The organism is Maritimibacter dapengensis (assembly GCF_019218265.1).
GTDB classification, from domain to species: domain Bacteria; phylum Pseudomonadota; class Alphaproteobacteria; order Rhodobacterales; family Rhodobacteraceae; genus Maritimibacter; species Maritimibacter dapengensis.
Genome location: NZ_JAHUZE010000001.1, coordinates 1 through 110,551, shown reverse-complemented (window position 1 = coordinate 110,551; position 110,551 = coordinate 1). Strand labels below are relative to the sequence as shown.

Here is a 110,551-nt window from a genome sequence, read left to right as displayed (position 1 = left end):
CAGCTGAGAGCCGATATGCACGTCGATCCCAACGGCCTCCAGCCCCGGCAGGTCGCGAATCTCCGCATAGACCTCGCGCGCGCGGGCGATGGGAATGCCGAACTTGTTTTCGGATTTGCCGGTCGCGATCTTCTCATGCGTCTTGGCATCCACGTCCGGGTTCACGCGCACGGTCACAGGCGCGGTCACACCCATCGCTGTCGCGACCTCGGACAGGGCGCGCATTTCGGGTTCGCTTTCGAGATTGAACTGCCGGATGCCGCCTTCGAGCGCGAGGCGCATCTCATCCCGTGTCTTGCCCACGCCCGAGAACACGATCCGCTCGCCGGGGATGCCGGCGGCCTTTGCACGGAGGTATTCACCGCCCGAGACCACGTCGACACCCGCCCCCATGTCACCCATGAGTTTGACCACGGCCACGTTGGAATTGGCCTTCATCGCGTAGCAGATGAGGTGATCCATGCCCGCCAGCGCCTCGTCGAACACCTGAAAGTGTCGCCGCAGGGTGGCCGCCGAATAGATATAGACCGGGGTCGAGACCACGCGCGCAATGTCGGGGACCGGCACGTCCTCGGCATGCAGCACGCCGTCGCGATAGAGAAAGTGATCCATGTCAGGCCCTCAGACTTCGTCCCCGTCGCCCTACAACGCGACAACGGCGCGATCAATGTCGTTCAAGCGCCGCGCCCGGCAAAGCCGACCGGACGCCTTCGGATCGGATCAGTGCCGCATGCGCGCGCGACGGCGATGGGTGGCGCCGCCCCGACGCTTGCGGGCCGGCATGGTGAGGGCGAGCGGGTCGGGCGATGCCGCTTTCGCCTCGCGCACGAGATCACAGAACACCGCAATCGCGTGCGAACGATCGACAAAGGGCGCGGCGATGGACAGAGCACGATCCGCTTCTTCATAGAAAGAGCTGTCGGACGGCAATGTCGCCAGCCATTGAAGGAATCCCATTCGGGCCAATTCGTCGCTCGCGTCCAGCGACAATCCAGAGATGTCGAGTTGTGCAATCGTAAGTTCCGTTAGCATCGCGCCCTCCGCGCAAAGGGGGCGTGTCGTCGGTAACGGCTGCGGGCAAGGTCCTGGTCGGGCCATCTCGTCTCTCCGTCCCGAGGGCACCCCGCCCGGGTTCAAGGTGACTGCGGTGCGATTCTCGCACCGGAGATGGCAGGTCTCCTGACTTGCGGGTCGACGCTTGCCCGAACCTTCCCGGACCTCAGGTCCAGTGGTCGTATCGGGGTCGCTCGCCGCTTACAGTTGCGGGGGCAGTCGCGGAATAGGGCCAAGACCCGCACCGCGTTCCCTATCAAGTCCGGCCACGAAGAGTCGGACACCATCACAATATGTGGTAGCGTTCCAAACGTGCGCCTGTCCAGCATGATTCATTGGATGGATTTCGTTTCCGTGCCTTATCCAATCCGCCGAATAACCCCGGTTTTGCCCGACACGGTTCACAGTGATGCCCCAATTGGCGGCGATACAATTTCTTGTTGGGGCGATGACTGTAGAAAGATTTGGTATGGACCGACTGACCGAAATGGAAGCCTTTGCCACTGTCGTGGATCAAGGCGGCTTTACGGACGCGGCAAAGAAGATGGGGATTTCGAAGTCTGCCGTGTCGAAACATGTTTCCAGCCTCGAGGCCCGTCTCGGTGCCCGGCTGCTCAACCGCACGACGCGCCGTGTGAGCCCGACCGAAATCGGTCTGGCCTATTACGACCGCGCCCGCCGTGTGCTGAACGACGCAGGCGAGGCCGATGCGCTGGTGACGTCTATGCAGAGCGCGCCTTCGGGGCTTCTGCGCATTTCGGTCAATACGGACTTCGGTGTGAACCACCTGTCACCGGTTCTGGGCAAGTTCCTTCAGGACTACCCGGACGTGAACGTCAACATGGTCCTGAACAACCGCTACGTCGAACTGATCTCGGAAGGCTTCGACATGGCCATCCGGGTCGGCGAGATGGAGGACAGCAGCCTGCGCGCCCGCAAGATCGCGGAAACCACGCAGCGCATGGTCGGCAGCCCCTCCTACTTCCAGAAATACGGTCGCCCGATGCGCATCGACGACCTGAACGAACACAAGCTTCTGCACTACAGCTCGCAATCGTCGGGCAACGTGTGGAAAGTGCCGGCCCCTTCGGGCGAAGTGCGTCAGGTGCGCACCGCCGGGTGGCTTTCGGTCAATGACGGTCAATCGCTTCTGAACGCTGCCATCGCCGGTCTCGGCATCGCCTACCTGCCCAGCTTCCTCTACGCCGACGCGCTCGAGCAGGGGAAAATCGAAGAGGCGATCCCGGAACTTCCCGATGACATCCAGGGCATCTATGCGGTCTATCCGCCGGGTCGGTTCACCCAGCCGAAGGTCCGCGCCTTCATCGACTTCCTCGTCGCCGCCTTCAACGAAAAAGGCCCCGACAACTGGTAAGATTTCCCCAGCCTGACATCTAGAGGGCTAACTTGGAGCACCGCGGGTGGCAGCCCTGGTGCTCCTTTTTCGTTCAGCTGCGATCAAGACGGCCCCAGGACACGCGGGTCCAGACCCGTTCGTGGATCATGTAGAAAACCACGCCGGTCAAGGCCGAGGCGATGGCGAGCGAGCCGCCCGCGCTGACCGATCCGGTGAAGATGAACCCGATGACGGTCATCGTGAAAAGGCCGAGCGTCTGCCAAGTGATGGCTTTGGCGAGTGTTCTGCGGGGGGTTTCCATTGGAGCCTCCTTCTCTTTTTCGTGTTTCCGATGGGCCTATGCCTATCCAAGACAGCCGACGTGCGGTATTCTGTAAATGAGCAGCGCAAAGAGGCGATTGTTGTGCAAAACTCTGATACGTTTACAAAAGTCGACAAACGTGATCGCGCGATCCTGTTCCGCGAGCGACTCGCGACGGCGATGTCCACGGCGGAAATGAACCAGAGCGCCCTGGCACGCGCGACCGGGGTGAATCGGTCGACGATCGCGCAGATTCTTGACCCGGAAACAGCCCGCCTCCCGAACGCACAGCTTTGCGCGGACGCCGCGGCGGCGCTGGGCGTATCGACGGATTGGCTTCTGGGCCTCACCGAACGCCCCGAACGCCCCGGAGACGCGATCGCGGCGGCCGTCCAGATGACCGAAGCCGCGCGGACACCCGCGGACGACCAGCTTCTGGAATGGTATCGGGAGGCTGCGGGCTACAAGATCCGGCATGTGCCCGCCTCGCTCCCGGACATGCTCAAAACCGAAGATTTCATCGCCTGGGAATACGCCGGTTTCATCGGCAAGACCGAAGATCAGGCGATCTCGGCCGCGGAAAAGCTCGAGAGCATCCTGCGCAGCCGGGTGTCGGACCACGAAATCGCGATGCCGGCCCATCAGTTGCAGGCGCTGGCCGAAGGCACAGGATATTTCACCGGCTTGCCCGAGCCGGTGCGCCGCGCCCAGCTTGAAAAATTCGCCGCGATGACGCGCGAATACTACCCGACTTTGCGCGTGTTCCTGTTCGACAGTCGCCGGCTTTATTCCGCGCCGATGGCGCTTTTCGGCCCGTTGGTCGGCACGCTTTACGTGGGCCGGTTCTACCTCGCCTTCCGCGAATCCACCCGGTTGCGCTCGCTCACGGACCATTTCGACTGGCTGGTGCGTGAGGCCGAGGTCGATGCACGGGACGTGGCCGACCACATCGAGGGCATATTGGCGCGGATGGGCTGAGTTCGGTTGACCGGATGGCAAGGGCATGCTCACCTAAACGGACGTAAATGTCCATTTGGGGGAGAGGCATGAAACTCGATGGCAAGGTAGTGGTGGTGACGGGCGGAGGCAGCGGTATCGGGCGGGAGCTCGTACTCGCGCTTCTGAAACGCGGCGCGAAGGTCGCGGCACTCGATCTCAACATGGAATCGCTCAAGGAAACCGCCGACATCGCCAAGGCGGGCGACAAGCTCGCCTTGTTCGAAGGCAACATCGCGGATCGGAACGCGGTCAATGCACTCCCGGCCCGGATCGAGGCCGCTTTGGGCCCAGTCGACGGGGTCATCAACAACGCGGGCGTGATCCAGCCTTTCGTCACGTTCTCGGACCTCGAGATGGAGGTGATCGACCGGTTGGTGAACGTGAACCTTCTTGGACCGATCAACATGATCAAGGCGTTTCTCCCCGGGCTGGAAGCGCGGCCCGAGGCGCATCTGGTGAACGTCGCCTCGATGGGCGGGTTCCTGCCCTTCCCGAAACAGAGCATGTATTCGGCCACGAAGGCGGGCGTGAAACTTCTGACCGAAGCGATCTACCAGGAGCATGTGGGGACCGGGCTTAAAGTGTCCTGCGTGATGCCCGGCGCGGTGAACACGAATATCTCCAAGAATTCCGGGCTGGATATGCCCGCGCCGGACGACCCGGAAGCGGCGGCCTCCCGCACGACATCGGCACCGGACGCGGCGAAGATCATCCTCGACGGGATGGAGGCGGACAAGCTTCATATCTTTGTCGGTTCGGACGCGAAAATGTTGTGGCGGCTGGTTCGCATCGCGCCCGCCTGGGCCGTGCGATTCATCCAAAAACAAATGGCCAAAATGGGGATGTGAAGCGGGCCTGGCCGAGGCCGCACGTCCACTCGTCGTCGTCAAAGGTTAACGCAGCACGTTGGGCTACCGCGCAAGCCTCTGATAATGCGTAACATCTCGATTCCGGGATTCTAGAATTCTAGAATCCCGGAATCCTTCTGAAACCGGCAACGCGCGCAAAAAGCGGATGTCCCAAACGTGCAAAACCCCACCGGTTAGGGTGGGGTTTTGTTTCCCGGTGCCGCGAACTGGGTGGGGGCTGTTGAAAGCGACACCGGGGAGACTTGCGCCTCTGATATCCTGTTTGCCGGGCAATCCGGGCGCATCTTTGGGCATGGCGAGGAAAAGCGCGGGTCTTTTTATGTCCTGAATGGGGCGTGCGCAGCGGGGATTGATCTGCCGCCCGTTTGACCCCAATCTAAGGATATGAACGCGCCGACACCCTTTCCGGGAAGACAGGACGACCGGGTCGCTTTCGACCGTGGGGAACTGGCCGTCATCCTCGGACTTTATGGACGCATGGTATCCGCCGGAGAGTGGCGGGACTACGGGATGTCGTTTCTCAGGGACGTGGCGGTTTTCTCGGTCTTTCGAAGGGCCGCAGAACACCCGCTTTACCGGATCGAAAAACGTCCGAAGCTCCGCAATCGCCAGGGACAATATGCGGTGATCGGGATGGATGGTCAGATTCTGAAACGCGGGGGCGAACTCAAGACCGTGTTGCGCGTGCTGGAACGCAAACTCATCCGCTCGGTCGAGTGATCCGGCGTATCGCCGTGACAGGCCCATCGCCCTGCGCCTCGATCCGGGCGACGGCCGCGTCGATCTCTTCGAAGGCCACCGCCATGTGATGCACGTTCGCATGGATGAGCCGGGTTTCATCCGCGATCATCGCCACATGTCCTTTCCAGAACATCAGGTCTGAGGGGGAGAGCGCGTCGGTCTCCGCGCCGCTCTGAGCCTGCAAGTCGCTGTCCGGCCCGATGGACACGCCGCAGGCCTGCCACGCAACTTGCACGAGACCTGAGCAATCAATGCCGAAACTGGAATTGCCGCCCCAGAGATAGGGCGTCCCGAGAAGCTTCTCGGCCTCGGCCACGGGGTCCTCGGCCAGTACTCCGAGCGGTGCGAGGTGAGCGGTGGGGACGACGAATTGCGCGGGCGTGTCGTCGGTCGGGGCCTGTTGCATGAGGATCAGGGACCATGTCCCGTCCTGATCCGCCACCTCGACCTGTGCGCCGTAAGAAAGTGGAAAAACCGGCTCCCACGCCTTGATGTCGGGCGTTTCCTTGCGAAAGCTGCGCGGTGCTGTCACGCGATGGGTCATCACCCGTCGTGGCATCAGTACGTCCGAGAACACCCAGCCCACGTAGCCGTCCTTCTCGGCGAAACCGAAGGAAAAACGGCCTTCCTGATCCAGCACCGTGAACCCCTCGCCGGTGATGAGTTCGCGCTCGCGCGGGCCACGGGGCGAGGCGAGGATGGCGACGGATTGCGCGTTGACCTGACAGGGCGTGCCATCGGTAAAGCGCTCGGCCTCCACCTGCCCTTCAAGCGAGCTGTGCGCTGCGGTGCCGTTCGTGCGCAGAAGCCGCCGGTCGGTCACAGTTTCAGCATTCCCGGCAAAGCTTCGAGCAACGCGCGCGCGCCCTGCCCGACGCCCCCTTTTGGGCGGGCCGGCGCTGCAGCAGGTTGCCAGCCGTAGATGTCGAAATGAAGGTAGCGGTCCGTGTCGGTCACGAAGCGTTTGAGAAAGAGCGCGGCGGTGATCGAGCCTGCGAACCCGCCCGAAGGCGCGTTGTCGAGATCCGCGATTCCCGGTTCGATGCGCGGCTCGTAGGGCGTCCAGAACGGCATCTCCCACACAGGGTCTGCGGCCCGTTTGGCACCGGCTTTGACGGCCGACGCGTCCATGTCGTCGGTCGCGTAGAAAGGCGCGAGGTCGGGGCCGACCGCGACACGGGCCGCGCCTGTGAGAGTGGCCATGGAAACGATCATGTCCGGCATCTCGGCATCCGCCACGGCCAGCGCGTCTGCCAGCACCAGCCGCCCCTCGGCGTCGGTGTTGTTGATCTCAACCGTCAGCCCCTTGTGGCTCGGCAGCACGTCACCGGGGCGGAAAGCCGATCCGTCCACCGCGTTCTCGACCGCCGGGATGAGCACCCGGAGTTGCAGCTTCAGCCCAAGCGCCATGATCATATGCGCGAGGCCCAGAACGGTGGCGGAGCCGCCCATGTCTTTCTTCATCAACCCCATCGACGCGCCAGGTTTGAGGTTCAGCCCGCCGGTGTCGAAACACACGCCCTTGCCGACCAGCACGAGGTTCGGGCCGTCTGCCCCCCAGCGCATGTCGATCAGGCGCGGCGCGCGGGGCGAGGCGCGGCCAACCGCATGGATCAGCGGGAAGTTCGCCTCGAGAAGCGCGTCGCCGGTGGTGACACTGATCTCCGCATCGAAGCGGGAGGCGAGATTTCGGGCGGCGGCTTCCAACTCGTCCGGCCCCATATCGTTGGCCGGCGTGTTGATGAGGTCGCGTGTGAGGTGCTCACCCGCCGCGATCGCTTCGATCCGCGCGGCGTCGACATTGTCCGGCGCAATCATGTTGGCCTTGGGTCCGGGGTTCTTGGCATATCGGTCGAAGCGATAGCCCGCGAGCAGCCAGCCAAGCGCCACTTCGTCGAGCGCATCGCCTTCGAGTTCTGTCACCAGCCGGTAGATGCCGTCGGGCAGGACCCCGCGCGCCGTCGCCGTGCCGAAACGCTTGCGTGCACGCGCCTTTCCGTCTCCGTAACCGACCACCGCCAAAGCGACCTTGCCGCTGTCACCGGGGAAGGACACGACCTGACCAAGATTGCCCTTGAAGCCGCGCGCGTCGAGCCACCCTGCGTCGCGACCGGACAGGGTCTTGCGAAACGCATCGACCCCGTCTTTCGGCACAAGGTAAAGCGGGATCGCATCGTCGGTGTCAGGGGCGAACGTCAGTGTCATGTGGGCTCCATCCGAGGAATTTTCGGACAGAGTAACGCCGCCAGCGGCACCTGCAAGCGGTCGCTCAGACGGACTGGTCCGCGATGTCCCAGACAGCGGCGAGGGAGCGATCACCGATCCGTTCGAGCCGCGCCATGACCGCGCCAAGCGCGTTGCTGTCGTGGCGCGGGGCGAGGTCGGACACGTCACGCGCGACGCGGGCGAGCTTGGTCATCCCGACCTGTTGCGCGACGGCGGCCAACGCCCTGGCACCATCGGACAGTGCAGACATTTCTGCGGCGCCGTAATCCGCCGGCAGGCGGGCAAGCAACGACGCGAGTTCTTCGAGCGCATGATTGACTACCTTGTCGGCTCCGACCGGGCCAAGCTGACGATACAAAGTCTCGAGCTGGCCCTGGTCCAGCTTCACGTTTTCCATGGGTTTCAATTGCGCAACACACATCGAACCACACCCCTTTTCCCTCAAAGCGTGGTCGACCTTGGCCGACCTCTCTCAAGAAAAGGTTTCTCCGCCTTATTGAAATCGCTCGAATTTCCATCAAAACCGGCCTAATAGACTGTGACGCCAGAAAAGGATGACAGGATGCACGTCGCGCAAGCACTCCCAAAATACCTTGTCCAGCGATACAAGGGTTGGAAGGCCACGAGTTACGAAGACAACAAGGCCTGGTATCGACGGCTGGCATCCGAAGGCCAGCATCCCCGCGCGATGATCATCTCGTGTTGTGACAGCCGCGTTCATGTCACGTCGATCTTCGGCGCGGATCAGGGCGAATTCTTCATTCACCGCAATATCGCCAACCTCGTCCCACCCTACCAGCCGGACGGCAATCAGCACGGCACCTCGGCCGCCGTCGAATACGCCGTGACTGCGCTCAAGGTCGCGCATGTCATCGTCCTGGGCCACAGTTCATGCGGTGGCGTGCAGGGTTTTTACGACATGGCGACCGGGGCAGCCCCCGCGCTGGAAGAAAAGTCGAGCTTCGTGGGGCGCTGGATGGACATTCTCAAACCCGGTTACGACCGGATCAAGGATGCACATTCCGGGGCCGAATGCGTCGCGCATCTTGAAAAGGAAGCGGTCAAGGTCTCGCTCGAGAACCTGATAACCTTTCCTTTCGTCAAGGACGCGGTCGAGGCCGGGGAGCTTACGCTTCATGGTCTGTGGCACGATATCGGTGAGGGCGGATTGTCGTATTTCGACGCCGAAAGCGACGGGTTCCAGCCGGTCTGATGGAGCGCCTTCGCCGCATCGCGCTCAGGTTCGTCGCGGATGTGGCCGGGCATGGGTTGGTGTTGTTCGCGCGGCTGATTACCGCGCCACGGGCGATCTGGGCGGGCGTGGACCCGGTGCCGCGCCAGCGGATCTATTTCGCCAACCACACGTCGAATGGGGATTTCGTGCTTGCCTGGGCGGTGCTTCCGCCGAACCTGCGCCGCCAGACGCGCCCTGTCGCGGCGTCGGATTACTGGCTCAAGTCGAAACTGCGCGCGTTCGCCGGGCGGGACGTGTTTCGCGCGGTCCTGATCGACCGCAACCCCGAAACCCGAAGCGAAGATCCGGTCGAGCAGATGGTGCGCGCCCTGGAGGACGGATCGAGTCTTCTGATTTTCCCGGAAGGCGGGCGAAACATGGGGCCGGACCCGCTCATGCCGTTCAAGACCGGTATCTACCATGTCGCGACCAAGCGCCCGGACGTCGATCTCGTCCCCACATGGATCGCGAATCTGAACGAGATCCTGCCAAAAGGCGAAGTCGTGCCTCTGCCACTTCTGTGCACCGTGACATATGGCGCACCCATCCACCTTGGCGAGGATGAGACGAAAGAGGATTTCCTGGCACGTGCGCAAGCCGCGTTGCTCGCCGTTCGGCCCGAGGAGGATCGGGTGGCATGAACGTTTATGCGGACTTTTTCTATCTGCTCCTGGGCATGATCGCGTTCCTGGTCGCGGCCACGCTGCTTGGCGAAGGCCTGCGCAAGGTATTTTCCGGCGAAGGCGCGAAATCTTTCGTCGAAGCCTATGCGGCGCGCGTGACGTCGTGGTGGGGCATGGTCGTGCTTCTTGCCATCGCGTTCGCGTTCGGTCAGGGCGGTGTCATCGTTCTGTTTGCGTTCATTTCCTTTGCCGCCCTGCGCGAATTCCTCACGCTGACGGCCAAGACGCGGGCCGACCACTGGTCCCTGCTGATTTCGTTCTTCGTGATCCTGCCGCTTCAATATTTCCTGATCTATATCGACTGGTACGGGCTCTATTCGATCCTGATCCCGGTCTATGCCTACCTGCTGTTGCCCATCGCGTCGGCCGTCCGGGGCGAGCCGGAGCGGTTTCTGCGCCGGGTTGCGGAAACGCAATGGGCGCTGATGATCACGGTCTTCGCCGCGTCGCACATCCCGGCGTTGCTTTCTCTCGATATCGAGGGGTTCGAAGGGCGGCAAATCCTCCTGATCGCGTGGCTCGTGATCGTGATACAGGGCGCGGACGTCTTGCAATACGTCTGGTCGCGGATGTTCGGGCGTCACCCCGTCGCGGCGAACCTGTCGCGATCGAAAACGTGGGAAGGTTATGCCGCAGGCACCGCGTCGGGCATGGTCATCGGCGTTCTGTTAGGCTGGCTCACGCCGTTCTCGATCTGGCAGACCGCGCTGATGGCCGGGATGATCACATTGATCGGGTTTTTCGGAAGCCTCGTCATGGCTGCGATCAAGCGGGACAAGGGCGTGCGGGACTGGGGCCACCTCATCGCCGGGCATGGCGGATTCACCGATCGGCTCGACGCGGTGGTCTTTGCGGCACCGTTGTTTTTCCATGTCGTGCGGTTCTTCTGGACGGCGAGCTGAGCGTTGTCCGCGACCGTCTTTCGTGCCATCGGCGGGCGCGCGTTTTCACACCCTGAATAAGAAGATTCCGGGATTCTAAAATTCTAGAATCCCGGAATCTCACCCCGGTATCGTCGGCCTTGCTGGGGGAAGTGTTCGACCGACGTCATGAAGAACGGGTTTGGAGAGGGAACCGCCCCCGTTCTCGGGTTGGCGCGACTTTTGGTCAGGCAGCCAGTCGCACCACTTCTCCTTGAACTCGGATCGAGTGGAACTTCGGTGTCGGGGCGGGATCAGCCTTTGCCGAGCGCGTGAAGTCGAAGAGCGAGACGACGTTGTCGGTCTTGTCAGCTTCGGTTGCCAGGGATGCGAGAGCGGCGATACGGCCAGCGCGGGCTTTTTCGATGAGGGTCATGTTTTTTTCTCCTGTGTCCGGGGGCAAGATCAGGCGGCGTAGCCGCCGGAGATGAGCACGTCGGTGTGCGAAAGGATGGCGGTCTGGCGCTGTTGGGCCGTCGCTTTCCATTTGGTCAAGGAGACAACATTGTCCGTGTAGGGCTTCGCCGGGACCTCGGAGGTGGTCTTGGCGGATTTGTAGGCGGTAAAGTCGATCACGTTGTTTTGCATTGGTCGTTCCCCAGGTCTTGGCCGTACATTTTTGTTTTGCGGCCGGATGGTTCGAGTTGGATTTTTTTGGTCAGGTAGGGTCAGGAGGGCGCGAAAGTCAGGCCGCGAGCCTCCAGTTCTTGTTCCTGGCGTCGGCGCTCTTGAAGAACTCTTCGATCTCGTCGCTCGTCAGGGTGGGAAGGCGTTTCCGGCTCTTGATCCGGCGTGTGTCCGCAGACGCACGCGACGGTCGGAGAACGTTCACGTCCTTTTGGTTTTTCGGAGTGGTGGCAGCCATTCTTCTTTGCCTCGCTTGCACTTTTTCGTTCCGATGTGAACAAATGTGCGCCCCGATTTTGGCTGGATTTGTGCTCAATTGCGGCAAGACAATGACAATTCGACCATTTTTGGACCCTGCGCTCACGATTCAGGATGGTTTTCCGCCATATTCGTCCCATTCCATAGAATACGTCCGAAAGGATGAGACTTATTTTGGCCCTTTCTTAAGGTGAGTCGCGTCACGCGAGAATCGGTCGGGTCAGGAGCAATTTCGAAGGGCGCGGTCCGGAACCCGAGCGGCGCGAACGAAAGACCGGTTCTGAAATGCGGGTTTCGATCGCGGTGTCGAAGATCGACACGACGTTTTCGGTTTGCGCCGTTCGAGCGCGCAGAGCGGCGAGCGCGGCAAGACGCCCCCTGCGGATTTTCTCGATAATCGGTCCGTCGGTCATGGTTTCGGGCACCGCGTTCATGGGTTCCGCATGTTCGGTGGCAATGGAAAGGGTCATCTGTCGTCTCCCGTTTGGTCAGAGGTCTGGTTCAGGCGAAGTCGCCGGACGTGGTCAGCACATTTGTCACGAAGAACACACCGTTCGCGGTCCGATGCGGCCGCGCGCGCCTTTTCCATTTCTCGATCGACACGATCGTGGTCGCGGCGGCGTGGTGTGGCAGGTCGCGTGCGACCCTGGCGACACGGGCGGTGGGAAATGCGATGATGTTCTGGTCCATGATGAAACTCTCCGGTCCGTCGGCGCTCCGTGAGAGCGCGTGTCGTTGTGATGAGAAAGCCGGTTCCCGGTAGATCCCGACAGGATCGCGCTCAGAGCGACGATGTCGGCTGCGGGGTTTTCCACGCGATCGGGCCGATCACCCGATGGCCTGAGTGTCGCCATGGATTCGGACACAATTCGCGCCCCATTGGGGCCAAAACGTGCCTCATGAGAACGATTTTAGTTAAGGTAAATTCATTGCGATTTGTAATGAGATGCCCGGATCATGGACGCCAGTCGAGCAATTCGCCCTCCGGCCAGTCCAGATCGACGGTGATCTGAACCTCCTGCGTTTCCCCCGGCGCCAGTGTCATGTTCCATGCCGACACGCCACGCCGATCCTCGACGTCCGTTTCATTCGGCGCGGGCGTCGCGATCACGTCGACCTCGAGGTCTTCTTTCTCCGAGAACGTCAGCGGGTAAAGCGCGCGCACGTCTTGCGTCTCGTCCGTCAGGTTCTCGACCGTGAAGGTGATCTGTTGCTGACGGGTGGAGGATTTCGAGATGATGCCGGTGTCACCTTCTTCATTGCGCTTGAAGATCGTGTCGAGGCGAATGCCCTCAATGGGACCGAAAGGCAGTGTTTCATCCGCCCCCGCGGGAATCATCGCGATCTGGGTCTGCCCCACGAAATATCCGTCGCGCGAAAGGCTCGCACGTCCCGGCAGAATCGGCTCGCCGGTGGTGTTGGTGATGTCGGCGACGAGGAACGCGGTGTCGTCATAGCGCGGCGCCGCTTCGATGGTGGTCTCTGCCTCGAGCGTGAGTTGGTCGAGCGCGAGTTCGGCGGATTCGCCCGGCGCGACCGAGACCGGGTCGGGGTAGACATAGCTGATCGCGAGCCCGTCGACCTGAAGCCCCGCGGTCTTCATCGCGCTTTCTTCGGCCATGGCCATCGGCGCGGGCTCGGCAAGATAGGCGGTGTCGTCGGCCCGATCGCGCTCAGCACCGGACCGTGCCACGACCGGGTCGAAAATGTCGGCCTTGTCCGGCCAGACCTCGGACGGCGCGATGGCGTCGCTCGGCCGGGCGGTGGAAAGGGTCATCCGGACATCGGTCCAGGCCCGGTCGGTGTCCTGCGTGACGATGATCTTTCGGTCCAGAGCGATTGTCCCGGAGTCACGGTCGAGGTCCATGTCGTAGTCGACACGCCAGCCCGCGCTCCAGGTCTGCTCGGTGAATTCGAGCGCGACAGGGCCGGCGGCCTCGTGCGTGACTTCGACGGTCAGCATGTCGTTCTCGGCGGCGGGCGGCGACAGGCGCTCCAACTCGGCCTGCGCGGCGGCGAGTTCGCCGGTGAGCGCCTCGATCTCATCCTGCATGGGCTTGAGCGCGGTCCGGGCCGCGGTCAGGGCGCGCAGACTTTCGGCTGTCTGGTTGGCCACCAGGTCTGCGGTGGCGAGGATTTCGGCGGGCGTTCCGCCTTCGGGCGGCGCGACGGCGGCGAGGTAGGCAACGCGCGCTTCCAGAGCGGTCACGTCGGCGCGTGCAGCCTCCAGCGCGTTTCTCTGGTTTTCGAGCCGGTCCTCGACAGCGTCGATCACGGCCGCCGCGTCAGCCTGCGCGTCCGTATAGAGTGCTTCGGGGTCCGCCGCGACCGCGCGGCGAAAGCCCAGCGCGCCGATCTCGACACCTTCGCTTGTCTGAATGCGGGGCAGGCTGACGAGCCCGTCCGCACCCGGATAGGGGACCATAACGCGATGGGTGCCGGCCGGCAGTTCCACCTCCGCGCGCAGGGTCAGCGTCGCGCCGTCGGGGTAGATCACGGCGTTGACCACGGGCGCCTGCGCAAAGACATCTTCGGCCAGAGCCGGGGTGGCAAGCATCAGGGCAATCAGGGAAACGCTGGCACGCATGGTCGGGGTCCTCTCTTTTAATGGGGGCACGCTAGCGTGGGGTCTGCGCGGGCGATAGGGGCGATCGGGAGATCGGCGCTTCTTCACCGATGCTTAACCAAGCTGGGCGAGGATCGCTCATGGCTTTCGATACGCTCACGATTCCCGTCCCCCCTGCCCTCGCACGCGACCTCGCCGCACTCGCACAGGAACATGACGTGACACCCGGTCAGATCGTCCGACACCTGATCGAGAAAGAGCTACGCCGCGCGAGGTCCGCGAAGACGCCCAACCGGGCGGATGAGCCGCTCGTCGCACACTTGCAGCGGCTCCTCTCTGCCGACATGGCCTCGGCGGTCAGTAGGTCCGATCTTTCCGCACGGCTGGACAGGCGCGGCTTTCGCATAGTGCCTGCGGGCGGCGGTCTCACCCTCCACGACGCGACAGGCAAGCGGATGTGCAAGGCGTCCGAGCTGGGGTTTCCCTACAGCCGCCTGGTGCGCAAGTTCCGCGCGCCCATGCCCGGCCATCCGCATCGGATGCACCATGTCCTGAACGACATCGCCGCCGGAGTTTCCCCCGAAGGCGACGACGATTTCAGTCTGATCGAGGACGATTAGCCCTTCTTCAGAACCTCGCGGCCCAGAAGCTCGGCGATCTGAACCGCGTTCAGCGCTGCGCCCTTGCGCAGGTTGTCGGACACGCACCACAGGTTCAGCCCGTTCTCGATCGTCACGTCCTGCCGGATGCGCGAGATGAAGGTCGCGAAGTCGCCGACGCTTTCGACCGGGGTCACGTAGCCGCCGTCCTCGCGCTTGTCGACCACGAGAATGCCGGGCGCCTGACGCAGGATTTCGCGGGCTTCGTCTTCATCGAGGAAGTCCTCGAACTCGATGTTGATCGACTCGGCGTGGCCGACGAAGACCGGGACGCGGACGCAGGTTGCGGTGACCTTGATGGCGGGATCGACGATCTTTTTTGTCTCCGTCACCATTTTCCACTCTTCCTTGGTGTCGCCGGAATCCAGGAACACGTCGATATGCGGAATCACGTTGAAGGCGATCTGCTTGGGGTAGACCGAAGGTTCGACCTCCTGCCCCGGCACGAACATGCCCTTGGTCTGGTTCCACAGCTCGTCCATCGCGTCCTTGCCCGAGCCGGACACGGATTGGTAGGTCGACACCACCACGCGCTTGATCTTCGCGCGCTCGTGCAAGGGCTTCAGCGCCACGACCATCTGCGCGGTGGAACAGTTCGGGTTGGCGATGATGTTTTTCTTGGAATAGCCGTGCACCGCGTCCGGGTTACATTCCGGCACGATCAGCGGCACGTCCGGGTCGTAGCGATAGAGCGACGAGTTGTCGATCACGACGCAGCCCGCCTTCGCCGCGATGGGCGCGTATTTCTTCGTGGCGTCCGAGCCGATGGCGAACAGCGCCATGTCCCAGCCCGAGAAATCGAATGCGTCGAGATCCTGGGTCTTGAGCGTCTTGTCGCCAAAGCTCACCTCGGTTCCCAGCGAACGGCGCGATGCGAGTGCTGCGACCTCGTCGACCGGGAACTGGCGCTCGGCCAGGATGTTCAGCATTTCGCGGCCCACGTTCCCCGTGGCGCCGCAGACGACGACCTTGTAGCCCATGTGGCTCTCCTTTGCGGTGTGCAAGTTTGCGGGCGCTGATACAGCACTCCGGGCAGCGATGAAAGGGGCGGCGGTATCAACAATCGTCATGACGCCCTTGTTGACTTTCGATGCCGCACAGCCGATATGGCCCCTATCCAACATGCGGCCGCGTGAGCCGCCGCCGGTCAGAACGACAAGCATAATCCCGGCAAGGGTTGGATGATCGAGCAGACGCTCACCAAAGAGTTCCCATTTCACGCGGGGGGCAACGCGCCGGACGGTGACGGGCATGAGCCCGGCATGAGGCTCAGGCGCGACCCGAAGCGAAGAGGCACGCGGCGCGTGCCCGATGAGCGGGGCTTTGCGCCTCGCGGAAAGATATAATGACGACATTCAAAGACCTCGGGCTCGACCCGAAGCTGCTCGCGGCGATTTCGGCCGCGGGTTACGAGACCCCCTCGCCGATTCAGGCGCAGGCCATCCCGCATGCGCTGGAGGGCAAGGACGTGATGGGTCTCGCACAGACAGGCACCGGCAAGACGGCGGCCTTCGGCCTGCCGCTGGTGCAGCAGATCATGCACAGCCATGACAAGCGCGTGGCCAAAGGCGTCAAGGCGCTGGTGCTCGCCCCGACCCGCGAACTGGTCAACCAGATCGCCGATAACCTGAAAACCTATGTCCACGGCCTGCACCTCAAGGTGAACACCGTGGTCGGCGGCGCGTCGATCAACAAGCAGGTGCAATTCCTGTCGCGCGGCACCGATATCCTCGTCGCCACCCCGGGCCGTCTCATCGACCTGATGGAGCGGCGCGCGGTGCGGCTCGACACGGCCACGTTCCTCGTCCTCGACGAGGCCGACCAGATGCTCGACATGGGGTTCATCCATGCGCTGCGCCGGATCGCACCCGAGCTTGGCACGCCGCGTCAGACCATGCTGTTCTCGGCCACCATGCCGAAACAGATGGAGGAACTGAGCCGCGCCTATCTCCACAACCCGGTGAAGGTGCAGGTCGCCGCCCCCGGCAAGGCCGCCGACAAGATCACCCAGGGCGTCCACTGGGCGCAGGACAAGGCCGACAAACAGCGTCTCCTGATCCAGTACCTTGCGGATGAGCCGGGCGGCATGAGCCTTGTCTTCGGACGCACCAAGCATGGCTGCGAACGGCTGATGAAACAGCTCGTGGCCGAGGGCTTCGACGCGGTGTCGATCCACGGCAACAAGAGCCAGGGGCAGCGTGAACGCGCGCTCAAGGCGTTCCGCGACGGTGATGCGAATGTGCTGGTGGCCACGGATGTGGCCGCGCGCGGCATCGACATTCCGGGTGTGAGCCACGTGTTCAACTTCGACCTGCCTGAAGTGCCCGAGAATTATGTCCACCGCATCGGGCGCACGGCGCGCGCGGGCGCGGATGGGGATGCCATCGCCTTCGTTACAGGCGAAGAGATCGGGCTTTTGCGCCAGATCCAGAAAGTGATGAAGATCGACATTCCCGTGCTCGGCGGCGAGCAGCCCGAAGAGGTCGATCCGCCGAAACGCGGCGGTGGCGGCGGCGGACGTGGTCGCGGGCGTGGCGGCCCGCGCGGCGGCGGTCAGGGCAAGCCCAAGTCTCACGGTGCCAAGCCCAAGTCCGCGCAAGGTCAGGGCAAGCCCGGCGGTCAGAAGCGTCGGCGCAATCGCGGTCGCAAGGCCGCCTGAGCCGGATCAGTTCACGCTGTCGCGGCTGAACAGGTAGATCGCGCAGCCGATCAGAACCGGCAGGCCGAACAGAAGGAACAACGCCTCGTAGGGCGCGGTCACGCTGGCCGCGCCCTCTTTCGTCGCACCATAGACCGCGCCCGACAGAAACTGGAAGAACGAGACCCCGCCGATCCCCATCAGGTTGATGAGCGTCACGCCCTGCCCGGTCAGATGCGCCGGGAAGAAGGCCCGCGCGTGGGCCATGATGAGAGGGAAGGACGCCCCGAACAGGCCGACGGCAGAGAGCAGGACCGTGGTCTGCACCACGCCGCTTGCCGGGAACATCCACAGCGCCAAAAGCGACAGGCCCGAGAGCACGTTGCCGACGAAGATCACCCATTTCCGCGTCCCGAACAGGCGATCCGCCGGGCCGTAGAGGAAGTTCCCCGCGATCATGGCGAGCGCCATGACCAGCGTGACCCACCCGATCCCCGACGGGGCGAGGCCATAGACATCTTCGAGATACGGGCCGGACCACAACCCGCGCAGCGCGGCGGCCGGCGCGTAGTTGACGATCTGGAGCGGGAAGATCGCCCAGAGCGCCGGCAACGCGAGGAGCGTGAGAACCGAGCCTTTGGGTTTCTCGCCACCTTCGTGTTCGAGCGCAGGCGGATCCTGCACCAGCACGGCGGCGACGGCGGCGACTGCCACGCTGATCCCGGCGAGCACCCACATGGTTTCGCGCCAGCCCAACGTCTCGACCGCCCAGGCCATCGGGTAGGACGCCACGAGGTTGCCGAAGGTGCCGACGCCGAGCACCACACCCGCGAGTGTGCCGAACACCTTTGGGTCGAACACGCGGGCGAAGGTGAAGTAATTCGCCATGAGCACGGGCGAACACCCGATCCCGATCAGGATCATGGCGAGGCTCACATGCCCCGGCCCCTGCGCCATCGCGAAGACCGCCGCGCCACCCCCCGCGCCCAGCGCGAAGAGGACCGAAGCCGTGCGTTTCGGCCCGACGTTGTCGAGGAGCCAGCCTACGGGGATCTGCATGACGGCAAAGGAGAGGAACCACAGGCCGGAGGCGTTAGAGAGGTCCTCGGGCGCGGCACCGATGTCTGCATTCAGCACCGGGGCCATCACCGCGAGAAACGCGCGGTAGAACTGGCTCAACACATAGGCGACCACGAGCGTAACGATTCCGGCGCGCATCTTTCCCTCCCTGCGAACGTCCGGGCACATGATCCGAAAACGCGCAGGGGTGCAAGCCGGGTCGGCTTGGCATGTTCGCTGCCCTGCGGCATAGTGGGGCGATTTCCCAAGGGGGCGCATTTGACCAACTTCAGACTTGAGGGCTTCCTGCCCTACAAACTCAACGAGCTTTCCCGTGCGGTGTCGGGCGGCTTCTCGCATCATTACCGGGAGCGCTACGGGATCAACGTCGCCGAATGGCGCGTCGTGGCGCATCTCAGCCAGGAAGACGCCGTTTCGGTGCGCGAGATCACGCGGCGGGTGGGGATGGACAAACCCAAGGTCAGCCGGGCAGCGTCGAAGCTCGAGGCGGCAGGTTACGTCACCAAGATCGAGAACAAGTCGGACAGGCGGCTCGTGGAATTGCGGCTGACGAAGGCCGGGCGCGAGATGATCGAGACACTTGCGCCCATCGCTTCGGCCTATGACGAGAAACTGCGCACGCTTCTGGGAGACGACTTCGAAGCATTCGAGAGGGGCGTGTCCAAGCTGACCGCCTCGACCAATTCACGAGCCGAAACCTGACACGGCGTCAGGGTTGGACAATGGCGCTGGCCGAGGCAGGTTTGCGCGACACATCAGGAGGAAGAGAACAACCATGAGCGATATCGTCATTCTGGGCGGGGCAAGAACCGCTATCGGGACTTTCGGCGGAAGCCTTGCCGGGACGCCCCCAATCACCCTTAGCGCGACGGTCGCCAAGTCGGCGCTCGAGCGTTCCGGGGTCGAGGGCGGCCAGATCGGGCATGTGGCCTATGGCCATGTCATCAACACCGAACCGCGCGACATGTACCTGTCGCGTGTTGCCGCGATGGAGGCGGGCGTGCCGGAGACGACGCCCGCGATGAACGTGAACCGGCTTTGCGGTTCGGGCGCACAGGCGATCGTATCGGTCGTTCAGTCCCTGATGCTGGGCGATGCCGATTTCGGTCTGGCGGGGGGCGCGGAATGCATGAGCCGCTCGCCCTATGCGCTTCCGGTCGCGCGTTGGGGTCAGAAGATGGGGGATGCCAAGGCGCAGGACATGATGCTCGGCGCTTTGAACTGCCCGTTCGGCACGGGGCACATGGGCGTCACCGCCGAGAACGTGGCCTCGGAATGCGGGATCAGCCGGGAAGATCAGGACGCCTTCGCGCTGGAAAGCCAGTCGCGGGCGGCGAAGGCCATCGAAGCGGGGTATTTCGCGGAGCAGATCACACCGGTCGAGGTGAAATCGCGGCGCGAGACGGTCGAATTCGTCACCGATGAGCACCCCAAGGCGACCTCGGCCGAAGCACTCGCCGGTCTGCGCCCGGCGTTTCAGAAGGACGGGAGCGTCACGGCGGGCAACGCGTCGGGCATCAACGACGGTGCGGCGGCCATCGTTCTGGCCCGTGCCGAAGCGGCCGAGGCGGCCGGTCTGACGCCGAAATTCCGCGTGCTTGGTTACGCCCATGCGGGCGTGCGCCCCGAGGTCATGGGCATCGGTCCGATCCCGGCGGTTCAGAACCTGATGAAAAAGACCGGGCTGGGCGTCGAGGATTTCGACGTGATCGAATCGAACGAAGCCTTCGCCGCACAGGCGCTTGCCGTGTCGAACGAGTTGAAATTCGACCCGGCCAAGGTGAACCCGAACGGCGGCGCCATCGCACTTGGCCACCCGGTCGGCGCGACAGGCGCGATCATCACGGTCAAGGCGATGTACGAGCTTGAGCGGATCGGTGGGAGCAAGGCGCTCATCACCATGTGCATCGGCGGCGGTCAGGGCATCGCCATCGCGATCGAACGCATCTGACTGTAAAATTGCGCGCCCCGGACCCGGTCCGGGGCGTGATGTCAGGCCCGCCCGCCCTCGGCGGACAGAACCAGCGGGTCGATTCCGAGCTTCTTCAGGGCCTTTGACCATTTGGTGTCGTTGTCGGGATCAAAGATGATCGCCGCATCCGCATCGACGGTAAGCCATGCATTCTGCTGCAACTCGTCCTCCAACTGTCCCGGACCCCAGCCCGCATAGCCCAGCGCGGTCAGCGCCTGCTGCGGGCCGGTGCCTTTCGCGATATCCTCGAGGATATCCTTCGTCGCGGTCATGGAGATCGACGGGGTAACGGTCAGCGTGCCTGCTGCGCCTTCGTAATCCTGCGTATGCAGGACGAAGCCGCGCCCACCCTCGACCGGGCCGCCGAAATGCACGGCGATGCCGTCGCTCCCGCTGCCCGCGACAATCTCGAGCTGCTCCAGCAGATCGTTGAGGGTGATGTCCGGCACGCGCTTGTTCACGATCAGCCCCATCGCGCCTTCGTCGGAGTAAGCGCAGAGGTAGACCACCGAATGTTCGAACCGGGGATCACCCATTCCGGGCATCGCGATGAGCAGCTTTCCGGTGAAGTCCTGGGGCGTGTCGATGTCGGTCATGGTTCAAGGATGGGCACGCTGTTGCGCTATTGCAAGCGTTCCGCGCATCTCGCGCGCAATACGCGAGAATGTGACTTCCTGTTGTGCACCCCCCGGCTATATCGGAAGCGTCATGAGAAAAATCCTGCTCTCCATTGTGCTTGCCTTGATGGCCGCGCCCGTCTGGGCGGAAATGCCAAAGGCGTCGATTACGCTCCTGACCGGCTGGCGGATGGAGAACGGCAACCACATGGCCGCGCTGCACGTCGTGCTTGAGCCGGGGTGGAAGACCTATTGGCGCGCGCCGGGCGACGGGGGCATCCCGCCCGAGCTCGATTGGACGGGGTCCGAGAACCTTGCGACCGTCGCCTATCACTGGCCGGTGCCGGAGGTTTTGGACGTGAGCGGCATGACGACGATCGGGTATCGCGAAGAGCTGCTGCTTCCCATCGAGGTGACGCCGGAAGTGGCGGGCGAGGACGTCACGCTGTCTGCCGAACTGCTTCTGGGTATCTGCGAACACATCTGCGTCCCCGTGAACGAAACGCTGGACGCCACCCTGCCCGCCGACCTGACGCAACCTTCAGCAGCGATCCTGCGCGCACTTGAACTCCGCCCGGATACGGAAGCCGAAGCGGGCGTCGCATCGGTCGCCTGCGAGGTCGAGAACATCTCGGACGGTGTCCGCGTTCACGCCGTGCTCGACCTGCCGCAGATCGCCCAAGGCGAGACTGTCGTGTTTGAGGCGAGAGATGCAGGCGTGTGGGTATCGGAAGCGGTCGGCGGCCGGGACGAAGCGGGGCCGATTGCGGTCTATGCCGACCTTGTCGCCCCGGACGGCAAGCCATTCGACGTCGAGGCCGCTGACATGCGATTCACCGTACTTGGTGCGGGGCGCGGGGTCGATGTGCAGGGTTGCGATACGATCGAGCGGGCCGACTAGACCGAGCGGCGCTGTAGCCAGCCGAGTGCGAAGGCTGCGAGGCTGATGATCGCCGCGCCCGCCAGGAAAAGCCCCAATGCAAGGAAAATGGAGCCGACCCCGCCCGGCAAGCTTCCGGTGGCGAGGGTCCACCCCAGGGTCGCGACGAACAGGGCAGAAATCGCAAAGGCCGCCCCCCCGACGAGCCGCGCAGCACGCGGTGCGCGATGCCCTGCACGCAAGGCGCGCTTGAGAGCCGAGGTCTGCCGCCGCACGTCTTCCTGCATGGCGAGGATCGAAGGCACCACGAGCAGGACGAGGAAAAAGCCCATCCCGAGCCCGTAGACCAGCGTGACCACGGTGGGCTTCAGGAATTGCGCCTGTTGCGACCCTTCGAACAGGAGCGGGAGAAGGCCCAGCACGGTCGTCGCCGTGGTCAGGAACACGGGCCGCAGGCGATCCGCCACGGCATCCACGATGGCGGGGCGGATACCCCGATCCTCGGCATATTCATCCACGGTCGTCACCAGAACGATGGAATCGTTGATGATGATCCCGACCATGCCGATCAAACCCACGATGGAAAACATCGACAGCGGCAGACCCCAAGCGGCATGTCCCCAGATCGCGCCGATCAGGCCGAACGGAATGATCGACATGACGACGAGGGGCCGGGTCCAACTGGAGAAAATCCACGCAAGCACGATGTAGATGCCGATGATGCACAGGATGAACCCGAACAGCGCATCGCCCAAAAACCGGCTTTCCTGTTCGGCGAGGCCCGCGAGATTGTAGTCGATCCCGAAATCCTCGGCGATCTGCGGTAGGATCGTATCCTCGAGCGCCAACTGAATCTCGGCGGCACGTTCGGCATTGTCTTCGTCGATGTCTCCCGTGACTTCGACCACGCGCAAGCCGTTCTCGCGATTGACGGCCGAGAACCCCTGCCGCGACGTGATCGAGACGACATCCGCCAGGTTCACGTAGACACCTTCGCTCGCGCGTAACCGCGAACGCTCGAGAAAGGCGAGCGTCAGTTCGTCTTCCGGCAATTCCACGCGGATCGAGGCGGAACGCATGCCATCCGGGTAGGTCGCGGCTTCGATGCCCGAGAGCCGGTGGCGCAGGACCTGTCCGATATCACTAATCGTGAACCCGAGTGCCTGCCCTTGCGGGGTCAGTTCGAGCACGAGTTCTTCCTTGTCATAGGCAAGGCTGTCTTCCAGAGCCGAGACCTCGGCGAAGTCGCCAAGCGCCGTCTTGAGCGCCTCGGCCGCCGCCTTCAGCACCTCGTTGTCCGCACCGAGAAGCTCGACATCCAGCGCGTCACCGCCCGGTCCGAACCGGCCGCCCCGGAAGGTGAATTCCTCGAGCAAGGGGTGATCCGGCGTGGCGTCTTGAAGCGCGGACACCACGTCGAAGGACGAATACGGGCGCTCATCCGCGTCAATGAGTTCGATGGTGACCGATCCGAGCAGGTCGGCATCCTTGTCTTCCGCACTCGCCAGGCCCCGGCCGGACGACCCACCGATCTCGGCAAGGACGTAGGTGAAGGGGCTGGTGCCGTGTTCGGCCTCGAGCGACTGACCGACACCGTCGATGGAGGCCTGCAGCGCCCGGAGGACATCCATCGTGTCGCTGCGCGTGGCACCGTTCACGAGCGCGAAATTGCCCGTGATGGTCCCCTGTTCGGGCGCGTTGAAGAACCGGAACGGCACGTCGCCGCGGATGAACAGCGCCGCCTGCGTGGCGAGCAGCAGGATCGCCCCGCCGACCACTGCGTAACGCGCGCGGATGATCCAGACCATGAGCGGGCGGAACACCTTGTCGCGGAACCAGCGGAAGCCCTTGTTCACTTGGCGCGAGGGCCAGTCGTACCAATGCTCCTTCGCGGTGTGGGTCAGCGCGTGGGACATGTGGTTGGGCAGGATCAGGAAGCATTCGATCAGCGAGGCCGTGAGCACGGCGATCACCGTGAAGGGCACGTCCGCGATGAATTCGCCGAAGCGCCCGTTGATGAAGGTCAGGCCGAAGAACGCGATGATCGTCGTGAGCGTTGCGGAAAACACCGGCGAAAACATGCGCCGCGCGGCGTTCTCGGCCGCTTCCACCGGGCTTTCGCCCAGTCGCCGTGCGCGGAAGTCGGCATGTTCGCCCACCACGATGGCGTCGTCCACGACAATACCGAGCGTGATGATGAGCGCGAAAAGCGAGATCATGTTTATGGTCAGCCCGAAGCCATACATGATCGCCACCGCCGCCAGCATCGACACCGGGATACCGGCCGCGACCCAAAGCGCGGTGCGTGCGTTCAGGAACAGAAACAGCGTGACGAGGACCAGCGCCAGACCGGTGAGGCCGTTGTCCAGAAGGATGTTGAGACGCCCGGTGATGAACTCTGCGCGGCTCCGCACGAGGTCGATGCTCACGCCTTCGGGCATCGTGGTCACGAGCTCGGCGGCGACCTCTTCGACGCTGCGCTGAATGCCGATCGCGTCCCCGGCCTCGGAACGCGCGACGCTGATCGTCATGGCGGGGTCTTGGCCGACGAAGAAGGCCCGGCCCCGGTCCACGCCCTCGATCCGGACCTGCGCAACGTCACCGATGGTGAGCGTGTTTCCGTCGAGGTCTGACCTCAGGACAATCGCCGCAATCTCTTCGGCAGAGCGTTTCGCCACACCGGCCCGCACGCGCGCCGCACCGGACGATACGTTGCCCGCAGGGTTGGCCTCGGTTTCGCCCGCGATGGCCTGCGCGATCTGCGACATCGTAAGGTCGTAACGCATCAGGTCAGCGGTCGTGACCTCGACCACCGTTTGCGGTGCCACAAGCCCGACGATGCTGGTGCGGGTGACGCCTTCGAGAAAGAGCCGCGCAATCATCTCGTCCGCGAAACGGGCAAGCTGATCGACACCCACCGGTCCGGTGATGACCACGTCGGTCACGCGGTCGGTCCAGCCGCCGCGCGAAACCACGGGATCGTCGGCGTCGTCGGGCAGGTTCGAGATGCTTCTTACAGCCGTTTCGACATCGTCGAGCGCCTGCGCCATGTCCCAGCCCGGTTCGAATTCGAGACGCGTATAGGCGCGACCTTCGCGGGCGCGCGATGTGCTTTCGTCGACACCTTCGATCGCGAGGAGCGTTGGTTCGAGAACCTGGATGATGCCCGCGTCCACGTCCTCGGCCCCGGCTCCGTCCCATGTGACGGTTACGCGGATGTCGTCGACGACCACATCGGGAAAGAACTGCGCCCGCAGGTTCGGCATCGCCGTGAGACCCGCGACGACGAGGAGGACGAAAAGCAGGTTCGCCACGGTCGCATGACGCGTGAAATACGAGAGGATTCCGCCCGCCATTCCGCCCTGTCGCATCTGTCGCGCCATCGGTCAGCTGCCCATGTTGCTTTCGATCCGCTCGACCATCTGGGCGGGGACCTCGGGTTGGCGGAGTGTCGTCAGTATTCGTTCTTTCGCGCGCATCGGGAACCGGGCGCTGCCTTCCACGAAGGCGATGAGCTTGGCGCGACGTTCGTCGTCCAGCGTTATGAGGTTCGGGTTGTCGCGCGGCGCCTCGGCGTTCTCGTCGCCCGCATTGCCGGCCGCGGGATCCGACGGATCGCGGTTGGGACGAATGCGGATTCCAGCGCCGAGCGTCGGCGCACGTTCCGCCACGATCTCGCGCCCGGCCAGCGTGTCGGCGGCGATCAGGACCGTTTCGCCCTGCCGGCGCACCACGTCGACCGACGCTTCGGACAGGCGGCCGCCCTGCTCGACCACGAGCACTTCATCCGTGCCCGACACGGCCGCGGCCGGGATGCGGGCCACATTGTCGAGCGCGGGCTCCAGGATCCGGACGGTCACGAAATCGCCGGGGCGAAAGCCGACGGCTTGGTCGAGCCGCGCGAAGATGAGTCGACCGGTCTGGCCTTCGCCAACCGCGGCGCTTTCGCGCGCGATGCGGCCGGTGGCGATCAGGTCGACACCGGCGACATCCAGGCTCACCGAGACATCCGCAAGCACTAGGTCGCCGGCCTCGTCCAGAAGGCGGGCATATTGCGCCGTGGAGAGCCGGAAGCTGGCTTCGAGCGTTTCGGGATCGACCAGCGTGGCGAGTTGTTCGTTTGCGGTCACAAGCCGGCCTTCGATCGCGGCGACATCCGCAAGGGCGCCTGAAAAATCGGCGGTGATGGTCGCATCCGACAGGTTTCGCTCGGCTTCGGCCAGCGCGATCCGGGCGCGTTCCATGGCGGTCCCGGCGCTCGCCACCCGCGCCTCTGCGGCGTTGACCGTCGCGCGCGCTGCAAGAACCGCCTGTTCCGCCGACGCTGCCGAGAGCGTTGCGGTCTCGAGGTCGGCGGCCGTGCCCACGCCGCGATCCAGCAGATCCTGCTGGCGCTGAACGGCGGCATTCCTGAGTTCGACCTGACGCCGCGCGCTTGTCAGGTCATCACGTTCGAGGGTGAGCACCGCCTCGGCATTGGCAAGTTCGGCTTCGGCATCGGACAGGTCCGCACGGCCGAGCGATACTGCGTCCTCGAGGTCGGTCGCGTCGATCCTTACAAGCATCTGGCCTGACTGAACCCGCCCGCCCTCGACGAAGTTTTCGCCAAGTTCCACAACCGTGCCACCGACCGCCGACCGGATCTCGAGATTGCGCCGGGAAACGACCTCGCCGAAGGCTTCGAGAACCGGCGTGACCGTTTCAGGCACCACGCGGACGACATCTGCGGTATAGACGCGTTCCCGGTTGGGCATCGCGCCACCGTCCTGCGCCAGTCGCGCTTCCACCGCGTCGCGCACCACGTAGGCCGCCATCGCGAGGGCCGCGACGGTCAGCGAAGCGAGAAAAAGCCCGGTCAGGGAGCGGCGGAGAAATCGCATCAAGTCATCCGTATCTGTACATTTACACAGCTTGCCCGCCCTGCCGCACACTAGCAATCCGGCAAAATTGACAAGGCCGTTACGGGGTGAAACGGGCGTTGGCCCTATTTCCGTCGCTTGTGTTCGTCCAGACGCGGAAAAATTTCGACGAAATTACAGGGGGCGTGGCGATAATCGAGCTGATATTGCAGGATTTCGTCCCACGCATCCTTGCAGGCTCCGGTCGAGCCGGGGAGCGCGAAAAGGTAGGTTCCGTTGGCGACGCCGCCTGTTGCACGGCTCTGCACGGCGGAGGTTCCGATTTTTTCCATCGAGACCATCGTGAACACCGTGGCGAAGGCCTCGATCTCCTTCTCATAAACGTCGCGATGCGCCTCCACCGTCACGTCACGGCCCGTGAGCCCGGTGCCGCCAGTGGTGATGATGACGTCGACCTCCGGGTCCAGCGACCACGCCCGCAGGTGATCCGCGATCTCGCCCCGCTCGTCGCGCACGATCATACGGTCTGCCAGCACGTGGCCCGCACCCTCGATCCGGGCCACCAGCGTGTCGCCGGACCGGTCGTCGGCGAGGCTTCGGGTGTCGGACACGGTCATCACGGCGATGCGCACCGGGATGAAATCCTTGGTCTCGTCTATACGGCTCATGGTGCCATTTCCCTCAACCTTGCCTGCAAGGTCAGCAAGTCCGCCCAGGCTTCGCGTTTCGCCGCGGGCATGCGGTGCAGGTGACTCGGGTGAAACATCGGAAGCACGGGGCGATCCGCCACCTCGGCCCATTGCCCGCGAATACGCGCGATCCCCTGCCGTCCGAGCAACGCAAGGCAGGCTGCATTGCCCATTGGCACGACGATGTCGGGATCCGCAAGCTCGATATGACGCATCAGGAAAGGGCGGAACATGTCCATTTCTGCCTCGGTCGGCGCACGGTCTCCTGGCCGCCGCCACGGAACGGCACCGGTGATGTAGATCGACTGCTGCGCATCGGGCGCGGCGCGGCTCATGTCGATCGCCGCGAACATCGCGTCGAGCAGATGCCCGGCGCGTCCGACGAAGGGAAGACCTTCGCGGTCCTCTTCTTCATCCGGCCCTTCGCCTACGATCATCACGCGGGCCGCGGGATTGCCATCGGCAAAGACGAAGTTGCGCGCGCCTTTCTTGAGCGGCGACCCTTCGAAGGCCTGAAGTGCTTCGGCGAGTGCTTCGAGACTGTCCGCACGCGCCGCCAGCGTTTTCGCTTCGGCCACCCAGTCGATCCGGGGCGTATCGGGAACAACCGACAAAGGCTGTGCCTCAGGCGCGGCTGCCTTGGGTTTCGCGACGGTTTTGGGCGCCTCGGGCGGCAATTCGTAGCGGTCGATCGGCGCTTCCGCGACCGCATCCGTCACCCCCAGCTCGACATACCATTCGAGCAGCGCTTTCGCCTGATGCCAATCCAGAGCCGATTCCATGACCGCCAAACTAGGCCCGGGCGCAAGGCGCGGCAATCCTACAAGATGCCGCGCCACGCGGCCGGCCACGCCACCTTGCCCCGTCCCACCCGGCTACCTATAAGCAGGGACAAAGAGAGAGGTCGCGCATGACATTCCGCCACCGTCACCTTCTGGGGATCGAGCCGCTCCACCCCGAGGAAATCACGACTGTTCTGGACCTCGCCGACCGCTACGTGGAGCTCAACCAATCCGCCAACAAACGGTCCGACGCGCTGGCGGGACTTACCCAGATCAATATGTTCTTCGAGAATTCGACCCGGACGCAGGCGAGCTTCGAGATCGCCGGCAAGCGGCTGGGCGCGGACGTCATGAACATGGCGATGCAGGCGTCTTCGATCAAAAAGGGCGAGACGCTGATCGACACCGCGCTGACGCTCAACGCAATGCACCCCGACCTGCTCGTGGTGCGTCATCCGCATTCGGGCGCGGTGAACCTGCTGGCGGAGAAAGTGAATTGCGCTGTCCTGAACGCGGGCGACGGGCGGCACGAACACCCGACGCAGGCGCTTCTGGACGCGCTGACGATCCGGCGCGCCAAGGGGCGGCTGCACCGCCTGACAGTGGCGATCTGCGGTGACATCGCGCACAGCCGCGTGGCGCGCTCCAATCTGATCCTTCTGGGCAAGATGGAGAACCGCGTGCGGCTCGTCGGGCCGCCCACGCTCATGCCTTCGCAGATCAAGGAGTTCGGCGTCGAGGTGTTCGACGACATGAAAGCCGGGCTCGAGGGCGCGGACGTGGTGATGATGCTGCGCCTCCAGCGTGAGCGCATGGACGGGGGCTTCATCCCGTCGGAGCGCGAATATTACCACCGCTACGGGCTGGACGCCGAGAAGCTCGCCTGCGCCAAGGACGATGCCATCGTCATGCACCCCGGCCCGATGAACCGGGGCGTCGAAATCGACGGCACCATCGCCGACGACATCAACCGAAGCGTGATCCAGGAACAGGTCGAGATGGGCGTCGCCGTCCGCATGGCCGCGATGGACCTGCTTGCCCGCAACCTGTCCGAGGCCCGCACCCAGAAAGGCGTCATGGTATGAGCGATCTAACATTCCCGCCGGAGCACGCGCCACGCAGCATCTATGTCTTCGCGCTCGACATCGAGCCGGTCGAACTTCCTGCATGGGAGCCGGAAGGCGCGGCGGCGGATTGGCCGCTTCCCGCAGCACTGGGTGTCGAATCGCTCGACCCGGAGCAGGTCGAGGTCTTCCCGAGCGACCGCATCGCGGAATACGGGCTGGCGCGCTACCTGACCGAGGCGAACGGCATGTCACCCGAAAGCGTGGCCCAGTCCGCGCAGACGCTCGAGGCGCAGACGGGGATCATTGCGCTCGTGCATTCACGCGCGGTGGCGGGCAAGGACGGGCATTTCGACCCGGCCCATCCCGCGCGTTTCATCGGGCGTTTCTCCGAGAAGGCCTCGCTGACCGCATCTGTGCCGCCCTCCGCGCCCGAAACCTCCATCGGCGTGATCTCGGGCGGCGCGACGCCCGATGCGCCGACGCCGTTCCCGTGGCGCATCATCTTGATCGCGCTCATCGCGCTCGTGGTCCTCGGCGGATTGCTCTGGAGCCTCGCCTGATGGACACGATTCTCGACCCCGGCGAAGAGGTGCTGGCGACCTTTACAGGCAACATGACGACCTACATCAAAGAGCACGTCATGCTCGCGGCCATCGGGTCGGTCCTGGCCGTCGCGCTTTTGATGGTGCTTGGCAACGAACACGCCTGGACCGGCGTCGTCGGTGCCGTCGCCGCAATCGCGGTACGAGGGATTTACGTCGCCTCCGAACAGGTCGGGATGACATGGACCCTCACCAATCGCCGCGTGATTTCCCCCGCCGAAGTGCCCATCCCGCTGTCGGAGATCGAAAAGGTGCGCACGATCTTTTCCGCCGCCCAGATCGTCACCCGCTCCGGCGACAAATACATGCTGAAGTATCAGACGGACCCGAAAGAAACCGCCGCCACCATCGAGGGCGCGAAACGATGAGCGCGCCGGGCTGGGAGGGTATTCTGGACGAGGGCGAAGAGATCCTCTGGCAAGGCCGACCCGACCAGAATTTTCACATGGGCATGGGCAAGATCGCGACGGTGATTTTCGGCCTGTTCTTCGCCGGCTTTGCGCTTTTCTGGATGGTGATGGCGTCGAACGCACCGGGGCCGTTCTGGATGTTCGGCCTGATCCATTTCTCGGTCGGCGTCGGCATGGTGTTCTGGTCGATCTACGGCTCGACCTATTCGCGGCGCAACACGTGGTACACGCTCACCGACCGCCGCGCCTTCATCGCCACCGATTTCCTGACCAAGGGCAAATCGCTCAAGAGCTATCCCCTCCGCGACGCCCTGGTGGATTTCAGGGCGGGACCGCCCGACACGATCCATTTCGCCCACGAGGAACGACGCGGTAGCAAAGGCCGCCGCTACACCGTGCCGGTAGGCTTCGAGCGGATCGCGGACGGACACGAGGTAATGCGGCTCATCCGCAGGATACATGGTGTCACCGACCCGACACCCGACACGCAAGACAACGCGGGAGAGACCGCATGACAGAATTGGGACGCCTAGAACGCGTTGACCTGAGGGATATATGGCGCACCGAAGCACAGGACTTCACGCCGTGGCTCGCTAGAGAAGACAATCTCGCACTATTAAGCGAAACGCTCGCGATTGAACTTGAACTCGAGGCCGTCGAGCGAAACGTCGGCCCATTCCGTGCGGACATTCTATGTAAGGACACATCGTCGGATAATTGGGTTCTAGTAGAAAACCAATTGGAGAGGACGGACCATACACACCTTGGCCAACTGATGACGTACGCTGCGGGGCTGGACGCCGTAACAATTGTTTGGATTGCTGCCAAGATTGCCGATGAACACCGCGCCGCAATGGATTGGCTCAATGAAATTACGAAGAGCGAAGTCCGTTTCTTTGCTTTGGAAGTTGAACTCTGGAAAATCGGTGACAGCCATGCGGCGCCGAAATTCAATGTCGTGAGCAGCCCGAATGACTGGTCTCGTTCGTCAGCGCAGGGACGACAAGCTATCGAGACAGGTGAGCTTTCAGATACGCGACAGTTGCAGTTAGATTATTGGACAGGAGTACAAGATGAGATCGCGCGAAGGGCAGGTCGCCTTTCACCAGTGAAACCTCTGCCCGCGACGTGGACATCGCATGGTATTGGAAAGACTGGTGTAAATTTGAATGCATCGCTGAATATCAGAGAAAAATGGGTTCGTGTCGAAATCTACACGACCGGAAAGTGGGCAAAACCGTTCTTCCATCAATTGAGCACGAGCAGGCATGAGATTGATGCGCTGATACCAGGGCTTGAATGGCAAGAGATGCCAGACAAGTTGGATTCTCGAATTTGTCTCTCAACGCCGGCCGACATCAACGACGTCTCCGATTGGCCACGTCAGCACAATTGGTTGGTCGACAAAATGTTGACCTTTGATGAGGTGTTCAGGCCGTACGTGTCCAAGCTGCTCAAAGAAGATCTCGGATCGGAATCGACATGACCACCCTCACCTTCACCAACGCTCGGATCATCGACCCGGAGGCGGGGAGCGATGCGATTGGCAGCCTCACCATCGAGGAGGGCGTGATCGTCGCGCGGGATGGCGGCGAGATGGGAGAGGTGATCGACTGCGGCGGCAAGTGTCTGGCGCCCGGCATCGTGGATGTGGGCGTCAAGATCGGTGAGCCGGGGGAGCGCCACAAGGAGGGTTTCCGCACGGCGGGGCGCGCGGCTGCGGCGGGCGGTGTGACCACGATGATCACCCGGCCCGACACGACGCCCGCCATCGACACGCCCGAAACGCTCGATTTCGTCAAGCGCCGCGCGCGGGAACGTGCGCCGGTGCGGGTGAACCCGATGGCCGCGCTCACCAAGGGCCGCGAAGGGCGCGAGATGGTCGAGATGGGCTTTCTCATGGATGCCGGCGCCGTGGCCTTTACCGATTGCGATCATGTCATCGGGGACAACAAGGTGTTCTCCCGCGCCATGACTTATGCCCGCTCGGTCGGCGCGCTGATCATGGCGCACCCCCAGGATCCGACGCTGACCAAGGGCGCTGCCGTGACCTCGGGCAAATTCGCTTCGCTCCGGGGGCTTCCAGCGGTGTCGCCGATGGCCGAGCGCATGGGGCTCGAACGCGACATGGCTTTGGTCGAGATGACCGGCGTCCGCTACCACGCCGACAACCTGTCGACCGCGCTGGCGCTTCCCGTGCTGGAGCGTGCCAAGGCGCAGGGGCTGGACGTGACCGCAGGGGCGAATATCCACCACCTGACGCTGAACGAGCTGGACGTGGGCAGCTACCGGACCTTTTTCAAACTCAAGCCGCCACTGCGCTCCGAAGATGACCGTATGGCGATGGTCGAAGCCGTGGCCTCCGGCCTGATCGACATCATCTGCTCGATGCACACCCCGCAGGACGAAGAGAGCAAACGCCTGCCCTTCGAGGAGGCCGCTTCGGGGGCCGTGGCGCTTCAGACCATCCTGCCCGCCGCCATGCGGCTCATCCATGACGGCGCGATGGACCTGCCGACGCTGTGGCGCGCGCTGTCCACGAACCCGGCGCGGCGCTTCGGACTTCCCGGCGGTTCGCTCGACGAAGGCGCGCGCGCCGATCTCGTGCTGTTCGACCCGGACGCGCCTTTCGTGATGGACCGTTTCACGCTGCAATCCAAATCCAAGAACACCCCGTTCGACGAGGCCAGGATGGAAGGCAAGATCATCGGCACCTGGGTCGGCGGCACGCGCGTTTACCCGTTCGAGGAATGATCCGGCTCGCGACCAGCGCGGACCTTGCCGCCATGGCGGACGTCACGATGCGCTCCAAGGCGCATTGGGGATATTCGCAAGCGTTTCTCGATGCCTGCCGCGACGAACTCAGCGCGACCGAAGATGACCTCGGCCCGAACCTCGCCGTGTGGGACGACGGGGCGATCCGGGGTGTCGCGCATGTGACCATCGGCGCGGATGTGGCAGAGTTGGAGCTTCTGTTCGTGGACCCGGTCGCGATGGGCCGCGGCATCGGGGCCGCTTTGTTCGACTGGGCCTGCGCGCGAGCGCGTGCCTGCCATTCGACGCGGCTTGGACTGGACGCGGACCCTTTCGCAGAACCATTCTATCTGCGAAAGGGAATGCAGCGTGTCGGCGATGCGCCCTCGGCCACATGGCCCGATCGCATGTTGCCGCGCATGGAAATCGCGCTCTGAAGGGAGGGGTCATGCCCGAAATCGTCACCACCTTGCCGTTTCTCGCGCTGACTGCCGCGCTCGCCTATCTCATCGGTTCGATCCCCTTCGGCATGGTCTTCGCGCGGCTTTTCGGGCTGGGCGACCTGCGCCAGATCGGGTCGGGCAATATCGGGGCGACGAACGTCCTGCGCACTGGGAACAAGCTCGCCGCCGCGCTGACGCTCATCTTCGACGTGGGCAAGGGCGGGATCGCGGTCGTCGTCGCGCGAGCGGTGTTTGCCGAGGATGCGGGCCAGCTTGCGGGATTCGCGGCCTTCCTGGGTCATTGCTTTCCCATCTACCTGCGGTTCAAGGGCGGCAAGGGCGTGGCGACATGGCTCGGCACCCTGCTCGGGCTCGCATGGCCCGTCTTTCTTGCCGCTGGCGCGACATGGCTCGTCACGGCGGGATTGTTCCGCATCTCGTCGCTCGCAGCACTCGTCGCGGCCCTTCTCACCCCGCTCTGGGCGTGGCTTCTGGGCTTTCCCTCGATGGTCGTCCTGCTGATCGCTCTGGGCGTGCTGATTTACATCCGCCATGCGGGTAACATCCGCCGTATCCTCGATGGCACGGAAAGCCGGATCGGGAAGAAGACATGAGCGACGAAGTCCCCTTCGAGAAGCGACATAAGGACGGCTCACTCTGGGCCAGGGGTCAGCACCTCGACGGTAAGGAGCACGGGTATTGGGAGTTCTTCCGCAAGGACGGCACAAAGCTCCGCTCCGGCACGTTCGAGAGGGGCGAACAGGTCGGCGAATGGACGACCTATGACAAGGATGGGATGCCATACAAGACGACGGTGATGAAGCATACCGGCAAGTGAATATGTCGGCGCCACCTCCTTACCCGTTGATTTCGTTGGCGTGACGGGCAAAGCTGGCGCAAGTCGTCTAAGACGCAGGGTCGCGAGGGACACGAGACCATGAACATGAAGGAAGCGGTCACATCCGTTTACTCGAAATATGCCACGTTCTCGGGGCGTTCGCGCCGCTCGGAATTCTGGTGGTTCGTCCTGTTCTACCTGATCGTCAGCGCAATTCTTCAGATCATAGACCGCGCCGTGTTCGGCACTGCGACCGGTCCCGTGGGCGGCCCACCGCAACAGGTCAGCATATTCGCCGCGATTTTCTCGCTCGTGTCGCTCTTGCCCAACCTCGCCGTGGGAGCACGCAGGCTCCATGATATCGGCAAATCCGGCTGGTGGTTGCTTCTCGGCCTCATCCCGATCATCGGCACGATCATCCTCATCGTCTGGTTTGCAAAAGACAGTGACGCCGAAACCAATGCCTATGGCCCGCCACCCGGTGCCTGATTTCAGCATCGCCGCAGTATTCGAGTGTTAACGGAAGGGGAACACACATGAACATGATGGACGCGGTCAAATCCGTCTATGGGAACTACGCGAAATTCTCGGGCCGTGCACGGCGATCCGAATTCTGGTGGTTCGTCCTGTTCTACCTGATCGTCAGCATGATCCTGAGCTTCATCGACTCGGCGCTGTTTGGCACGACCGTCGAATCCGGCAGCCTGTCGGAGGGCGACTATAGCTACTCGTCGCAGACCGACACGCCGATCCTCTCTGGCATCTTCTATCTCGCGACGCTGATCCCCTATCTCGCGGTCTCGGTACGCCGCCTGCATGACACGAACCGTGTGGGCTGGTGGCTCCTGATCGGGTTCATCCCGCTGATCGGCATCATCATTCTGATCGTCTGGTTCGCGACCGGCGGCGACAAGGGCGACAACCGCTTCGGCCACGATCCGATCGACGGCCCCGGCGCAGGTGGCGGCACGCCCGAGCCGGACTATTCGGCGACGACGATCCCGCCGGTTTCGAATGGCTGACCCTGAGCGAGGAGACCGGACATGGATCTGAAACCCGCCGTCGAAACCGCCCTGCGTGAGAAATACACCGACTTTTCGGGCCGCGCCATGCGGTCAGAATTCTGGTGGTTCGTGCTGTTCGTCTTCATCGTATCGGCAATTCTGTCGCTGATAGACACGATGCTGTTCTCGGGCGTGCTCGAGGATATCGGACCGCTCAACGCGATTTTCTCGCTCATCATGCTGATCCCGTCGATCGCGGTGACGGCCCGCCGTCTGCACGACATCGGCAAGTCCGGGTGGTGGCAGCTTCTGTTCCTGATCCCGATCATCGGGTTCCTCATCATCATCTGGTGGGCGGCGACGAAGGGGGATGACGGGCCGAACGAGTATGGTCCAGATCCCCTGGCCGGTGAGCCAGCGGCGGTCTGATCCGAATGAGGTAAGCCGAAAAGCCGGAGCATATGCGCTCCGGCTTTTTTCGTTTCCGTGTCAGTAGGAATACTCACCGAAGACGCGCGAGATGTCGCCGTCCCACGCGCCATGATACTTTGCCAGAAGCTCATCGGCGGGCACCATACCCTCTTCGACGCTGTCCTCCAGCGTGTTCAGGAAATGGCGCTCATCGGGAACCATGCCGCCGAAGCCGGGGCGCGCGCGGCGTTTCAGCCCGCCACGGGAAATGTCGAGCGCCTGGTTCGCGAGGTCACGCATCTTGATCGGACCGACTTCGGCCTGAAGCGCGTCGACGCTTGCCGCAACGCGGAGTTCCTCGCGCGTCTCGGCGTTCCATCCCTTCACGAGATCCCAGGCCGCATCGAGCGCCTGTTGGTCATACATGATCCCGGTCCAGAAGGCCGGCAAGGCACAGATGCGACGCCAAGGGCCGGCATCGGCCCCGCGCATCTCCATGAATTTCTTGATCCGCGCCTCGGGGAAGATCGTGGTCAGGTGATCGGCCCAATCCGAAAGCGTCGGCACTTCGCCGGGAAGAGCGGGCAATTTGCCCTTGAGGAAATCGCGAAACGACTGGCCCAGCGCGTCAATGTACTTGCCGTCGCGGTAGACGAAATACATCGGCACATCGAGCGCGTAATCGACATAGCGTTCGAACCCCATGCCATCCTCGAAAACGAAAGGCAGCATCCCGGTCCGGGCATCGTCGAGCCCGCGCCAGACGCGCGAACGCCAGCTTTTGTGCCCGTTCAGCTTGCCCTCGAAGAACGGGCTGTTGGCAAAGAGCGCGGTGGCCACCGGCTGCAATGCCAGCGCCACACGAAATTTCTGCACCATGTCGGCCTCGGACGCGAAGTCGAGGTTCACCTGCACCGTGCAGGTCCGATACATCATCTGCGTCCCGTGCGTGCCGACCTTGCCCATGTAATCGGTCATCAACGCGTAGCGGCCCTTGGGCATCCGGGGCATATCCTCATGCGACCAGATCGGCGCGGCGCCAAGGCCGATGAACCCCGCCCCGATGCGGTCCGCGATGGTCTGCACCTCGCGCAAATGCTCGTTCAACTCGTCGCAGGTCTGGTGGATCGACCCCAGCGGTGCGCCGGACAATTCCAACTGCCCGCCCGGTTCGAGCGAGATATTCGCGCCCTTGAGCTCCAGCCCGATGATGTTGTCGCCTTCGTAGATCGGGTTCCAGCCGAACTGGTCGCGCAGCCCCTCGAGCATCGCCTTGATCGAACGCGGTCCGTCATACGGCAGCGGCTTCAGCGTGTCCTTGCAGTAGCCGAACTTCTCGTGCTCGGTGCCGATGCGCCAGTCTTCGGGCCGCTTGCACCCGCTTTCGAGGTATTCAGCAAGCTGGGCGTAATCGGTGATCGGTCCTCCGCCGGACTGGGGTATCGACATGCGCGTTCTTCCTTGTTTCGGACCTAACGCTTGGGCGATTGCGCCGGGGGTGTCAATCGCAGGTCGGCCCGCGAACCGTCTTTTGCCCAGATCGTCACAGGCGTCTCGGGCGGCGTTGCAAGAGCGCGGATCGCGGTTTCGATACGCGCCCCGTCAAGCGCCGTGAGCACGTCGAAGAGCGCCCGGCTTCCCTCGGCCGCAGAGGGGATGGACAGGCTTTCCTCGGGCCCGGTGAAGCGCCAGACCGCCCGGTTCAGCCGGTCGCGTGCGATCTCGACCCTGAGAAGCGTCTCCAGCGATACCATGCCGCCGCCCACCGGCGAGAGATAGGTCACCTGCCGTTCATCGACCTCGACCACGCCGATCCCGCCCGAGCCGGTGCGAAACCGCGCCCGCTGAACGCCCGACCACGCAAGCGACGCGCCGATCGCGGCAAGGACGAAGCCGATCCAGACGAAAGCCCCGACCCCGGTGAAAATCCACCAGACGCCCCAGATCAGGACAACGGCACCGATCAGCGCCTCGCGCCAGCGCGCCAGACCTTGCATCACCTCGGGACGGACGAAGCTCATGCCCCTACCACGACGGGTGCTTTCAGGATGGCGAGTGCGTAGCTGCCGATCCGGGTGAAGCCCAAAGCCTCGTAAGCGCGGCAGGCCGGTGCACCAGAGGCAAACAGGATCGCCTGAGCCACGCCCTCGCCGCGCGCTTCGATCAGGTGAAGACCGACCGCCGTGCGGGCATGGCCGCGACCGCGCAACTCCGGGGGCGTGTAGACCCCACCAATCTGCACGATGTCGGGCAGTCGCGCGTTGAAGGCTGTCATGGCGACGGGCTGGCCCCCGATCCACAACAGCCGCGTGTTTCCGTCCCGGTAATAGCGCGCCACCTGTTTCGCGGCATCCTCGGTCGTATCGCGCCCTTCGGTCGCGCCCAGAGTTTCCACATCATAGGCGGCGTGCCACGCGATCAACGTGTCCCGGTCGCTTTGCGTCGGCCGACGCAACTCGCCCAGCCCGATCGCCGTTTCGGCAAGCCGGGACAGGTCGAGGTGGTAATGCGGCTCGTCCTTGTCGAGCGCGTAATCCGCGTCCAGGACATTCAACGCGGCCTGCGCAGCGCGCACCTGATCGGACGCTCCGTTTATCCCGACGATGGACTTGCCCCGAATCTCCCGGGCGAAGCCGGACCAATCCGCGCCAAGCCCCAGGACGAAACCGCCGTTGGACAGCCCGAACACGCCGGCCACATCCCCGCCCTCCTCTTCCAGAAAGAACCGCGTCCCGTGTGGATGCTCCCGCTCATCCAACCCATGTTTGGCGAGGTTCGAGCGCAGGAACATCGCATAGGCCGTGTGCGGCGTGAGGAAGGCGTCGATCCGCTCTTCGTCGCCCGCTGTGGCAGCGCGGATCACGACCAGTCTCCATGCGTGGATTGCCAAAGCGTCATGGCGGCAATGGCGGCGGTGTCGGCGCGCAGGATGCGTGGCCCGAGGCTCACCGCCTGCGCCTGTCCCATCCCGGCGAGCCGTGACCGTTCAGCTTCGGAAAACCCGCCCTCCGGTCCGATCAGGATCGCCCAAGGCACGCCGTCCTCGTCCGCAAGGTCCGAGGCGGACCCGGCAAGTGTTTCGTCACAAAACATGATGCGCCGGTCGTCCCAGTCTTCGAGCAGCGTCGTAAGGCGCACCGGTTCGGCCACCTCTGGCACGAAGGTGCCGCCGCATTGCTCGGCGGCCTCGACCGCGTGGGCCTGTAGCCGGTCCACGCGCACCCGTTCGGAATTGGTGAAATCGGTCAGCACCGGGACGATCCGCCGCGCCCCCATCTCGGCGGCCTTCTCGACGATGAAATCGGTGCGCTGTTTCTTGATCGGCGCGAACAGGAGCCAGAGATCCGGCGGGTCGAGCTGCGGCGCGGCCAACCCGCGACAGGTCAGCTCACCGCTCTTCTTCGCCGCCGCCGTGATCTCGGCGGTCCATTCGCCGTCCCGCCCGTTGAACACCGCCACGGGGTCGCCCACCGCCGTGCGCAGAACCATGAAGAGGTAATGCGCTTGCCCCTGGTCCAGAGGAATGGTTTGCCCCTCTCCCAATGGCTCGTCTACAAAGAGCCGAATTTTCGCGCGGTCCATCATGGGGGCAAACTATGGCGACGAAAGACGAGACGCCAGAGGCAACGGGCACGGTCGCGGACAGTGTCGGCAATTGGGTGGACCGATACGCGCCCGCCGCAGCGCGACCCTATCTGCGCCTGTCACGCGCGGATCGCCCGATCGGGACCTGGCTCTTGCTCCTGCCCTGTTGGTGGGGGCTTTTGCTCGGGATGGGCCAGACCGGCACGTTCAGCTGGCACGACGCATGGATCGCGCTTGGCTGTGCCATCGGCGCCTTCCTGATGCGCGGCGCGGGATGCACCTGGAACGACATCACCGACCGCGACATCGACGCCGGCGTCGCACGCACCCGGTCTCGGCCCATCCCATCGGGACAGGTCAGTGCGCGGCAGGCGCTGGCATGGCTGGTGATCCAGTCGCTGATCGCGTTTTTCATCCTCATTACCTTCAACACCAACGCGATCATCCTTGGCATCGTCGCGCTCGGCCCGGTGGCGATTTATCCCTTCGCCAAACGGTTCACATGGTGGCCGCAGATCTTCCTCGGGATCGCGTTCAACTGGGGCGCTCTTCTGGCCTATACCGCCCATACCGGAAGCCTCGGCTGGCCCGCCGTGGCGCTCTACCTCGCCGGTATGGCCTGGACCCTGTTCTACGACACGATCTACGCCCATCAGGACAAGGAAGACGACGCGCTGATCGGGGTGAAATCCACCGCGCGTCTCTTTGGCGACGCCACGCCCAAATACCTGCTCGCCTTCCTCGTCATGGCGGTAACGCTCATGGCGGTCGCGGTGATCCTTGCCTATCTGCCCGAACGGTCCGTCATCGCGCTGATCGTCGCACTTGCCGCGCCTTGGGCGTTCGGGTGGCATATGTCGTGGCAGATGCGGATGCTCGACATCGACGACAACGACATGTGCCTGCGGCTGTTTCGCTCGAACCGGGACGCCGGTCTGCTCGCTGTGCCGTTTCTTGCCATAGCCCTGATGCTTTGATTGCGCCTTTTGGCAATCCCCCCTAGAGAATGCCGGACTGACAAGAGACCTGCCACTCCATGCGTCTGACAAATATCGTTCTTATCCCCGCGATCTTCCTCGCCGCAGCGGCGCTTGCGATTCTCGCGGCATGGACTTCGGTCGGGGTGATCGAAAAGCTCTCGGAATCGGCGATCGAACGCGAATTGATCCTTCAGGGCGAGGATTGGGCGCATGTGGATACGGACGGCTTGCAGGTGTTCCTGACAGGCACGGCGCCGTCCGAGACGGACAGGTTCCAGGCGCTCTCCATCGCGGGCAGTCAGGTCGAGGCGAGCCGGGTCATCGACCAGATGGACGTTCCGTCCAGCCGCGCCGTAACGCCGCCCAGGTTCTCGATCGAAATTCTGCGCAACGACGCCGGCATTTCGATGATCGGGCTCATCCCCGCCGAGACCGACCGGGCTGCCCTGAACGAACGTGTTGGCCGGATCACGCTGGATCGCGAAGTCGCGGACTTCCTCGAAAGCGCCGATCATCCGGTGCCGGACGGGTGGGACGCCGCGCTCGATTTCGCCCTCTTCGCGCTCGAGGAATTGCCGCGGGCCAAGATTTCGATGGATGCATCCCGCGTCGTGGTCGAGGCGATCGCGGACAGCGCCGACCAGAAAGCGAATTGGGAACGTGATCTTGCCCGTCGGGTGCCCGGTGGATTGCGCATGGTGGCCAATATCTCGGCACCGCGCCCCGTGGTGACACCGTTCACCGCCCGCTTCGTCATCGACGGCGAAGGCGCGCGCTTCGATGCCTGCACCGCCGGAACCGAAGCTGGCCGCACCCGTATCGTCGCGGCCGGGATCGCGGCAGGTGCCAAGGGCACGCCGGATTGCACGATCGCGCTTGGCGTGCCGTCGTCGGAATGGCCGAACGCGGTCGCCATGGGGGTGTCGGCGCTGCACGAGCTCGGCGGCGGCTCCATCACCTATGCGGACGCAGATGTCACCCTTGTCGCTGCCGCGACGGTGCAACAACGCAATTACGACCGCGTCGTCGGCGAACTTGAAAACGAGCTGCCCGAGGTCTTTTCGCTTCATGCCAGCAAGACACCCAGTGACGATGGCCGGGAGGAAGGACCACCCGAATTCACCGCGGCACTCGATTCCGAAGGCAAGGTGCAATTGCGCGGGCGTCTCAGCGACGAGCAGCAGCGCACGATCACTCAAAGTGTTGCACGCGCCCGCTTTGGGATCGGCAACGTCCTCATGGCGACGCGACTCGATCAGAACCTTCCTCAAGGTTGGTCGGTTCGCGTTCTGGCTTCGCTCGAAGCTCTGAGCCTGCTCGACAATGGCAAAGCCACAGTGCAGCCGACGTTCGTGGAATTGCGGGGCAAGACGGGCGATCAGAATGCGAGCGCGGAAATATCTCGAATCCTGTCCGAGAAACTGGGCGAAGCCGAGGAATTCCGCGTAAACGTGATCTATGACGAAGCGCTGGATCCGATTGCCGCAATGCCGACACCGCGCGAATGTGCCGAAGACGTCAATGCCGTGATCCGCAAATCCAAGATCACCTTCGCACCCGGTTCGGTCGAGATCGAAGCCTCGGCACGAAACACAGTCGATTCGATCGCGGAGATTTTGAAGAATTGCCCTGACGCGCCGATGGAAATCGGGGGTCATACCGACAGCCAGGGGTCGGAAGACATGAACAAGTCGCTGTCCCAGCAGCGGGCCAATTCGGTACTGAACGCGCTATTGGCGCGGCGGGTTCTGACCTCGAACCTGACCGCGCATGGATATGGTGAAGAGCAACCGATCGCGGACAACGATACCGACGAAGGTCGGGAGGCGAACCGGAGGATCGAGTTCCGGTTGATCGGTACGGCAGAGCTACCCGAAACCGGTGCGATGGGCGAAACTGGCGAAGAGGATATCTCGGAAGGCGCGGTCCAGACGCCGGACGAGGAGCTTGGCACGGTTCGCCCGCGCGCCCGCCCGACGGACGTGGTAGAGGATGTGACCGAGGCCACGACCGAAACGGACGAGGGAAGCGGGGACGAGGCCGCTTTGGACGATACAGGGGCGACAGACACCGAAGAGGGCGCTCCCGAAGCCACCGCCGAAGCGGAGCCGGCAGATGCCGATCAGAGCGACACGCCGACTGGCGACACCCAAGACACCGTAGCCGACGAAACCACGACGCCGGATGAACCGCAGGACGATACGGCAGAGGCTGACCCGTCGGAATCGACCGAAGCCGACCCGGCGCAGGCAGAAGCAGAGACACCGGACACCACCGAGGAAGACCCGGCGCAGGCCGAGGCTGAAACGTCCGACGCCACCGAAGAAGTCGCGACAGAAACGGAAGCCGAAGCCGACGATGCCGCGACGACGGATGTGGCGGATGAGGGGGCGGAAGACCCTTCAGTAGAAGAAGCCACCGCAGCCAATGCGCAAGGGGCCGACGAAGAGCCCACGCCGCAGGACGCGGTCACGCCGTCCGATCAGGCCGAAGCCGATGCGGACACGGCCGAGGAGGAAACCGATACGGCGGATACCACGTCGGAGTCGGTGGTCATTCTGGTCAACCCGGACGATAATGACGACACCGCACCGGAACCCGAGGAACCACTCGGCCCGACAATCGTGGTGCACCCGGAGCTTGAGGGCGTGCGCGCGCCGCCCCGTCCGGAGGGGGAAGGATAAGAACACATGAACAGAGCCGAGTTCATCATCGTGACGGCCATCATCCTATTCATCGCCTTCGCGTTGGGATGGTTCGCTCATTGGCTCATCCATCGCTTCACCCGCATTGCCGGGGCCGAAATGGGCGAATTGGATCGCATGGCGCAGGCGCTTCACGAAGCCGAGGAATCGCGGGATCAAGCGATCACCTACATGCAGCAGCGCGAGTCCGAATTGTCGAACCAGCAACACCAGACCGAAGCGGAATTGCGCGCCGCCATGGACGGTCTGCGCGATGCGCGGCGTGAGGCCGAGGAGCTTCGCGCCTACATCGAACGAACGAACGCCACCGGGTGAAACTCAGGCGCCACTCGGCGCTTCGTCGAACCGGTCGCGGACTTCGTGATAGGCCTTCACGAACCGATCTTCCCGTATGCCGTCCGGCCCCGTCACCGCATGGGCGATGGTGCCGTAGCGATGAGCCTGTGTCAGGTATTGCGACGCCGGGTGCCCTGCCCCCTCCAACTCGACGAACCGGGGCGCTTTGAAGTAAAGCTTCATGGCGCGCGCATGGGCGCGGTCCATCTCGGCCGACGGATCGAAGGCGACAACGACATCCCCTCCGACCGGCTCGGCGGCCAGAACCGTCTCATGCACCAAGGCGGCGAAATCGGGATCCGACGGGTCGGCATGAAATCGGTCGTCATAAGGCGGCAGGTCGGGGGAGAAGGCAGTCTGGGGCGAGAAGAACAACATCTGCTGAAAAGCAATATCGCGCGACAGCAGGATCGCCCCGTACCCACCCATCGAGAAAGACAAAGCGGCACGGCGGCGGTACCCCTCGGCCAGTTCGCGCAGCATGTCCAGACAGGCCGGCGTGTCGGGTGTCAGAAACCAATCGTTCGCGCGGGTCGACAGGTGCAGATGCGCGAAGCCGGCGTTCAGGAAATGCGCGCCCGCGCGCGGCTTGGTGAACCGCGACTTGCGCCATTGCCAATTGTCGAAGGTGACGATCAGGTCCGGGTGCCGTCGGCCTGCCAACGACGCGCGTAACGTATCACTCTCGAAAACGAATTCTGGTGCCATGAAACCGATGCCGGACTGGCCGGAAGGTTACACGCCCACCACCCAATCGCAAGCATCGGGTGCCAATGCCTCGCGCGCGCGGATCTGCCTCCACCGGCGATGTGCCGACGTGATCCGGTCGACCCGGATCGGGTCGGACAGAAGCGCATCGGTCAGAAGCTTGAAGCCGTGAGAGGACGGAAATGCGGCCGTGACGGGATGCCCTGCGCCGCGCAGACCCACGAGGCGCGGGGTCAGGAACAGACGTGCCACTTCCTCGGCGTGGCGGGCATCATCGGCGAGTTCGGGATCGTAGAGGATCACGACGTCCCCCGCGGCTTTCGGTGTATCGCGTATCACGCCATGCGCCTCGCGCGCGAAATGCGTGTCCATCCGACCATATGAAAACCGCGCATCCCCGATCGCGCAGCCGCGCGGCAGGTCCGGGGCGAAGGTGGTCTGGGGGGACACGAACAGGGCCCGGTCGAACGCGACGACCCGGCTTGCAAGCAAGAGCCCGTATCCGCCCATCGAGAACCCCAGGCCCAGCCGCACGCGAAACGGGCGCGCGAAGCGTTCGATGGCGGTCAGGCATTCGGGCAGATCGTGGTTCAGAAACCAGTCATTTTCGGCGGTCGTTACCTGCACATGGGTGAGCCCGCGTTTGAGAAACGCCGGCCCCGGTCGCCCCGCCATGCCGGTGCGGTCGGGGCGCCAATGATCGAAGGTGAAGATCACCCGGTCAGGGGCTTCGCCCCATACAATCGCCCTCAGATGAGCGCCGCTATAAATGATCCGCTCGCGCATCCGACAAGGGATGCACGGCGTGTCTTAGGGATGTGTGAAATGCCGCGGGGTATCGAAAGGCAGCGTTACCAACGGCTTAACGCGTCCTCGTCCTCATCCTTGGCCGCGACCCATTCAGCACCGTCCGGGCCGAATTCCTTCTTCCAGAACGGGGCGCGGGATTTCAGGTAGTCCATCAGGAATTCCGCCGCTTCGAACGCCGCCGCGCGGTGGCGACTGGCAGTCGCGACCATCATGATCTGGTCGCCCGGTACGAGTGTGCCGTGCCGGTGGATGACGAGACAATCCGCGAGCGACCATCTTTCCATCGCTTCGCTTGCGATCTCGTTAATCGCGCGTTCCGTCATGCCCGGATAGTGCTCGATCACCATGCGGGTCAGGCCGCCGGTGTCGCGCACGATGCCGGTGAAGCTGACGACCGCCCCGATGTCGTGCGAGCCTTTGCCGAAACCGTCGAGCACATCGCCCACCGAGAACGGCTCGGTCTGGACCCGGATGTCCATCAGCCGCCCGTCATCGGGGGGAAGAACGCGACCTCGCGCACCCCGTCGAGCGGGGCGTCGAAGTCGGAAAGCTCCTGATCCAGCGCGACGCGCAGCGCCGACAGGTCGGCGAAAGCGGCCTCGTAACGCGGCTCACGCGCCTTCAGTTCCTCGACCAGATCCACCACAGTCGCGGCCTGGGTCTCGACCGCTTCGCGCGGCTCGCCGATCCGTTCGCGGACCCAGGCGAAGTACATGACATCAATCATCTTTTCCCTCCGGCTCACGCAGGAACGGAAGCGCCTTGCGGAAGTAATCCCAGCCCGTGATCGCGGTCAGAAGCGCCGCCGCCCAGAGCAGGAAAACGCCAGCGTTGCCGGTCCAGTTCATGCCGGTCAGTTTCCAGCGAAGGCCGAGTTCGTCCTCGATTTCGCCGGACACGACGCCCTCGAAGATCGCTTCGTCCATGCCGTAGCTCTGCATCCCCACATAATGTTCGAACACGCCTTTCGCAAAGAGCAGGGTGAGCGCGACCATCTGGACGGTGGTTTTCCACTTCGCCAGTCCGGTGACCTTGAGGGCCCGCGCCTTGTCGCCCAGCGTCTCGCGCAGGCCGGAGACGAACACCTCGCGGAAGATGATGATCCCGGCGGGAAGCACGATCCATACAGCGAGGCCGGAATAGGCGGTGATCACCAGAAGTGCCATTAAAACCAATGCCTTATCGGCAATCGGATCCATCGCTGCGCCGAACAGGCTTTCCTGCCCCCACTTGCGCGCGAGGTAGCCGTCGACCCAGTCGGTGACGCTTGCCAGCACGAAGACCGCGATGGCGTAGTAATCCGCCCATGGCCGGTAGAAGAACAGGAACATGATGGGCAGAAGCGGCACGGCGACGAGCCGCGCGACGGTGAGGATATTGGGCACGGTCCAACGCATGGCCAAGGTCTATCGCGCCGCGTCGCCGGGGGAAAGGGGCGGTGCGTTTACCTTTTCAGGGAGCCGAAATGCCGGCTATGGCGGACGTATGGAACACGTATGGATTACGTATGGATGCGGATACGCACGACCAAGCACCGCGAAAGCATGACACCGACGCACGGCGCGTTCATTTCTTATTTGGATTCGGACATCTTCTCGCTGTTCCGACAGGGATTGCGCCGAGGCTGCGCCTCGTCGCGGACCGCCGCGCGTGCCGCACGGCGCTGCCTTCGGCGAGCATATTTTCGGCACGATGAAACCGGGGCGATGAGAACAGGAGAGCCGCGCCCGGCGATCGGTCGCGCGAGGCGGTGTCAGCCGTTTTCGTGGAAGTGCCCGTGGATGGTTTCGGCCAGCGCGGCGGAAATGCCCTTCACCGCTTTCAGATCGTCAAGCGACGCGTTGGTCACCGCCTTGGCCGAGCCGAAATGCGCCAGCAACGCCTTCTTCCGTCCTGCGCCGACACCGGGCACATCGTCGAGAGGGTTGGCCGCAATCGTCTTGGACCGCTTCGCGCGGTGGGTGCCGATGGCGAAACGGTGGGCTTCGTCGCGCAGGCGCTGGATGAAGTAGAGCACGGGGTCGTTGCGCCGGAGCGCCATGGGGCGTTTGCCGGTGCGGTGGAATTCCTCCTTGCCCGCGTCGCGGTCTATGCCTTTCGCGACGCCGATCATGGCGATGTCCTCGACGCCGAGATCCTCCATGATCTGCTGAACCGCGGACACCTGCCCCGCCCCGCCGTCGATCAGGAGGAGGTCGGGCCAGGCTTCGGACTCGCGATCCGGGTCTTCTTTCAGAAGCCGTTTGAAGCGACGTGTCAGCACCTCTTTCATCATCCCGAAATCGTCGCCGGGGGTCAGGCCGTCGCCCTTGATGTTGAACTTCCGATACTGACTTTTCATGTAGCCGTCCGGGCCGGCCACGATCATGGCGCCGACCGCATGTGCGCCCTGAATGTGGGAGTTGTCGTAGACCTCGATCCGGGCCGGGGGGGCGTCGAGGTCGAAAGCTTCGGCCAGACCTGACAGCAGTTTCGCCTGCGTCGCGCTTTCGGCCATTTTCCGGCCGAGCGACTCGCGGGCGTTGCGGGCGGCGTTGGACACGAGTTCCATCTTCTCGCCCCGTTGGGGCACGGCGATCTCGACCTTGCGCCCGAGCTTTTCCGTCAACGCTTCGGCCATGAGGTCGCGTTCCTCGATGTCGTGTGACAAGAGCAGCGTCCGCGCCGGTTCCTTGGTGTCGTAGAACTGGCCGATGAAGCCGCGCAGCACTTCGGCCTCGTCCGCGCCCGCGCCGGTCTTGGGGTAGAAATCCTTGTTCCCCCAATTCTGGTTGGCGCGGATGAAGAAGACCTGCACGCAGGCCTGCCCGCCCTCCATGTGGAGAGCGATCACGTCCGCTTCGGTCACGCCGCGCGGGTTGATGCCTTGGGAGCTTTGGACCTTGGTCAACGCCGCGATCCGGTCGCGCAGGGCCGCTGCGCGTTCGAATTCCATCGCGTCGGAGGCCGCCTGCATCTCTTCGGCCAGTTCCGATTGCACCTTGGTCGTGCGGCCTGACAGGAACCGTTCGGCGTCCTTCACGAGGTCGGCATAATCGGCTTCGCTCACCTTGCCCACGCAGGGGCCGGCGCAGCGCTTGATCTGGTAGAGCAGACAGGGGCGCGTGCGGCTTTCGAACATGCTGTCGGAGCAGTTTCGCAGGAGAAACACCTTCTGCAACTGGTTCAGCGTGCGGTTCACCGCATCGGCAGAGGCGAAGGGGCCGTAATAGGCGCCCTTTGTCTTCTTCGCGCCCCGATGTTTGCGGATCTGGGGATAGGCGTGGTCTTTCGTGACGAGGATGTTCGGGAAGGATTTGTCATCGCGCAGGAGCACGTTGAAATGCGGCTTGAGCTGCTTGATAAGGTTCTGTTCGAGAAGGAGCGCCTCGGTCTCGGTCTTCGTGGTGAGGAACATCATCGACGCCGTCTGCGAGATCATCCGCGCGATCCGGGCGGAATGGCCCGAGCGGTTGGCGTAGTTGGATACGCGGTTCTTCAGGCTCTTGGCTTTGCCGACATAGAGTACCCGCCCCTGCCCGTCGAGCATCCGGTAGACCCCCGGCGCATTGTTCAACTGGCGCACATATTCCGCGATCACGGCGTGACCTGTGCGTTTTGTATCCGTGGAAACATTGGGATCGGTGTCGGTCATCAGGTCTGCTCGCTGATTCTTCGTTCTGGCTGCAATGATACCGAGGTGGCGACAAGTGAAAACAACTCCACAGAATCTGTGGATAAGTTCGTGGAAGAAAAGCCCGCTTTTGCGAAAATCCCTTGTTTCACAAGCATTCCCGTAACTTGCTTAATTTTTAGGCGGACATCTAAGTATTTGAATTTGCTACCTAAAAATATGTATGTTTTGTAAATAACTGATAATCCGCAATTTTTCATGTTTGATTTCGGCAAGCCCCAAGCACCGTGCACAAGTCGCGACCTTGCGTCACATCTACTGGGTTGATGCAGGTCAGTCGCGATCGAGGATTTCGGGGGTTTGCCACCCGAGATGCTGACCGCCATCGGTCGCAATCATCTGACCGGAAACCGCTTTTGCGGAGATGAAATACAAAAGCGCGCCCGTGATATCGTCCGGGTCGGAGCCGCGTTCGAGCACGGTGTTCTGACGTTGATGGGCGAAGTCCTTGTCCGACTGGTGGGCGCCCTGAAGTGTCGGTCCGGGGGCGATCGCGTTGACCCGGACACGCGGGGCAAGCGCACGCGCCGCGGTCTGGGTGAAGGCCCAGAGGCCCATTTTGGCGATGGTGTATGTCATGAAGTGCGGGGTGAGCTTTTTCACCCGCTGGTCGATCATGTTCACGACGAGCGCCTGTGCGATGGGTTCGCCCCGGTCGTCAGTGGCCGGATCGGGGGCCTGCGCCGCGAAGGCCTGGGTCAGGAAAAAGGGCGCGCGGAGGTTCGAGCCGATGTGGCGGTCCCAGCTTTCCGCCGTCGCCGTGTCGAGCGTGTCGTATTCGAAGATCGAGGCGTTGTTGACGAGGAGGTCGAGCGGTTTGCCCAACGCCTTCGTTGCGGCGGCGATCAGCCCGTCGACCGCCTTCGGGTCGAGCAGGTCGGCTTGTAGCGTCACGGCGCGCACGCCCAGCGCCTCACAGGCGGTGCGGGTTTCCTCGGCACCGTCTTCGGAATGGCCGTAGTGGACGGCCACGTCGAGGCCCTTCTCGGCCAGCGTGATCGCCATGGCGCGGCCGAGACGACCGCCGGCTCCGGTGACGAGTGCCGCCCTCATGCCAGCACCGCCCAGACATAGGCGACGTAGAGCGCCGCGAAGGCAAGGCCCCAGCGGCGGCCCATGCGCCAGCCTTTGAACACGAAGGGGGCGAGGAGAAAGGAGGACGCCAGCATCACCCACATGTCGAAGCGAAGCATTTCAGGGTCGACCGGGATCGGGCCGACCAGCGCGGCGATGCCGATGATGCCCAGCAGGTTGAACATGTTCGAGCCGATCACGTTGCCGATCGCCACGTCGGCCTGACGGCGGTAAGCGGCCATGACGGTGGTCGCGAGTTCCGGGAGCGAGGTGCCCACGGCAACGAGTGTCAGCCCGATCACGGTTTCGGACACGCCGATATCTCGCGCGATATTGGTCGAGGCGTCCACCAGGAGGCTCGCGCCAAGCGGCAGGCCGACCAGCCCGAGGGCGAGGAACAGCGCGATCTTCCACCCCGGAAGGTCCGGGTCTACGCCTTCGAGGTCTTCCTGTTCGTCCAGAACCGCTTCGTCGATATCCTTGCCTTTGGCTTGGGCTATCGCGACCATTTCGCGCCTATGGGACATGGCGGCGCGGGACGCGGAGATGAGCATGAAGGCGAGGCCGGCGAGCAGGATGAGACCTTGCAACCAGCCGTAGGCGCCGCTGAAGGCGAGCGCGATGAAGAGGACCGAGGCGGCCATCATCTGAACGTAGTTGCGTTTGGAATCGCAGTTCTTCGTCTCGAGCCCTTTCAGGAGCGCTGGTATGCCGAGGACGAGCAAGATGTTTGCCGTGTTCGACCCTACGACGTTGCCCAGCGCGAGGCCCGGCACGCCGTCGAGCACAGCTTGCACCGAGATCAGAAGCTCGGGTGCGGAGGTGCCGAACGCGACCACGGTGAGCGATACGATCAGGGCCGGGATGCCCAGCCTGAGCGCGAGGTTCACCGCGCCTTTGACGAGGCTGTCACCGGCCAGAAGCAGGATCACGAGGCCGAGGGAGGCGTAGAGCAGATCGACGATCATGAATGACCGCAGTCACAAGGGCCCTTGCCCAGACGGGGGCGGCCGCATTTCGGGCATTTCCGGTTCGACAGCTTGGTCACGCCGGGAATGCGCAGGCGCCCGAAAATGGCGAGCACCAGCATACCGATCAGAAACAGCGAGATGATCTTGATGATCATGGATCAGAGCCCGAACCGCGACCAGGCGGTGCGCTCATCCAGCGTGGTGAGCGCATCTTCCGCGATCTGCGCGCCGAAGCGACGGAACAGCGATTTCTTCGGCCCGTAGACCGCGAATTTCGTGTCCTTGCCGAATTTCTCTTTCATCACAGGGACCAGATGCCCGATCTCGTCCGCGAGCCCTAGTTCGATGCCCTTGGTGCCGGTCCAGAACTGACCGGAAAAGAGCTTGGGATCATCCGAGAGCCGGTCGCCCCGCGCCGCTTTGACGTGTTCGATGAAAGCGTCATGGATGTCGCCGCCGATCTCCTTGATATGCTCCACGTCCTTCGGGTCTTCGGGTTTGAACGGGTCGAGCTGCGATTTCGACTCGCCCGAGGTATAGACCCGACGCTCCACCCCGTGCTTGCCGATGAAATCCGCGAAGCCGAAGCTGGCCATGATGACGCCGATGGAGCCGACGATGGACGAGCGGTCGACGTAGATCGTGTCGGCCGCGCAGGCGAGCCAGTAGCCGCCCGAGGCCGCGGCATCCTCGACAAAGGCGAAGACCGGGATTTCCTTCTCTTCCGACAATCGCTTGATCCGGGCTGCGATGAGCGAGGACTGCACCGGGCTTCCGCCGGGCGAATTGATCGATAACGCGACGGCCTTGGGGCTGCCTTTGCGGAAGGCGCGCTCGATGGCCGGGGCCATGGCGACGTCGTTGAGCTGCCCGCGCGTGCCCGTGGAAATCTGCCCATGCAGGCGGATGACCGCGACCACCGGGTCGGGTGTCATGAAGGGGATCCAGCGTTTCATGCTGTCCGATGTAGAGGCGGGTCATGGGGGCCACAAGGCCCACACGGCTAATTGTGCAACGATGTGGCCGCGACGTCAGGTTCGCTCATGCGGATCAGGACCGAAGCTTCCAGCCGGTCTTGAAGATCCACGTGATGACGGCGAGGCAAAGGATCAGGAACCCCGCGATGGCCAGGAGCGACAGGCCCACCGACACGTCGGACATCGAGAAGAACGACCAGCGGAACCCGGAGACGAGATAAACGACCGGGTTGAACAACGCGATGGTCTGCCACGCTTCGGGCAGCATCGAGATCGAGTAGAACGCCCCGCCCAGGAAGACGAGCGGCGTGATCACCAGCATCGGGATCAGGTTCAACTGCTCGAAATTCCCCGCCCAGATGCCGATGATGAACCCGAAGAGCGCGAAGCTGATACAGGTCAATACCATGAAGGCCAGCATGGCCAAGGGGTGCTGGATCTGGAGGTCGACGAAAAGCGAGGCCGTGGCGAGGATGATCAACCCGATCATCATCGACTTCGTCGCCGCCGCCCCGACATAGCCCATCACGATCTCGATCACCGAAACCGGCGCAGACTGCACTTCGTAGATCGTGCCGATGAACTTCGGGAAATAGATGCCGAGCGCCGCGTTGGTCACGGATTGCATGAGCATCTGGAGCATCATCAGGCCGGGCACGATGAACGCGCCGTACTGGATGCCCTCGACCGTGTCGATCCGGCTACCGATCGCGGCGCCGAACACGACGAAATAGAGCGAAGTCGAAACCACCGGGGAAATCACGCTCTGAAAGATCGAGCGGAACGTTCGGGCCATTTCGAATTTGTAGATCGAGGCGACTGCCGTGAGATTCATGCCGCGTCCTCCTCGGCCTTCTGTTGCGCGACGAGGTCCACGAAGATGTCTTCGAGGCTCGATTGTTTGGTGGACAGGTCGGCAAGGCGCAAGCCGGCCTTTTTAAGGTCCGCGAGAATGTCGGTGATCCCGGTCTGCTCGGCTGCGGTGTCATAGGTATAGACGAGCTTGCCGGTCGGTGAGAGCGTGACACCCTTCTGGGCAAGCGCCGGGGGCACGTCGTCGACCGGTTTGTCGAGTTCGATTTCCAGCACCTTCTTGCCCAGCGATTTCATGAGGGAGTCGGTTTCCTCGACCACCAGAAGCTCGCCCTTGGAGATCACGCCGACGCGGTCCGCCATCGCCTCGGCTTCCTCGATGTAATGCGTAGTGAGAATGATCGTGACGCCCGATTTTTTCAGTTCGCGCATCACGTCCCACATCTCCTTGCGAAGCTCCACGTCGACGCCCGCCGTGGGTTCGTCGAGGAACAGAACGCGGGGTTCGTGGGACAATGCCTTGGCGATCATCACGCGGCGCTTCATGCCACCGGACAATTCGCGGATGCGGTTGTCCTTCTTGTCCCACAGGGTGAGGTCGCGCAGGACCCGTTCGATATGCGCCGGGTCTTTGCCCTTGCCGAAGAGGCCGCGCGAGAATTTCACGGTGTCGATGACTTTCTCGAACACCTCGACTGCCATTTCCTGCGGCACAAGCCCGATCATGTCGCGCGCCTTGCGGAAATCGCGGGTGATGTCGTGGCCGCCCACGGTCACGCTCCCGCCCGACTTGTTCGCGATCCCGCAGATGATCGAGATCAGCGTGGTCTTGCCCGCACCGTTCGGGCCCAGCAGCGCGAGCACCTCGCCCTCTTCGATGTCGAGGTTGATGCCTTTCAGCGCTTCGAAGCCGTTTTCGTAGGTCTTGGTAAGGTCCTTGACCGAGATGATCGGAGCCATCCGTCTCTCCCCCTGTTTGCGCTCACAACAGATAGGGCATGTGATCCGGAACGACCAGAGGCCGGGGCGACCGACGTAACGTTGAACTTCCGGGGGCGATTTGCGTTACCATCCCATGATGGACACAGATGACGTTATGAAGACTGAGAGCTTCTGGGCCGAAGAAGAGAATTTCTGGCTCGAAGGGCCGGATTTCTACCGTGCGAACATGGTGCCGGATGCGGTGATGGAATTTCCCGAGCCGACCGGGACGCTCAAGGGGCCGCAGATCCTTGCCGCCCTCGAGAACGCCCCGCGCTGGGAAAAGGTCGTGTTCTTCGACCGCAGCCGCGAGATGCTGGGAAACAAGGTGCGGCTGACATACCGTGCCGAAGGCTGGCAGAACGGTGAGGCGATTTATGTCGCCAAATGCGACAGCACCTATGTGAAGATGGGCGGGGAATGGCTCCTGACCCATCACCGGCAGGAACCCATCGGGTCGTAAGCGCGAACTTCGCCGCGATCAGAAGTCGATGGCGAGGCCCTTTTTCTCCCAATCCCCGTAGCGCACGGGTTCAGGCCCGTCGCGCCCGCCGTATTCCTTCGGCAATTCGCTGGCCGCCGCTTCAGCGGCCTTTCGGCGTTCCTCAGCCTCGGCCAATGCACGAAGCGCGGCGGGGGGCAGATCGGGTTTCGGGTCTTTCTGGGTCTCGTCGCTCATCTCGGACTTCCTTCGATGCTGAGCATGATATAGGCCCTGCCGGGTGGATTGGCAAAGGATCGGCTATGGCGGGTGACCCGACGGCTCTGCGCAAGGTGGCGCTCGATTTGATCGGCGCGGTGACCGAGGACAAGCGGCTATTGTCCGAGGTCGCGCCCAAGCGCCTTGCACGTCTCGCCCCGCCCGATCGTGCCCGCGCCCAACGGCTCGTCACCACGACGTTGCGCGTGATGGACCGCGCCGACCGGGCGCTGGGGCCGCATCTGCGCAAACGCCCGCCGCCGCGCATTCTCAACATCTTGCGTCTTGGCGTGGCCGAGATCTGCGAGATGGGCGAGGCATCGCATGGTGTGGTCAATTCGGCGGTGAGCCTTGCGCGGGCCGACAAGAAGACGGCCGGGATGGCCGGGCTGGTCAACGCGGTCTTGCGGCAGATCGACCCCGAGGGCTGGGAGAGGTTGCCGGTGCCGCGGCTGCCGAAGTGGCTGCGAAAGCCGCTCACCGACGATTACGGCAAGCCGGCTGTCGAGGCGATGGAAGCCGCGCATTACCGGGGCGCGCCGCTCGATATCAGCGTGAAGGCAGACGCGGGAGCCGTGGCCGACGCGCTTGGCGGCATGCTGACGCCCACGGGGTCGGTGCGGCTGGCGGATTATGGACAGGTCTCAAGCCTGCCCGGCTTCGAGTCGGGCGACTGGTGGGTGCAGGATGCCGCCGCTGCGATCCCCGCCAAGGTGCTCGCACCGGAGGCCGGGGCGCGGGTGCTGGACCTGTGCGCCGCACCGGGGGGCAAGACCCTGCAACTCGCCGCCGCCGGAGCGGAGGTGACCGCTTTGGACATCTCGGAGGGGCGCATGGCGCGGGTGGAGGAGAACCTCGCGCGCTGCGGCTTGTCCGCCGGGTTGGTCGTGGCCGATGCGCTTGAATACGAAGGTGGGCCGTTCGACGCGGTTCTGCTCGACGCGCCCTGCACGGCCACCGGGACGATCCGTCGGCATCCCGACCTGCCGCAGGCCAAGGACGGCTCGGACTTCCCCGGCCTGTTCGAATTGCAGGAGCATTTGATCGACCGGGCGCTCGGGCTTCTGAACCCCGGCGGGCGGCTTATCTATTGCACATGTAGCCTGCTCATCGACGAGGGCGAGGAGCAGGTGCGCGACGCCGTGGGCCGCCACGACGGGCTGACGGTCGACCTGGACGCACTTGCGATTCCCGGGATCGACGCGGGCTGGATCGGGCCGGAGGGGCTTCGCTTGCGGCCGGATTACTGGTCTGACATCGGCGGGATGGACGGGTTCTTCATCAGCGTTCTGGTTAAGGCATGACACCCCCGAGACGGCTCTGTAGGATGCGCGCCAGAGACCCGCGAAGGGGCAGCCCCGGAAACCGAGGCCCGGAAAACTGAGACGAGGACAGGTGGCACAGGAGTATCCGACCCTTGGACGCGGCACGCGTTTTCTGAACCGCTGGCATGCGCGGCGGGCCACACGCGCGCGTCCGGCCACCGGGTTCACCTCGCAGCCCGAACCCCGCACCATCGGCGGCTATGCACGCGGCAAGCAGCTCGTCGCGGGGAATTTCCTGTTCGCGGGTCATCTGGTGCAGGCCGCGCCCGGCACGAGCCTTTGGGAACTGACCCCGCCCACCCCGGCCTTCGAGGCCGCCTTGCATGGCTTCGGCTGGATTGACGACCTCGCCGCGCTTGGAGACAGGCAGGCACGGGCGCGTGCGCAATACTGGACGCTCGACTGGATCGAGCGTTACGGGCGCGGGAACGGGCCGGGATGGGTGCCAGATCTGGCTGGTCGGCGTCTGATCCGCTGGATCAGCCATGCGCTGCTCATCCTGACGGGTGCGGAAAAAAACGAGTCGGAGGCGTTCTTCCGGCTTCTCGGACAGCAAAGCATCTTCCTGTCCCGCCGTTGGCAGGCGACGTCTCCCGGTCTGCCGAGGTTCGAGGCTCTGACCGGGTTGATCTATGCCGGGCTCGCGCTTGAAGGCATGGGAGACTACGTGGGCAAGGCGACACGGGCGCTCGCCAAGGAGTGCGATGCGCAGATCGACGAGGACGGGGGCATTCCGACCCGCAACCCGGAAGAATTGCTCGAGGTCTTCACGCTTCTGAACTGGGCGTCGCTCGCGCTGGTCGAGGCCGGACACAGCCCCGACCCCGCGCATACCGCCGCGATCGAACGAATCGCGCCGACCCTGCGCGCGCTGCGCCATTCGGATGGCGGTCTGGCACGTTTTCACGGTGGCGGGCGCGGGATCGAAGGACGTCTGGATCAGGCGCTCGCGGCATCCGGCACGCGAAACACCCAGCCGAAAGGGCTGGCGATGGGCTATGCGCGGCTGTCCTCGGGGCGCACGTCGGTCGTCATGGACGCGGCCCAGCCGCCGACTGGCAAGGCGAGCTACAACGCCCATGCCTCCACCTTGGCCATCGAGATCACATCGGGTCGCCGCCCGTTGGTCGTCAACTGCGGGTCGGGCGAACATTTCGGCGACGACTGGGCCAAGGCCGGACGCGCGACACCATCGCATTCGGTGCTCGGGCTGACCGGCATGTCGTCGTCTCGCCTGGGCACACCGGAGCCGACCGTCGAAGGCCCGCGCGCCCAACTTGTCGAACCACCTTCGGAGGTCGAGGCACGTGCAGCGGGCAATGATTCCATGAACGGGATCGTGGCCGGGCATAACGGTTACGTCGGGAGTTACGGGCTGACCCATGTGCGCCGGGTCGAACTGGCGCTGGATGGGCGCATGGTGGCGGGCGAGGACACGCTGGCGGCCATGAGCGAGGCCGAACAGGCGCGGTTCGTGCGCGCGCTCGAACGTGAAGGCGACCGCGGCGTGCCGTTCGACATCCGGTTCCATCTTCACCCGGATGTGGACGCGACGCTCGACATGGGCGGGACCGCCGTGTCGATGGCGCTGAGATCCGGGGAGATCTGGGTGTTCCGGTTCGAAGGGCGGGTGGAATTGCACCTCACGCCATCGGTGTATCTGGAAAAAACACGCCTCAAGCCCCGTGCGTCAAAACAGGTGGTTCTATCTGGCCGCGCCATGGAGTATGCGACGCGCATCCGCTGGACCTTGGCCAAGGCGCAGGACACGCCGATTGGCACGCGCGACCTTGTCAGGGACGAGCCGGACGAGCTGCCAGATTGATCCAAGGGACTTAAACCGACATGACCGACCTTCACCCCGTGCGCCGCGCGCTGATTTCCGTTTCCGACAAGACCGGGCTGGTCGATCTGGGCAAGGCGCTGGAGGGTCGCGGGGTCGAGATCCTGTCGACCGGCGGGTCCGCGAAGGCGCTTCGGGATGCGGGCGTAGCGGTCAAGGACGTCTCCGAGGTCACGAAGTTCCCGGAAATGATGGATGGGCGGGTCAAGACGCTGCACCCGATGGTGCATGGCGGGCTTCTCGCCCTGCGCGACAACGACGACCATATCGCGGCGATGGAGGAACACGGGATTGGCGGCATCGACCTTCTGGTCGTGAACCTCTATCCGTTCGAGGCGGCGCTGGCGCGTGGTGCGGATTATGACGAGATGATCGAGAACATCGACATCGGCGGCCCCGCGATGATCCGCGCGGCGGCCAAGAACCACGGGTTCGTCACGACCATAGTCGATGTCGAGGATTACGACGCCCTGCTTGCCGAGCTGGACGCCAATGACGGGCAGACGAGCCATGCCTTCCGCCAGCGTCACGCGCAGATCGCCTATGCCCGGACCGGGGCCTATGACGCCGCCGTGTCGGGCTGGATGGCCGAGGCCATTGGTGAGGCCAACCCGCGCCGCCGGGTCGTGGCGGGCGCGTTGAAACAGACCATGCGTTACGGCGAGAACCCGCATCAGGACGCGGCGTTCTATGTCGATGGGTCGGAGCGCGAGGGCGTGGCGACCGCCGAGGTCCATCAGGGCAAGGCGCTCAGCTACAACAACATCAACGACACAGATGCGGCATTCGAGCTCGTTTCCGAATTCCGGCCCGAGGACGGTCCGGCGGTTGCGATCATCAAGCACGCGAACCCGTCCGGCGTCGCACGGGGCGATAGTCTTCTCGATGCCTACCAAAAGGCGTTCGACTGCGACCGCACATCCGCCTTTGGCGGCATCGTTGCGCTGAACCAGCCGCTCGACGCGGACACCGCGAAGGCGATCACCGAGATTTTCACCGAGGTCGTGATCGCCCCCGGCGCATCGGACGAGGCGAAAGAGATTTTCGCGGCGAAAAAGAACCTGCGCCTGCTGACCACGGGCGGTCTGCCTGACAACCGCGCAGGCGGTCAGACGATCCGGCAGGTGGCGGGCGGCTACCTGTTCCAGAACAAGGATAACGGGTTCATCGGGATGGATGACCTCAGGGTCGTGACCGAGAAAGCGCCGACCGACGCGCAGATGGAAGACCTCCTGTTCGCCTGGAAGGTCGCGAAGCACGTGAAATCGAACGCCATCGTTTATGTGAAGGACAAAGCCACGGTTGGCGTCGGTGCCGGTCAGATGAGCCGCCTCGACTCCGCGCTGATTGCAGCGGCCAAAGCACAGCGCATGGCGGATCAGATCGGGCTCGATCAATCGCCCGCGATCGGATCGGCCGTGGCTTCGGACGCGTTCTTTCCCTTCCCCGACGGGCTTCTCGAAGCCGCTCAGGCGGGCGCGACCTGCGTGATCCAACCGGGCGGCTCGATGCGTGACGACGAGGTGATCGCGGCGGCGAACGAAGCCGGGCTCGCCATGGTCTTCACCGGCATGCGCCACTTCCGTCACTGATGCGCGGGCTCTGGATCACCGCGGCCATTGTTTTCGTCGTCGATCAGGCGACGAAATGGCTCGTGGTGCAGTACCTGAACCTGAAGGAAGTCGGCGCTATCGACGTGATCCCGCCTATCCTCAACCTGCGCATGGCGTGGAACGAGGGGATCAATTTCGGCCTCTTCTCGGATGCAGGCGATGCTCGGCGCTGGATCCTGATCGGGGTGGCCGTGGTGATCATCGCGGCAGTGCTCTACTGGGTCCGGCGCGACCGGATGCAGGGACTTGCGCTGATCTCTGCCGGGGTGCTGGTCGGGGGGGCGCTGGGCAACGTGATCGACCGTCTGATCTATGGCGCTGTCGCGGATTTCCTCAACATGTCCTGCTGCGGCATTCAGAACCCTTATTCGTTCAACCTGGCAGATATAGCGGTCTTCGCGGGGGCAATCGGGCTTATCCTGTTTGCAAAGCCGCAACAGGACTAGATTCCCCCCGTGACGCCGGGTGGTTCATGGGGTAAAGAAGTGTCCAAACGGGTGCAGGAGGCAAGGATGCAATCCAGTCGGATCATAGCGGGATTGGCCCTGATGGGTGTCTTGGCGCTGTCGGCCTGTTCCGAAGGCGACCCGCAGTTGATGAACATCCGCTCGGACACACCTGACGAGTTTTCGATCAAGCCGACGAAGCCTTTGGAGGCACCCGAAGACTACGAATCGCTTCCCGCGCCGACACCCGGCGGCACGAACAGGGCGGATATCAATCCTTTCGCTGTCGCCGCCGTCGCATTGGGCGGAACCGAAGAGGCCGCGACCAACAGCGGTGCGACCGCAGCGGAAAGTGCGCTTCTCGCGCAGGCCGGTCGGTATGGCGCTGGATCGGACATCCGGGCGACGGTCGCAGCCGAAGACCTGGAATACCGCCGCAAGAACAATGGCAGATTGCTGGAACGGCTGTTCAACGTGAACGTCTATTACAACAGCTACGCCGAACAGGAACTGGACCAGCACCTCGAGCTGGATCGGCTGCGCGCCGCCGGGATCCCGACGTCCTCGGCACCGCCTGACCCGCTTCGGCTCGACAACTGAAACACCCCGGTCTCACCCGATCACACGCGCGTCAATGAGGGTTGCAGGTAGCGGCTCATCCGCTAACTCTTCGTGAGAACGGAGGGTTTTCCATGAAGCGACTGATTTCCGCCTGTGTCCTGGCCTGCGCCACAGCATTCCCGACATGGGCACAGGATGTGACCGACACCGTGCTCGACAACGGCATGGAGGTCGTGGTGATCGAGGATCACCGCGCACCCGTCGTGGTTCACATGGTCTGGTATCGCGCCGGGGGCGCGGATGAGCCGCTGGGCACATCGGGCGTCGCGCATTTCCTAGAACACCTGCTTTTCAAGGCGACGGACGACATGGAATCGGGGGAGGTTCACCGCGTCGTGGCCGAAAATGGCGGATCGGACAACGCCTTCACCTCCTATGACGCGACCGCGTATTTCCAAAGGGTCGCCGCCGACCGGCTCGAACTCATGATGACGATGGAAGCGGATCGGATGCGCGACCTGATCCTCACCGAAGAGGATATAGAGACCGAGCGCGACGTGATCCTCGAAGAACGCAACATGCGGATCGAGAACAGTCCGGGCGCGCTTTTGAACGAGCAGATGGGCGCGGCGCTTTTCATGAACCATCCTTACGGCATCCCGCTTATCGGCTGGAAGCATGAGATGGAGAACCTGAGCCGCGAAGATGCGCTGGCGTTCTACCGGAAGTATTACGCGCCGAACAACGCGATCCTGGTGGTCGCCGGCGACGTGGAGCCTGACGAGGTGATCGCGCTGGCCGAGAAGCACTACGGCCCGCTGGAGCCGACCGAAGGGCTGGAGCAGCGCGCCCGACCCATGGAGCCCATTCCGCTTGCGCCGCGACGCATCACCTTCGAAGACGCGCGTGTCGGTCAGCCCTATGTCGTGCGAAACTACATCGCGCCGGCCCGCGAAAGCGGCGCGCAGGAAGAAGCCGCGGCGCTGGTGTTCCTGTCGGAAATTCTCGGCGGGTCGTCGGCGACGTCCGTGTTCGGCCAATCGCTCGAGTTCGATCAGAAGATCGCGGTGTCCACCTGGGCCGGATACAGTTCTCAGATGCTCGACCTGTCGCAATTCTCGGTGGGGATCGTGCCCGCGCAAGGCGTCTCGCTTGAAGACGCGGAAGCCGCGCTGGACGCCGAAATCGAACAATTCTTCGAAGACGGGATAGACCCGGACCAGTTCGAACGCATCAAGACGCGCATCCGGGCAAGCGACATCTACGCGCAGGACAGCGCGAGGGGTCTGGCCAACCGCTATGGCCGAGCCTTGACCACGGGTCTGACGGTCGAAGATGTCGAAGCCTGGCCCGACGTGCTTCAGGCGGTGACGCCGGAGGATGTGATGGCCGCGGCAGAGAAGGTGTTTCAGCCCAGCCATAGCGTGACGGGTTGGCTCATGGCGCCGGACCGGGAGACGGGCGATCAGCCGGAGGCCGCGCCCGTCCCCGAAGCCGCGCCCGAGCCCGCCGCAGAACCCGAGACCGAGATGGAGGTCGCAGAATGAACCGCCTGATCCCGACGCTTTTCGCGCTGATCGTCTTCGCCCTGCCCGCGCGAGCCGAGGTCGACATTCAGGAAGTGACCTCGCCCGACGGCCTGACGGCATGGCTCGTCGAAGAGCATTCCATCCCCTTTGTCGCGCTGGAAATCCGGTTTCGCGGTGGCGCATCGCTGGATGAACCCGGCAAGCGCGGTGCGACGAACCTGATGACCGGGCTTCTGGAAGAAGGCTCAGCTGATATGGACAGCCGCGCTTTCGCGGAAGCCAAGGAGAACCTCGCCACGTCCATCGGGTTCGATATCTACGGGGACACGCTTACCGTCTCGTCGCGGTTCCTGACCGAGAACATGGCGCCGTCCGCCGAGCTGATCGCGGCGTCCTTGAGCGAGCCGACATTCCCCGAAGACGCGGTGGAACGGGTGCGTGGCCAGGTGCTCGCCCACCTGCGGTCGCGTGCGACCGATCCAGAAGACATCGTGGGCGATCTGATGGCCGAAGCCGCCTATGGCGACCACCCCTATGGCAGCTATCTGGGCGGCACGATCGACAGCGTGACCGGGCTGACCCGCGACGACATCATCGAGGCCTGGCAAAACGCCATCGCCAAGGACCGCGTTTATGTCGCGGCCGTCGGAGACATCACGCCCGAGCAATTGGGCGACCTGATGGACCGGGTGCTGGGCGACCTGCCGGACGAGGGCAAGCCATTCCCGGACGAAGTGGATTTCGGCGCCGCACCGGGCGTCAGCGTCACCGAGTTCGACACCCCGCAATCGGTGGCGCGCCTCGGCCAGCCCGGAATGGAGATCACCGACCCCGATTTCTTCGCGGCCTATATCCTCAACACGGTCATGGGTGGCTCCGGGTTCGAGAGCCGCCTGATGGACGAAGTCCGCGAGAAGCGCGGGCTGACCTATGGCATCGGCTCCTACCTTGTCGATTCCGATTACACCGAAGCGCTCATGGGCAGCTTTTCGACGGTGAATGCCCGGATGGGCGAAGCGGTCACGGTCGTGCAGGACGAATGGCGCAAGATGGCCGAAGAGGGCATCACGGAGGAGGAGCTGGCCTCGGCCAAGCTCTATCTCACCGGCGCCTACCCGCTTCGCTTCGATGGGAACGACCGGATCGCGAGCCTTCTGGTCGGGATGCAGATGGACGGCTATTCCATCGACTATCCCAAGACCCGCAACGACAAGGTCAACGCCGTGACACTGGAAGAGGCGAACCGGGTGGCGGCGGAGTTGTTCCAGCCGGAGAACCTGCGCTTCGTCGTGGTTGGAAAGCCGGACGGGCTGGAACCGACGGTCGAATGAGGCCCCATTTCTAGTCGATGATGATATCGCGGCCTTCCGCCGCGAGTATCGCCAATCCTTCGCGCATCGCCCGGAGTTGCTCGGGTGTGTGGCCATCCCACGAGACAAGCTCTCCCACGACGCGCAGCCCGTGGCGCGAACGGTAGGAACGGGTGACGTTGCCGGGATATTTCTTGTCGGTCAGGTTGGGGTCATCCTCGAAAGGACCGGTCGGCTCAATGACATAGATACGCTGCCGCCCGTCACCTCGGGCAAGTTCCGCGCCCCAGATCGCCGCATCCAGCGTCGCGGTGAAATAGACCCACGACATCGCCGCCCCAGAACCGAAATTCGACGGTTTGCCGGGGACAAGAAGATCGCCAAGCTTAAGCTCGGCGCGGGTGCCGTGATACCAGGTTGGCGGATCGCTATCGGAGGTTTCGGACATGTCGTGTTTCCCAGCTTGAGCCGTCTGCGACGGGTTCGAACTGACGGAAATCCGGGCAAAAGCACCAGTCTTGAACGAAAAAACCTTGTGCCCATCTATATACAAAGGACACGTGATGCAGGCGTGTTCCTGCTTTCCGAATCTGGCCCAGACATGCTAGGTCTGGTGCCATGCCGGACACCGCCCCCAATATAAGCACACATCGACCTGTCATTCGGCAGTTGGACGATGCCGCGATCAACAGGATCGCCGCCGGTGAAGTGGTGGAGCGGCCCGCCTCTGCGGTCAAGGAACTGGTGGAGAACGCCATCGACGCGGGCGCGACCCGTATCGAGGTGGCCTATGCGGACGGTGGCAAGACGCTCATCCGCGTGTCCGACGACGGCTGCGGGATCGAGGGCGCGGATTTACCGCTGGCCCTCTCGCGCCATGCGACGTCGAAAATCGACGGTTCCGACCTGCTCGACATCCACACCTTCGGCTTCCGGGGCGAAGCATTGCCATCGCTCGGCGCGGTCGGGCGGTTGACCATAACGTCCCGCGCCGAGGGGGACGCCGCGCAGCTTCGCGTTGCGGGCGGGGAGATGGACCCGGTGAAGCCCGCCGCCCTGTCGCGCGGCACGGTCGTGGAATTGCGCGACTTGTTCTACGCCACGCCCGCGCGGCTCAAGTTCCTGCGCACCGACCGCGCCGAGGCGCAGGCGATCACGGATGTGGTCAAGCGACTGGCGATGGCAGAACCCCATATCGGCTTCACCCTTCGCGACGTGTCCGGCGGCGGTGAAGGCCGCGTGACGTTCCAATGCCCGCCAGAGAACGGCGACCTGTTCGACGCGCTCCATGCCCGGCTGAGCACGATCCTCGGTCGCGATTTCGCCGAGAACGCGCTTCCCATCGACGCGCTGCGCGAAGGGTTCCGGCTGACGGGCTATGCCGCGCTGCCCACCTATTCGCGCGGTGCGGCGGTGGCGCAGTTCCTGTTCGTGAACGGACGCCCGGTGCGCGATAAGCTGCTCTACGGTGCGCTGCGCGGGGCCTATGCCGATTTCCTCAGCCGCGACCGCCATCCGGCGGCAGCGCTTTTCGTAACCTGCGACCCGAAGCTGGTGGACGTGAACGTGCACCCGGCGAAATCCGAGGTGAGGTTCCGCGAACCGGGGCTGGTACGCGGGCTGATCGTATCGTCCCTGCGCCATGCGCTCGCTGAAGCGGGACACCGGGCGTCGTCGACCGTGGCCGACGCCACGCTGGGCGCGATGCGGCCAGAGCCGACCGGACCTCGCGTCTACCAGATGGACAGGCCCTCGTCCGCGCAGATCCAGCACAGCTACCAGTCGCAGGCCCCGGCCCAAGGCGCGATGGGCTTTTCCGAAACGCCGTCGGCCCGGTTCGACCCGATCGAGCCGGAGCGCGACGATGCGCGTGTGGCCGAACATCTGCCGCTCGGGGCCGCCCGCGCTCAGGTGCACGAGAATTACATCATCGCACAGACCGAAACCGGCATGGTCATCGTCGACGGCCACGCCGCGCATGAACGGCTGAACTACGAAAAGCTCAAACGCCAGATGGCCGAAAACGGCGTTGCGCGTCAGGCGCTCCTGATCCCCGAAATCGTGGACCTGTCCGAAAGCGACGCGCAGACGCTGCTCGCCATGTCCGACCAATTGGCCGCAATGGGACTCGTGATCGAGGCCTTTGGCGGCGGGGCCATCGCGGTGCGTGAAACTCCCGCTATTCTGGGCACCGTGAACGCTGAAGCGATGATCCGAGACGTGCTCGATGAAGTGGCCGATCTGGGCACCACGCAACATGTGCAGGAGAAAATCGAAGCGGTCCTGTCGCGCGTCGCCTGTCACGGTTCGATCCGCTCGGGCCGACGGATGCGCGCCGAGGAGATGAATGCGCTGCTGCGCGAAATGGAGGCGACGCCCCATTCCGGCCAGTGCAACCACGGGCGGCCCACTTACGTGGAACTCAAACTGTCCGACTTCGAGAGGCTTTTCGGCCGCACATGATCCAGATCGGCGACATCATCCTCGACCTCTCGGACCCCGTGACCCTTGCCGGCCTCATCGCGGGCGGCGTGCTCCTTCTGCTCGTCATCCTCCTTATCGTGCTCCTCGTGCGGACCGGCCGTTCTTCGGCCGCGAACGCAGACCTGGCCCAGCAACTCGGCGGTATCTCCAACGCCGTGCAATTGCTGGGCCAGGGGCAGGATCAGCTCTCAGGTGGTCTGCGCACCGTGTCCGACAGCCAGGCCAATGCGCAAACGCAGGTGATCCAGCGCATGGAACACCGGCTCGCAGAGGTGCAACGCGAGATGCAGGAGCGCCTGCACGACAATGCGATGAAATCGGCGCGGTCGCTCTCGGACCTTCAGGAGCGGATGAACGAGACGCTGACAGGATCCACCGTGAAGACGACGAAATCCCTGACCGAGCTTCAGGAACGGCTCGCCACCATCGACCGCGCACAGGCGAATATCGAGAAACTGTCGGGCGATGTGCTGAGCCTGCAAGACATTCTCTCGAACAAGCAGACACGCGGGGCTTTCGGGGAAATCCAGCTCAACGACATCGTGTCCAAGGCGCTTCCCACCGACAGCTATGCGTTTCAGCAGACGCTCTCGAACGGCAAACGCGCCGATTGCCTGATCCACCTGCCGAACCCGCCCGGCCCCATCGTGATCGACAGCAAATTCCCGCTGGAAGCCTACGAGGCGCTCCGCCGGGCCGAAAGCCAACAGCAGGTCGCCGAAGCTGCGCGGATGATGAAAACTGCCGTGCGCGCGCATATCAAGGCGATCAGCGAGAAATACATCATCGAGGGCGAGACCGCCGATGGCGCGCTCATGTTCCTGCCGTCCGAAGCGGTCTATGCCGAACTTCACGCCAATTTCGCCGAGCTCGTGCGCGAGGGGTTCGAGGCCCACGTGTGGATCGTGTCGCCCACCACCTGCATGGCCACGCTCAACACGATGCGCGCGATTCTGAAGGATGCACGGATGCGCGAACAGGCGGGCGCGATCCGCAAGGAACTCCACATGCTGTTTGCCGACGTGAACCGGCTCGGCGACCGGGTCGAGAACCTCGACCGCCACTTTCATCAGGCGTCCAAGGATATCGCGGACATCAAAATCTCGGCGGAGAAGGCCGGCAACCGTGCCAAGCGGCTCGACAATTTCGACTTCGAGGAACTTGCGCCGGATGCCGACGAGACCTCGGTCGTGCGCCTCCCCAAATCCTGAACCCGCTTGCTCCTCTTCCAGCGCTGACGCACAATGGGGTCGAACAGGCAAAAGGTGAAACATGCTCGAAATCAGCCCCTCCCGCATCGCCCGGATCGCGATTCAGGCGCGTGAACTGCCGGCGACCGAGGCCGTGATCCGCAGCTATATCGCCGACCTCAACACCGACGAACAGGCCAGCCTCGTCGCGGTGATGTGGATCGGGCGCGAAACCTTCGATGCCGAAGACCTGTCGGAAGCCATCGAAACCGCCAAGGCCGAAGCCACGGCCCCGACCGAGGATTACCTGATGGGCGAGACGATGCTGGCGGATTACCTCGAAGCAGGGCTCGAGGCGCTCGGCTATGACGTCGAGGACCTTGAAGACGAACACCTGAAATAGTCTTTCATCGTGCCCTAAATATGCAAGATCCGCGCGGGCTGGCCGAAGGCCGGACCGCGCAAATCCTGTGCGGGCGCAAGCCCGCTCCTTCTGCGACTGTCACCGTGTGAGCCGATCCACGAGCCGGGCGCGGGCTTCGGGAAGCGGCTTGTCGCCCAGCGCGTGGGCCAGCCCGTGGGTCAGGAAATGCCCGGTGGTGCGCAGCCCGTCACCGATCCCTACAAGGTCGTCGGTGACGACGCCCAAAAGCTCTTCGGGGAGCGGCAGGAGTTTGTCCGCCCAGTCGCCTGCGCCTTCCGCGCTCACTGCGCGACCGGATTTCGGCGACACGAAAGCAAGGTCTTCGCGGTCGCCGGTCACGGCGCATTGCGACAGGTCGAGGCCGTATCCGAGATCCTCCAGGAGCGCTAGCTCCCACTGCAAGTACCCCACCGGCCAGGCCTCATTGGTCGAGAGCAGGTCGAGCATGGCGATGGTCTGGGCATAGAGTTTGGCATGCGGTTCACGCTCCGGGAGCGCGAAGGCCAGAAGCGCGGTGATCGCGTTGAGCGCCGCCAATGCCTTGCGATCCGACATCACGACGGCGCGGCTTTTCACCGGCTCCACGGTGAAGGACCCGATATGTTCCTCCAGCCGCGCGCGCCACGCCAGGTCGAGCTGTGCCCCGGGTTGCAGGATCGGGGCGATCTTGCGGCTGACACCGCCGCGCACGACGCCGGCGTGTCGGCCATGTTCGGCCGTGAAGACCTCGATGATCGCCGAGGTCTCGCCATGTTTCCGCACGCTCAGAAGCGTGCCCTGGTCCCGCCACTCCATCCCGCTATCTTCCACCTCGGCTGCTGTCACGCAAGGACTTGTCAAAAAGCGTTTTTCCGGCACACTCGACGCATGACCGGAACCGCACGCCTTGCCGCCCTGATCGTCGCCCTGCTCGCCTGGGCCGGATTGATCGCGCAGTTCATCGTGTCGCTCGAAATCAACGACGGGCGTTTCGGCCTCACGTTCTGGGTGCTGGCGCGGTATTTCACGATCCTGACCAACCTGCTCGTCGCGCTGACATTCACGGCGATAGCGGCGAGCGGGGGCCGTGCGCCTGCGGGCTGGACCGCGGCGCTCACCCTGTGGATCCTGATCGTTGGCGTGGTCTATCACACGCTTCTGGCGGATTATTCCAAGACCGGCCTCGACTTCTTCGCCGATCACGCCACCCATACCTTCGTGCCGCTTCTGACCGCGCTCTGGTGGTTCGCCTTCGCGCGTCACGTGGCCTTTCCCTGGCGTCTTGCGGTGATCTGGCTGATCTGGCCGCTGCTCTACGTCTCATACGCTCTCATCCGAGGCGCCTTCGACGGCATCTATCCGTATTTCTTCATCGACCTCGGCGTGTTCACCCCGCAGCAGGTGGCGCTGAATTCTGTGGGGCTTTGCCTCGCCTTCTGGCTCGCCGGGTTGGTGATGATTGCCGTCGCCCGCGCCCGCGCGAGGGTGTAGGATGCGGGCATGCCCGCATTGTGCCGAGATTGCCTGACCACCTTCGATGACGGACGGCGTTGCCCCGCCTGCCGCTCGCCGCGCGTGACCAGCCATCCGGAACTCTTCGACCTCTCCATCGCGCATATGGACTGCGACGCGTTCTATGCGAGTGTCGAGAAACGCGACAACCCGGAGCTTGCCGAGAAACCGGTCATCATCGGCGGCGGGAAACGCGGTGTGGTCTCGACCGCCTGTTACGTCGCGCGCATCCGCGGGGTGCGCTCGGCCATGCCCATGTTCAAGGCGCTGGAGCTTTGCCCGGAAGCGGTGGTGATCAAGCCGCGGGGCGCGCATTACGCCGCCGTCAGCAAACAGATCCGCGCGATGATGGACGAGTTGACCCCTTCGGTCGAACCGCTGTCGCTCGACGAGGCGTTTCTCGACATGACCGGGACGGAAAAGCTCCACGGCCATCCGCCCGCGGTGATGCTTGCCCGGTTGGTGAAACGCATGAAGGACGAATTGGGGCTGACCGGCTCCATCGGCCTCAGCCACAACAAGTTCCTCGCCAAGGTCGCCTCGGACCTCGACAAGCCGCGCGGATTTTCGGTGATCGGCAAGGCCGAGACGCTCGACTTCCTGCGCGACAAGCCGGTGCGCATGATCTGGGGCGTGGGCGCGGCGGCCCAATCGACCCTGGACCGCGCCGGCATTCGCACCTTCACCGACCTCATGCGCTGGGAAAAAGACGCCCTCACCGAGCGGTTCGGCGGCATGGGCGAACGCCTCTGGCACCTTGCACGTGGCGAGGATTTCCGCCGGATCTCCCCAAACGCGCCGGTGAAGTCGATCTCGAACGAAACCACGTTCTTCGAGGATACCGGCGACCCGGACCTGCTCGACGGGCATCTCTGGCGCCTGTCCGAGAAGGTCGCGGATCGGGCGAAGGCCAAGGACAAGGCGGGGCGTGTCGTGACGTTGAAGCTCAAGCAGTCGGACTTCAAGCTCATCACCAAGCGCACCAGCCTGCCCGACACGACCCAGAGCGCCGACCGCATCTATCGCACGACCCGCGCGCTCTTCGACCGGGTCGCGGATCGGGGACCTTTCAGATTGATCGGTGTTGGCATTTCCGAGATCACGTCGGCCGAAGGGGCGGACACGGCTGGTGACCTGCTCGACCCGCAGGCGGGGCAACGCAGGGCGGCAGAGAAAGCAACCGACGCGATCCGCGCCCGGTTCGGCGATGGCGCGATCCTGAAGGGCCGGTCGATCCGCTGACCTAGACGCAAGACCCATCTGTGTCTTGCAGCGTCGTTTTGCTGTAGCGGTTCACGCCGATCGTTCAGGCCGTGAGGGCGCTTGGACAAGCGAGCAAAGGCTCTGTCAGACGCTCTGCGCTTCTGCGCCGCGGGACACGGACGCTACTCAGCCGCGAGCGGAAGATCCTGCGCCCGCCCGAGTTCGCAGATACGCTCGCTGACACGCGTGACGATCGCCCGCATCGCCGCGAAGTTCCCATTCGGCGCGAGATTACGTTCATTCATGTAGAGCGCCCGATCGATCTCGATCTGGATGGCATGGCGCGCGCGTGCGGGCCGACCGTAGGTCTGCGTGGTATAGGCGCCCGCGAACGGCGTGTTGCGCGCGACCTTCAGACCCTCCGCCGAGAACGCCGCCTCGATCGCATCCACGATATCGCTGTCGGCAGAAGCGCCGAAACGGTCGCCCAGCACGATTTCCGGCTTCATGCCACGACCACGGCTGAGACTGTCGATCGCCTCGTGCGGCATGGAGTGACAGTCGATCAAAATGGCCTGTCCGAACAGTTGATGCGATTCGTCCATCAGCGAGGCGAGACGATCGTGGTAAGGCTGCCAATGCGCGTCGAGCCTCGCCTCGGCCTCGGCCATCGTGATCTTGCCACGATAGATCTGTCTGCCGCCTGCCACGACGCGTGGTATGACACCGAGACCGGATGCGACACGGGGATTGTGCCCTTTCTTCTCGACGCCACGTATGAGCGCTGGGTCGAGTTCCGTGCGGCTTCGGTTCACGTCGACGAAAGCACGCGGTACGTCGAGCGCGATCAGAGGGGCGCCTTGTTCAGGCACGGCATCGAAGAGATCGTCAACGAACGCGTCTTCCGACGAGCGGATCGATTTCGAATCCAGCACCGACTTGCGCAGGAATGCCCAACTGTATTCGCGCCCGGAATGGGGCGCTGCGAACACGACCGAGGTCGTGCGCAAGGTAGGCATGTGAACGCGGTGCGACGGGCTCATGAACGACTCCTGTTGTCTATTCATAGCGCGAAGCACATGGCGGCCAAAACCCCCTTGCGCGAGCCTTCGACTCCTTTTATAGAACCGCGACCGGCGCGGGTTTTTCCCGCGTCTCATTGTTTGGGTTTCGGCCCAGACGAAAATTCAGGGCGATTAGCTCAGCGGTAGAGCACTTCGTTGACATCGAAGGGGTCACTGGTTCAATCCCAGTATCGCCCACCATGAACCGCTCGGAAACGGGCAAAACGTAAAGGCGCGACCAGCGCCGCGAATGAGGAGAAGGGCCATGAAAGTCCGCAACTCGCTCCGCTCGCTGAAGAACCGGCATCGGGATTGCCGTGTCGTGCGCCGCAAAGGCCGCGTCTACGTGATCAACAAGACCCAACGCCGCTTCAAGGCGCGCCAGGGCTGAGCCGAAAGGCAAACCGGAATTGGAAAGGCTGTCGGGACCACCCGGCGGCCTTTTTCCTTTGGCGCATCGGCCAACATGGTTTCGCCGCGCGCGGGGCGCGCGCCGACCAGTTGGGGGCCAGCCCCCCAAACCCCCCGAAGTATTTTCGGAACAATGAAACAGGGGTAACGCCTTCTTAATTATGATTGTTCAGACTAACCGAAGGGCACAGGCTGAAGAGCCGATGGCCTCGAACGATGAAGCCCCTCGCCCTAGTGCGAGGGGTGGATCGCTCCATCCCCTTCATTGTTCCACAAATACTTTGGGGGTGAACGGTGATCTTCAGATCACCGGAGGGGGCTAGCCCCCTTTTTCGCGCGTCAGCGCTCAAAAGAGCACGCGCCCCGTGGGGCGCGTACAATTTGGTTGCTGGGGTCAGCCCAAGAGGCGGACCATCGTGTCCTGTGTGACGAAACCGGTCACGTCGAGCCCTCTCGATCTTTGGAAGCGGCGGATGGCGCGGCGGGTGGTGCCGTCGAACTCACCATCGACACCGGACAATTCGTAGCCAAGCGTGCGCAGACGGGTTTCCACCAGAAGGCGGGAGACCGGATTGCCGGCCACTTCGCGTTCCTCGTCGCGGGCCTGTGCGATCAGTTGATCGCGGTTTCGGTCATCGCGCAGCGCCTGAAGCCTCGCGCGAGCGTTGTCAACGAACAGACCGTCCGGGTAGCGGTCGAGATAGGCGCGGTAGCTGGTCGCGCGGTCTTCTTCGCGCGCGCGACTCCAGAACAAGCGCTCCTCGGCACGGGCGTTGGCGATCTTCTCGGATTCGATCTGTTCTAGACGCGCTTCGGCGACGTCGGCGAACAACCCGTCCGGGTAGCGCTCCAGATAGGCGCGCAGTCCGGCTTCGTCCTGCCCCTGCCCGATCTGATTCCAATAAGCCCGGTCCTGTCGGTCCTGTTCGCGTTGGCGCTCCTCGGCTTCCGCCTCCAGCTGTGCGGCACGCGCATCGGCGGCTTCGGTCATCTGGCGAAGCTGGGGCGCGTCGAGATAGCCGGTTTGGTCATACCCGTTCGCCCCCTGCCAGCCCGATATGGCCGAGCGGGTCGCCGGGCCGAAAATACCGTCGATGCCACGCGGGTTGTGGCCAAGCAGCGAGAGGTTGCGCTGAACCTGACGGCGTGCGGCGCGGTTCAGCTCCAGCGCGGCTTCCGCCATTTCGTCAGCGTTCTGTGCATCCGATTCGAGCTGTCGCAGCGCGGCGCGGGCTTCCCCGTTATGGAGCCCGTCGGGGTAGTATTCGAGATAAAGGTCGTAGCCTTCAGCCGTGTCCATCGTCCGGGCGACGACCCAGAACGCGTCCTGCGGGTCTTGGACGGTGCGCTCGATCACGGTGAAACTGCCGTCGCCTGCGGGCAGGAACGCCGTCGCGGGCGAGATGAAGCCGGACGCTTCAACCCCGCGCGGTGCTTCCTCCGCGATTTCGGCGAGCGACAGGCCGGGAACCAAAAGCATGTCCTCGGTCATGTCGGTGAGCCGGTCGATCCGGCCTGAGAACACGCTCACGCCCTGCGCCGCGTCGATCGTTTCGACCGGCAGAAGATCGTCGGTATCGGCGTCTTCGCCGGACCCGGCCATCATCAGCACCGCCTGTCCGGGGAAGTCGGAGGCAATTTCCATGACCGGGCCAAGCGGCACGGCCATCGAGCCGATGTTGAAGCGGCTCACGTCTTCGGCTTCGTTGGTCAGGAGCCAGGTGTTCGATCCGTCCGACAGGATGTGGCCGGAAATAAGGATCATCACGCGTTCGCCGTCTTCGGCGTCGCGGCGGAAATCGTCGATCGCATCGGCCGCGTCGCGCACGTCACTGTCGAGCGAGGCGGTCACCTCGAACCCCGCGTCTTCTGCGATCTGGGCCAGTTCGCTGGCCTGGTTCGCGCCGGAGACGTCATCGAGTTCGGCATAATCGCTCTGGACGAGGATCAGGGCTGCGTCGGCGGATGCCGTTTGTGCGCCGATCATGAGCGCGGCGAAGCTGGTCGCCAGCGTTGCGAGTGTGTTGCGGGTCATGGAACCTCCCATGGTCAAAGGTCGCTTGGCCATTACCTGCCCCGCCCTGCGAGGTTATCCAATATCAACCGGTTGATATGGGATATGTTCCGGCGTCGCCCCGCCCATGGGTCAATCGTAGCTGCGCGTATCCTCGATCACCTTGCCGTCGTTCGGCAGACTTCCGGGAGCCACGATCTCGACCGCGCCCTTGAGCTTGAGCACGTCGACCACGGTCTTCTGATAGGTCCCGCTATCGCCACCATCGGCCTCGACCTGCACGCGCATGACGTCCGCCTCGCCTTCGCGTTCGGCGATGACGCGGGCGCGGGCGATTTCCGGGTGACGCGACACGAAATCGGCCACCTGTTCCGGGCGCACGAACATACCCTTGATCTTGGTGGTCTGGTCGGCACGGCCCATCCAGCCCTTGATCCGCATGTTCGTTCGGCCGCAAGGCGAGGTGCCCTCCATCACCGCCGACAAATCGCCGGTGGCGAATCGGATGAGAGGGTAATCGGGGTTGAGCGTCGTCACCACGACCTCGCCGACCTCTCCCGGCGCGACCGGGTCGCCGGTGCCGGGGCGCACGATCTCCACGATCACGCCTTCGTCCACGATCATGCCTTCCTGCGCCTGGCTCTCATACGCGATGTTGCCGAGGTCCGCCGTGGCGTAGTTCTGCAGGCAGGTGATGCCGCGATCCGCGTATTCCTGACGGAGCGACGGAAACAGCGCGCCGCCGCCGACCGCGGCCTTGGTGATCTTGAGCGACACGCCGTCTTCGTCGGCGCGGTCGAGAATGACTTTCAGGTAATCGGGCGTGCCCGCGTAAGCTGTCGCACCGATGTCGGCGGCGGCCCTGACCTGTAATTCGGTCTGCCCAACGCCCGCGGGGATCGTTGTCGCGCCGACCGCCCGTGCGCCGTTCTCGAAGATCATACCGGCCGGCGTCAGGTGGTAGGAAAAGCAGTTCTGGACGATGTCGCCCCGACCGATGCCAACGGCATGAAGGAACCGTCCGATGCGCCACCAGTCATGCCCCACCCCGCCCGGTTCATAGATCGGGCCGGGACTTTGGAAAATGTGGGCGAATTCCTGCGCATCTTGTGCAGCGTATCCGCCAAGCGGCCCGCTGGCGGCCTGCGCCTTGCCGATCTCGGATTTGCGCAACACCGGGAGCGCCGCCAGCGCGTCGATACCGGTGACGGATGCCGGGTCAATATTTCCTAGGCTTTCCGTGTATCCGGGCAGGGATTTCGCGCGCGCCACCTGCTCGGGCAACCGCGCCGCGAAGTCCGCCGCGCGCTCATCTGCCGAGCGGTTTTCAAGGGCGTCGAAGGGGTCAGCCATGGGCGATCTCCGTCTATCTGGGGTGGAAAAATTGACGCAGGGTCAGGCAAAGGGTTTCAGTATACGTTTGCATACTGTATCTGCTGCGCTGCGTGGTAAAGTGAGCTGCGCGCGATGTGATTCGGGAGTAATTTCGATGACGGCGGATATTGATGCCCGCGTGTCCTTCGACACAGAACGTATGATGATCGAGGTCGATATGTCCGGCCTTCGGTTCGAGACCTCGGGCCAGGTAAACGCCTTTTACGACCGGATCGAAGAGCTGATCGCCGAGAGCGGCGAAGAGCTTTGGTTCTTTCTCCTGAACTTCTCGGGTTTCCGCATCGAAGAGGATGCGTGGTACGCGCATCACAAGCGCGGCAAGGCGCTGAACCTCGCGCATTCGATGGGCACCGTGCGATATGACGTCTCGGACGAAACGCGCCGCCAGCTCGAGCGGACGGCCAAGACCGAAGCCTTCGACCCCAACCTGTTTGCAGACCACGACGCGGCGCTCGAGCGGATCGATGCTTTGCCCAGCAAGCGGACGGTGAAAAAGACGCTTTCTTCGGGCTACACCGAGGCCGAGTTGTCGCGCCGGATCAGCTTTGACGACGGGGCCGAGGTGATGGACGTCGATTTCTCGAACTTCACCTTCTACAACTCCGCCGACGTTCACGCGTTCTACGATCATATCGAGGTCCGGCTCGAGGCGACCGGGATGCGCTGGTTCTTCCTCGTCAACATGGAGAACTGCAAGATCTACGACGAGGCGTGGGTGTCCTACGCGATGCGGGGCAAGGCGTTGAATCAGAAATGGTCGATGGGGTCGGTGCGTTATGCAACCGGCTCGGACACCGAGGAAACCATCCGCATGCGCGCCGAAAGCCAGTCGTTCCGCCCGAACGTGCGGGTGACGCGCGAAGATGCGCTGGCCCGGCTCGACGAGATGAAGCGGGAGATGGCGTAGCCCGGTTTCCGGCTTCGCCCTGACTATTTTGGCGCTGGACTGGTCCATCAGGCGAGCCAGCGTTTCCGGCGGCGATAGGACCGCACATCGCGGAACGACTTGCGCCCTTCGTCGGACATGCCGAGGTAGAATTCCTTCACGTCCGGGTTTTCGCGCAGCTCTTTCGCCGGGCCGTCCATCACCACGCGACCGCTTTCGAGGATGTAGCCGTAATGCGCGAACCGCAGCGCCACGTTGGTATTCTGCTCGGCTAGCAGGAAGGTGTAGCCTTCGCCTTCGTTCAGCGACTTCACGATCTCGAAAATCTGTTCGACGAGCTGCGGGGCAAGACCCATGGACGGCTCGTCCAGCAGGATCGTCTCGGGCCGTGACATGAGCGCCCGGCCGATCGCCACCATCTGCTGCTCGCCGCCAGACGTATATCCGGCCTGCGATTTCCGCCGCTCCTTCAGGCGCGGGAAATAATCGTAGACCATGTTCAGGTCGGCGTCGATGTCGCCCCGGCTTGCCTTGCGGGTGTACGCACCGGTGAGGAGGTTTTCCTCGACCGTCAGGTGCTCGAAACAGTGGCGACCCTCCATCACCTGCACCACGCCCTTGGTCACGAGATCGGCGGGCGTCAGGTGTTGCACCCGTTCGCCGCGATACAGGATCGAGCCTTTGGTGACTTCGCCGCGCTCGGAGCGCAGGAGGTTCGAAATCGACTTGAGCGTTGTCGTCTTGCCCGCCCCGTTGCCGCCCAGGAGCGCAGTGATCCCGCCCTTGGGCACGCGGAGGCTCACGCCTTTGAGCACGAGGATCACGTGGTTGTAGATCACCTCGATGTTGTTGACCTCGAGCACCGTTTCGGTCTTGTCGGGGGTGGCATCCAGCATGGCGGTTTCCGTCGTTCGTTGGGGTCCGGCCCGAGCACAACGCCCGGGCCGGACGTTGGGTTTACATGCAGCCCGGTTCGATGCCGCTTTCGTCCGCGAACATCTTGGAGTCCTCGTCGACCAGTGGCGTGATCACGTCGAGGTCGGATTGCACGTAGTCGGTGATCAGGCTCCATTCGCCCGCTGCCGCATCCCATTGCGCGACGGCGGCATAACCTTCACCACCGTGGTTCTGACAGGAGACGCTGAACTCGGGGCCGAAATTCGGTAGGCCGAGATCGGACATTTTCGCCTCGGTGATTTCGAGGTTTTCCATGCCGTCACGCATCTGCGCCGGAGTCAGCGTCGTGGTGCTGTGCATCTCCTGCGCGGTTTTCGCGGCTTCAGCGGCGAGCATCGCCGCGTAGAGACCACGGTTGTAGAGCGCGGTTCCAAGGTTGTCCCCGGCACCGGCAGCCTTGCCCGCGTCGACCACGTATTGCTGAAGGTCGGCATAGAGCGGGTAGTCGTCACCAAGGTTGTGGAAAGTCAGCGCCTTGTAGCCGTTGGCACCTTCGCCTGCGGGCAGCACGTCATTTTCCGAGCCCGACCACCAGATGCCGATGAAGTTCTCCATCGGGTAGCGGATGTTCACCGCTTCCTGAATCGCGACCTGGTTCATGACGCCCCAGCCCCACATGATCACGTAGTCGGGGCGGTCACGGCGGATCTGAAGCCACTGGGACTTCTGCTCCTGACCGGGGTGGTCGACCGGCAGCAGGCTGAGTTCATAGCCGTGCTTCGCCGCGAGCTCTTCGAGCGTGCGGATCGGCTCCTTGCCGTAGGCGGAGTTGTGATAGACCAGCGCGACTTTCTTGCCGGACAGATCACCGCCGTTTTCATCCAGCAGGTGCTTGATCGCCACCGAAGCCCCGTCCCAGTAGTTGGCCGGGTAGTTGAAGATCCAGTTGAACACTTCGCCGTTCTTGGCCGAGGTCCGGCCATAGCCCATCGAGTGGACCGGGATGCCGTCAGCGGTCGCTTTCGGGATCAGCTGGTAGGTGATGCCGGTCGAGAGCGGCTGATAGACCAGAGCGCCCGAGCCTTTGGTCGACTCGTAGCATTCCACACCCTTCTCGGTGTTGTAGCCGGTTTCGCATTCGATCAGCTCGACCATCTCGCCGCCGATGCCGCCGTCACGCTCGTTCAGAAGCGTGAAGTAATCGGCATAGCCGTCGGCAAAAGGAATGCCGTTCGCGGCATAAGGCCCGGTGCGGTAGCTGAGCGACGTGAATGTCAGCTCGGCCAGCGCGGGCGTTGCTGCAAGCGCGGCACCCAGGGCCAGGGTTGCTAGTTTGGTTTTCATCGGGTGTTTCCTCCCATTGTTGGTTCCGATGTTTGGGTCCCGGGGTTCTCCCCCGTTTTGGTTGGGCCCCGCCTAATGCGGGAAGGGCCAAAGTCTGAGTTTCTCTTTCGCGACCTTCCAGAGTGCCGCCAGCCCGTGCGGTTCGACGATCAGGAAGAACAGGATCAGTCCACCGACGATCATGAATTCGAGATGCGCGGCGAGGTCCGTGGCCCAGCCGAGGCCGCCCACGAGAACGTTTTTCAGGAGCACGGGCATGAGGACCATGAAGGCCGCGCCGGCGAAGCTGCCGAAGACAGAGCCGAGGCCGCCGATGATGATCATGAAGAGCACGAGGAACGATTTCTGGATGCCGAACGCCTCGCCCACCTCGACCGCGCCGAGATAGACCGAGAAGAACAGCGCCCCCGCGATACCGACGAAGAAGGACGACACGGCGAAGGCCGAGAGTTTTGCGCGGAGCGGGTTCACCCCGATGATTTCGGCGGCAATGTCCATGTCGCGGATCGCCATCCATTTCCGTCCCGCCGATCCGCGCGTCAGGTTGCGTACGACCCAGGCCGAGAGGAAGACGAAGACGAGGCAGAACAGATACGTGGCCCAGGCTTCGGTCTCCGGCCCGGTCACCTTGATCCCGAATACCGTGCGCTCGGGCGACGAAATCTGCCCGGAGGCGGAGTAGTTGTAGAACCACGGCACCCGGTTGAAGAGCCAGACCAGGAAGAACTGCGCGGCGAGCGTGGCAACGGCAAGATAGAAGCCCTTGATCCGCAGGCTTGGCAGGCCGAACAGCACACCGACAAGCGCGGTGATCCCGCCGGATATGATGACGTGGAAGAAGATGTTGATGTCCGGGAAAGCCGTCATCAGCTTGTAGCAGGCATAGGCCCCCACGGCCATGAAACCGCCGGTCCCGAGCGACACCTGCCCCGCATAACCCGTCAGCACGTTCAGGCCCAGCGCCGCGATGGCGTAAATCAGGAACGGAAGCAGGACGGCGTTCGCCCAGTAATCGTTGATGACGAAGGGCACCACGAGAAACGCGATGGCGATGGCAACGTAATAGGCCATCCGATCGAAGCGGATCGGAAAGGTCTGACTGTCGTCACGGTAGGAGGTCTTGAAGTCTCCGGCCTCACGGTAAAGCATCAGGAACGCTCCTCTTGGGTCTTGAGATGGGCCGGCACGCGGTTGGCGGGCCTGGCGTATCCGATGGCCTCGGAATGGCGGACAAGCTGGAACCAGCAGTACATCCCCACGCCTGCGCCCGCCGCGGCAAGCAGCGACGCAACCAGCGCTTCGGTGCCATTTGGGGCCGCCGCGGTCAGGGCGAGGTAGCCGAAAGCCCAGAACCCGGACCAGGCGACGACATTGAGAATGGCGATGACCTTGGTCATGCGAGGCTCCTCATTTGTGCCCGATTGCTGCCCGTTTCAGGGACTAGGCTCTGTGGGATCGTTGCCACCGAGGGGATGGATTCGGCCATGAACGACGACGCGAAGAGCTTTTCGGAGCAGTTACTCACAGGCGCGCGAAGCGTCATGCGCAGCGTTTTTCGCGACACGGTCGAATTCGTCGCCGTGATCGTGGTCCTGGCCGCGCTCGCGGTCACCGGTCTGTCGGTCTGGCTGGGCATTCCGCTCGTCGCCGGGGCCGCTCTGTTCCTCGTGATCGGCGCGGTGGGCCTGATCGTGTCGATCTTCACCTCGTAGCGCATCGTCAGACCCTCTCGATGATCTTCTCGCCGAACAGCCCCTGGGGCCGGAAGACGAGGAACAGAAGCGCGAGGACGTAGGCGAACCAGTTTTCGGTCGCGCCGCCCACGAGCGGGCCGATGGTGAATTCGAAGAGCTTTTCCCCAACCCCGATAATCAGGCCGCCGACGATGGCGCCCGGGATCGAAGTGAAGCCGCCCAGCATGAGGACCGGCAGCGCCTTCAGCGCGATCAGCGACAGCGAGAACTGCACGCCCGATTTGGACCCCCACATGATGCCCGCGACGAGGGCGACGAATCCGGCGATGGACCAGACGAGCACCCAGATGAAGCGCAGCGAAATGCCGACCGACAGCGCCGCCTGATGGTCATCGGCCACGGCGCGGAGCGCCCGGCCCTGTTTCGAGTATTGCGAGAACAGCGTCAGTGCCACGACGAGGATCACGGCCACGATCGTCGCGGTGATGTCGAGGTTGTCGATGAAGAACCCGTAGCCGAACCAGCCATAGGTCGTTTCGTCGATCGGGATGTTGATGCCCTGCGGCAGACCCACGTCGAGCTTCTTGATGTCCGCGCCCCACATGAGGTCGCCGAAGCCCTCCATGAAATAAGCGAGCCCGATGGTCGCCATGAACAGGATGATGTCAGGCTGGTTGACGAGGTGGCGCAGGACGTAGCGTTCCACGATCCACGCAAACAACACCATGACCCCGGCGGTCAGCAGGATCGCGAGGAGCGCGGGGACGTGCCAGCCGAAATGGTGCACGTCGGTGCCGAAGATCGCGTTGATGAGGTGGCTGAACGGCACCTGACCGTCCTGAATGCCCACCAATGTCAACGCCGCGAAAAGCGCCATGACGCCTTGGGCGTAGTTGAAGATACCCGACGCCTTGAAGATGAGCACGAAGCCCAGCGCCACGAGCGCATAGAGCACCCCGGCCATCAGACCGTTCAGGGTGACTTCCATCGCGAAAAGAAGCTGATCAGGCATGGGTTTCTCCTGTCACCGCGCGGCTCGGCAAGCGCATTGCGCTTTTCTCGCCTGATGTTTGCGAAGAGCAGCCCGGGGCTGCGATGAGCGGTGCGTCAGTCATGGGCCACCCCCAGATAGGCGTCGATCACCGCCTGATTGTTGCGCACCTCATCCGGTGTGCCGTCACCGATCTTCTTGCCGTAATCCATCACCACGACGCGGTCTGACAGGTCCATCACGACGCCCATATCGTGTTCGATGAGCGCGATGGTGGTGCCGAATTCGTCGTTCACATCGAGGATGAAGCGGCTCATGTCCTCTTTCTCCTCGACGTTCATCCCCGCCATCGGCTCATCCAAGAGCAGAAGGTTCGGCTCGGCGGCGAGCGCACGGGCCAGTTCGACACGCTTCTTGAGGCCATAGGGCAACCGGCCCACGGGCGTCTTGCGGATATTCTGGATCTCGAGGAAGTCGATGACCTTTTCGACCTGTTCGCGGTGCTGGTTTTCCTCGCGCTCTGCCTTGCCGAACCAGAGTGCCTGCTGGAACATGTTGGTGTGCATCTTGGTCAGACGCCCGGTCATGATGTTGTCGAGCACGCTCATCCCGTCGAAAAGCGCGATGTTCTGGAACGTCCGGGCAATACCCTGTTGGGCCACCTGGTAAGGCTTCATCTGCGGCCGTTTACCGCCCTTGAACCAGACCTCGCCTTCTTGGGGCACGTAGAAGCCCGAGATGACGTTCAGCATCGAGGATTTGCCAGCCCCGTTCGGGCCGATGATCGCGCGGATTTCTCCTTCACGGATGTCGAAGGATATGTCCTTGATCGCTACGACGCCGCCGAAGCGAAGCGTGATGTTTTTCATCTCCATGACCACGCCGCCGATGGTGCGGCCATCCTCGGTCACGAAGCTTTCTGCGGTTTGCGTGTTCATTCGGCGGCCACCCCTTCCGGCTTGGCGGTCTGCACCACCTTGGCGTCGCGGATTTCCAGCGTCGCCTTGATCTTGCCCTTGCGCCCATCCTCGTAGGTCACTTCGGTTTCGGTGTATTGCTCGGTTTTGCCGGAGTAGAGCGCGTCGATCAGGTCTCCGAATTTCTCGGAAATCACGCCGCGCTTGACCTTGCGCGTGCGGGTCATCTCGCCGTCGTCGGCGTCGAGCTCCTTGTGCAGCACGAGGAAGCGGTGGACCTGGCAGCCCGACAGCATCGGGTCGCGCGCCACGCTTTCGTTCACCTCTTCGACATGGTTCTGGATCATGTCGAGCACCTGCTTGTGGCCCGCCAGCTCCTGATAGGAGGCATAGGAGATGTTGTTGCGCTCGGCCCAGTTGCCGACCGCGTTGAGGTCGATGTTGATCGCGGCCGTGCAGAAGTCGCGGCCCGATCCGAACACCACGGCCTCGAGGATGTTGGGATAGAACTTGAGCTTGTTCTCAACATACTTGGGCGCGAACATCGAACCGTCGGCCATCTTGCCCACGTCCTTCGCACGGTCGATGATGCGCAGATGCCCGGTATCTTCCTCGATAAACCCGGCGTCGCCGGTCGCGACCCAGCCCTCGGCATCCTTGGTCGAGGCGGTGCTGTCGGGGTTGTTGTAATATTCGACGAATGTACCGGGCGAGCGGTAGAAGACTTCGCCGCTCTCCGCGATCCTCAGCTCCACACCGGGGGACGGCACGCCGACCGTGTCGGGCCGCACTTCGCCGTCCGGCTGCTGGGTGATGAACACGGTCGCCTCGGTCTGCCCGTACAACTGTTTCAGGTTGATGCCCAGCGAGCGGTAGAAATCGAAAATCTCCGGCCCGATCGCCTCGCCCGCCGTGTAGCCGACGCGCACCCGCGAGAACCCGAGCGTGTTCTTTAGGGGGCCATAGACGAAGAGGTTTCCGAGCCAGTATTTGAATTTGTCGCCGCCCGAGACCGGCTTGCCGTCGAGGATCGCCGGCCCGACCTTGCGGGCGTGTTCCATGTAGCGGTCGAAGAGCCATTTCTTCATCCGCGTCGCGTCTTCCATGCGGATCATGACCGTGGTGAGAAGCCCTTCGAACACGCGCGGCGGAGCGAAGAAATAGGTCGGCCCGATCTCACGCAGGTCGGTCATCATCGTGTCTTCGCTTTCCGGGCAGTTCACACAGAACCCGGTCCAATACGCCTGCCCGATCGAGAAGATGAAATCCCCGACCCAGGCCATCGGAAGATAGGCCAGCACGTCCTCGCCCGGCCCGAGCTTGTCGAATTCGGACGAGTTCTTCGCGCTCTCGATCACGTTGCGGTTGGACAGGACGACGCCCTTGGGCTTGCCGGTCGTCCCGGAGGTATAGAGCATCACGCAGGTGGACTCGTAGTCCAGTTCGGCGGTGCGTTCCTGCATCTCGCCTTCGAGACGGTGATGGCCCGCGCGCCCCTCGTCCTGCACGTCGTGATACCAGTTGAGGTGTCCGTGGTCGTATTTGCGCATCCCGCGCTTGTCGACATAGAGCACATGCTCGATCTTGTGGACGCGTTCCTGCGCCTCGATCACCTTGTCGACCTGTTCCTGATCTCCGCAGATGACGAATCGCGCGCCCGAATGATCGAGCACGTATTCCATTTCTTCCGCGTTGGCGTCCTGATAAAGCGGCACCGGCACGGCCCCGCATTTCTGCGCTGCGACCATCGACCAGTAATGCGCCGGGCGGTTGCGCCCGATGATGGCGACGTGATCGCCGCGCTCGATCCCAAGCGCGATCAGCCCCATCGCCAATGCGTCGATTTCCTCGGCGGCTTCGGCCCATGTCCAGCTTTGCCAGATACCAAATTCCTTTTCCCGGTAGGCCGGGCGGTTTCCGAACGAATGCACATTCCGCTCGAGCAGAGCCGGAATGGATTCAAGACCGCTGCTCGCGGTTTGAACGTCTGCCAAAATGTCTCCTCCCTCGCGCGCCCTCCCCGGCGCGCTTGCCGGACATGACCCGCCACAGCAGGCCCATCCTTCGGCAACAATCGTTCGCGGTCAAACATTACCGGAGTTTTTCCGGAATCTAACGAAATGTTACAGGTGCTGCGCGTGCGAAAAGCGCGGGCTTTCCATTCCCGCGCACGGGCGTAAGACTGTCGCGCGGGAGGACCACGTGAGCGACACGGACGACATCACGACGACGCCGGACATCGCGGCGTTGACGCAAGCCGGACTGAACCTGATCCAGCAGGCTCTGTCGATCTACGACAGCGAGCTTCGCTTCGTCGTGGGCAACCGCACGTTTCAGACAATGTTCAATCTGCCCAAGCGGCTCGTTACCCGCGGCGCGGATTTCGAGGATACGATCCGCTACCTTGTGGAGACGGGCGAATACGGCCCGGTGGACGACCCTGAAGTTTTCGTGCGCGACCGGGTCGAGGCCGCGCGCGCGTTCGAGCCGCATTACATGGAACGGTCCCGGTCGAACGGCAGGATGATCTCGGTCGAAGGCTCGCCCCTGCCGCAAGGTGGCTGGGTCACGGTCTATACCGACATCACGGCGATCAAACGGCAGGAAGCGCTGCTGCGCGCCCGGTCCGCGGAATTGTCGGATCAGGTCATCGCCCATTCCGAAGACCTGTCGCATGCCAACCGGGAGCTCGCCGCGACCAATGCCGCGCTCGAAGAAGCCAAGCGGCAATTGACCGAGATGGAGGCCCGCGCCCGCGTCACGGCCGAGATGATGCCTGCCCATATCGCGCGGATCGACCGGAACCTGACCTACACTTACTCGAACCGGCAATTGGGCAGCGTCCTTCCCGGTCGCCCGCGAAACATCGTTGGCCTGAACACGCGCGACGTGCTGGGCGACGCGGTGTTTGCCACGATCGAGGGAAACCTGAAGCTGGCGCTCGACGGCGCGGCGAGCGTGCTCGAGTTTGCCGATGAAGCATCCGGGCGACGGGTGCGCGTGGCCTTCACGCCTGATGTGGGCGAGGACGGTGCGGTGACGGGTGTCTATTTTCTGTCGATGGACGTGACCGAGGAGGCACAGGCGCGGGCCGCGCTCATGCAGACGCGCAAACGCGAGCTGGCGGCACAGCTCACCTCCGGTATGGCGCATGATTTCTCGAACCTGTTGACCATCATCCTCGGAATGCAGGCAAAGCTGATGCAGATGGATTTGCCGCCCGAGGCGCGTAACCTGATCGACGCGACGACGGGGGCGGCGCGGCGTGGCGGTGCCTTGCTGGACCGGATTGCGACGCTGTCCGGCGCACGGATCGTGCGCGCTGAACCGGTCGAGGTCGCCCGACTTCTGGCGGAAACCGAGACGCTTGCCGGACCGAGCCTGCCCGACGGCGTGACGCTCTCGATCATCTGCGACGCACCCGCCACGCCGGTCCTGCTCGATACCGGCGCGGTACAGGATGCGCTGCTGAACCTGATCCTGAACGCCCGCGATGCGTTGGACGGCTCGGGTGAGATCCGCGTGACGGCGCGCCCCGTTGCCGAGACATGGCTTGAATTCGAGGTTCGCGATACCGGGCCGGGTTTCTCGCCCGACGCGCTCGAACACGGGCTGGACGCGTTCTACACCACCAAGGGCGGCGAGGGATCAGGACTTGGGCTCGCCATGGTCTACGATCAGGCGAAAGCGGCGGGCGGCCAGGTGCGGCTCGCCAACACCGACCGGGGCGCGCAGGTGACGATGCGGCTTCCGCTGAAGCCTGCCACCGGCCCGGCCCCGCGCCTCGTGCTGCTCGTCGAGGACCAGTCGGAGATCCGCGCCGATGTCCGCGACATGCTGATCGCGCTCGGGCATCAGGTGATCGAAGCCGAGAGCGGTGAAGAGGCGCTGGACCTTGCCGGGATCGACGGGATCGGGCTGGTCCTGTCCGACATCAATCTCGGCGGCGAATGGACCGGTGACCGGCTCATCGCGGCTTTGCGGGACCGGGGGCTTGCCGCGCCCATGGTTCTGATGTCTTCGCTCCCGCCCGGCGATCCGCGCCGTGGCGTGGCGCCGACGCTTTCCAAACCTTTCACACAGGCGCAACTCGCGGCCTTTCTCGCCAGCGAGGTCGCCCCATGAAGGCACCGCTCGTCGCCATTCTCGACGATGAACCGTCGATCCGGCAGATGCTCACCGATGCGCTGGAAGAGGCAGGGTTCCGCACCGTGGGTTACGGTCGGGCGACCGAATTCGAAGCCGCGCTGCGCTCGCTGTCGCCCGACGTTTGCCTCGTCGACCTCGGCCTGCCGGATCGGGACGGCTTGACGCTCGTTCACCGCCTCGCGCTCGAAAGCGGAGCGGCGATCATCATCATCTCGGGCCGCGCGCAGGTGCAGGACCGGGTGACGGGGCTGGAGCTTGGGGCGGACGATTACATCATCAAACCGTTCGAACCCGCCGAGGTCGTGGCCCGCGTGCGCGCCCGCCTGCGACAGCCGAAAGCGGCCACCACGGGTGCGTCGACGGCCCGCTTCGCCGGGTGGACCGCGCATTTCGACCGCTACATGCTCGAAGACAGCGACGGCGAAGAAACCCCGTTCTCCCATGCCGAAGGCGAAGTCCTGCGCCTGTTCCTCGACGCGCCGAAACGGCTCATCACCCGGACGCAGATGCAGGAAACCCTGGGTGGCGCGGCGGGCGAAAGCTTCGACCGCGCCATGGATGTCCGCATCTCGCGCCTGCGCACGAAACTCGGCGAAGACCCGAAGAACCCCAAGCTGATCAAGACGATCTACGGCGCGGGATACATCTTTCTCGGGGACGTGAGCTGGAACTGAACCTTCATTGTTCCAAAAGTACTTCGGGGGGAGTCGTATTTGCATGGCAAATGCGACCCGGGGGGCTGGCCCCCCCGATGTTTCGAGCCGGGCCCTGCCCGGTTCGAAACATGTCTTTCCTCCCATCCCTGAAAGGGTTAGCAACCTCGGCAAACGGAGAGACACCCATGAGCCAGCTGACCCTCGTGCGCCACGGACAGGCGAACAATACCGCGCAGGACGAACACGGTTACGATGCCCTGTCGGACCTTGGCCATCAGCAGGCGGCGTGGCTCGGCGATTATTTCACCGCCTCAGGCGAAACATTCGAGAGGGTCTATTCCGGCACCATGCGCCGCCACCGCGAGACCGCAGCGAGTATGGGGCACGAACGGGTCATCGAGGATGCGCGCCTGAACGAAGTCGCCTATTTCGATCTCGCACAGAAAATGCACGACCAATTCGGGATCAAACAGCCCACCGGGCGCGAGGAATTCATTGAGCATCTACCGCTGGTCTTCACCGCCTGGCGAGACGGTCAGATCGAGAACGCCCTGGAGACGTTCCAGGCGTTCGAAGACCGGGTCGACGAGGTGTTGCACGAGATCGCGGCCGGCGAAGGCCGCGCGTTGATCGTGACCTCGGGTGGCTTCATCTCCATGGGCATTCGCGTGGCAATGGGGCTCGAGATCGGGTCGATGGCGCGCATGGCGCTCGCGATCATGAACACCTCGGTGCATCAACTGCACCCGATCGGGGCCGCGCTGTCGCTGACGCAATTCAACGCCGTCCCGCATCTTGCGGATCCGTCACGCGAAACCTCCCGGACCTTCGTCTGAACGGGGCTAGGCGTCCTGAAGCGCGAGGATCGCGGCCATCAGGGTCGAGAGCGCATCCTTGTTGTCGCGCCCGTCGGTGGCGCTGAGCGTCCCCATCCCGATGTAGGCGCCATAGATGATCCGGGCGAAATCGGGATTGGTGAAGTCGAGGTCTTTCAGAACGCGTTCGACATAGGCCAGTCGCCGTCTGTCGATCTCTTCCACCGCTTTCGCGACCATCGGATCGCTCTGCGCCCAGGCCCGAATCGCAGGTTCGGCGGCGGCCCCGCCGAAATCATCCGACTCGGCGGTGGTCGCGTCGGCGAGCCGGTAAAGCCGCTCGGTGGGAGTGCCGCCCGCGTCGATGGCGGATTGCAGCGCCACCATCGCATGTTCGAGCCAATGGCTCAGCATCTTGAACCGGAAATCCGGCACGTCCTTGAAATGCCAGTAGAAGCTTCCCTTGGTGGTCCCGAGATCGCGCGCCAGCGGTTCGGCTTTCAACGCTTCCGGTCCATGCGAAATGAGCGCACGGAAACCGGCGGCGATCCAGTTTTCAACTTTGAGGCGGGGCTTGGTGAGGGTCGTCGTCATCTGGCAGGGCCTTTGTAAACTGGACCCAGCGTAATGCTGCACCGCAGCAATTACAAGTGACGCTTTGTTGAACCTCGGTCTGTTAGCCCAAAAGTCGCCGCGCGATCACCTGCGCCTGAATTTCGGCCGCACCTTCGAAGATGTTCAGAATCCGCGCGTCGCACAGGATGCGACTGATCTGGTATTCCAACGCGAAACCGTTGCCACCGTGGATCTGTAGCGCATTGTCGGCACAGGCCCACGCGACCCGTGCGCCCAGCAGCTTGGCCATGCCCGCTTCGAGGTCGCAACGCCGGTCGTGATCCTTCTCCCACGCCGAGAAATAGGTGAGCTGGCGCGCCACCATGATCTCGACCGCCATCATGGCGAGCTTGCCCGCGACTCGGGAAAAATTGATGAGCGACTTGCCGAATTGTTTGCGGTCCTCGGCATATTGCATCCCCACCTCGAGCGCCGATTGCGCCACGCCGATGGCACGGGCGGCGGTCTGGATGCGGGCGGACTCGAAGGTCTGCATGAGTTGCTTGAACCCCTGCCCTTCTTCGCCGCCGAGCAGGTTGTCGGCAGGCACCTTGAACCCGTCGAAGCCAAGCTCGTATTCCTTCATGCCGCGATAGCCGAGCACCTCGATTTCGCCCCCGGTCATGCCTTCGGTCGGGAACGGGTTTTCGTCGTCGCCGGGCGTCTTTTCGGCGATGAACATCGACAAACCTTTGTAATTGTCGGTGTTCGGGTCGGTCCGGGCGAGGAGCGTCATGACGTTGGCGCGCGCGGCATGGGTGATCCAGGTCTTGTTGCCGGTGACGGTGTAAGTGTCGCCGTCCTTCACCGCGCGGGTGCGCAGCGAGCCGAGGTCGGAGCCAGTATTGGGCTCGGTGAAGACGGCCGTCGGAAGCACTTCACCTGCCGCGATCTTGGGCAACCAATGCGATTTCTGCGCATCCGTGCCACCTGCAAGAATCAGTTCTGCTGCGATCTCGGACCGGGTGCCGAGCGAGCCGACGCCGATATAGCCGCGCGACAGCTCTTCGGACACGACGACCATCGACGCCTTGGACATGCCGAGCCCGCCAAGGTTTTCGGGGATCGTCAGGCCGAACACGCCCATTTCCGATAGCTCCTCGAGCACCGACATCGGGATCAGCTCATCCTTGAGGTGCCACTCATGTGCGAAGGGCGTGACCTTTTCGTCGGCATAGCGGCGGAACTGGTCGCGGATCATCTCAAGGTCTTCGTCGAGGCCGGTCTTGCCGAAGGTCGCGTGGCCGGCGTTGTCCTGCATCAGTGCGACGAGGCGGGCGCGGGCCGCAGGCGTGTTGCCCCCGGTGACGAGTGTCATCACGGCGGGCTGCATCAGCGCGCCGATGTCCTGCGGCGCGAGGCCCATGTCGATCAGCTTCGCGGTTTCGTTCTGGCTCATCGGGATGCCGCCCTGCACCTGCCAGAGGTATTCGCCGAAGGCGATCTGCAGCAGTAATTGCTCCATCTCGCCGAAGGTCCCCGCGTCTGACAGGTTCTCGGCCCAGGACTGCATCTGACGCAGCGCCTCGGCATAAGTCGCGAGCCATGCGAGCGCGTGCGCCGCGAACTGGTTGTCCTCCAGCTTGGCGGGCGAGACCTTGCCGCCCTCGGTCACCATCTCGCGCACGGCATCCGTCGCCTTGGCCAGAACCGCCTCGACAGGCGCGATGGCGTCCTTGGTGAGGCTCAGCAGGTCATCGAGAATGGGCGTGGTCATGGCGGCGTCCTTGGGCATCGGTCTCTCCCTCAAATCTGTCCCATTGGTGATAGGTATTTTGCAGGTGCAGCGCAACATTAATTCGCAGATGCAGCAAAATCGTTATTAATATAACCCGTTCGAATTGGGCTGCGATCCGCGCAGCGTGGCGATAGGGTGGCACGGAAAACCATTGGAATGGCGCAATATGCTTGGAATCATGGGAGAAATGCCGCTTGCGCTTCTGGCGCTGGCGACCATCATCGCGCTCTTCGCGGGTTTCGTGAAAGGCGCGGTGGGCTTTGCGCTGCCCATGATCCTGATTTCCGGGACGGGGAGCTTTCTGCCCGCTGACTGGGCGCTGGCCGGTTTGATTCTGCCAACGCTCGCCTCGAACCTCGTACAAGGTCTTGGCGGCGGCTGGCGCGAGGCCTGGGGCGTGGTGGTCCGTTTTCGGGTCTATATCGTCACGCTTCTCGCCGTGCTCGCGGTCGCCGCACAGCTCGTGGCCTTCGTGCCGGAAGCAGTGCTGTTCGTTCTGATCGGCCTGCCGGTCACCGCCTTCGCGCTTACCCAGATCGCGGGCTGGACTCTGCACCTCGACGGGGCGCGGCGGCTCTACGAGGTCGTGATCGGCATCATTGCAGGGCTAATGAGCGGGTTTTCCGGAACATGGGGGCCGCCGACGGTCATGTATCTCACCGCCATCGGAACCGAGAAACGCGCGGCGATGCGTGCGCAGGGGGTGATCTACCTCCTGGGATCGGTGATGCTATTGGCCGCGCATCTGCGCTCCGGCATCCTCGACCGGGAGACCGCGCCATGGTCGCTCTGGCTCATCCTGCCAGTTTTCATCGGCATGTGGGTCGGTGGCAAGGCGCATGACCGGATGGATCAGGCGCGGTTCCGGCAGATGATGCTCTGGGTTCTTCTGGTCGCCGGTCTGAACCTGATCCGGCGCGGCGTTTTCGGCTGAGACAGCGAGGGCCAGCACCTCAGCTTATGATCGCGGGGCCGGTGCATTTGTCGAGCCGCACGAGGCTCTCTTCGGGCGGGATCACGAAGAAGGTCTGCCTCAGGACCACTTCATCGCCGAGCCGAAGTTCCATGCGCCATTCGCCAAGTTGAATTTCATAGGCATCGTCGAAACGGAACAGCGTGACAGACGGCGTGTCGTCCCAGACCGTGTTCACCCATTCCTCTCGCGTCACGGGCGGGTTGCCGAACGGCGGATGGAGTGTCGTGACCAGCACGTTGGCGCTCCCCGCCCCGTCTTCGAGCTTGTAGCGCATGCCGAAGGCCATTTCGAGCTCGCCGGGCACGATCGTGGTGATGAAATCCGCGGGTGCGTCACCCTCGATCAGGTCGATATATCCGCGCTCGGTGTTGGGCGCCGCCTCGGTCCCTGCGGACTCGATGGGGCAGAAGACGCCCGCTTCGATCAATTCGAGCGGCGGCTTCACGAAGTCACCCTCCTGTGCGATCGCGACCCCGGCCATAAATGCGAACGCCCCGCCGGTGAAGGCGAGGCGCTTCAGGATATTGGCGACCAAGGTCACGATCAGCCGATTGCAGCGGCTTTCACGTCGTCGTCGATGTATTCGAGGTATTGTTCGAAGTTCTCGGCGAACATCTTGACCAGCTTTTCGGCCTGCGCGTCGAACGCGTCCTTGTCGTTCCAGGTGCGGCGCGGGTCGAGCAGGACCTCGGCGACACCATCGACGCGAACCGGGACTTCGAAACCGAAGTTCGGGTCCTTGCGGAATTCGACGTCAGAAAGCGAACCATCCAGTGCGGCGGTGAGCAGTGTGCGGGTCGCCTTGATCGGCATCCGCGAGCCGGTGCCGAACGCGCCGCCGGTCCAGCCGGTGTTCACCAGCCAGCAGGTCGCGCCGTGCTTTGCGATCTTGGCTTGCAGAAGCTTGCCATATTCCTCGGGCCGACGCGGCATGAACGGCGCGCCGAAGCAGGTCGAGAAGGTCGGGATCGGCTCCACAACGCCCACTTCGGTTCCCGGTGTCTTGGACGTGAAGCCGGAGAGGAAGTGATACATCGCCTGCGCAGGCGTCAGACGCGCGATCGGAGGCAGTACGCCGAACGCATCGCAGGTCAGCATGATGATGTTCTTGGGATGCCCGCCCAATGCCGTGTTGGAGGCATTGGATATGTAATGCAGCGGATAGGCGCAGCGCATGTTGTCGGTGATCGAGTTGTCCTCGAAATCGAGTTCCTTGGTCTCTTCGTCATAGACCATGTTCTCGACCACGGTACCGAACATCGAGCAGGTCGCGTAAATCTCCGGCTCGGCTTCGGCGGACAGGTTGATCGTCTTGGCGTAACAGCCGCCTTCGAAGTTGAAGGTGCCGCGATCGGACCAGCCATGTTCGTCATCGCCGATCAGAACACGGTTCTCATCCGCCGAAAGCGTCGTCTTGCCGGTACCGGAAAGGCCGAAGAAGATCGCCGTATCCACCGGGTTGTTCGGTGCGTGGTTGGCGGAGCAATGCATCGCCATGATCCCGCGCCCCGGCAGGATGTAGTTCAGAAGCGTGAACACCGACTTCTTGTTCTCGCCCGCGTATTCGGTGCCGCCGATCAGGATCAGCTTCTTCTCGAAGTTGAGCGCGATCACGGTTTCCGACCGGCACCCGTGCTTGTCCGGCGTGGCCTTGAAGGTCGGGCAGTTGATGATCGTGAATTCGGCGTGGAAATCATCCAGCTCGTCACGCTCGGGCCGGCGCAGCATGGTGCGGATGAACAGAGAGTGCCAGGCGAGCTCGGTCACGACGCGCACGTCGAGCCGGTTTGCCGGATCGGCGCCGCCGAACAGATCCTGAACGAAGTAATCCTTGCCCTTCATATGGGCGAGCATATCCTGATAGAGCGCGTCGAACTTGGCGGGGTCCATCGGCGGGTTGTTCTCCCACCAGATCGTGTCTTCGACATCGGGGGTGCGCACGACGAACTTGTCCTTGGGCGAACGGCCCGTGTGCTTTCCGGTCGAGACAAGCATCGTGCCGCCCTGCCCCAGATGACCCTCTTCACGCTTGAGCGCTTCCTCGATCAACGCAGGCTCGATGAGGTTGTAATAGACGTTGCCCAGCCCCTCGATGCCCTGTTCTTCCAAACGAAACGAAGGATTCACCCGTCCCATGGTCATTGTCGCGCTCCCGTCCGGCGTCGCCGGTTCCTTGAAAATACCAGGCACACGGTTGCCCAGAGACACCGCGTGAAGCGGCTATAACACGGTGCTTTCGGCAAGGACTAGGGCGCATTGTCGCGTTAGCGGTCACAGCGCCGGTGTTTGCGCAACCAAGGATCGCGTTGTCCTCAGCATGGCCACAAATCAGCCAAAATTAACCGTTTATGATGCTCAATAGCCTCATATACGCGGCCGATTCGCACTTGGGAGTTGATTCTCCAAAGGGATTTGGATTCTATAGTGCAAAAAAATTGGCAGAAACGAGCAGCACAAGGACCTCTTACTCATGTCGAGGATTGCACTGGTGGACGACGACAGGAATATCCTGACGTCCGTCTCGATCACTCTCGAGGCCGAGGGTTTCGAGGTAGAGACTTACAATGACGGCCAGCAGGCGCTGGATGCGTTCAACAAACAACTGCCGGACATGGCGGTGTTCGACATCAAGATGCCCCGTATGGACGGCATGGACCTGCTTCAGCGGGTGCGCCAGAAAACCAACATGCCGGTGATCTTCCTGACCTCGAAAGACGACGAGATCGACGAGGTGCTCGGTCTGCGCATGGGCGCCGACGATTACGTGAAAAAGCCGTTTTCCCAGCGACTTCTGGTCGAACGCATCCGCGCGCTTCTGCGCCGGCAGGATGCAATCGAGGGCGTCGTGGTTCCCGACACCGAAGAGACGAAAGTCATGGTCCGGGGCGAGCTGTCGATGGACCCCTTGCGTCATGCCGTGACGTGGAAGGGCAAGGACGTGTCCCTGACAGTCACCGAATTTCTTCTACTACAGGCACTTGCACAACGTCCGGGCTTCGTGAAGAGCCGCGATCAGCTCATGGACGTCGCCTATGACGACCAGGTCTACGTCGACGACCGCACCATCGACAGCCACATCAAGCGGCTGCGGAAGAAAATGCGCACGGTCGACGACGAATTCTCGGCGATTGAGACGCTGTACGGCATCGGATACCGTTATAACGAAGAATAAGAACGGGCGCGTCCCAGCGGAGTGAGCGTGGTGCGAGACACCGATATGTCCAATGATGGCACGGATGTTGTGCTGGGCGAAGATTGGGTTGATCCCGAGTCTTCGGCGGACGCTCAGCTACGCGCCCGACGCGCTCGGAAAAAGTCCATTTCAGTGAACCGTTCGCCACTGGCGCGCAAGATCATCACGTTCAATCTCCTCGGCCTCGTGGTTCTCGTGGCCGGGGTGCTCTACCTGAACCCGGTGCGTGACAGTCTCGTTGCGCAAAGGGAACGCGCCCTGGTCTCGACGGCCGAGCTGGTCGCGGAAATCTTCGAGGTCCAGCAGACCGTGGGCGGCGGCGACCCCGCGACCGACGACGAATCCAGCCTTGCAGGCAGCCTCACGCCCGCATTGGTGGAGGCCGTTCTCTCGCAAGCGCAGATCTACGACAGCGGTGAAATCACGATTTTCAATGCCGATGGCGAGGTGCTGGGCGGCACCGAAGGGCTTTCGGCCCTGTCCCGCCCTGACGTGCTCGGGCTGGATTACGAAGAACGCTCCACGATCATCACCGACTTCCTGTCGCGCATCTGGGAAGGCGTCGCCGGACTGGTCGCGGCGCGATCCGATACCGAACCGACACCGGTCGACAGTGTCGAACTCGCTCGTGAACTGCTGCCCGATGTCTATCAGGGCAACACGCGCATCAAAGGCGGACAGGACACCAACGGTGCAACGCGTTTCACGGTCGTCACACCAATCAGCGTGAACGGCAATGTCGAAGGCGCTGTCGCGATGACCACCATCGGCGGGGAACTCGATCTCCTAGTCCGCGCGGAACGCGAACAGGTGCTGCAGATGTTCGTGATCGCCATTCTGGTCAGCATCGGTTTGAGCCTCGTGCTGGCCTCCACAATCGCGAACCCGCTGGCCGACCTCGCCGCCGCCGCAGAAATCGGGCGCGACAAGAACTCCGGTGCGGTGAACACCGGCCGCGTGCGCATCCCGGATCTCTCGGGGCGTCCGGATGAGATCGGTCGCCTCTCAAAAGCCTTGCGTGGCATGGTTTCGGCGCTCTACGACCGGATCGACGCGAACGAACAATTCGCGGCGGACGTCGCCCATGAAATCAAGAACCCGCTCGCATCCCTGCGCTCCGCCGTCGGCACGCTTCGCATGGCGCGCAAGGAAGAACAGCGGGATCGTCTTCTCGACGTGATCGACCATGACGTGAGACGCCTCGACCGGCTCGTCTCGGACATCTCCAACGCCTCGAGGCTCGATTCCGAACTCGTGAAGGAAGAAGAAGAAGCCTTCGACCTGCTCAAGATGATCCGGAACCTCACCGAGTATCTGGGCAACGAAGCACAGGGCAAAGGCGTGGATTTCATCACGGATCTACCGCCCGACCCGATTGTCATCAGCGGCCTCGAAGCACGCCTTGCGCAAGTCTTCGTGAACCTGATTACCAATGCCCTGTCATTCTGCGAAGACGGCGACGCGATCCGCGTCTGGGCGCGGCACCGGGACAATCGCGTTCTGGTCGTCGTCGAAGATACCGGACCGGGGATCCCCGAAGAGGCTCTTACGAAAATCTTCAACCGCTTCTATTCGGAACGTCCCGAACAGCAGTTCGGCAACAACTCGGGCCTCGGGCTTGCGATTTCGAAACAGATCGTCGAGGCCCATGGCGGCGTAATCTGGGCCGAAAACATTCGCCCCACGGATGCGGATTTCACATCCGAACCGCTGGGTGCCCGTTTCGTCGTCGGTCTGCCGGTGTGAGCCTTTCGGCCCACGAGACCGAGCCAAAACCCATTCATGCGACTGCGATCTCTTTCGAGAACAAGGGCGTGCTTCTGACCGGTTCATCCGGTAGCGGCAAATCGGCGCTCGCCATCGAACTCATCGCCCGCGGCGCATTGCTCATCGCCGACGACATGGTCGATATCCGGCCGGGGCCGGAAGGCTGGCCCCATCTGTTCGGCACGGGCCGAATGGCAGGCATCATCGAGGCGCGGGGACTTGGGCTCGTGCGCGTCCCGAACGTCACCCACGCGCCCCTCGCCGCGATTGTGGAGATGGATCAGCGCGAGACCGCGCGCCTGCCCTCCCCACGCGAAAAAATTGTGCTGGGACAGCCCATTCCGCTCCTCGGTTGTCTTGACACCGCGCATTTCCCCGCCTTCCTTGTCTGTTATCTGCGGGGTGGTCGTGTCACTGTTTCGCCGGATGATTGACGACAACCAAGACCCGAAAAGCTTGCGAGCGGATCCATGACGGACGCCACGACAAAGACAGGCGACGCACCGCGCGTCCTCCTCGTGACCGGGCCGTCGGGTGCAGGCCGGACCAGTGCGCTTCACGTCCTCGAGGACGTCGGCTTCGAAATCATCGACAACCTGCCGATAACGCTCGTCCCGCGCCTCTTGGGCGAAACGCCACCCGACCGACCCATCGCACTCGGCATCGACGTGCGGAACCGCGACTTCTCGGCAGGCGCCGTCCTGGACCTGATCATGGGCGCGGACCTGCCGCGCCAATACCGGATCGAAGTGCTCTACATAGATTGCAGCACCGAAGTGCTGGTGAACCGCTATTCCGAAACGCGGCGGCGCCACCCGCTCGCCCCGAACGAAACACCGATGGCCGGCATTTCCCGCGAGATGGACCTGCTCGAACCTATCAAGGTTCGTGCGGACATGCTCATCGACACGTCGCAGCTGTCGCCGCACGATCTCAAGGCCGAGTTGTTATCCGTCTACGACATCAACGACGCGGCGGGGCTTTCGGTGTCGGTGCAGAGTTTTTCCTACAAGCGCGGCGTGCCGCGGGGGCTCGACATGGTGCTCGATGTCAGGTTCCTGCGTAATCCGCATTGGGATGCCGGTCTGCGCGCCATGACAGGAAAAGACCAGGAGGTCTCGGACTACATCGAGCAGGACCCGCGCTATGAGCCGTTTTTCGTGAAGATCCGTGACTTGATTGAATTCCTCCTGCCTGCATATGGGGAGGAGGGAAAATCCCACCTCGCTATCGGATTTGGCTGCACTGGCGGGCGCCACAGGTCGGTTGCCCTTACGGAAACCTTGGCGAAGGCCCTTGCAGACAAAGGCTGGCAGGTGTCAATAAGGCACCGGGAGCTGGAACGTCTTGCAGATCAGGGCGCCCGGCGAGGGACATGAAAACGAAGTTCTGAGGTTCATCGCGTGATCGGGATCGTGATCGTAGCGCATGGCGGGCTGGCGGGAGAGTATCTTTCGGCGGTCGAACATGTCGTGGGCAAGATGGATGGCGTCCGCGCGATCAGGATCGCCGCAGACTGCGACCGCGCACGCAAGCGTGCCGAGATCATGGCCGCCGCCGATGCCGTTGACACGGGGGACGGCGTCATCGTCGTGGTGGACATGTTCGGCGGCAGCCCGTCGAACCTCTCGCTTCCCGCCTGCGCAGGCCGCAATCGCAAGATTCTCTATGGCGCGAACCTTCCGATGCTCGTGAAACTGGCGAAATCCCGCCACGGCAGCGTCGAGGACGCGAGCCGTGCAGCCCTCGCCGCCGGGCGCAAGTATATTGACGCCATTGACGGCGCGGCGACCTGAGAGGACACCCTGAACATGCCCACCTCACTTGCGCGCAGAATGAAAATCGTGAACGAGAAAGGCCTTCATGCAAGGGCGTCCGCGAAATTTGTCGATGTCGTGGAAAACCATAACGCACGGGCACGCGTATCTAAGGATGGGCTCGAGGCGGAAGGCGACTCGATCATGGGCCTGCTCATGCTGGCCGCTTCCATAGGCACGGAGATCGAGGTCGAGACCTCGGGCGAGGAAGCGGAAAAGTTGATGGAGGCACTCGACGCACTCGTGGCTGACAAATTCGGCGAAGGCATGTAAAACGCTTTGTCGCGGGAGTCGAAATCACAGGGAGCGTCCAGTTTGGACCAATCTATCGATAAAATCTCACCGGCACCGGTCGCCGGAAACCGCGCCGACCGACCCACGCGCGATGCGGCCGGGACGCCCGAAACCCCCGCGACCGGGCACACATACTCGAAACGCGACCTGACCTATGCCGATACGTTCGACAACAAGGTGCAGGCCCGGTTGATCCGCTGGATGGAGATGGCGACCGGGAAGATTCAGGTCTTCCGCATGATCAACAAATTCGAGAAGCTCGGCGCGCCGACGGGGATCGACTTCTGGGCCGGCGCGATGAAGGCGATGGGGATCGACATCATGACCCCCGCCGAACAGATCGCCCGCATACCCAAGGATGGACCGGTCGTGGTCGTCGCCAACCATACCCATGGATTGGTCGACGGGATGATCCTCGGAGAAATGATCGCGCGTGTGCGCCCGGATTTCCAGATCCTGACACGATCCGTGCTTACCGGTCTGGATGAGGTGGCGAGTTCCTTCCTCATTCCCGTTCCGTTTCCTCACGATTCGGACGCGCAACAAAAAGGCAAGGAAATGCGCTCCCGCGCGCTCGACCGGCTGAAGAACGGCGGCGTGATTGGCGTTTTTCCTTCGGGCGTGGTCGCGACTTCGGAAACGTGGTGGGGCCCTCCCGTCGAGGCGGAATGGAACCTGTTCACGGCGCAACTGATCCGCAAAACCGGCGCGACAGTCATTCCCGTCAGGTTCCACGGCCACAACACGCGGGCTTACAATATTGCGAACAAGGTGTCGGCCACACTTCGCCAAGGTCTGCTGATCCACGAAATCGTAAAGGCCTGCAATCAACCGCACAGCCCGACGATCGGTGAACCGCTGTCAGCGGCACAGATGGAAAAGCTGTCCACCGACCCGCGCGGCTTCATCGCCTGGCTGCGCCAACACACGCTGTCACTCGGGAAGTAAGCGCCGGTTTCAGCGCGTCGGCACCGGTGTCTCGCCGCTGTAATCGTAGAACCCGCGCCCCGTCTTGCGTCCGAGCCATCCGGCCTCGACATATTTCGTGAGCAACGGACATGGCCGGTATTTCGTGTCGGCCAGGCCGTCGTGAAGCACGTTCATGATTGCAAGACAGGTGTCCAGGCCGATGAAGTCCGCCAGTTCCAAAGGTCCCATCGGGTGGTTGGCCCCAAGCTTCATCGCCTCGTCGATCGACTTGACCGACCCGACGCCTTCATAAAGCGTGTAGACCGCCTCGTTGATCATCGGCATGAGGATACGATTGACGATAAATGCGGGAAAATCCTCGGCACTCGACGCAGTCTTCCCAATCCGCTCGACGACGGCGAGGCAGGCGTCGAACGTCTCCTGGTCCGTGGCGATCCCTCGGATCAGTTCCACGAGCTGCATCACCGGGACCGGGTTCATGAAATGGAACCCCATGAACTTTTCAGGGCGATCGGTGCGCGACGCCAACCGTGTGATCGAGATCGACGACGTATTGGAGGTCAGGATCGTATTTGGTTTCAGATGAGGAACGAGATCCTCGAAAATGGCCTGCTTGACCGTTTCCCGTTCAGTCGCAGCTTCGATGACAAGATCGGTTGGTCCGAGGTCGGTGAGCGTTAACGTCGTGCTGATCCGCCCAAGTGCCTCATCGCGCTCCTGTTCCGTGATCTTGTCGCGGCTGACCTGCCGGTCGAGATTTCCCTTGATCGTCTCGACGGCGGCATCGAGGGCGCCCTGTTCGATGTCGTTGAGAAGCACGTCATAGCCCGCGAGTGCAAGAACATGGGCAATCCCGTTACCCATCTGTCCGGCGCCGATCACGCCCACGGATTTGATCGTCATTTTCGGCCTCTCGATTTACCCAAGCGACATTAGGCGCGTGCCATGCCGAGGCGCAACCCCGCAAGCCGTTTACCTTGCCGGCAAAAAGCTCGGTCCCGCGCCTTTTGGTCTTAGGCTTTTGGCAACGAAATACTGCCAGTCTCGGGTTCGGGTGAAAAAATGGAGTGGGTGGTATGGCCTATGAAAACCTGGGTGAAAGTGCCCTTGACTATGTCCCGTGTCGCTACGGGAAATCGAAACTTCTGTTCCGGGGACCGAAACGTAAACTGACGGCCCCGTACATCGCGATGATCGGCGCGACCGAAACCTACGGAAAATTCGTGGAGACCCCTTTCCCGGCATTGACCGAAAGCACGCTCAACATGCCGGTGATCAATCTGGGGACCGTGAATGCCGGGCTCGACGTCTTTGCGCATGACAGGACCGTCGTCGATATCTGCTCGAAAGCCGAAGTCACGGTGGTCCAGATCATGGGTGCGCAGAATATGTCAAACCGGTTCTATGCCGTGCATCCGCGTCGCAATGACCGGTTTCTGCGCGCATCCAACCTCGTCAAGACGATATATCGAAATGTCGATTTCACGGAGCTCAACTTCACGCGCCATCTGCTGTCGGTGCTGCGCGAAAATTCCGAGGAAAAGTTCGCGATGGTCGAACAGGAGCTGCGCGAGGCCTGGGTGGCGCGCATGAAGACGCTGATTTCGAAGATCGACTCGCGCATCGTTCTTTTGTGGCTTGCGGACCATTCACCGGAGGAGGCGGTTACGGACACCGCCCACGGATCAGATCCGCTTTTCATCGACCGCGAAATGCTCGAAGACGTTCGGCCATACGTCGAACACATCGTCGAGGTCGTGGCCACACCGGAGGAAATCGCCGACGGCCGGGAAGGCCTTGCGTTCAATGAGTTCGAGGAGCCAGCGGCGAGGGGAATGCTTGGCACCGTTGCCCACGCCCGCGCTGCCTCGGCACTGGACAGGGTGCTCCGCGCCATGGTGTGAGGCGGACCGAAAGACGAGTTACAGGGCGCCCGACCACCGCGAGGGCGCCCTCTTTCTATCCGGAATGGCCGAAACAGACCGGGAAACCCAATGATCATCAAAGAGGTAGTTTCCGAACTATCGGTCACCGCAAAAGAAAACCGTAGCGCTCCTTTCGCAATTGCGAGTCAAACTGCCGACGCGAAATTGGGCGCTTGCTGCATGCTCTATTGGAAATGACCATTCAGATTCGGAAGAAACCCGGCACGTTTCTCTCGAAAATCAAAGCAACTAACGGAAAACGATGGTGCCCAGGAGAGGGGTCGTTTCATGAATTTTTTTCTTACATAACAAATGATTAGGAGGCTTGCAAGGTGGCCGTGTGGACCTGAATGTGGACCCAAGCCGCTCTTTCGGCTCTACGCGTGCGGCTTGCATGAAACCTTCGCACCAATCCATCGCGATGGCGTGACCCACTCGTGCTTGCCAGAAGATCACTTCGACGCGGGTAGGGTCCGACGCCAGTCCTTCTACAATGCCGATGAAGAGACTTGCGTTGTTCTTGACGACCCAGTCAGGGGCCACGCTGGGGGCGGTGCCCAGCGCAACAGGCATCCAATCTTCTGCGGCAGCCACGACGGGAGAGGAAGGGACCCAATGCAAGAAGTCGAATAGGTCAGACAGCATCGTAGCGTCTTTGGGGCTATCATCTGAAGATAGTTAGCTATCGAGGTTTTCGTGGTTCGTTTGGTCGGTTCAAGCTGGCATTCTGCTTAATCGTGGTCAAGCATGTGAAGTATGACCGAGAGATTGTCCGCAAGCCAACTAGAAGACTTCGTCCGCAACCGGATGAAGATGAGCCATATCTATCAGCCGGTGATGCTCAAAGTCCTTCTTGATGCAGGCGGCGAAGTCTCCGTCGAGGATGTTTCAAGAGCGTTGCTCGTGCATGACCTGTCCCAGGTTGAGTACTACGCAATTCGAACCAAGAATATGGTTGGGAAGGTCCTTCATCAGAATGGGATTGTGGAACCCATGAAGCGAGGCAATCGCATCATCGGCTATCGCCTAAACTCAGAGGGCCTCTCAGAGCTACAGAGAAAGGCACTGAGCGCGTTGTGTGACCAGAAGGTGGCTCAGTTCCTCAAACAGCGAGGAGCGGTCCTCTATGATCATCGAAGACCATCTGACGGCTATGTGCCAGGGTCCATTCGATACACCGTTCTCAAGCGAGCGAAGTACCGCTGCGAACTTTGCGGTGCTCACGAAGACCAAGCCGCGCTTCACATCGACCATATAATCCCGAGAGCAAAGGGCGGACCCGACGACCTAAGCAACTTCCAAGCGCTGTGTATCACCTGCAACACAAACAAGCGCGACAATGACGATACGGACTTTCGAGACGTCTTGAATAGCTATGAAGAACGGGACGAATCATGCCTATTCTGCAAAATCGAAGCCGACCGCATCGTTGGCCAAAACCAGCTAGCATACGCGATTAGGGATGCTTACCCAGTCACGGAGCTGCATACGCTCGTGTTACCAAAGCGCCATGTTGCCAACTACTTTGATCTTTACCAACCGGAACGGAACGCCATTGAGGACCTTCTACAAAGACAACGAAAGGAAATCTGTACCCTCGACCGGTCAGTGTCTGGCTTCAACATAGGCGCCAACGCGGGCGCGTCAGCGGGCCAGACGGTTTTCCATGTTCATCTGCATTTGATCCCAAGACGAGGCGGTGACGTTCAAAACCCAAGGGGCGGCGTGCGAGGTGTGATCACCGACAAGCAGAGCTACTGACCTCCTCCGACGAAACGTAGATTTGCACCTAAATAATTGTTTTTTTTATTTTATTTTCGCCGCGCGAAGCCATCCCACACAAAAATACCACACACACCCACAACACCTTTTGCCTACTGTCTCAACGGAAAACGGCTCCCCGCTGTAGACGACATTAAATCCTTGCGCCTACAACCATGACCTACGTTAGGTACTCAAAGTGCTCTCACCGGTGGAAGTTGCGTCGAGGTATCGCAATTGCCGACTCCAGAAATCTTGGCCTGGCAAAGAAAAATGTGCCCAAACTCAAGGATGGTACTAGGATCAGTTTCGGCGGGACGCCGGTCTTTGCTGCGTGAGAAAAATGCGCAGTTGGTTTGAAAGATTGCCGTCTTTGGTTGGGCATATTACTGTTGACTAGCGGATGAAAGCGGGCAGTAAACTTTGCAAGCGAGGTAAGGGCGTTTGGTTGCTCTATTGAAAGATCCCCAGGACAGAGCGTCAGGACCGGCGAACAGGATGGAGCTTGTTGTTTAGCGTTCAGACTCCTGCGCTAAGCTCTAACTCTGCCGTTCGTCTAGGCCTCCCAATTGAGACAAAGCTAAATCTGAATTTAAAGTTGAACTCAGCGCGATACTATCCGAGTGTTCATATCGCTGCAGAGCTTGAGGAAAGAAATTGAAAGCAGAAAAGCACCGCCAAGTTCCTGCCATACCCGTACATCAATGGTTGAAAGGTTGGGATCACGTCAGTTTTGATGAGAGCGAGCACCGTGCAAAGCCTCAAAAGCAGTTCTACCTTTTCTCGCTTCCTGCGCGGGAGCTAAGAAGCCTGTCTGGTATATCAAGGCGTCAGGCAAAAGACGCTTCGCCGCGGACAGAAGACCTTGGGATACAGCGTCAGCACGATCCCGAAAGGTCCGAAGAAATCAGTCGTTTCGTTGAGTATGGATACCCCTGGTCAACTTTGGGACAGGCTAAGAGAGACTCCGCTGAGTTTCACTCTTTACGGAAACCAGGTTGGCTGCCCACCGCGGTAGTGCTCAATGTTCTGTGCAAAGGCCACAAGAGATTTGGGAACACTGTCGCTGCCCAAGACGTCGTCACCGTGGAGGAAAGCGAGTGTGGACCAAGAGTTAGCTTACCCTATAAAAAGTGGACGAAGACGTGGAGGCCTGCCCAGCTACCGCCATTTGAGGTGATTGACGGACAACACCGACTTTGGGCATTTGATGAGGCTGACGATTTGGAGGGTTTCGAACTCCCTGTCGTCGCATTTGTAGGGCTCGACATTAGTTGGCAGGCCTACTTGTTCTGGACCATCAACATCAAACCAAAGCGAATAAACCCGAGCTTGGCGTTCGACCTATATCCGCTCTTGAGAAGCGAAGAATGGTTGGAGCAGGCCGAGACACACGTAGTTTATCGCGAAACTCGTGCTCAAGAACTCACTGAACTTCTTTGGTCGCTTCCGACAAGTCCCTGGTATGACAGAATTAATATGCTTGGGGAAAGGAAGAACCGCTGGGTTACCCAAAGCGCATGGATCAAGTCTCTTGCTGCCAGCTTTGTTCGGTCGTGGGACCGTCGCTCCGGATTAAGCGGGGGCCTCTTTGGTGGCCGTTCAAAGAAAGGTGAGGAGGTCTTGGGGTGGAGCCGTGCACAACAGGCGGCATTCCTCGTATATGCTTGGGACCAATTCAGAAAATTGGTGGCCGAGTCCGAAGAAGACTGGGCAAGAGCACTTCGAACCCCGCCTAGCATAGATGGCGAACCCGCTCCAAGGCCTGAGGATGTGCCAACAGGCTTTGACTTGGCCTTCTATTCCCCGCATTCATTAATCACGACAGATCAGGGTGTGAGAGGGTTTCTCCAGGTTTTGAACGACATGTTCTATCTGCGTGCACCAAAATTACGACTAAACCAGTGGAGGCCTGATGAGAGATCAAAGGCTGATCCACTGAGGTCTGTTGAAACTGAAATTGAATCTTTAAAAAAGCAGGATTTCGTTTGGTTTGTCCAAGAGATTTGCACCGCGCTATGTACGTTTGATTGGCGCACCAGTGCAGCTCCCGCGATCTCCGATGAACTTCGCCGAAAGAAGCTCGTTTTCCGAGGTAGTAGCGGATACAAAGAGCTGCGGGTTCAACTGCTTGAACATCTTTTGTCTCATGAAGGCGAAGTTGGTGAAACTGCTCAAGAGCTCCTCAAACGAATATAACAAGCGCATTTTGCATCCGTGATGAACGCGTCGATACTTCGCAATCCAGACCCAATGACTATTCGGTCCCTTCTGGCGGCCGACGTGGAAGTGACTGCGGCTGGTATTAAGCGTTTCTTGTCCCGTTCTTTGTGGCTCGGGACGACAAACTATTATCGCGGCGACGTCGTTTCCAGGCTAAAGCGGTCGCAACCATCGAACCCAACACAACACCGCAACTTGGCGCAATACATTGCCGCTAGTGCGCCTCTGCATCTAAATGATGGGTGGAGCTATCTAGGACGTAGCATATCAAGTCTAATTTCTGGAGATGCGCACCGTGCACTGCACCTTGCTTACTACGCCGAGCTTAGGGCAGCAATGTCCTTGCTAGCGAGCCGAGGCGTGGGGATCTTTAATCGACAGCACTACGCGATCATAAGTGCCAATCAAACCAAGAAGCTTGCAACGAAACAAGGCACCCACATAATGACTTGGTTGGTATTGGAAGCGTGGGCACTTGCTCCCCAATCAGGTAATCTCTTCACTTTGCTGGTTCGTCCTGAGGGAAGCACTTTAGATGATTGGTTTCATTCACAAGGTGGGGCTTCAGTCCTAGCACCACAAGCAAAAGCCTGGTTCATGCAATGGGGCATGGATCTGAACCTAGCCATTGAGGATCGCGAGGCACGCAATGCCTCCAGCTACCGACCTGATGGGGTTCCGAGCACCTGGACGTTAAACATAGATGACACATTGGAGTTTGTGAAGGACCTTTGGTTTTCGCTAGAACCAAGCGCTTCGTCGTCTTTTGACCAGATTGACCGTCATATATTGAGATTAGCGGTCGAGCGTTTATTTAAGGGACGCACGGGGCGCAATGCTACCGCGATGGATACTGACTTCTTGGCGCTAGTTCGCGCTCTTGTGTCTGCTCAAGGGCTGGCAGGGATATCTGCGGACAGGATCGAGAGCTTCTTGTTGCGACAAACGTCGCCACAGGACCCCCAGATTTTTTTGAACTCGCGAACCAAGCCAAGCGGTGGCCAGACCGATGTGTTCTCTGTTGTTTCCAGAGCGGTACTTCTCTTGCGTGTGGCTTCAGGATCTACACAGCAACTCCTTTCAAGTGCCGACCTTAACAAATCATTGCTCAAGTTTTGGTGGGAAGCTATCGGGGAGGTACGCGGGCTGTGGCAACCAGGGCATTGCCCTGACCCTTTGTCGGACCTTTGGGCAGACGTAGATGAATCGCTGCGAGAGATTGATTTGATGGAAGCAACAGCCCCGGGATCTTTGGCGAGTCCACAGGGAATACTGACCTCGATCCCTCGAGAAGTTTCAGTATTGTCCAGCCACGAGCGAGTTGGGTTATGGGGCCTTTGTTCGTGATGATTGGTACGCGCGGAAAAGATGGCCTCAATCAAGTCCAACCATTTCTGAAATGGGCAGGGGGCAAGAGATGGTTTGCTGAAAAGTATCTGGATCTGATGCCGGATTCCTTTGAGCGGTTTGTAGAGCCCTTCCTTGGGAGCGGTGCCGTGTTCTTCGCCTTGCGTCCTCGTAGAGCACTCTTGTCAGACCTTAACGATGATCTGATCGGCTGCTACAGGTCAATTCGGGATGAGCCCGATAAAATCAGGGATGGTCTTGCTTATCACCAAACTGTGCATAGCAAGGAACACTATTATCGCGTCCGAAGTGCCAAGCCAGATGATCCCACTAAGTTAGCAGTTTGGTTCCTATATCTTAATAGAACCTGTTGGAATGGACTCTATCGAGTCAATAAAAGAAACGAGTTCAATGTTCCGAAAGGAACAAAGACTACTGTTGTGCTCAAGACCGACGATTTTCCGGCGACCGCCCGAGTCTTACGGGATGCAGAAATCCGCCAATGCGATTTTGAAGAAACGATCGATAGAGTGGGTGCGGGCGATTTCGTGTTTGTCGATCCGCCATACACAGTCAAGCATAACTTAAATGGGTTTGTAAAATACAACGACAAGATATTCTCTTGGAATGACCAAGTTCGGCTACGTGATGCAGTCGTTAGAGCAAGAAACCGTGGCGCGATGATAATGGTGACCAATGCAAATCATGCTTCGATCTCTGAGTTGTATGCAGGTTTTGGGCAACATACTGTAGTTGACCGCGCCAGTGTTCTAGCTGGCAATGCAAAATTTCGCAGTCCTACCGAAGAGCTGGTCATTCGATCTTGGTTGTAGTTGCGTACTGCAAAAAGTTGGTGTTGTCGTGCAGTTTGAAAGTGGGCGAGTTGGATGTCTTGAGAGTTGCGATTCTTGGCCTTGAGGGAACCATGACTGCGCAACCATTCGGATGTCCGTTTTGAGATGCCGCACGGCGGCACCTAGCACTATTGCTTATGGTTCGCTGTAGTCCCTGATTCTTGACTAGAACTGTTTGCAACGACTTGTGTTGTAAGGCAATTTGGCGCTATAGAGCCGGTTTATCCAATCAACGTCGTCCACGATGAGTTGATGTGCAGCCGATTCGAACCGTGCCTTCGCAGGCCGACGTCATTGCTCGCGATGGAAAGTTCATCGTCACTTGGCGCGTTGGAAGCTAAGATCCAGATGATGCATATTCTGCCAGGCTTTTTGAATTTGCGACTTCTGGAGAAGGCGCTGAGAAGTTCACCGAAAGCTATGCAATCCTTGATTTGCGAATACGTCGAGGCCTTGCACTCCCAAACCCGACGCGAACCATCAAGAAATGGTATGAGGCCAACAACCCCGAAATCTTCCAACCTCGCGGCACCGGGACGAACGTCAGCGATGTAAGCTGCATTCGCAGTGATCCTGGGTTGCACGTTGAGGTAGGTTCGGGCCGAGAGCAGAACCCCGTCTTGCTCTCAGCTTCCAAGGTTCAGCTAGAACAAACTCGATAGACGGACCTCTCGGAAACGCCCAGCGCAGCTGCGACCTCTCGCTTCGTGTGCCCCTTAGAGATCATTAGATCAATCTCAGCCTTCTTGGCGCTCGCTGTCGGCTTCCTTCCTTTGTATCGACCTTGCGCCTTTGCCTTGGCGATCCCCTCACGTTGTCGCTCAAGCATCATCTCGCGTTCGAACTGGGCAACTGACCCCAAGACGTTCATCATGAGCTTCCCTGTGGCCGTCGATGTATCTAGAGAAATATCAAGCACCCTGAGATTGACGCCCTTGGCCTCCAGGTGGTCCACCACCTCCCCCAGATGCCGAACAGAACGGGCTAGACGATCGAGTTTGGTCACCACGAGGGTGTCGCCTTCCCGAGTGAAGCTGAGAGCGTCTGTGAGCGCCTCTCTGGCCCCAACTGAACTCACTTGCTCATCCCACACCCTTTCGCACCCGATGGCGCTGAGAGACTCTCTCTGAGCCTCTATGGATGCTTTCTGTTCAAGGGTCGAAGTTCTGGCATATCCAATCAGCATTTTGACCTCCTATCTGCCAATAGATTTTAGATTCAGAGACAGGTCTTCTGCCAAAAGCAGAAACCCATCCATCTGGCAGGAATTGCGCCACGGTCGGAGGGCTGACAAATGAGCAAGGTCTATTGGCAGACCGCTTCGAGCCACCTCTTATGCAATAAATGCTGCCAAGTAATGTCGGGACATACATCTCTGCTGCAATTCATCAATTCAGGTTCATCACATACCTGAAAGCCATGGATCGACACTTGCGGAATCCGCATTAACAATTCGATATAGGGAAACAACAATCAGAAAGGGAAACGGGTTATGACAAAAACAATCATAGGCATGGCTGTGATCGGCACATTTCTTGTGAGCTGCGCCAAAGCACCTGAAAACATTGCTGCGGCCGACATTGGTACAAACGCGTATCGTGGCTATTCATGCTCCCAGCTTACACAGACGAAAGTGAAATATCGGCAAGCATTGGCCAACCTAAGCGCCCAACAACAAGACGCGGCTGCAGGTGACGCATTCGGCGTATTCCTTCTCGGCCTTCCACTTGCCAGCATGTCGGGATCTGACAAGGAAACGCAGATCGCAGTGACCAAAGGGCACCTACAAGCGATTGAACTCGAAGAAGCTCGCAAGGGTTGCTGAAAAATTCTGGGTGCGGGCGAGCCTTCGCCTGCACCGCCTTGCGTCGCCACCTTTCAAGCGCGCAAACCATCGGAGGGGACCGGGGGTTCAAGAAAGCAATTCAAAAAGGTGCAGGGTTTATTGTTATTGTTTTTGTCATCTAACGAAAGCAGTTCCAAATGATCATTAGGAATATGAATGCCGCTCTATTACCGAGATACGATTTCCTTCGGACCATTTCGCGTCAACTTGGCTAAGTCAGGCCTTGGAATCTCAGTAGGAAAGAAGGGCCTGCGTTTCGGGACAGGACCTCGTGGTCACTATGTCCATGCAGGAAGTAATGGTGTCTATTATCGAAAGACTATATCGGGCATCGACGGAAAGCGTTCACAAAGGAACAATGCGAAACTCAGCCAAGGTCTGATTGATACGCAGTCCAGCGAATTGACCTACAAAACCGCAGACGGCGTACTCATGAGGCGGATAGTCTCCAGTCCAATTGACGAGCTAAGCTCAGGAACCCTCGACAATACGATTTCAGATCTTAATGAGGCTCGTGGGAAGATAGGTCTTTCGATCCCAACTCTTGTTGTCGGTGTCGGCATGGCAATCATCCTTGCAACGGCAATGCATTCTGAGATCGCGGCACTCATTGCACTCGCCTTCACCGCGGTAGGCTTTGCTATTGCTTCACGTGCAGACAGCGCTCGTTTGAATGTCGTATTGGCATACGACTTGGATGGAGTAGCGAAGGAAAACTATCAGAACCTCGTGGATGCATTGGATCGCTTGGGGCAGTCGGATGGGTTGTGGTATGTAGAGGCGGCAGGAGACATAACCAATCTAGTCGCATGGAAGAGGAACTCTGGAGCAAGCCATCTAATTGAAAAACATCCAACAGAGGTAAGATATGATCACCCCCCGAGCCTTCAATGCAACGTGACGGCACCCTGCATTAAGGTCGACGGGAAAACCCTTCACTTCATGCCAGATTGCGTAATTGTCCGTGAAGGTCGGGTTTATGGGTCCGTACCCTACGAAGACCTACGCATTGCCTCGCGACAAACGCGATTTATCGTGGATGATGGATTACCCCAAGACGCGGAAGTTGTTGGTCAAACCTGGAAGCATCCAAACAAGAACGGAGGTCCGGACGGACGATTCAGAGATAACCGGATTCTTCCCATTTGTCTCTTCTCAGAACTGGGCGGTCTAAGCTCAAAAGGCCTGAAGTTTTTGATTATGGCATCGGATCGCGGTGCAATCTCTCGGACCGAAACTTGCTTAAATCAAATGGCCAAAGCAGTTAGCAAAAACGGCAGGGAAAGTCCCTCTATGTTGGAAGAAAGGGACCAACTTTCGTAAGGGAGCCAGGCCAATCCGTGCAGAAAGTGTCCCTAATCCGATTCATTGCGCCATATTGACCAATGATAGCTAGTTTGGGCCGGGTCTAATTTGTGGCGGTCCACCATTCTCAGTTTCGTTGCCAAAGGCTGAACATTCCAATTTTGGTCGATGACCAAAGCTCCTCGGTCAAGAAGCACGTGATGGTTTGGGCAAAGGCAGAGAAGGTTGGACAGGTCATCAGGCCCGTTATGGGGTCGACCGACAGGCCGGATGTGTGCCGCTTCAGCGTACGGCCCGCCCACGCAATGGAGGCGGCCTCCGCAAACCTGACAAGTGTAGTCGTGCAGCTCTTTGACACGTCTCCCCAAGGCCGTATCGCGGACAACTCTTTGAACAACGCTCTCGACTCGACGAGCTGACGTGGAGTGGTTCAACTCAGTCGGGCTATTTGAACCAAGATAGCCTTGGTAAGCTCGCTCATCGACAAGACGAAACCTGCAGACTTGATGACCATCTAGACCTGTTTCTTGCCAATAGCTTTCAACGTGGAATAGCCCGTCGTACCTGTACTTGGGACCAGAAACGTCATTTCCTTCTACGTTCATCTTTCGAACAAGGCGAACCGGCGTACCTTCCAGGCAGCTCGTGACGAGAGCTTGGTTTCCTCTCGAAAAAGACTGGTTTGCGATCTGCCTTCCCGAATTTTGGTCCCGTCCACCCTCACCGGTATAAATGACTACCGATCCATAGTCCTCGTCATCGACATAACCACCAGAGAGTACAATGGACTCCGCGCCAACTTTGCCGCGTCCGACAATTCCTGCCTGTAGCGCTCTATGAACGCCAGAATCGTACAATTCCCGACGATCAACAAAGCCTTGACCTTGCGATACGCCCTGTAACGCTCCGATTGCCATCGCAAGCCTCTTAGTTATGGCAGCTTATTTTATATCACCGACAGGCGTATCTGCCATTGACTGAGCTACTCTTAATTTCCGAGTTGTAGAAACGACCTTTGCTGGGCGCACCCAACCAAGCTCTTACGACATCATCGTCAACACCACAGTAGGCGTAATATGTGCTCCTCAAGAGCACGACGACATGATTGGCGTCGGCGTCGAAACAAACACGATGCACGAAACTAGAAGCCGTCTCCTCGCAATGATAACTCGCAAGATCGACATCGCCCCAATACTTCACTGACACCGTCTCCGCATGAGCCAGCTCGGCCCAAAGAAAAATGCCCAGCGTTATCGAACCTAAACCGAGAAATGATGATACAATGCGTTTCATGATCTCAGTGTACACTCGCCGCTATGAACCCACCATACCACGCCTGTCAATCGGCATTGAAGTTTGACCCCCTATCGGCATCCAATATTGACCCCCTTGGTGGTGAGCAGGCCCGGCGCTGCGTAGCCCTCACATAGCGCAGCGGCGGCGGGCCTGCGGGGTT

117 protein-coding genes, 1 tRNA gene and 1 riboswitch (1 of these 119 cut by a window edge) are annotated in these 110,551 nt (G+C 62.1%); of the genes, 62 read left to right on the top strand and 56 right to left on the bottom strand.

Annotated elements, in window-relative coordinates; genetic code table 11:
* Together lysA and KJP28_RS00585 are read right to left on the bottom strand one after the other, a co-directional pair.
* On the bottom strand, positions 1-612 hold the 5' end (the start) of the coding sequence (gene lysA, locus KJP28_RS00590; protein WP_218390292.1) for a diaminopimelate decarboxylase. The gene continues 654 nt to the left of window position 1, outside the view; only the first 612 of its 1,266 coding nucleotides appear in the window; the start codon lies at positions 610-612; the stop codon falls past the left edge of the window.
* A gap of 108 nt (positions 613-720) precedes the next feature.
* Positions 721-1,032 (bottom strand): hypothetical protein, encoded by a 312-nt coding sequence (locus tag KJP28_RS00585; protein ID WP_218390291.1) that lies wholly within the window; start codon positions 1,030-1,032, stop codon positions 721-723.
* Positions 1,033-1,152: 120 nt separating this feature from the next.
* Positions 1,153-1,356: riboswitch (cobalamin riboswitch) on the bottom strand.
* A 166-nt stretch (positions 1,357-1,522) separates the two neighbouring features.
* Here KJP28_RS00585 and KJP28_RS00580 point away from each other — a divergent pair.
* A complete protein-coding gene (locus tag KJP28_RS00580; RefSeq protein ID WP_218390290.1) occupies positions 1,523-2,428 on the top strand; it encodes a LysR family transcriptional regulator in 906 nt (301 codons plus the stop codon).
* A gap of 73 nt (positions 2,429-2,501) precedes the next feature.
* Here KJP28_RS00580 and KJP28_RS00575 read toward each other — a convergent pair whose 3' ends face one another.
* A complete protein-coding gene (locus tag KJP28_RS00575) occupies positions 2,502-2,711 on the bottom strand; it encodes a DUF2061 domain-containing protein (protein WP_218390289.1) in 210 nt (69 codons plus the stop codon).
* A 102-nt stretch (positions 2,712-2,813) separates the two neighbouring features.
* Between KJP28_RS00575 and KJP28_RS00570 the strand changes: the two genes are divergently transcribed.
* The 3 genes from KJP28_RS00570 (at position 2,814) to KJP28_RS00560 (ending at position 5,299) form a co-directional block, all read left to right on the top strand.
* Complete coding sequence (locus KJP28_RS00570) at positions 2,814-3,689, top strand: helix-turn-helix transcriptional regulator (protein ID WP_218390288.1); 876 nt, start codon at positions 2,814-2,816, stop codon at positions 3,687-3,689.
* A 68-nt stretch (positions 3,690-3,757) separates the two neighbouring features.
* Positions 3,758-4,558, top strand: a complete 801-nt coding sequence (locus KJP28_RS00565; RefSeq protein WP_218390287.1) for an SDR family NAD(P)-dependent oxidoreductase — start codon at positions 3,758-3,760, stop codon at positions 4,556-4,558.
* Positions 4,559-4,963: 405 nt separating this feature from the next.
* Positions 4,964-5,299 (top strand): DUF2794 domain-containing protein, encoded by a 336-nt coding sequence (locus KJP28_RS00560; RefSeq protein ID WP_218390286.1) that lies wholly within the window; start codon positions 4,964-4,966, stop codon positions 5,297-5,299.
* On the opposite strand, the gene KJP28_RS00555 is transcribed toward KJP28_RS00560, so the two are convergent.
* The 3 genes from KJP28_RS00555 to KJP28_RS00545 form a co-directional block, all read right to left on the bottom strand.
* Positions 5,280-6,143, bottom strand: coding sequence for a C40 family peptidase (locus KJP28_RS00555; protein WP_218390285.1), 864 nt, complete (start codon positions 6,141-6,143; stop codon positions 5,280-5,282). The two genes, KJP28_RS00560 and KJP28_RS00555, sit on opposite strands and share 20 nt — an antisense overlap.
* Positions 6,140-7,525 carry a leucyl aminopeptidase family protein gene (locus KJP28_RS00550; RefSeq protein WP_218390284.1) on the bottom strand — a complete coding sequence of 462 codons (1,386 nt, stop codon included), beginning with the start codon at positions 7,523-7,525 and terminating at the stop codon, positions 6,140-6,142. The genes KJP28_RS00555 and KJP28_RS00550 overlap by 4 nt, the downstream gene beginning before the upstream one ends.
* Before the next feature lie 64 nt (positions 7,526-7,589).
* Positions 7,590-7,943: a hypothetical protein gene (locus tag KJP28_RS00545; protein ID WP_218390283.1), complete on the bottom strand. Its 354-nt coding sequence runs from the start codon at positions 7,941-7,943 to the stop codon at positions 7,590-7,592.
* Between the two features lie 165 nt (positions 7,944-8,108).
* Here KJP28_RS00545 and KJP28_RS00540 point away from each other — a divergent pair, with 165 nt between their 5' ends.
* From KJP28_RS00540 to KJP28_RS00530, 3 genes are read left to right on the top strand one after another with little or no spacing between them, the layout of a single operon-like run.
* Complete coding sequence (locus tag KJP28_RS00540; RefSeq protein ID WP_218390282.1) at positions 8,109-8,759, top strand: carbonic anhydrase; 651 nt, start codon at positions 8,109-8,111, stop codon at positions 8,757-8,759.
* Complete coding sequence (locus tag KJP28_RS00535; protein WP_218390281.1) at positions 8,759-9,421, top strand: lysophospholipid acyltransferase family protein; 663 nt, start codon at positions 8,759-8,761, stop codon at positions 9,419-9,421. Before KJP28_RS00540 ends, KJP28_RS00535 begins: the two co-directional genes overlap by 1 nt.
* Positions 9,418-10,365: a phosphatidate cytidylyltransferase gene (locus KJP28_RS00530; protein WP_218390280.1), complete on the top strand. Its 948-nt coding sequence runs from the start codon at positions 9,418-9,420 to the stop codon at positions 10,363-10,365. The genes KJP28_RS00535 and KJP28_RS00530 overlap by 4 nt, the downstream gene beginning before the upstream one ends.
* Positions 10,366-10,570: 205 nt before the next feature.
* Here KJP28_RS00530 and KJP28_RS00525 read toward each other — a convergent pair whose 3' ends face one another.
* From KJP28_RS00525 to KJP28_RS00500, 6 genes are all read right to left on the bottom strand, one after another.
* On the bottom strand, positions 10,571-10,759 hold the full coding sequence (locus tag KJP28_RS00525; RefSeq protein ID WP_218390279.1) for a hypothetical protein: 189 nt from the start codon (positions 10,757-10,759) through the stop codon (positions 10,571-10,573).
* 29 nt (positions 10,760-10,788) lie between these two features.
* Positions 10,789-10,971 (bottom strand): hypothetical protein, encoded by a 183-nt coding sequence (locus KJP28_RS00520; protein WP_218390278.1) that lies wholly within the window; start codon positions 10,969-10,971, stop codon positions 10,789-10,791.
* A 97-nt stretch (positions 10,972-11,068) separates the two neighbouring features.
* Positions 11,069-11,248 carry a hypothetical protein gene (locus tag KJP28_RS00515; protein WP_218390277.1) on the bottom strand — a complete coding sequence of 60 codons (180 nt, stop codon included), beginning with the start codon at positions 11,246-11,248 and terminating at the stop codon, positions 11,069-11,071.
* A gap of 220 nt (positions 11,249-11,468) precedes the next feature.
* Entirely contained in the window at positions 11,469-11,738 is a 270-nt protein-coding gene (locus KJP28_RS00510; protein WP_218390276.1) for a hypothetical protein, read from the bottom strand.
* Positions 11,739-11,769: 31 nt separating this feature from the next.
* On the bottom strand, positions 11,770-11,958 hold the full coding sequence (locus KJP28_RS00505) for a hypothetical protein (RefSeq protein WP_218390275.1): 189 nt from the start codon (positions 11,956-11,958) through the stop codon (positions 11,770-11,772).
* Between the two features lie 265 nt (positions 11,959-12,223).
* Positions 12,224-13,855: a mucoidy inhibitor MuiA family protein gene (locus tag KJP28_RS00500; protein WP_218390274.1), complete on the bottom strand. Its 1,632-nt coding sequence runs from the start codon at positions 13,853-13,855 to the stop codon at positions 12,224-12,226.
* Between the two features lie 119 nt (positions 13,856-13,974).
* Between KJP28_RS00500 and KJP28_RS00495 the strand changes: the two genes are divergently transcribed.
* Positions 13,975-14,454 carry a hypothetical protein gene (locus KJP28_RS00495; RefSeq protein ID WP_218390273.1) on the top strand — a complete coding sequence of 160 codons (480 nt, stop codon included), beginning with the start codon at positions 13,975-13,977 and terminating at the stop codon, positions 14,452-14,454.
* On the opposite strand, the gene KJP28_RS00490 is transcribed toward KJP28_RS00495, so the two are convergent.
* Positions 14,451-15,473, bottom strand: coding sequence for an aspartate-semialdehyde dehydrogenase (locus KJP28_RS00490; protein WP_218391654.1), 1,023 nt, complete (start codon positions 15,471-15,473; stop codon positions 14,451-14,453). The two genes, KJP28_RS00495 and KJP28_RS00490, sit on opposite strands and share 4 nt — an antisense overlap.
* 365 nt (positions 15,474-15,838) lie before the next feature.
* On the opposite strand from KJP28_RS00490, the gene KJP28_RS00485 reads away from it, so the two are divergent.
* Complete coding sequence (locus KJP28_RS00485) at positions 15,839-17,152, top strand: DEAD/DEAH box helicase (RefSeq protein ID WP_218390272.1); 1,314 nt, start codon at positions 15,839-15,841, stop codon at positions 17,150-17,152.
* A 6-nt stretch (positions 17,153-17,158) separates the two neighbouring features.
* On the opposite strand, the gene KJP28_RS00480 is transcribed toward KJP28_RS00485, so the two are convergent.
* A complete protein-coding gene (locus KJP28_RS00480) occupies positions 17,159-18,349 on the bottom strand; it encodes an MFS transporter (RefSeq protein WP_218390271.1) in 1,191 nt (396 codons plus the stop codon).
* A 120-nt stretch (positions 18,350-18,469) separates the two neighbouring features.
* On the opposite strand from KJP28_RS00480, the gene KJP28_RS00475 reads away from it, so the two are divergent.
* Both KJP28_RS00475 and KJP28_RS00470 read left to right on the top strand, forming a co-directional pair.
* A complete protein-coding gene (locus tag KJP28_RS00475; protein ID WP_218390270.1) occupies positions 18,470-18,913 on the top strand; it encodes a MarR family winged helix-turn-helix transcriptional regulator in 444 nt (147 codons plus the stop codon).
* A gap of 73 nt (positions 18,914-18,986) precedes the next feature.
* A complete protein-coding gene (locus KJP28_RS00470; protein WP_218390269.1) occupies positions 18,987-20,162 on the top strand; it encodes an acetyl-CoA C-acyltransferase family protein in 1,176 nt (391 codons plus the stop codon).
* Positions 20,163-20,203: 41 nt separating this feature from the next.
* On the opposite strand, the gene KJP28_RS00465 is transcribed toward KJP28_RS00470, so the two are convergent.
* Complete coding sequence (locus tag KJP28_RS00465; RefSeq protein WP_218390268.1) at positions 20,204-20,779, bottom strand: YqgE/AlgH family protein; 576 nt, start codon at positions 20,777-20,779, stop codon at positions 20,204-20,206.
* Between the two features lie 112 nt (positions 20,780-20,891).
* Between KJP28_RS00465 and KJP28_RS00460 the strand changes: the two genes are divergently transcribed.
* Entirely contained in the window at positions 20,892-21,701 is an 810-nt protein-coding gene (locus KJP28_RS00460; RefSeq protein ID WP_218390267.1) for a protein-disulfide reductase DsbD domain-containing protein, read from the top strand.
* Here the strand turns inward: KJP28_RS00460 and KJP28_RS00455 are convergent.
* From KJP28_RS00455 to KJP28_RS00440, 4 genes are all read right to left on the bottom strand, one after another.
* A complete protein-coding gene (locus KJP28_RS00455) occupies positions 21,698-25,063 on the bottom strand; it encodes an efflux RND transporter permease subunit (RefSeq protein WP_255552134.1) in 3,366 nt (1,121 codons plus the stop codon). The genes KJP28_RS00460 and KJP28_RS00455 overlap by 4 nt on opposite strands.
* Before the next feature lie 3 nt (positions 25,064-25,066).
* Complete coding sequence (locus tag KJP28_RS00450; protein ID WP_218390266.1) at positions 25,067-26,560, bottom strand: efflux RND transporter periplasmic adaptor subunit; 1,494 nt, start codon at positions 26,558-26,560, stop codon at positions 25,067-25,069.
* A 104-nt stretch (positions 26,561-26,664) separates the two neighbouring features.
* Entirely contained in the window at positions 26,665-27,207 is a 543-nt protein-coding gene (gene moaB / locus KJP28_RS00445) for a molybdenum cofactor biosynthesis protein B (protein ID WP_218390265.1), read from the bottom strand.
* Positions 27,204-28,010 carry a uracil-DNA glycosylase gene (locus KJP28_RS00440; RefSeq protein WP_218390264.1) on the bottom strand — a complete coding sequence of 269 codons (807 nt, stop codon included), beginning with the start codon at positions 28,008-28,010 and terminating at the stop codon, positions 27,204-27,206. Before KJP28_RS00440 ends, moaB begins: the two co-directional genes overlap by 4 nt.
* Before the next feature lie 128 nt (positions 28,011-28,138).
* Between KJP28_RS00440 and KJP28_RS00435 the strand changes: the two genes are divergently transcribed.
* From KJP28_RS00435 to KJP28_RS00380, 12 genes are all read left to right on the top strand, one after another.
* Positions 28,139-29,095, top strand: a complete 957-nt coding sequence (locus tag KJP28_RS00435; protein ID WP_218390263.1) for an aspartate carbamoyltransferase catalytic subunit — start codon at positions 28,139-28,141, stop codon at positions 29,093-29,095.
* A complete protein-coding gene (locus tag KJP28_RS00430) occupies positions 29,092-29,637 on the top strand; it encodes a hypothetical protein (protein WP_218390262.1) in 546 nt (181 codons plus the stop codon). Before KJP28_RS00435 ends, KJP28_RS00430 begins: the two co-directional genes overlap by 4 nt.
* Entirely contained in the window at positions 29,637-30,047 is a 411-nt protein-coding gene (locus KJP28_RS00425; protein WP_218390261.1) for a hypothetical protein, read from the top strand. The genes KJP28_RS00430 and KJP28_RS00425 overlap by 1 nt, the downstream gene beginning before the upstream one ends.
* Positions 30,044-30,604, top strand: coding sequence for an aspartate carbamoyltransferase catalytic subunit (locus KJP28_RS00420; RefSeq protein WP_218390260.1), 561 nt, complete (start codon positions 30,044-30,046; stop codon positions 30,602-30,604). Before KJP28_RS00425 ends, KJP28_RS00420 begins: the two co-directional genes overlap by 4 nt.
* Complete coding sequence (locus KJP28_RS00415) at positions 30,601-31,575, top strand: DUF4268 domain-containing protein (protein WP_218390259.1); 975 nt, start codon at positions 30,601-30,603, stop codon at positions 31,573-31,575. The genes KJP28_RS00420 and KJP28_RS00415 overlap by 4 nt, the downstream gene beginning before the upstream one ends.
* Entirely contained in the window at positions 31,572-32,843 is a 1,272-nt protein-coding gene (gene pyrC, locus KJP28_RS00410; protein ID WP_218390258.1) for a dihydroorotase, read from the top strand. The genes KJP28_RS00415 and pyrC overlap by 4 nt, the downstream gene beginning before the upstream one ends.
* Positions 32,840-33,280 (top strand): GNAT family N-acetyltransferase, encoded by a 441-nt coding sequence (locus tag KJP28_RS00405; RefSeq protein WP_218390257.1) that lies wholly within the window; start codon positions 32,840-32,842, stop codon positions 33,278-33,280. Before pyrC ends, KJP28_RS00405 begins: the two co-directional genes overlap by 4 nt.
* Positions 33,281-33,291: 11 nt before the next feature.
* Positions 33,292-33,900: a glycerol-3-phosphate 1-O-acyltransferase PlsY gene (gene plsY, locus KJP28_RS00400; RefSeq protein WP_218390256.1), complete on the top strand. Its 609-nt coding sequence runs from the start codon at positions 33,292-33,294 to the stop codon at positions 33,898-33,900.
* Positions 33,897-34,124: a toxin-antitoxin system YwqK family antitoxin gene (locus KJP28_RS00395; protein WP_218390255.1), complete on the top strand. Its 228-nt coding sequence runs from the start codon at positions 33,897-33,899 to the stop codon at positions 34,122-34,124. Before plsY ends, KJP28_RS00395 begins: the two co-directional genes overlap by 4 nt.
* Positions 34,125-34,223: 99 nt before the next feature.
* Positions 34,224-34,613, top strand: a complete 390-nt coding sequence (locus KJP28_RS00390) for a DUF805 domain-containing protein (protein WP_218390254.1) — start codon at positions 34,224-34,226, stop codon at positions 34,611-34,613.
* A gap of 47 nt (positions 34,614-34,660) precedes the next feature.
* Positions 34,661-35,146 carry a DUF805 domain-containing protein gene (locus tag KJP28_RS00385; RefSeq protein ID WP_218390253.1) on the top strand — a complete coding sequence of 162 codons (486 nt, stop codon included), beginning with the start codon at positions 34,661-34,663 and terminating at the stop codon, positions 35,144-35,146.
* Between the two features lie 21 nt (positions 35,147-35,167).
* A complete protein-coding gene (locus KJP28_RS00380; protein WP_218390252.1) occupies positions 35,168-35,557 on the top strand; it encodes a DUF805 domain-containing protein in 390 nt (129 codons plus the stop codon).
* Between the two features lie 60 nt (positions 35,558-35,617).
* Here KJP28_RS00380 and KJP28_RS00375 read toward each other — a convergent pair whose 3' ends face one another.
* From KJP28_RS00375 to KJP28_RS00360, 4 genes are read right to left on the bottom strand one after another with little or no spacing between them, the layout of a single operon-like run.
* Positions 35,618-36,988: a glutamate--cysteine ligase gene (locus KJP28_RS00375; RefSeq protein ID WP_218390251.1), complete on the bottom strand. Its 1,371-nt coding sequence runs from the start codon at positions 36,986-36,988 to the stop codon at positions 35,618-35,620.
* 23 nt (positions 36,989-37,011) lie between these two features.
* The gene (locus KJP28_RS00370; protein WP_218390250.1) at positions 37,012-37,560 is read right to left on the bottom strand and encodes a hypothetical protein; all 549 of its coding nucleotides are present in this window, start codon (positions 37,558-37,560) and stop codon (positions 37,012-37,014) included.
* On the bottom strand, positions 37,557-38,402 hold the full coding sequence (locus tag KJP28_RS00365) for a GNAT family N-acetyltransferase (protein ID WP_218390249.1): 846 nt from the start codon (positions 38,400-38,402) through the stop codon (positions 37,557-37,559). The genes KJP28_RS00370 and KJP28_RS00365 overlap by 4 nt, the downstream gene beginning before the upstream one ends.
* Positions 38,399-39,121 (bottom strand): 16S rRNA (uracil(1498)-N(3))-methyltransferase, encoded by a 723-nt coding sequence (locus tag KJP28_RS00360; protein WP_218391652.1) that lies wholly within the window; start codon positions 39,119-39,121, stop codon positions 38,399-38,401. The genes KJP28_RS00365 and KJP28_RS00360 overlap by 4 nt, the downstream gene beginning before the upstream one ends.
* 14 nt (positions 39,122-39,135) lie before the next feature.
* Between KJP28_RS00360 and ubiA the strand changes: the two genes are divergently transcribed.
* Genes ubiA through KJP28_RS00345 form a run of 3 tightly spaced genes read left to right on the top strand, consistent with a single transcriptional unit; the run spans position 39,136 to position 43,124 of the window.
* The gene (gene ubiA / locus KJP28_RS00355) at positions 39,136-40,101 is read left to right on the top strand and encodes a 4-hydroxybenzoate octaprenyltransferase (RefSeq protein WP_218390248.1); all 966 of its coding nucleotides are present in this window, start codon (positions 39,136-39,138) and stop codon (positions 40,099-40,101) included.
* Between the two features lie 59 nt (positions 40,102-40,160).
* Positions 40,161-42,788: an OmpA family protein gene (locus KJP28_RS00350; RefSeq protein WP_218390247.1), complete on the top strand. Its 2,628-nt coding sequence runs from the start codon at positions 40,161-40,163 to the stop codon at positions 42,786-42,788.
* Between the two features lie 6 nt (positions 42,789-42,794).
* A complete protein-coding gene (locus KJP28_RS00345; protein WP_218390246.1) occupies positions 42,795-43,124 on the top strand; it encodes a hypothetical protein in 330 nt (109 codons plus the stop codon).
* Positions 43,125-43,127: 3 nt separating this feature from the next.
* On the opposite strand, the gene KJP28_RS00340 is transcribed toward KJP28_RS00345, so the two are convergent.
* From KJP28_RS00340 to KJP28_RS00285, 12 genes are all read right to left on the bottom strand, one after another.
* The gene (locus tag KJP28_RS00340; protein ID WP_218390245.1) at positions 43,128-43,853 is read right to left on the bottom strand and encodes a hypothetical protein; all 726 of its coding nucleotides are present in this window, start codon (positions 43,851-43,853) and stop codon (positions 43,128-43,130) included.
* A gap of 27 nt (positions 43,854-43,880) precedes the next feature.
* Complete coding sequence (locus tag KJP28_RS00335) at positions 43,881-44,639, bottom strand: hypothetical protein (RefSeq protein ID WP_218390244.1); 759 nt, start codon at positions 44,637-44,639, stop codon at positions 43,881-43,883.
* A gap of 65 nt (positions 44,640-44,704) precedes the next feature.
* Entirely contained in the window at positions 44,705-45,142 is a 438-nt protein-coding gene (locus KJP28_RS00330; protein ID WP_218390243.1) for a molybdenum cofactor biosynthesis protein MoaE, read from the bottom strand.
* Positions 45,142-45,390 (bottom strand): molybdopterin converting factor subunit 1, encoded by a 249-nt coding sequence (gene moaD, locus KJP28_RS00325; RefSeq protein ID WP_218390242.1) that lies wholly within the window; start codon positions 45,388-45,390, stop codon positions 45,142-45,144. The genes KJP28_RS00330 and moaD overlap by 1 nt, the downstream gene beginning before the upstream one ends.
* Positions 45,383-46,060: a CDP-diacylglycerol--glycerol-3-phosphate 3-phosphatidyltransferase gene (pgsA, locus tag KJP28_RS00320; protein WP_218390241.1), complete on the bottom strand. Its 678-nt coding sequence runs from the start codon at positions 46,058-46,060 to the stop codon at positions 45,383-45,385. The genes moaD and pgsA overlap by 8 nt, the downstream gene beginning before the upstream one ends.
* Before the next feature lie 356 nt (positions 46,061-46,416).
* A complete protein-coding gene (uvrC, locus tag KJP28_RS00315; protein WP_218390240.1) occupies positions 46,417-48,297 on the bottom strand; it encodes an excinuclease ABC subunit UvrC in 1,881 nt (626 codons plus the stop codon).
* A 312-nt stretch (positions 48,298-48,609) separates the two neighbouring features.
* Positions 48,610-49,389, bottom strand: a complete 780-nt coding sequence (locus KJP28_RS00310; protein ID WP_218390239.1) for an SDR family oxidoreductase — start codon at positions 49,387-49,389, stop codon at positions 48,610-48,612.
* On the bottom strand, positions 49,386-50,378 hold the full coding sequence (locus KJP28_RS00305) for a calcium/sodium antiporter (protein WP_218390238.1): 993 nt from the start codon (positions 50,376-50,378) through the stop codon (positions 49,386-49,388). The genes KJP28_RS00310 and KJP28_RS00305 overlap by 4 nt, the downstream gene beginning before the upstream one ends.
* A complete protein-coding gene (locus KJP28_RS00300; RefSeq protein WP_218390237.1) occupies positions 50,375-50,536 on the bottom strand; it encodes a hypothetical protein in 162 nt (53 codons plus the stop codon). The genes KJP28_RS00305 and KJP28_RS00300 overlap by 4 nt, the downstream gene beginning before the upstream one ends.
* Before the next feature lie 3 nt (positions 50,537-50,539).
* Positions 50,540-51,337: a S49 family peptidase gene (locus KJP28_RS00295; RefSeq protein WP_218390236.1), complete on the bottom strand. Its 798-nt coding sequence runs from the start codon at positions 51,335-51,337 to the stop codon at positions 50,540-50,542.
* Positions 51,338-51,431: 94 nt separating this feature from the next.
* Positions 51,432-52,193 carry an ABC transporter permease gene (locus tag KJP28_RS00290; RefSeq protein ID WP_218390235.1) on the bottom strand — a complete coding sequence of 254 codons (762 nt, stop codon included), beginning with the start codon at positions 52,191-52,193 and terminating at the stop codon, positions 51,432-51,434.
* Positions 52,190-53,131 carry an ABC transporter ATP-binding protein gene (locus KJP28_RS00285; RefSeq protein ID WP_218390234.1) on the bottom strand — a complete coding sequence of 314 codons (942 nt, stop codon included), beginning with the start codon at positions 53,129-53,131 and terminating at the stop codon, positions 52,190-52,192. Before KJP28_RS00285 ends, KJP28_RS00290 begins: the two co-directional genes overlap by 4 nt.
* Positions 53,132-53,267: 136 nt before the next feature.
* On the opposite strand from KJP28_RS00285, the gene KJP28_RS00280 reads away from it, so the two are divergent.
* Positions 53,268-53,615 carry a nuclear transport factor 2 family protein gene (locus tag KJP28_RS00280; RefSeq protein WP_218390233.1) on the top strand — a complete coding sequence of 116 codons (348 nt, stop codon included), beginning with the start codon at positions 53,268-53,270 and terminating at the stop codon, positions 53,613-53,615.
* Between the two features lie 18 nt (positions 53,616-53,633).
* On the opposite strand, the gene KJP28_RS00275 is transcribed toward KJP28_RS00280, so the two are convergent.
* Positions 53,634-53,831: a DUF1674 domain-containing protein gene (locus KJP28_RS00275; RefSeq protein WP_218390232.1), complete on the bottom strand. Its 198-nt coding sequence runs from the start codon at positions 53,829-53,831 to the stop codon at positions 53,634-53,636.
* Between the two features lie 65 nt (positions 53,832-53,896).
* Between KJP28_RS00275 and KJP28_RS00270 the strand changes: the two genes are divergently transcribed.
* The 7 genes from KJP28_RS00270 (at position 53,897) to KJP28_RS00240 (ending at position 62,500) form a co-directional block, all read left to right on the top strand.
* Entirely contained in the window at positions 53,897-55,156 is a 1,260-nt protein-coding gene (locus KJP28_RS00270; protein WP_218390231.1) for an RsmB/NOP family class I SAM-dependent RNA methyltransferase, read from the top strand.
* A gap of 91 nt (positions 55,157-55,247) precedes the next feature.
* A complete protein-coding gene (locus tag KJP28_RS00265) occupies positions 55,248-57,002 on the top strand; it encodes a heparinase II/III family protein (protein WP_336245283.1) in 1,755 nt (584 codons plus the stop codon).
* 20 nt (positions 57,003-57,022) lie between these two features.
* Entirely contained in the window at positions 57,023-58,612 is a 1,590-nt protein-coding gene (gene purH / locus KJP28_RS00260; protein ID WP_218390230.1) for a bifunctional phosphoribosylaminoimidazolecarboxamide formyltransferase/IMP cyclohydrolase, read from the top strand.
* Complete coding sequence (gene lspA / locus KJP28_RS00255) at positions 58,612-59,079, top strand: signal peptidase II (RefSeq protein ID WP_218390229.1); 468 nt, start codon at positions 58,612-58,614, stop codon at positions 59,077-59,079. The genes purH and lspA overlap by 1 nt, the downstream gene beginning before the upstream one ends.
* Before the next feature lie 66 nt (positions 59,080-59,145).
* Entirely contained in the window at positions 59,146-59,679 is a 534-nt protein-coding gene (locus KJP28_RS00250) for a DUF3035 domain-containing protein (protein WP_218390228.1), read from the top strand.
* Between the two features lie 92 nt (positions 59,680-59,771).
* Complete coding sequence (locus KJP28_RS00245; RefSeq protein WP_218390227.1) at positions 59,772-61,187, top strand: M16 family metallopeptidase; 1,416 nt, start codon at positions 59,772-59,774, stop codon at positions 61,185-61,187.
* Positions 61,184-62,500, top strand: coding sequence for a M16 family metallopeptidase (locus tag KJP28_RS00240; RefSeq protein ID WP_218390226.1), 1,317 nt, complete (start codon positions 61,184-61,186; stop codon positions 62,498-62,500). Before KJP28_RS00245 ends, KJP28_RS00240 begins: the two co-directional genes overlap by 4 nt.
* A 10-nt stretch (positions 62,501-62,510) precedes the next feature.
* On the opposite strand, the gene arr is transcribed toward KJP28_RS00240, so the two are convergent.
* On the bottom strand, positions 62,511-62,927 hold the full coding sequence (gene arr / locus KJP28_RS00235) for an NAD(+)--rifampin ADP-ribosyltransferase (protein ID WP_218390225.1): 417 nt from the start codon (positions 62,925-62,927) through the stop codon (positions 62,511-62,513).
* A gap of 170 nt (positions 62,928-63,097) precedes the next feature.
* Between arr and mutL the strand changes: the two genes are divergently transcribed.
* The 3 genes from mutL (at position 63,098) to KJP28_RS00220 (ending at position 66,556) form a co-directional block, all read left to right on the top strand.
* On the top strand, positions 63,098-64,942 hold the full coding sequence (mutL, locus tag KJP28_RS00230; protein WP_218390224.1) for a DNA mismatch repair endonuclease MutL: 1,845 nt from the start codon (positions 63,098-63,100) through the stop codon (positions 64,940-64,942).
* Positions 64,939-66,174 carry a DNA recombination protein RmuC gene (locus KJP28_RS00225; protein WP_218390223.1) on the top strand — a complete coding sequence of 412 codons (1,236 nt, stop codon included), beginning with the start codon at positions 64,939-64,941 and terminating at the stop codon, positions 66,172-66,174. Before mutL ends, KJP28_RS00225 begins: the two co-directional genes overlap by 4 nt.
* 61 nt (positions 66,175-66,235) lie before the next feature.
* Positions 66,236-66,556, top strand: a complete 321-nt coding sequence (locus KJP28_RS00220) for a DUF3775 domain-containing protein (protein ID WP_218390222.1) — start codon at positions 66,236-66,238, stop codon at positions 66,554-66,556.
* A gap of 99 nt (positions 66,557-66,655) precedes the next feature.
* Here the strand turns inward: KJP28_RS00220 and recO are convergent, their stop codons facing one another.
* Positions 66,656-67,372: a DNA repair protein RecO gene (gene recO, locus KJP28_RS00215; RefSeq protein ID WP_218390221.1), complete on the bottom strand. Its 717-nt coding sequence runs from the start codon at positions 67,370-67,372 to the stop codon at positions 66,656-66,658.
* A gap of 72 nt (positions 67,373-67,444) precedes the next feature.
* On the opposite strand from recO, the gene KJP28_RS00210 reads away from it, so the two are divergent.
* Complete coding sequence (locus KJP28_RS00210) at positions 67,445-68,047, top strand: Pr6Pr family membrane protein (protein WP_218390220.1); 603 nt, start codon at positions 67,445-67,447, stop codon at positions 68,045-68,047.
* A gap of 9 nt (positions 68,048-68,056) precedes the next feature.
* On the top strand, positions 68,057-69,310 hold the full coding sequence (locus tag KJP28_RS00205) for a DNA polymerase IV (RefSeq protein WP_218390219.1): 1,254 nt from the start codon (positions 68,057-68,059) through the stop codon (positions 69,308-69,310).
* 143 nt (positions 69,311-69,453) lie between these two features.
* Here the strand turns inward: KJP28_RS00205 and KJP28_RS00200 are convergent, their stop codons facing one another.
* Positions 69,454-70,314 (bottom strand): N-formylglutamate amidohydrolase, encoded by an 861-nt coding sequence (locus KJP28_RS00200; protein ID WP_218390218.1) that lies wholly within the window; start codon positions 70,312-70,314, stop codon positions 69,454-69,456.
* Positions 70,315-70,461: 147 nt separating this feature from the next.
* Here KJP28_RS00200 and KJP28_RS00195 point away from each other — a divergent pair.
* Together KJP28_RS00195 and ykgO are read left to right on the top strand one after the other, a co-directional pair.
* Positions 70,462-70,536, top strand: a tRNA-Val gene (locus tag KJP28_RS00195).
* Between the two features lie 64 nt (positions 70,537-70,600).
* Complete coding sequence (gene ykgO, locus KJP28_RS00190; RefSeq protein WP_005850168.1) at positions 70,601-70,726, top strand: type B 50S ribosomal protein L36; 126 nt, start codon at positions 70,601-70,603, stop codon at positions 70,724-70,726.
* Positions 70,727-71,140: 414 nt separating this feature from the next.
* Here the strand turns inward: ykgO and KJP28_RS00185 are convergent, their stop codons facing one another.
* Positions 71,141-72,781, bottom strand: a complete 1,641-nt coding sequence (locus tag KJP28_RS00185) for a peptidoglycan-binding domain-containing protein (RefSeq protein ID WP_218390217.1) — start codon at positions 72,779-72,781, stop codon at positions 71,141-71,143.
* A 111-nt stretch (positions 72,782-72,892) separates the two neighbouring features.
* Positions 72,893-74,113 carry a phenylacetate--CoA ligase family protein gene (locus KJP28_RS00180; RefSeq protein ID WP_218390216.1) on the bottom strand — a complete coding sequence of 407 codons (1,221 nt, stop codon included), beginning with the start codon at positions 74,111-74,113 and terminating at the stop codon, positions 72,893-72,895.
* 136 nt (positions 74,114-74,249) lie between these two features.
* On the opposite strand from KJP28_RS00180, the gene KJP28_RS00175 reads away from it, so the two are divergent.
* Entirely contained in the window at positions 74,250-75,062 is an 813-nt protein-coding gene (locus tag KJP28_RS00175) for a hypothetical protein (protein ID WP_218390215.1), read from the top strand.
* Between the two features lie 47 nt (positions 75,063-75,109).
* Here the strand turns inward: KJP28_RS00175 and KJP28_RS00170 are convergent, their stop codons facing one another.
* From KJP28_RS00170 to KJP28_RS00155, 4 genes are all read right to left on the bottom strand, one after another.
* A complete protein-coding gene (locus tag KJP28_RS00170) occupies positions 75,110-75,937 on the bottom strand; it encodes an ABC transporter ATP-binding protein (protein ID WP_218390214.1) in 828 nt (275 codons plus the stop codon).
* 61 nt (positions 75,938-75,998) lie between these two features.
* Complete coding sequence (locus KJP28_RS00165) at positions 75,999-77,282, bottom strand: ABC transporter substrate-binding protein (protein ID WP_218390213.1); 1,284 nt, start codon at positions 77,280-77,282, stop codon at positions 75,999-76,001.
* 72 nt (positions 77,283-77,354) lie between these two features.
* On the bottom strand, positions 77,355-78,431 hold the full coding sequence (locus KJP28_RS00160; protein ID WP_218390212.1) for a branched-chain amino acid ABC transporter permease: 1,077 nt from the start codon (positions 78,429-78,431) through the stop codon (positions 77,355-77,357).
* The gene (locus KJP28_RS00155; RefSeq protein ID WP_218390211.1) at positions 78,431-78,679 is read right to left on the bottom strand and encodes a hypothetical protein; all 249 of its coding nucleotides are present in this window, start codon (positions 78,677-78,679) and stop codon (positions 78,431-78,433) included. The genes KJP28_RS00160 and KJP28_RS00155 overlap by 1 nt, the downstream gene beginning before the upstream one ends.
* A gap of 87 nt (positions 78,680-78,766) precedes the next feature.
* On the opposite strand from KJP28_RS00155, the gene KJP28_RS00150 reads away from it, so the two are divergent.
* Entirely contained in the window at positions 78,767-78,994 is a 228-nt protein-coding gene (locus tag KJP28_RS00150) for a hypothetical protein (protein WP_218390210.1), read from the top strand.
* A 7-nt stretch (positions 78,995-79,001) separates the two neighbouring features.
* On the opposite strand, the gene KJP28_RS00145 is transcribed toward KJP28_RS00150, so the two are convergent.
* The 3 genes from KJP28_RS00145 to KJP28_RS00135 form a co-directional block, all read right to left on the bottom strand.
* Positions 79,002-79,988, bottom strand: a complete 987-nt coding sequence (locus KJP28_RS00145) for a branched-chain amino acid ABC transporter permease (protein WP_218390209.1) — start codon at positions 79,986-79,988, stop codon at positions 79,002-79,004.
* A 95-nt stretch (positions 79,989-80,083) separates the two neighbouring features.
* Positions 80,084-80,905 carry an ABC transporter ATP-binding protein gene (locus KJP28_RS00140; RefSeq protein ID WP_218390208.1) on the bottom strand — a complete coding sequence of 274 codons (822 nt, stop codon included), beginning with the start codon at positions 80,903-80,905 and terminating at the stop codon, positions 80,084-80,086.
* On the bottom strand, positions 80,902-82,878 hold the full coding sequence (locus KJP28_RS00135) for an AMP-binding protein (RefSeq protein WP_218390207.1): 1,977 nt from the start codon (positions 82,876-82,878) through the stop codon (positions 80,902-80,904). Before KJP28_RS00135 ends, KJP28_RS00140 begins: the two co-directional genes overlap by 4 nt.
* A 208-nt stretch (positions 82,879-83,086) precedes the next feature.
* Here KJP28_RS00135 and KJP28_RS00130 point away from each other — a divergent pair, with 208 nt between their 5' ends.
* The 3 genes from KJP28_RS00130 to KJP28_RS00120 all read left to right on the top strand — a co-directional run bounded on the left by KJP28_RS00130 (position 83,087) and on the right by KJP28_RS00120 (position 86,525).
* On the top strand, positions 83,087-85,009 hold the full coding sequence (locus KJP28_RS00130; RefSeq protein ID WP_336245282.1) for a hybrid sensor histidine kinase/response regulator: 1,923 nt from the start codon (positions 83,087-83,089) through the stop codon (positions 85,007-85,009).
* Complete coding sequence (locus KJP28_RS00125; RefSeq protein ID WP_218390205.1) at positions 85,006-85,707, top strand: response regulator transcription factor; 702 nt, start codon at positions 85,006-85,008, stop codon at positions 85,705-85,707. The genes KJP28_RS00130 and KJP28_RS00125 overlap by 4 nt, the downstream gene beginning before the upstream one ends.
* A 167-nt stretch (positions 85,708-85,874) precedes the next feature.
* A complete protein-coding gene (locus KJP28_RS00120) occupies positions 85,875-86,525 on the top strand; it encodes a histidine phosphatase family protein (protein WP_218390204.1) in 651 nt (216 codons plus the stop codon).
* A gap of 6 nt (positions 86,526-86,531) precedes the next feature.
* On the opposite strand, the gene KJP28_RS00115 is transcribed toward KJP28_RS00120, so the two are convergent.
* Positions 86,532-87,098, bottom strand: a complete 567-nt coding sequence (locus KJP28_RS00115; protein ID WP_218390203.1) for a TetR/AcrR family transcriptional regulator — start codon at positions 87,096-87,098, stop codon at positions 86,532-86,534.
* Between the two features lie 82 nt (positions 87,099-87,180).
* Entirely contained in the window at positions 87,181-88,854 is a 1,674-nt protein-coding gene (locus KJP28_RS00110) for an acyl-CoA dehydrogenase family protein (protein ID WP_218390202.1), read from the bottom strand.
* Positions 88,855-89,023: 169 nt separating this feature from the next.
* Between KJP28_RS00110 and KJP28_RS00105 the strand changes: the two genes are divergently transcribed.
* Complete coding sequence (locus KJP28_RS00105) at positions 89,024-89,791, top strand: sulfite exporter TauE/SafE family protein (RefSeq protein ID WP_218390201.1); 768 nt, start codon at positions 89,024-89,026, stop codon at positions 89,789-89,791.
* 19 nt (positions 89,792-89,810) lie between these two features.
* Here the strand turns inward: KJP28_RS00105 and KJP28_RS00100 are convergent, their stop codons facing one another.
* Both KJP28_RS00100 and KJP28_RS00095 read right to left on the bottom strand, forming a co-directional pair.
* Positions 89,811-90,374 (bottom strand): DUF3859 domain-containing protein, encoded by a 564-nt coding sequence (locus KJP28_RS00100; protein ID WP_218390200.1) that lies wholly within the window; start codon positions 90,372-90,374, stop codon positions 89,811-89,813.
* 2 nt (positions 90,375-90,376) lie between these two features.
* Positions 90,377-91,975, bottom strand: a complete 1,599-nt coding sequence (locus KJP28_RS00095; RefSeq protein ID WP_218390199.1) for a phosphoenolpyruvate carboxykinase — start codon at positions 91,973-91,975, stop codon at positions 90,377-90,379.
* Between the two features lie 328 nt (positions 91,976-92,303).
* On the opposite strand from KJP28_RS00095, the gene KJP28_RS00090 reads away from it, so the two are divergent.
* Genes KJP28_RS00090 through KJP28_RS00060 form a run of 7 tightly spaced genes read left to right on the top strand, consistent with a single transcriptional unit; the run spans position 92,304 to position 97,852 of the window.
* Positions 92,304-93,005: a response regulator transcription factor gene (locus KJP28_RS00090; protein WP_218390198.1), complete on the top strand. Its 702-nt coding sequence runs from the start codon at positions 92,304-92,306 to the stop codon at positions 93,003-93,005.
* A 45-nt stretch (positions 93,006-93,050) separates the two neighbouring features.
* Positions 93,051-94,772: a sensor histidine kinase gene (locus KJP28_RS00085; RefSeq protein WP_218390197.1), complete on the top strand. Its 1,722-nt coding sequence runs from the start codon at positions 93,051-93,053 to the stop codon at positions 94,770-94,772.
* The gene (locus KJP28_RS00080; protein WP_336245281.1) at positions 94,769-95,227 is read left to right on the top strand and encodes an HPr kinase/phosphorylase; all 459 of its coding nucleotides are present in this window, start codon (positions 94,769-94,771) and stop codon (positions 95,225-95,227) included. Before KJP28_RS00085 ends, KJP28_RS00080 begins: the two co-directional genes overlap by 4 nt.
* A 36-nt stretch (positions 95,228-95,263) precedes the next feature.
* A complete protein-coding gene (gene rapZ / locus KJP28_RS00075; RefSeq protein ID WP_218390196.1) occupies positions 95,264-96,172 on the top strand; it encodes an RNase adapter RapZ in 909 nt (302 codons plus the stop codon).
* A gap of 24 nt (positions 96,173-96,196) precedes the next feature.
* Positions 96,197-96,589 carry a PTS sugar transporter subunit IIA gene (locus KJP28_RS00070; RefSeq protein WP_218390195.1) on the top strand — a complete coding sequence of 131 codons (393 nt, stop codon included), beginning with the start codon at positions 96,197-96,199 and terminating at the stop codon, positions 96,587-96,589.
* Positions 96,590-96,604: 15 nt separating this feature from the next.
* Positions 96,605-96,883, top strand: a complete 279-nt coding sequence (locus KJP28_RS00065) for an HPr family phosphocarrier protein (RefSeq protein WP_218390194.1) — start codon at positions 96,605-96,607, stop codon at positions 96,881-96,883.
* Between the two features lie 42 nt (positions 96,884-96,925).
* Entirely contained in the window at positions 96,926-97,852 is a 927-nt protein-coding gene (locus KJP28_RS00060; RefSeq protein WP_255552133.1) for a lysophospholipid acyltransferase family protein, read from the top strand.
* Between the two features lie 9 nt (positions 97,853-97,861).
* On the opposite strand, the gene KJP28_RS00055 is transcribed toward KJP28_RS00060, so the two are convergent.
* Complete coding sequence (locus KJP28_RS00055; RefSeq protein ID WP_218390193.1) at positions 97,862-98,737, bottom strand: 3-hydroxybutyryl-CoA dehydrogenase; 876 nt, start codon at positions 98,735-98,737, stop codon at positions 97,862-97,864.
* 173 nt (positions 98,738-98,910) lie between these two features.
* On the opposite strand from KJP28_RS00055, the gene KJP28_RS00050 reads away from it, so the two are divergent.
* The 5 genes from KJP28_RS00050 to KJP28_RS00030 all read left to right on the top strand — a co-directional run bounded on the left by KJP28_RS00050 (position 98,911) and on the right by KJP28_RS00030 (position 105,923).
* On the top strand, positions 98,911-99,738 hold the full coding sequence (locus KJP28_RS00050) for a DUF6473 family protein (RefSeq protein WP_218390192.1): 828 nt from the start codon (positions 98,911-98,913) through the stop codon (positions 99,736-99,738).
* Between the two features lie 777 nt (positions 99,739-100,515).
* The gene (locus KJP28_RS00045) at positions 100,516-101,520 is read left to right on the top strand and encodes an HIT domain-containing protein (RefSeq protein WP_218390191.1); all 1,005 of its coding nucleotides are present in this window, start codon (positions 100,516-100,518) and stop codon (positions 101,518-101,520) included.
* A 657-nt stretch (positions 101,521-102,177) separates the two neighbouring features.
* On the top strand, positions 102,178-103,719 hold the full coding sequence (locus KJP28_RS00040) for a DGQHR domain-containing protein (RefSeq protein ID WP_218390190.1): 1,542 nt from the start codon (positions 102,178-102,180) through the stop codon (positions 103,717-103,719).
* An 84-nt stretch (positions 103,720-103,803) separates the two neighbouring features.
* On the top strand, positions 103,804-105,090 hold the full coding sequence (locus tag KJP28_RS00035) for a hypothetical protein (protein ID WP_218390189.1): 1,287 nt from the start codon (positions 103,804-103,806) through the stop codon (positions 105,088-105,090).
* Positions 105,090-105,923: a DNA adenine methylase gene (locus KJP28_RS00030; protein WP_255552192.1), complete on the top strand. Its 834-nt coding sequence runs from the start codon at positions 105,090-105,092 to the stop codon at positions 105,921-105,923. Before KJP28_RS00035 ends, KJP28_RS00030 begins: the two co-directional genes overlap by 1 nt.
* Before the next feature lie 661 nt (positions 105,924-106,584).
* Here the strand turns inward: KJP28_RS00030 and KJP28_RS00025 are convergent.
* A complete protein-coding gene (locus tag KJP28_RS00025) occupies positions 106,585-107,130 on the bottom strand; it encodes a recombinase family protein (RefSeq protein ID WP_218390187.1) in 546 nt (181 codons plus the stop codon).
* Between the two features lie 306 nt (positions 107,131-107,436).
* Between KJP28_RS00025 and KJP28_RS00020 the strand changes: the two genes are divergently transcribed.
* Both KJP28_RS00020 and KJP28_RS00015 read left to right on the top strand, forming a co-directional pair.
* Positions 107,437-107,769 carry a hypothetical protein gene (locus KJP28_RS00020; protein WP_218390186.1) on the top strand — a complete coding sequence of 111 codons (333 nt, stop codon included), beginning with the start codon at positions 107,437-107,439 and terminating at the stop codon, positions 107,767-107,769.
* A gap of 177 nt (positions 107,770-107,946) precedes the next feature.
* The gene (locus KJP28_RS00015) at positions 107,947-109,113 is read left to right on the top strand and encodes a DUF4236 domain-containing protein (protein WP_218390185.1); all 1,167 of its coding nucleotides are present in this window, start codon (positions 107,947-107,949) and stop codon (positions 109,111-109,113) included.
* A gap of 32 nt (positions 109,114-109,145) precedes the next feature.
* On the opposite strand, the gene KJP28_RS20110 is transcribed toward KJP28_RS00015, so the two are convergent.
* Positions 109,146-110,012 carry a YDG/SRA domain-containing protein gene (locus KJP28_RS20110; protein WP_218390184.1) on the bottom strand — a complete coding sequence of 289 codons (867 nt, stop codon included), beginning with the start codon at positions 110,010-110,012 and terminating at the stop codon, positions 109,146-109,148.
* Between the two features lie 34 nt (positions 110,013-110,046).
* Positions 110,047-110,388, bottom strand: coding sequence for a KTSC domain-containing protein (locus tag KJP28_RS20105; RefSeq protein WP_218390183.1), 342 nt, complete (start codon positions 110,386-110,388; stop codon positions 110,047-110,049).
* Positions 110,389-110,551 lie beyond the last annotated feature (163 nt).

What these genes read in the sequence shown, in the direction of transcription:
- moaD (WP_218390242.1), bottom strand. Translation starts at nt 45,390, where the DNA reads ATGATTGATGTCATGTACTTCGCCTGGGTCCGCGAACGGATCGGCGAG.
- KJP28_RS00025 (WP_218390187.1), bottom strand. Translation starts at nt 107,130, where the DNA reads ATGCTGATTGGATATGCCAGAACTTCGACCCTTGAACAGAAAGCATCC.
- KJP28_RS00050 (WP_218390192.1), top strand. Translation starts at nt 98,911, where the DNA reads ATGGCCTATGAAAACCTGGGTGAAAGTGCCCTTGACTATGTCCCGTGT.
- KJP28_RS00240 (WP_218390226.1), top strand. Translation starts at nt 61,184, where the DNA reads ATGAACCGCCTGATCCCGACGCTTTTCGCGCTGATCGTCTTCGCCCTG.
- ykgO (WP_005850168.1), top strand. Translation starts at nt 70,601, where the DNA reads ATGAAAGTCCGCAACTCGCTCCGCTCGCTGAAGAACCGGCATCGGGAT.
- KJP28_RS00200 (WP_218390218.1), bottom strand. Translation starts at nt 70,314, where the DNA reads ATGAGCCCGTCGCACCGCGTTCACATGCCTACCTTGCGCACGACCTCG.
- pyrC (WP_218390258.1), top strand. Translation starts at nt 31,572, where the DNA reads ATGACCACCCTCACCTTCACCAACGCTCGGATCATCGACCCGGAGGCG.
- KJP28_RS00500 (WP_218390274.1), bottom strand. Translation starts at nt 13,855, where the DNA reads ATGCGTGCCAGCGTTTCCCTGATTGCCCTGATGCTTGCCACCCCGGCT.
- KJP28_RS00150 (WP_218390210.1), top strand. Translation starts at nt 78,767, where the DNA reads ATGAACGACGACGCGAAGAGCTTTTCGGAGCAGTTACTCACAGGCGCG.
- KJP28_RS00300 (WP_218390237.1), bottom strand. Translation starts at nt 50,536, where the DNA reads ATGATCATCAAGATCATCTCGCTGTTTCTGATCGGTATGCTGGTGCTC.
- KJP28_RS00405 (WP_218390257.1), top strand. Translation starts at nt 32,840, where the DNA reads ATGATCCGGCTCGCGACCAGCGCGGACCTTGCCGCCATGGCGGACGTC.
- KJP28_RS00295 (WP_218390236.1), bottom strand. Translation starts at nt 51,337, where the DNA reads ATGAAACGCTGGATCCCCTTCATGACACCCGACCCGGTGGTCGCGGTC.
- purH (WP_218390230.1), top strand. Translation starts at nt 57,023, where the DNA reads ATGACCGACCTTCACCCCGTGCGCCGCGCGCTGATTTCCGTTTCCGAC.
- KJP28_RS00045 (WP_218390191.1), top strand. Translation starts at nt 100,516, where the DNA reads ATGACCGAGAGATTGTCCGCAAGCCAACTAGAAGACTTCGTCCGCAAC.
- KJP28_RS00160 (WP_218390212.1), bottom strand. Translation starts at nt 78,431, where the DNA reads ATGCTTTACCGTGAGGCCGGAGACTTCAAGACCTCCTACCGTGACGAC.
- KJP28_RS20105 (WP_218390183.1), bottom strand. Translation starts at nt 110,388, where the DNA reads ATGAAACGCATTGTATCATCATTTCTCGGTTTAGGTTCGATAACGCTG.
- KJP28_RS00020 (WP_218390186.1), top strand. Translation starts at nt 107,437, where the DNA reads ATGACAAAAACAATCATAGGCATGGCTGTGATCGGCACATTTCTTGTG.
- KJP28_RS00430 (WP_218390262.1), top strand. Translation starts at nt 29,092, where the DNA reads ATGAGCGATCTAACATTCCCGCCGGAGCACGCGCCACGCAGCATCTAT.
- KJP28_RS00165 (WP_218390213.1), bottom strand. Translation starts at nt 77,282, where the DNA reads ATGAAAACCAAACTAGCAACCCTGGCCCTGGGTGCCGCGCTTGCAGCA.
- KJP28_RS00505 (WP_218390275.1), bottom strand. Translation starts at nt 11,958, where the DNA reads ATGGACCAGAACATCATCGCATTTCCCACCGCCCGTGTCGCCAGGGTC.
- KJP28_RS00550 (WP_218390284.1), bottom strand. Translation starts at nt 7,525, where the DNA reads ATGACACTGACGTTCGCCCCTGACACCGACGATGCGATCCCGCTTTAC.
- plsY (WP_218390256.1), top strand. Translation starts at nt 33,292, where the DNA reads ATGCCCGAAATCGTCACCACCTTGCCGTTTCTCGCGCTGACTGCCGCG.
- KJP28_RS00015 (WP_218390185.1), top strand. Translation starts at nt 107,947, where the DNA reads ATGCCGCTCTATTACCGAGATACGATTTCCTTCGGACCATTTCGCGTC.
- KJP28_RS00345 (WP_218390246.1), top strand. Translation starts at nt 42,795, where the DNA reads ATGAACAGAGCCGAGTTCATCATCGTGACGGCCATCATCCTATTCATC.
- KJP28_RS00585 (WP_218390291.1), bottom strand. Translation starts at nt 1,032, where the DNA reads ATGCTAACGGAACTTACGATTGCACAACTCGACATCTCTGGATTGTCG.
- KJP28_RS00180 (WP_218390216.1), bottom strand. Translation starts at nt 74,113, where the DNA reads ATGGCTGACCCCTTCGACGCCCTTGAAAACCGCTCGGCAGATGAGCGC.
- KJP28_RS00535 (WP_218390281.1), top strand. Translation starts at nt 8,759, where the DNA reads ATGGAGCGCCTTCGCCGCATCGCGCTCAGGTTCGTCGCGGATGTGGCC.
- moaB (WP_218390265.1), bottom strand. Translation starts at nt 27,207, where the DNA reads ATGAGCCGTATAGACGAGACCAAGGATTTCATCCCGGTGCGCATCGCC.
- mutL (WP_218390224.1), top strand. Translation starts at nt 63,098, where the DNA reads ATGCCGGACACCGCCCCCAATATAAGCACACATCGACCTGTCATTCGG.
- KJP28_RS00580 (WP_218390290.1), top strand. Translation starts at nt 1,523, where the DNA reads ATGGACCGACTGACCGAAATGGAAGCCTTTGCCACTGTCGTGGATCAA.
- KJP28_RS00225 (WP_218390223.1), top strand. Translation starts at nt 64,939, where the DNA reads ATGATCCAGATCGGCGACATCATCCTCGACCTCTCGGACCCCGTGACC.
- KJP28_RS00145 (WP_218390209.1), bottom strand. Translation starts at nt 79,988, where the DNA reads ATGCCTGATCAGCTTCTTTTCGCGATGGAAGTCACCCTGAACGGTCTG.
- KJP28_RS00220 (WP_218390222.1), top strand. Translation starts at nt 66,236, where the DNA reads ATGCTCGAAATCAGCCCCTCCCGCATCGCCCGGATCGCGATTCAGGCG.
- KJP28_RS00090 (WP_218390198.1), top strand. Translation starts at nt 92,304, where the DNA reads ATGTCGAGGATTGCACTGGTGGACGACGACAGGAATATCCTGACGTCC.
- KJP28_RS00540 (WP_218390282.1), top strand. Translation starts at nt 8,109, where the DNA reads ATGCACGTCGCGCAAGCACTCCCAAAATACCTTGTCCAGCGATACAAG.
- KJP28_RS00530 (WP_218390280.1), top strand. Translation starts at nt 9,418, where the DNA reads ATGAACGTTTATGCGGACTTTTTCTATCTGCTCCTGGGCATGATCGCG.
- KJP28_RS00565 (WP_218390287.1), top strand. Translation starts at nt 3,758, where the DNA reads ATGAAACTCGATGGCAAGGTAGTGGTGGTGACGGGCGGAGGCAGCGGT.
- KJP28_RS00250 (WP_218390228.1), top strand. Translation starts at nt 59,146, where the DNA reads ATGCAATCCAGTCGGATCATAGCGGGATTGGCCCTGATGGGTGTCTTG.
- KJP28_RS00305 (WP_218390238.1), bottom strand. Translation starts at nt 50,378, where the DNA reads ATGATCGTCGATCTGCTCTACGCCTCCCTCGGCCTCGTGATCCTGCTT.
- recO (WP_218390221.1), bottom strand. Translation starts at nt 67,372, where the DNA reads ATGGAGTGGCGGGACCAGGGCACGCTTCTGAGCGTGCGGAAACATGGC.
- KJP28_RS00095 (WP_218390199.1), bottom strand. Translation starts at nt 91,975, where the DNA reads ATGACCATGGGACGGGTGAATCCTTCGTTTCGTTTGGAAGAACAGGGC.
- KJP28_RS00310 (WP_218390239.1), bottom strand. Translation starts at nt 49,389, where the DNA reads ATGAGGGCGGCACTCGTCACCGGAGCCGGCGGTCGTCTCGGCCGCGCC.
- KJP28_RS00545 (WP_218390283.1), bottom strand. Translation starts at nt 7,943, where the DNA reads ATGGAAAACGTGAAGCTGGACCAGGGCCAGCTCGAGACTTTGTATCGT.
- KJP28_RS00490 (WP_218391654.1), bottom strand. Translation starts at nt 15,473, where the DNA reads ATGGGCTACAAGGTCGTCGTCTGCGGCGCCACGGGGAACGTGGGCCGC.
- KJP28_RS00385 (WP_218390253.1), top strand. Translation starts at nt 34,661, where the DNA reads ATGAACATGATGGACGCGGTCAAATCCGTCTATGGGAACTACGCGAAA.
- KJP28_RS00280 (WP_218390233.1), top strand. Translation starts at nt 53,268, where the DNA reads ATGAAGACTGAGAGCTTCTGGGCCGAAGAAGAGAATTTCTGGCTCGAA.
- KJP28_RS00520 (WP_218390278.1), bottom strand. Translation starts at nt 10,971, where the DNA reads ATGCAAAACAACGTGATCGACTTTACCGCCTACAAATCCGCCAAGACC.
- rapZ (WP_218390196.1), top strand. Translation starts at nt 95,264, where the DNA reads ATGACGGACGCCACGACAAAGACAGGCGACGCACCGCGCGTCCTCCTC.
- KJP28_RS00245 (WP_218390227.1), top strand. Translation starts at nt 59,772, where the DNA reads ATGAAGCGACTGATTTCCGCCTGTGTCCTGGCCTGCGCCACAGCATTC.
- KJP28_RS00395 (WP_218390255.1), top strand. Translation starts at nt 33,897, where the DNA reads ATGAGCGACGAAGTCCCCTTCGAGAAGCGACATAAGGACGGCTCACTC.
- KJP28_RS00460 (WP_218390267.1), top strand. Translation starts at nt 20,892, where the DNA reads ATGAGAAAAATCCTGCTCTCCATTGTGCTTGCCTTGATGGCCGCGCCC.
- KJP28_RS00450 (WP_218390266.1), bottom strand. Translation starts at nt 26,560, where the DNA reads ATGCGATTTCTCCGCCGCTCCCTGACCGGGCTTTTTCTCGCTTCGCTG.
- KJP28_RS00120 (WP_218390204.1), top strand. Translation starts at nt 85,875, where the DNA reads ATGAGCCAGCTGACCCTCGTGCGCCACGGACAGGCGAACAATACCGCG.
- KJP28_RS00470 (WP_218390269.1), top strand. Translation starts at nt 18,987, where the DNA reads ATGAGCGATATCGTCATTCTGGGCGGGGCAAGAACCGCTATCGGGACT.
- KJP28_RS00125 (WP_218390205.1), top strand. Translation starts at nt 85,006, where the DNA reads ATGAAGGCACCGCTCGTCGCCATTCTCGACGATGAACCGTCGATCCGG.
- KJP28_RS00370 (WP_218390250.1), bottom strand. Translation starts at nt 37,560, where the DNA reads ATGAGCTTCGTCCGTCCCGAGGTGATGCAAGGTCTGGCGCGCTGGCGC.
- ubiA (WP_218390248.1), top strand. Translation starts at nt 39,136, where the DNA reads ATGGCGACGAAAGACGAGACGCCAGAGGCAACGGGCACGGTCGCGGAC.
- KJP28_RS00140 (WP_218390208.1), bottom strand. Translation starts at nt 80,905, where the DNA reads ATGAACACGCAAACCGCAGAAAGCTTCGTGACCGAGGATGGCCGCACC.
- KJP28_RS20110 (WP_218390184.1), bottom strand. Translation starts at nt 110,012, where the DNA reads ATGGCAATCGGAGCGTTACAGGGCGTATCGCAAGGTCAAGGCTTTGTT.
- KJP28_RS00170 (WP_218390214.1), bottom strand. Translation starts at nt 75,937, where the DNA reads ATGCTGGATGCCACCCCCGACAAGACCGAAACGGTGCTCGAGGTCAAC.
- KJP28_RS00330 (WP_218390243.1), bottom strand. Translation starts at nt 45,142, where the DNA reads ATGGACATCCGGGTCCAGACCGAGCCGTTCTCGGTGGGCGATGTGCTC.
- KJP28_RS00185 (WP_218390217.1), bottom strand. Translation starts at nt 72,781, where the DNA reads ATGACCCGCAACACACTCGCAACGCTGGCGACCAGCTTCGCCGCGCTC.
- KJP28_RS00415 (WP_218390259.1), top strand. Translation starts at nt 30,601, where the DNA reads ATGACAGAATTGGGACGCCTAGAACGCGTTGACCTGAGGGATATATGG.
- KJP28_RS00285 (WP_218390234.1), bottom strand. Translation starts at nt 53,131, where the DNA reads ATGGCTCCGATCATCTCGGTCAAGGACCTTACCAAGACCTACGAAAAC.
- KJP28_RS00465 (WP_218390268.1), bottom strand. Translation starts at nt 20,779, where the DNA reads ATGACCGACATCGACACGCCCCAGGACTTCACCGGAAAGCTGCTCATC.
- KJP28_RS00510 (WP_218390276.1), bottom strand. Translation starts at nt 11,738, where the DNA reads ATGACCCTTTCCATTGCCACCGAACATGCGGAACCCATGAACGCGGTG.
- KJP28_RS00205 (WP_218390219.1), top strand. Translation starts at nt 68,057, where the DNA reads ATGCCCGCATTGTGCCGAGATTGCCTGACCACCTTCGATGACGGACGG.
- pgsA (WP_218390241.1), bottom strand. Translation starts at nt 46,060, where the DNA reads ATGCGTTGGACCGTGCCCAATATCCTCACCGTCGCGCGGCTCGTCGCC.
- KJP28_RS00525 (WP_218390279.1), bottom strand. Translation starts at nt 10,759, where the DNA reads ATGACCCTCATCGAAAAAGCCCGCGCTGGCCGTATCGCCGCTCTCGCA.
- KJP28_RS00425 (WP_218390261.1), top strand. Translation starts at nt 29,637, where the DNA reads ATGGACACGATTCTCGACCCCGGCGAAGAGGTGCTGGCGACCTTTACA.
- KJP28_RS00065 (WP_218390194.1), top strand. Translation starts at nt 96,605, where the DNA reads ATGCCCACCTCACTTGCGCGCAGAATGAAAATCGTGAACGAGAAAGGC.
- KJP28_RS00110 (WP_218390202.1), bottom strand. Translation starts at nt 88,854, where the DNA reads ATGCCCAAGGACGCCGCCATGACCACGCCCATTCTCGATGACCTGCTG.
- KJP28_RS00560 (WP_218390286.1), top strand. Translation starts at nt 4,964, where the DNA reads ATGAACGCGCCGACACCCTTTCCGGGAAGACAGGACGACCGGGTCGCT.
- KJP28_RS00350 (WP_218390247.1), top strand. Translation starts at nt 40,161, where the DNA reads ATGCGTCTGACAAATATCGTTCTTATCCCCGCGATCTTCCTCGCCGCA.
- KJP28_RS00390 (WP_218390254.1), top strand. Translation starts at nt 34,224, where the DNA reads ATGAACATGAAGGAAGCGGTCACATCCGTTTACTCGAAATATGCCACG.
- KJP28_RS00435 (WP_218390263.1), top strand. Translation starts at nt 28,139, where the DNA reads ATGACATTCCGCCACCGTCACCTTCTGGGGATCGAGCCGCTCCACCCC.
- KJP28_RS00360 (WP_218391652.1), bottom strand. Translation starts at nt 39,121, where the DNA reads ATGGACCGCGCGAAAATTCGGCTCTTTGTAGACGAGCCATTGGGAGAG.
- arr (WP_218390225.1), bottom strand. Translation starts at nt 62,927, where the DNA reads ATGTCCGAAACCTCCGATAGCGATCCGCCAACCTGGTATCACGGCACC.
- KJP28_RS00290 (WP_218390235.1), bottom strand. Translation starts at nt 52,193, where the DNA reads ATGAATCTCACGGCAGTCGCCTCGATCTACAAATTCGAAATGGCCCGA.
- uvrC (WP_218390240.1), bottom strand. Translation starts at nt 48,297, where the DNA reads ATGACCGACACCGATCCCAATGTTTCCACGGATACAAAACGCACAGGT.
- KJP28_RS00030 (WP_255552192.1), top strand. Translation starts at nt 105,090, where the DNA reads ATGATTGGTACGCGCGGAAAAGATGGCCTCAATCAAGTCCAACCATTT.
- KJP28_RS00210 (WP_218390220.1), top strand. Translation starts at nt 67,445, where the DNA reads ATGACCGGAACCGCACGCCTTGCCGCCCTGATCGTCGCCCTGCTCGCC.
- lspA (WP_218390229.1), top strand. Translation starts at nt 58,612, where the DNA reads ATGCGCGGGCTCTGGATCACCGCGGCCATTGTTTTCGTCGTCGATCAG.
- KJP28_RS00270 (WP_218390231.1), top strand. Translation starts at nt 53,897, where the DNA reads ATGGCGGGTGACCCGACGGCTCTGCGCAAGGTGGCGCTCGATTTGATC.
- KJP28_RS00515 (WP_218390277.1), bottom strand. Translation starts at nt 11,248, where the DNA reads ATGGCTGCCACCACTCCGAAAAACCAAAAGGACGTGAACGTTCTCCGA.
- KJP28_RS00155 (WP_218390211.1), bottom strand. Translation starts at nt 78,679, where the DNA reads ATGACCAAGGTCATCGCCATTCTCAATGTCGTCGCCTGGTCCGGGTTC.
- KJP28_RS00455 (WP_255552134.1), bottom strand. Translation starts at nt 25,063, where the DNA reads ATGGCGCGACAGATGCGACAGGGCGGAATGGCGGGCGGAATCCTCTCG.
- KJP28_RS00575 (WP_218390289.1), bottom strand. Translation starts at nt 2,711, where the DNA reads ATGGAAACCCCCCGCAGAACACTCGCCAAAGCCATCACTTGGCAGACG.
- KJP28_RS00055 (WP_218390193.1), bottom strand. Translation starts at nt 98,737, where the DNA reads ATGACGATCAAATCCGTGGGCGTGATCGGCGCCGGACAGATGGGTAAC.
- KJP28_RS00380 (WP_218390252.1), top strand. Translation starts at nt 35,168, where the DNA reads ATGGATCTGAAACCCGCCGTCGAAACCGCCCTGCGTGAGAAATACACC.
- KJP28_RS00335 (WP_218390244.1), bottom strand. Translation starts at nt 44,639, where the DNA reads ATGCGCGAGCGGATCATTTATAGCGGCGCTCATCTGAGGGCGATTGTA.
- KJP28_RS00275 (WP_218390232.1), bottom strand. Translation starts at nt 53,831, where the DNA reads ATGAGCGACGAGACCCAGAAAGACCCGAAACCCGATCTGCCCCCCGCC.
- KJP28_RS00105 (WP_218390201.1), top strand. Translation starts at nt 89,024, where the DNA reads ATGCTTGGAATCATGGGAGAAATGCCGCTTGCGCTTCTGGCGCTGGCG.
- KJP28_RS00085 (WP_218390197.1), top strand. Translation starts at nt 93,051, where the DNA reads ATGTCCAATGATGGCACGGATGTTGTGCTGGGCGAAGATTGGGTTGAT.
- KJP28_RS00495 (WP_218390273.1), top strand. Translation starts at nt 13,975, where the DNA reads ATGGCTTTCGATACGCTCACGATTCCCGTCCCCCCTGCCCTCGCACGC.
- KJP28_RS00340 (WP_218390245.1), bottom strand. Translation starts at nt 43,853, where the DNA reads ATGGCACCAGAATTCGTTTTCGAGAGTGATACGTTACGCGCGTCGTTG.
- KJP28_RS00485 (WP_218390272.1), top strand. Translation starts at nt 15,839, where the DNA reads ATGACGACATTCAAAGACCTCGGGCTCGACCCGAAGCTGCTCGCGGCG.
- KJP28_RS00480 (WP_218390271.1), bottom strand. Translation starts at nt 18,349, where the DNA reads ATGCGCGCCGGAATCGTTACGCTCGTGGTCGCCTATGTGTTGAGCCAG.
- KJP28_RS00375 (WP_218390251.1), bottom strand. Translation starts at nt 36,988, where the DNA reads ATGTCGATACCCCAGTCCGGCGGAGGACCGATCACCGATTACGCCCAG.
- KJP28_RS00115 (WP_218390203.1), bottom strand. Translation starts at nt 87,098, where the DNA reads ATGACGACGACCCTCACCAAGCCCCGCCTCAAAGTTGAAAACTGGATC.
- KJP28_RS00175 (WP_218390215.1), top strand. Translation starts at nt 74,250, where the DNA reads ATGACGGCGGATATTGATGCCCGCGTGTCCTTCGACACAGAACGTATG.
- KJP28_RS00440 (WP_218390264.1), bottom strand. Translation starts at nt 28,010, where the DNA reads ATGGAATCGGCTCTGGATTGGCATCAGGCGAAAGCGCTGCTCGAATGG.
- KJP28_RS00420 (WP_218390260.1), top strand. Translation starts at nt 30,044, where the DNA reads ATGAGCGCGCCGGGCTGGGAGGGTATTCTGGACGAGGGCGAAGAGATC.